Annotated in this window: 105 protein-coding genes, 2 tRNA genes and 2 pseudogenes; 39 read left to right on the plus strand and 70 right to left on the minus strand. The window is 64.1% G+C overall.

Annotated elements, in window-relative coordinates; all coding sequences use genetic code 11:
• The 3 genes and pseudogenes from AOT83_RS22700 to AOT83_RS22710 all read left to right on the plus strand — a co-directional run.
• Positions 1-187: pseudogene (locus tag AOT83_RS22700) on the plus strand (ammonium transporter); the annotation flags it as partial.
• Positions 188-192: 5 nt separating this feature from the next.
• On the plus strand, positions 193-531 hold the full coding sequence (locus AOT83_RS22705) for a P-II family nitrogen regulator (RefSeq protein ID WP_057963934.1): 339 nt from the start codon (positions 193-195) through the stop codon (positions 529-531).
• A 57-nt stretch (positions 532-588) separates the two neighbouring features.
• Entirely contained in the window at positions 589-1,557 is a 969-nt protein-coding gene (locus AOT83_RS22710; protein WP_057963935.1) for an NAD(P)-dependent oxidoreductase, read from the plus strand.
• Positions 1,558-1,592: 35 nt separating this feature from the next.
• Here the strand turns inward: AOT83_RS22710 and AOT83_RS22715 are convergent.
• Positions 1,593-1,666, minus strand: a tRNA-Pro gene (locus AOT83_RS22715).
• A gap of 161 nt (positions 1,667-1,827) precedes the next feature.
• Between AOT83_RS22715 and AOT83_RS22720 the strand changes: the two genes are divergently transcribed.
• Complete coding sequence (locus AOT83_RS22720; RefSeq protein ID WP_057963936.1) at positions 1,828-3,192, plus strand: HNH endonuclease signature motif containing protein; 1,365 nt, start codon at positions 1,828-1,830, stop codon at positions 3,190-3,192.
• A gap of 87 nt (positions 3,193-3,279) precedes the next feature.
• On the opposite strand, the gene AOT83_RS22725 is transcribed toward AOT83_RS22720, so the two are convergent.
• The 18 genes and pseudogenes from AOT83_RS22725 to AOT83_RS22810 form a co-directional block, all read right to left on the minus strand.
• A complete protein-coding gene (locus AOT83_RS22725; RefSeq protein WP_030098009.1) occupies positions 3,280-3,843 on the minus strand; it encodes a LysM peptidoglycan-binding domain-containing protein in 564 nt (187 codons plus the stop codon).
• A 200-nt stretch (positions 3,844-4,043) separates the two neighbouring features.
• On the minus strand, positions 4,044-5,444 hold the full coding sequence (gene der / locus AOT83_RS22730) for a ribosome biogenesis GTPase Der (protein WP_030098010.1): 1,401 nt from the start codon (positions 5,442-5,444) through the stop codon (positions 4,044-4,046).
• Entirely contained in the window at positions 5,441-6,115 is a 675-nt protein-coding gene (gene cmk / locus AOT83_RS22735; RefSeq protein ID WP_109394945.1) for a (d)CMP kinase, read from the minus strand. The genes der and cmk overlap by 4 nt, the downstream gene beginning before the upstream one ends.
• 8 nt (positions 6,116-6,123) lie before the next feature.
• Positions 6,124-6,864, minus strand: coding sequence for a pseudouridine synthase (locus tag AOT83_RS22740; RefSeq protein WP_057963938.1), 741 nt, complete (start codon positions 6,862-6,864; stop codon positions 6,124-6,126).
• Positions 6,865-6,867: 3 nt separating this feature from the next.
• Entirely contained in the window at positions 6,868-7,608 is a 741-nt protein-coding gene (gene scpB, locus AOT83_RS22745) for an SMC-Scp complex subunit ScpB (RefSeq protein WP_030098013.1), read from the minus strand.
• Positions 7,605-8,486, minus strand: coding sequence for a segregation/condensation protein A (locus tag AOT83_RS22750; RefSeq protein ID WP_070917995.1), 882 nt, complete (start codon positions 8,484-8,486; stop codon positions 7,605-7,607). Before AOT83_RS22750 ends, scpB begins: the two co-directional genes overlap by 4 nt.
• Positions 8,483-9,364 carry a ParA family protein gene (locus tag AOT83_RS22755; RefSeq protein ID WP_030098015.1) on the minus strand — a complete coding sequence of 294 codons (882 nt, stop codon included), beginning with the start codon at positions 9,362-9,364 and terminating at the stop codon, positions 8,483-8,485. Before AOT83_RS22755 ends, AOT83_RS22750 begins: the two co-directional genes overlap by 4 nt.
• A 116-nt stretch (positions 9,365-9,480) precedes the next feature.
• Positions 9,481-10,428: a site-specific tyrosine recombinase XerD gene (gene xerD / locus AOT83_RS22760; protein WP_030098016.1), complete on the minus strand. Its 948-nt coding sequence runs from the start codon at positions 10,426-10,428 to the stop codon at positions 9,481-9,483.
• Positions 10,425-11,069 carry an NUDIX hydrolase gene (locus AOT83_RS22765; RefSeq protein WP_030098017.1) on the minus strand — a complete coding sequence of 215 codons (645 nt, stop codon included), beginning with the start codon at positions 11,067-11,069 and terminating at the stop codon, positions 10,425-10,427. The genes xerD and AOT83_RS22765 overlap by 4 nt, the downstream gene beginning before the upstream one ends.
• A 7-nt stretch (positions 11,070-11,076) precedes the next feature.
• A pseudogene (locus AOT83_RS22770) lies at positions 11,077-12,756 on the minus strand (CTP synthase); the annotation flags it as partial.
• A 142-nt stretch (positions 12,757-12,898) separates the two neighbouring features.
• Complete coding sequence (locus AOT83_RS22775) at positions 12,899-13,831, minus strand: copper transporter (RefSeq protein ID WP_030098019.1); 933 nt, start codon at positions 13,829-13,831, stop codon at positions 12,899-12,901.
• A 7-nt stretch (positions 13,832-13,838) separates the two neighbouring features.
• Complete coding sequence (steA, locus tag AOT83_RS22780) at positions 13,839-15,023, minus strand: putative cytokinetic ring protein SteA (protein ID WP_030098020.1); 1,185 nt, start codon at positions 15,021-15,023, stop codon at positions 13,839-13,841.
• Between the two features lie 128 nt (positions 15,024-15,151).
• Positions 15,152-16,921 carry a DNA repair protein RecN gene (gene recN, locus AOT83_RS22785; RefSeq protein WP_057963939.1) on the minus strand — a complete coding sequence of 590 codons (1,770 nt, stop codon included), beginning with the start codon at positions 16,919-16,921 and terminating at the stop codon, positions 15,152-15,154.
• A 2-nt stretch (positions 16,922-16,923) separates the two neighbouring features.
• Complete coding sequence (locus AOT83_RS22790) at positions 16,924-17,844, minus strand: NAD kinase (RefSeq protein ID WP_057963940.1); 921 nt, start codon at positions 17,842-17,844, stop codon at positions 16,924-16,926.
• Entirely contained in the window at positions 17,844-18,650 is an 807-nt protein-coding gene (locus AOT83_RS22795) for a TlyA family RNA methyltransferase (RefSeq protein WP_030098023.1), read from the minus strand. The genes AOT83_RS22790 and AOT83_RS22795 overlap by 1 nt, the downstream gene beginning before the upstream one ends.
• Before the next feature lie 2 nt (positions 18,651-18,652).
• Positions 18,653-18,862 carry a hypothetical protein gene (locus tag AOT83_RS22800; RefSeq protein ID WP_030098024.1) on the minus strand — a complete coding sequence of 70 codons (210 nt, stop codon included), beginning with the start codon at positions 18,860-18,862 and terminating at the stop codon, positions 18,653-18,655.
• A 49-nt stretch (positions 18,863-18,911) separates the two neighbouring features.
• Entirely contained in the window at positions 18,912-19,916 is a 1,005-nt protein-coding gene (locus AOT83_RS22805; RefSeq protein ID WP_030098025.1) for an HAD-IIA family hydrolase, read from the minus strand.
• Positions 19,909-20,556, minus strand: a complete 648-nt coding sequence (locus AOT83_RS22810; RefSeq protein ID WP_030098026.1) for a hypothetical protein — start codon at positions 20,554-20,556, stop codon at positions 19,909-19,911. The genes AOT83_RS22805 and AOT83_RS22810 overlap by 8 nt, the downstream gene beginning before the upstream one ends.
• Positions 20,557-20,896: 340 nt before the next feature.
• Between AOT83_RS22810 and AOT83_RS22815 the strand changes: the two genes are divergently transcribed.
• A complete protein-coding gene (locus tag AOT83_RS22815) occupies positions 20,897-22,555 on the plus strand; it encodes an ATP-binding cassette domain-containing protein (RefSeq protein ID WP_057964005.1) in 1,659 nt (552 codons plus the stop codon).
• A 6-nt stretch (positions 22,556-22,561) separates the two neighbouring features.
• On the opposite strand, the gene tyrS is transcribed toward AOT83_RS22815, so the two are convergent.
• The 3 genes from tyrS to AOT83_RS22830 are packed head-to-tail and all read right to left on the minus strand — an operon-like array spanning position 22,562 to position 25,523.
• The gene (gene tyrS / locus AOT83_RS22820) at positions 22,562-23,863 is read right to left on the minus strand and encodes a tyrosine--tRNA ligase (protein WP_057963941.1); all 1,302 of its coding nucleotides are present in this window, start codon (positions 23,861-23,863) and stop codon (positions 22,562-22,564) included.
• Positions 23,864-23,875: 12 nt separating this feature from the next.
• A complete protein-coding gene (locus AOT83_RS22825; protein ID WP_057963942.1) occupies positions 23,876-24,913 on the minus strand; it encodes an ADP-ribosylglycohydrolase family protein in 1,038 nt (345 codons plus the stop codon).
• On the minus strand, positions 24,894-25,523 hold the full coding sequence (locus AOT83_RS22830; protein ID WP_078343181.1) for a DNA-3-methyladenine glycosylase: 630 nt from the start codon (positions 25,521-25,523) through the stop codon (positions 24,894-24,896). The genes AOT83_RS22825 and AOT83_RS22830 overlap by 20 nt, the downstream gene beginning before the upstream one ends.
• A gap of 128 nt (positions 25,524-25,651) precedes the next feature.
• Between AOT83_RS22830 and AOT83_RS22835 the strand changes: the two genes are divergently transcribed.
• On the plus strand, positions 25,652-26,257 hold the full coding sequence (locus tag AOT83_RS22835) for a TetR family transcriptional regulator (RefSeq protein WP_057963944.1): 606 nt from the start codon (positions 25,652-25,654) through the stop codon (positions 26,255-26,257).
• Here the strand turns inward: AOT83_RS22835 and AOT83_RS22840 are convergent.
• The 3 genes from AOT83_RS22840 to AOT83_RS22850 form a co-directional block, all read right to left on the minus strand.
• A complete protein-coding gene (locus AOT83_RS22840) occupies positions 26,247-26,450 on the minus strand; it encodes a Trm112 family protein (protein ID WP_057963945.1) in 204 nt (67 codons plus the stop codon). The two genes, AOT83_RS22835 and AOT83_RS22840, sit on opposite strands and share 11 nt — an antisense overlap.
• A 10-nt stretch (positions 26,451-26,460) precedes the next feature.
• Positions 26,461-26,940, minus strand: a complete 480-nt coding sequence (locus tag AOT83_RS22845) for a hypothetical protein (protein ID WP_030098033.1) — start codon at positions 26,938-26,940, stop codon at positions 26,461-26,463.
• 98 nt (positions 26,941-27,038) lie between these two features.
• A complete protein-coding gene (locus AOT83_RS22850; protein WP_057963946.1) occupies positions 27,039-30,011 on the minus strand; it encodes an acyl-CoA synthetase in 2,973 nt (990 codons plus the stop codon).
• 181 nt (positions 30,012-30,192) lie between these two features.
• Here AOT83_RS22850 and AOT83_RS22855 point away from each other — a divergent pair, with 181 nt between their 5' ends.
• Positions 30,193-31,515, plus strand: a complete 1,323-nt coding sequence (locus tag AOT83_RS22855) for a hypothetical protein (RefSeq protein ID WP_044105780.1) — start codon at positions 30,193-30,195, stop codon at positions 31,513-31,515.
• A 2-nt stretch (positions 31,516-31,517) separates the two neighbouring features.
• Here AOT83_RS22855 and AOT83_RS28260 read toward each other — a convergent pair whose 3' ends face one another.
• The 13 genes from AOT83_RS28260 to pheS all read right to left on the minus strand — a co-directional run bounded on the left by AOT83_RS28260 (position 31,518) and on the right by pheS (position 45,644).
• Positions 31,518-32,102 carry a hypothetical protein gene (locus tag AOT83_RS28260; protein ID WP_232783322.1) on the minus strand — a complete coding sequence of 195 codons (585 nt, stop codon included), beginning with the start codon at positions 32,100-32,102 and terminating at the stop codon, positions 31,518-31,520.
• On the minus strand, positions 32,099-32,725 hold the full coding sequence (locus tag AOT83_RS22865; RefSeq protein ID WP_030098037.1) for a hypothetical protein: 627 nt from the start codon (positions 32,723-32,725) through the stop codon (positions 32,099-32,101). The genes AOT83_RS28260 and AOT83_RS22865 overlap by 4 nt, the downstream gene beginning before the upstream one ends.
• On the minus strand, positions 32,722-33,495 hold the full coding sequence (locus tag AOT83_RS22870) for a hypothetical protein (protein ID WP_057963947.1): 774 nt from the start codon (positions 33,493-33,495) through the stop codon (positions 32,722-32,724). The genes AOT83_RS22865 and AOT83_RS22870 overlap by 4 nt, the downstream gene beginning before the upstream one ends.
• Positions 33,496-33,504: 9 nt before the next feature.
• Positions 33,505-34,914 carry an argininosuccinate lyase gene (gene argH, locus AOT83_RS22875; RefSeq protein ID WP_057963948.1) on the minus strand — a complete coding sequence of 470 codons (1,410 nt, stop codon included), beginning with the start codon at positions 34,912-34,914 and terminating at the stop codon, positions 33,505-33,507.
• Positions 34,911-36,119: an argininosuccinate synthase gene (locus AOT83_RS22880; RefSeq protein ID WP_030098040.1), complete on the minus strand. Its 1,209-nt coding sequence runs from the start codon at positions 36,117-36,119 to the stop codon at positions 34,911-34,913. The genes argH and AOT83_RS22880 overlap by 4 nt, the downstream gene beginning before the upstream one ends.
• 12 nt (positions 36,120-36,131) lie before the next feature.
• Positions 36,132-36,620, minus strand: coding sequence for an arginine repressor (locus AOT83_RS22885; RefSeq protein WP_030098041.1), 489 nt, complete (start codon positions 36,618-36,620; stop codon positions 36,132-36,134).
• Positions 36,617-37,558: an ornithine carbamoyltransferase gene (gene argF / locus AOT83_RS22890; protein ID WP_057963949.1), complete on the minus strand. Its 942-nt coding sequence runs from the start codon at positions 37,556-37,558 to the stop codon at positions 36,617-36,619. The genes AOT83_RS22885 and argF overlap by 4 nt, the downstream gene beginning before the upstream one ends.
• A complete protein-coding gene (locus AOT83_RS22895; RefSeq protein WP_057963950.1) occupies positions 37,555-38,745 on the minus strand; it encodes an acetylornithine transaminase in 1,191 nt (396 codons plus the stop codon). The genes argF and AOT83_RS22895 overlap by 4 nt, the downstream gene beginning before the upstream one ends.
• The gene (argB, locus tag AOT83_RS22900) at positions 38,742-39,611 is read right to left on the minus strand and encodes an acetylglutamate kinase (protein ID WP_057963951.1); all 870 of its coding nucleotides are present in this window, start codon (positions 39,609-39,611) and stop codon (positions 38,742-38,744) included. The genes AOT83_RS22895 and argB overlap by 4 nt, the downstream gene beginning before the upstream one ends.
• Positions 39,608-40,816 (minus strand): bifunctional glutamate N-acetyltransferase/amino-acid acetyltransferase ArgJ, encoded by a 1,209-nt coding sequence (argJ, locus tag AOT83_RS22905; protein WP_057963952.1) that lies wholly within the window; start codon positions 40,814-40,816, stop codon positions 39,608-39,610. The genes argB and argJ overlap by 4 nt, the downstream gene beginning before the upstream one ends.
• On the minus strand, positions 40,813-41,856 hold the full coding sequence (gene argC, locus AOT83_RS22910) for an N-acetyl-gamma-glutamyl-phosphate reductase (RefSeq protein ID WP_030098046.1): 1,044 nt from the start codon (positions 41,854-41,856) through the stop codon (positions 40,813-40,815). Before argC ends, argJ begins: the two co-directional genes overlap by 4 nt.
• Positions 41,857-42,114: 258 nt before the next feature.
• Positions 42,115-44,589, minus strand: a complete 2,475-nt coding sequence (pheT, locus tag AOT83_RS22915) for a phenylalanine--tRNA ligase subunit beta (protein ID WP_057963953.1) — start codon at positions 44,587-44,589, stop codon at positions 42,115-42,117.
• Positions 44,589-45,644: a phenylalanine--tRNA ligase subunit alpha gene (gene pheS, locus AOT83_RS22920; RefSeq protein WP_109394941.1), complete on the minus strand. Its 1,056-nt coding sequence runs from the start codon at positions 45,642-45,644 to the stop codon at positions 44,589-44,591. Before pheS ends, pheT begins: the two co-directional genes overlap by 1 nt.
• 83 nt (positions 45,645-45,727) lie before the next feature.
• On the opposite strand from pheS, the gene AOT83_RS22925 reads away from it, so the two are divergent.
• The 3 genes from AOT83_RS22925 to AOT83_RS22935 are packed head-to-tail and all read left to right on the plus strand — an operon-like array spanning position 45,728 to position 48,184.
• Entirely contained in the window at positions 45,728-46,153 is a 426-nt protein-coding gene (locus AOT83_RS22925) for a DUF6653 family protein (protein WP_232783321.1), read from the plus strand.
• A 49-nt stretch (positions 46,154-46,202) separates the two neighbouring features.
• Complete coding sequence (locus AOT83_RS22930; protein WP_057963955.1) at positions 46,203-47,684, plus strand: Ada metal-binding domain-containing protein; 1,482 nt, start codon at positions 46,203-46,205, stop codon at positions 47,682-47,684.
• The gene (locus AOT83_RS22935) at positions 47,681-48,184 is read left to right on the plus strand and encodes a methylated-DNA--[protein]-cysteine S-methyltransferase (protein ID WP_030098051.1); all 504 of its coding nucleotides are present in this window, start codon (positions 47,681-47,683) and stop codon (positions 48,182-48,184) included. Before AOT83_RS22930 ends, AOT83_RS22935 begins: the two co-directional genes overlap by 4 nt.
• Here AOT83_RS22935 and AOT83_RS22940 read toward each other — a convergent pair.
• Both AOT83_RS22940 and AOT83_RS22945 read right to left on the minus strand, forming a co-directional pair.
• Positions 48,141-48,911, minus strand: coding sequence for a rhomboid-like protein (locus tag AOT83_RS22940; RefSeq protein ID WP_057963956.1), 771 nt, complete (start codon positions 48,909-48,911; stop codon positions 48,141-48,143). The two genes, AOT83_RS22935 and AOT83_RS22940, sit on opposite strands and share 44 nt — an antisense overlap.
• A gap of 18 nt (positions 48,912-48,929) precedes the next feature.
• Positions 48,930-49,928 carry an adenylate/guanylate cyclase domain-containing protein gene (locus tag AOT83_RS22945; RefSeq protein ID WP_057963957.1) on the minus strand — a complete coding sequence of 333 codons (999 nt, stop codon included), beginning with the start codon at positions 49,926-49,928 and terminating at the stop codon, positions 48,930-48,932.
• Between the two features lie 240 nt (positions 49,929-50,168).
• Here AOT83_RS22945 and AOT83_RS22950 point away from each other — a divergent pair, with 240 nt between their 5' ends.
• The 3 genes from AOT83_RS22950 (at position 50,169) to AOT83_RS22960 (ending at position 52,931) form a co-directional block, all read left to right on the plus strand.
• Positions 50,169-51,284 carry an oxygenase MpaB family protein gene (locus tag AOT83_RS22950; RefSeq protein WP_078286079.1) on the plus strand — a complete coding sequence of 372 codons (1,116 nt, stop codon included), beginning with the start codon at positions 50,169-50,171 and terminating at the stop codon, positions 51,282-51,284.
• Positions 51,285-51,766: 482 nt separating this feature from the next.
• The gene (locus AOT83_RS22955; protein WP_044105784.1) at positions 51,767-52,369 is read left to right on the plus strand and encodes an MspA family porin; all 603 of its coding nucleotides are present in this window, start codon (positions 51,767-51,769) and stop codon (positions 52,367-52,369) included.
• Between the two features lie 10 nt (positions 52,370-52,379).
• Complete coding sequence (locus AOT83_RS22960; protein ID WP_057963959.1) at positions 52,380-52,931, plus strand: hypothetical protein; 552 nt, start codon at positions 52,380-52,382, stop codon at positions 52,929-52,931.
• 73 nt (positions 52,932-53,004) lie between these two features.
• On the opposite strand, the gene AOT83_RS22965 is transcribed toward AOT83_RS22960, so the two are convergent.
• The 6 genes from AOT83_RS22965 to infC form a co-directional block, all read right to left on the minus strand.
• A tRNA-Cys gene (locus AOT83_RS22965) sits at positions 53,005-53,078 on the minus strand.
• A 70-nt stretch (positions 53,079-53,148) separates the two neighbouring features.
• Positions 53,149-54,105 (minus strand): oxidoreductase, encoded by a 957-nt coding sequence (locus AOT83_RS22970; RefSeq protein WP_030098057.1) that lies wholly within the window; start codon positions 54,103-54,105, stop codon positions 53,149-53,151.
• A 66-nt stretch (positions 54,106-54,171) separates the two neighbouring features.
• Positions 54,172-54,924 carry an RNA methyltransferase gene (locus AOT83_RS22975; RefSeq protein WP_057963960.1) on the minus strand — a complete coding sequence of 251 codons (753 nt, stop codon included), beginning with the start codon at positions 54,922-54,924 and terminating at the stop codon, positions 54,172-54,174.
• A 32-nt stretch (positions 54,925-54,956) separates the two neighbouring features.
• Positions 54,957-55,346 carry a 50S ribosomal protein L20 gene (rplT, locus tag AOT83_RS22980; RefSeq protein ID WP_005058700.1) on the minus strand — a complete coding sequence of 130 codons (390 nt, stop codon included), beginning with the start codon at positions 55,344-55,346 and terminating at the stop codon, positions 54,957-54,959.
• Between the two features lie 72 nt (positions 55,347-55,418).
• The gene (gene rpmI / locus AOT83_RS22985) at positions 55,419-55,613 is read right to left on the minus strand and encodes a 50S ribosomal protein L35 (protein ID WP_030098059.1); all 195 of its coding nucleotides are present in this window, start codon (positions 55,611-55,613) and stop codon (positions 55,419-55,421) included.
• A 51-nt stretch (positions 55,614-55,664) separates the two neighbouring features.
• Positions 55,665-56,279, minus strand: coding sequence for a translation initiation factor IF-3 (gene infC / locus AOT83_RS22990; RefSeq protein WP_075908808.1), 615 nt, complete (start codon positions 56,277-56,279; stop codon positions 55,665-55,667).
• A 285-nt stretch (positions 56,280-56,564) separates the two neighbouring features.
• Here infC and AOT83_RS22995 point away from each other — a divergent pair, with 285 nt between their 5' ends.
• The 4 genes from AOT83_RS22995 (at position 56,565) to AOT83_RS23010 (ending at position 62,048) form a co-directional block, all read left to right on the plus strand.
• Positions 56,565-56,924 (plus strand): DUF1844 domain-containing protein, encoded by a 360-nt coding sequence (locus AOT83_RS22995; RefSeq protein WP_057963961.1) that lies wholly within the window; start codon positions 56,565-56,567, stop codon positions 56,922-56,924.
• A gap of 118 nt (positions 56,925-57,042) precedes the next feature.
• A complete protein-coding gene (gene lysX, locus AOT83_RS23000; RefSeq protein WP_057964009.1) occupies positions 57,043-60,315 on the plus strand; it encodes a bifunctional lysylphosphatidylglycerol synthetase/lysine--tRNA ligase LysX in 3,273 nt (1,090 codons plus the stop codon).
• Between the two features lie 134 nt (positions 60,316-60,449).
• Entirely contained in the window at positions 60,450-61,769 is a 1,320-nt protein-coding gene (locus AOT83_RS23005; protein WP_044105718.1) for an alpha/beta hydrolase-fold protein, read from the plus strand.
• A 33-nt stretch (positions 61,770-61,802) separates the two neighbouring features.
• A complete protein-coding gene (locus AOT83_RS23010; protein ID WP_057963962.1) occupies positions 61,803-62,048 on the plus strand; it encodes a hypothetical protein in 246 nt (81 codons plus the stop codon).
• Here AOT83_RS23010 and AOT83_RS23015 read toward each other — a convergent pair.
• Positions 62,020-63,501 (minus strand): AMP-binding protein, encoded by a 1,482-nt coding sequence (locus AOT83_RS23015; RefSeq protein ID WP_057964010.1) that lies wholly within the window; start codon positions 63,499-63,501, stop codon positions 62,020-62,022. The two genes, AOT83_RS23010 and AOT83_RS23015, sit on opposite strands and share 29 nt — an antisense overlap.
• A 10-nt stretch (positions 63,502-63,511) precedes the next feature.
• The gene (gene uvrA / locus AOT83_RS23020) at positions 63,512-66,466 is read right to left on the minus strand and encodes an excinuclease ABC subunit UvrA (protein WP_030098066.1); all 2,955 of its coding nucleotides are present in this window, start codon (positions 66,464-66,466) and stop codon (positions 63,512-63,514) included.
• Between the two features lie 152 nt (positions 66,467-66,618).
• Between uvrA and AOT83_RS23025 the strand changes: the two genes are divergently transcribed.
• Positions 66,619-67,296: an MBL fold metallo-hydrolase gene (locus AOT83_RS23025; RefSeq protein WP_030098067.1), complete on the plus strand. Its 678-nt coding sequence runs from the start codon at positions 66,619-66,621 to the stop codon at positions 67,294-67,296.
• A 39-nt stretch (positions 67,297-67,335) separates the two neighbouring features.
• Here the strand turns inward: AOT83_RS23025 and AOT83_RS23030 are convergent, their stop codons facing one another.
• The 3 genes from AOT83_RS23030 to AOT83_RS23040 form a co-directional block, all read right to left on the minus strand.
• Positions 67,336-67,776, minus strand: coding sequence for a universal stress protein (locus tag AOT83_RS23030; protein WP_030098068.1), 441 nt, complete (start codon positions 67,774-67,776; stop codon positions 67,336-67,338).
• 205 nt (positions 67,777-67,981) lie between these two features.
• Entirely contained in the window at positions 67,982-69,427 is a 1,446-nt protein-coding gene (locus tag AOT83_RS23035; RefSeq protein WP_057963963.1) for a M20/M25/M40 family metallo-hydrolase, read from the minus strand.
• A 13-nt stretch (positions 69,428-69,440) separates the two neighbouring features.
• Positions 69,441-70,889, minus strand: a complete 1,449-nt coding sequence (locus tag AOT83_RS23040) for an MFS transporter (RefSeq protein WP_057963964.1) — start codon at positions 70,887-70,889, stop codon at positions 69,441-69,443.
• 46 nt (positions 70,890-70,935) lie between these two features.
• On the opposite strand from AOT83_RS23040, the gene soxR reads away from it, so the two are divergent.
• A complete protein-coding gene (gene soxR / locus AOT83_RS23045; RefSeq protein ID WP_057963965.1) occupies positions 70,936-71,388 on the plus strand; it encodes a redox-sensitive transcriptional activator SoxR in 453 nt (150 codons plus the stop codon).
• Here the strand turns inward: soxR and uvrB are convergent, their stop codons facing one another.
• Complete coding sequence (gene uvrB, locus AOT83_RS23050) at positions 71,389-73,548, minus strand: excinuclease ABC subunit UvrB (RefSeq protein ID WP_057963966.1); 2,160 nt, start codon at positions 73,546-73,548, stop codon at positions 71,389-71,391.
• Positions 73,549-73,613: 65 nt separating this feature from the next.
• On the opposite strand from uvrB, the gene AOT83_RS23055 reads away from it, so the two are divergent.
• The 4 genes from AOT83_RS23055 to AOT83_RS23070 all read left to right on the plus strand — a co-directional run bounded on the left by AOT83_RS23055 (position 73,614) and on the right by AOT83_RS23070 (position 76,121).
• The gene (locus AOT83_RS23055) at positions 73,614-74,138 is read left to right on the plus strand and encodes a DUF402 domain-containing protein (RefSeq protein ID WP_030098073.1); all 525 of its coding nucleotides are present in this window, start codon (positions 73,614-73,616) and stop codon (positions 74,136-74,138) included.
• Entirely contained in the window at positions 74,131-75,129 is a 999-nt protein-coding gene (locus AOT83_RS23060; protein WP_057963967.1) for a Gfo/Idh/MocA family oxidoreductase, read from the plus strand. Before AOT83_RS23055 ends, AOT83_RS23060 begins: the two co-directional genes overlap by 8 nt.
• A 42-nt stretch (positions 75,130-75,171) precedes the next feature.
• Entirely contained in the window at positions 75,172-75,582 is a 411-nt protein-coding gene (locus AOT83_RS23065) for a hypothetical protein (RefSeq protein WP_030098075.1), read from the plus strand.
• 62 nt (positions 75,583-75,644) lie between these two features.
• On the plus strand, positions 75,645-76,121 hold the full coding sequence (locus AOT83_RS23070) for a DUF5078 domain-containing protein (protein ID WP_030098076.1): 477 nt from the start codon (positions 75,645-75,647) through the stop codon (positions 76,119-76,121).
• 134 nt (positions 76,122-76,255) lie between these two features.
• On the opposite strand, the gene AOT83_RS23075 is transcribed toward AOT83_RS23070, so the two are convergent.
• The 4 genes from AOT83_RS23075 to AOT83_RS23090 form a co-directional block, all read right to left on the minus strand.
• Positions 76,256-79,243, minus strand: coding sequence for an MMPL family transporter (locus tag AOT83_RS23075; protein ID WP_030098077.1), 2,988 nt, complete (start codon positions 79,241-79,243; stop codon positions 76,256-76,258).
• The gene (locus AOT83_RS23080) at positions 79,240-79,656 is read right to left on the minus strand and encodes an MmpS family transport accessory protein (RefSeq protein WP_075874239.1); all 417 of its coding nucleotides are present in this window, start codon (positions 79,654-79,656) and stop codon (positions 79,240-79,242) included. Before AOT83_RS23080 ends, AOT83_RS23075 begins: the two co-directional genes overlap by 4 nt.
• Before the next feature lie 840 nt (positions 79,657-80,496).
• A complete protein-coding gene (locus tag AOT83_RS23085; RefSeq protein WP_044105720.1) occupies positions 80,497-83,421 on the minus strand; it encodes an RND family transporter in 2,925 nt (974 codons plus the stop codon).
• Positions 83,418-83,813, minus strand: a complete 396-nt coding sequence (locus AOT83_RS23090) for an MmpS family transport accessory protein (RefSeq protein WP_232783323.1) — start codon at positions 83,811-83,813, stop codon at positions 83,418-83,420. The genes AOT83_RS23085 and AOT83_RS23090 overlap by 4 nt, the downstream gene beginning before the upstream one ends.
• A 358-nt stretch (positions 83,814-84,171) precedes the next feature.
• Between AOT83_RS23090 and AOT83_RS23095 the strand changes: the two genes are divergently transcribed.
• The gene (locus AOT83_RS23095; RefSeq protein WP_030098081.1) at positions 84,172-84,837 is read left to right on the plus strand and encodes a TetR family transcriptional regulator; all 666 of its coding nucleotides are present in this window, start codon (positions 84,172-84,174) and stop codon (positions 84,835-84,837) included.
• A 1-nt stretch (position 84,838) separates the two neighbouring features.
• On the opposite strand, the gene coaE is transcribed toward AOT83_RS23095, so the two are convergent.
• Positions 84,839-86,035 (minus strand): dephospho-CoA kinase, encoded by a 1,197-nt coding sequence (gene coaE / locus AOT83_RS23100; RefSeq protein ID WP_030098082.1) that lies wholly within the window; start codon positions 86,033-86,035, stop codon positions 84,839-84,841.
• A gap of 145 nt (positions 86,036-86,180) precedes the next feature.
• Positions 86,181-87,626 carry a 30S ribosomal protein S1 gene (gene rpsA / locus AOT83_RS23105; protein ID WP_030098083.1) on the minus strand — a complete coding sequence of 482 codons (1,446 nt, stop codon included), beginning with the start codon at positions 87,624-87,626 and terminating at the stop codon, positions 86,181-86,183.
• Between the two features lie 208 nt (positions 87,627-87,834).
• Here rpsA and AOT83_RS23110 point away from each other — a divergent pair, with 208 nt between their 5' ends.
• Complete coding sequence (locus AOT83_RS23110) at positions 87,835-88,998, plus strand: PrsW family intramembrane metalloprotease (RefSeq protein WP_057963968.1); 1,164 nt, start codon at positions 87,835-87,837, stop codon at positions 88,996-88,998.
• 43 nt (positions 88,999-89,041) lie between these two features.
• Entirely contained in the window at positions 89,042-90,523 is a 1,482-nt protein-coding gene (locus AOT83_RS23115) for an NAD(P)/FAD-dependent oxidoreductase (RefSeq protein WP_030098085.1), read from the plus strand.
• Here AOT83_RS23115 and AOT83_RS23120 read toward each other — a convergent pair.
• A complete protein-coding gene (locus tag AOT83_RS23120) occupies positions 90,520-90,975 on the minus strand; it encodes a MarR family transcriptional regulator (RefSeq protein ID WP_057964011.1) in 456 nt (151 codons plus the stop codon). The genes AOT83_RS23115 and AOT83_RS23120 overlap by 4 nt on opposite strands.
• Positions 90,976-91,098: 123 nt before the next feature.
• Here AOT83_RS23120 and AOT83_RS23125 point away from each other — a divergent pair, with 123 nt between their 5' ends.
• Positions 91,099-92,301, plus strand: a complete 1,203-nt coding sequence (locus AOT83_RS23125) for an FAD-dependent oxidoreductase (RefSeq protein WP_057963969.1) — start codon at positions 91,099-91,101, stop codon at positions 92,299-92,301.
• Between the two features lie 9 nt (positions 92,302-92,310).
• Here AOT83_RS23125 and AOT83_RS23130 read toward each other — a convergent pair whose 3' ends face one another.
• Entirely contained in the window at positions 92,311-93,084 is a 774-nt protein-coding gene (locus tag AOT83_RS23130; protein ID WP_030098088.1) for a DUF2127 domain-containing protein, read from the minus strand.
• A gap of 70 nt (positions 93,085-93,154) precedes the next feature.
• Here AOT83_RS23130 and AOT83_RS23135 point away from each other — a divergent pair, with 70 nt between their 5' ends.
• The gene (locus AOT83_RS23135) at positions 93,155-93,919 is read left to right on the plus strand and encodes a polysaccharide deacetylase family protein (protein ID WP_057963970.1); all 765 of its coding nucleotides are present in this window, start codon (positions 93,155-93,157) and stop codon (positions 93,917-93,919) included.
• Here the strand turns inward: AOT83_RS23135 and AOT83_RS23140 are convergent.
• Complete coding sequence (locus AOT83_RS23140; protein ID WP_057963971.1) at positions 93,916-94,770, minus strand: phytanoyl-CoA dioxygenase family protein; 855 nt, start codon at positions 94,768-94,770, stop codon at positions 93,916-93,918. The two genes, AOT83_RS23135 and AOT83_RS23140, sit on opposite strands and share 4 nt — an antisense overlap.
• Before the next feature lie 45 nt (positions 94,771-94,815).
• Between AOT83_RS23140 and AOT83_RS23145 the strand changes: the two genes are divergently transcribed.
• A complete protein-coding gene (locus AOT83_RS23145) occupies positions 94,816-95,394 on the plus strand; it encodes a TetR/AcrR family transcriptional regulator (RefSeq protein WP_030098091.1) in 579 nt (192 codons plus the stop codon).
• 56 nt (positions 95,395-95,450) lie between these two features.
• Positions 95,451-95,885 (plus strand): hypothetical protein, encoded by a 435-nt coding sequence (locus tag AOT83_RS23150; RefSeq protein ID WP_057963972.1) that lies wholly within the window; start codon positions 95,451-95,453, stop codon positions 95,883-95,885.
• Between the two features lie 16 nt (positions 95,886-95,901).
• Here the strand turns inward: AOT83_RS23150 and AOT83_RS23155 are convergent, their stop codons facing one another.
• Positions 95,902-96,687 (minus strand): MBL fold metallo-hydrolase, encoded by a 786-nt coding sequence (locus tag AOT83_RS23155; protein WP_057963973.1) that lies wholly within the window; start codon positions 96,685-96,687, stop codon positions 95,902-95,904.
• A 110-nt stretch (positions 96,688-96,797) separates the two neighbouring features.
• Here AOT83_RS23155 and AOT83_RS23160 point away from each other — a divergent pair, with 110 nt between their 5' ends.
• Positions 96,798-97,232 (plus strand): PPOX class F420-dependent oxidoreductase, encoded by a 435-nt coding sequence (locus AOT83_RS23160; protein WP_057964012.1) that lies wholly within the window; start codon positions 96,798-96,800, stop codon positions 97,230-97,232.
• Between the two features lie 3 nt (positions 97,233-97,235).
• Here the strand turns inward: AOT83_RS23160 and AOT83_RS23165 are convergent, their stop codons facing one another.
• Positions 97,236-97,679: a nuclear transport factor 2 family protein gene (locus tag AOT83_RS23165; protein ID WP_057963974.1), complete on the minus strand. Its 444-nt coding sequence runs from the start codon at positions 97,677-97,679 to the stop codon at positions 97,236-97,238.
• Between the two features lie 94 nt (positions 97,680-97,773).
• On the opposite strand from AOT83_RS23165, the gene AOT83_RS23170 reads away from it, so the two are divergent.
• Positions 97,774-98,109, plus strand: coding sequence for a YnfA family protein (locus tag AOT83_RS23170; RefSeq protein WP_030098096.1), 336 nt, complete (start codon positions 97,774-97,776; stop codon positions 98,107-98,109).
• A complete protein-coding gene (locus AOT83_RS23175; protein WP_057963975.1) occupies positions 98,106-99,365 on the plus strand; it encodes an amino acid permease in 1,260 nt (419 codons plus the stop codon). The genes AOT83_RS23170 and AOT83_RS23175 overlap by 4 nt, the downstream gene beginning before the upstream one ends.
• On the opposite strand, the gene AOT83_RS23180 is transcribed toward AOT83_RS23175, so the two are convergent.
• The 6 genes from AOT83_RS23180 to AOT83_RS23205 are packed head-to-tail and all read right to left on the minus strand — an operon-like array spanning position 99,340 to position 104,268.
• A complete protein-coding gene (locus tag AOT83_RS23180) occupies positions 99,340-100,338 on the minus strand; it encodes a cation diffusion facilitator family transporter (protein ID WP_057963976.1) in 999 nt (332 codons plus the stop codon). The genes AOT83_RS23175 and AOT83_RS23180 overlap by 26 nt on opposite strands.
• Complete coding sequence (locus AOT83_RS23185) at positions 100,335-100,739, minus strand: metalloregulator ArsR/SmtB family transcription factor (protein WP_057964013.1); 405 nt, start codon at positions 100,737-100,739, stop codon at positions 100,335-100,337. The genes AOT83_RS23180 and AOT83_RS23185 overlap by 4 nt, the downstream gene beginning before the upstream one ends.
• Positions 100,740-100,777: 38 nt before the next feature.
• Entirely contained in the window at positions 100,778-101,446 is a 669-nt protein-coding gene (locus tag AOT83_RS23190) for a cation transporter (RefSeq protein WP_057963977.1), read from the minus strand.
• Positions 101,446-101,769 (minus strand): winged helix-turn-helix domain-containing protein, encoded by a 324-nt coding sequence (locus AOT83_RS23195; protein WP_030098101.1) that lies wholly within the window; start codon positions 101,767-101,769, stop codon positions 101,446-101,448. Before AOT83_RS23195 ends, AOT83_RS23190 begins: the two co-directional genes overlap by 1 nt.
• Before the next feature lie 43 nt (positions 101,770-101,812).
• Entirely contained in the window at positions 101,813-103,615 is a 1,803-nt protein-coding gene (locus AOT83_RS23200) for an amidohydrolase family protein (RefSeq protein ID WP_057963978.1), read from the minus strand.
• 23 nt (positions 103,616-103,638) lie between these two features.
• Positions 103,639-104,268: a TetR/AcrR family transcriptional regulator gene (locus tag AOT83_RS23205; protein ID WP_057963979.1), complete on the minus strand. Its 630-nt coding sequence runs from the start codon at positions 104,266-104,268 to the stop codon at positions 103,639-103,641.
• A gap of 118 nt (positions 104,269-104,386) precedes the next feature.
• Here AOT83_RS23205 and AOT83_RS23210 point away from each other — a divergent pair, with 118 nt between their 5' ends.
• From AOT83_RS23210 to AOT83_RS23235, 6 genes are all read left to right on the plus strand, one after another.
• Positions 104,387-105,709: an NAD(P)-binding domain-containing protein gene (locus AOT83_RS23210; protein WP_057963980.1), complete on the plus strand. Its 1,323-nt coding sequence runs from the start codon at positions 104,387-104,389 to the stop codon at positions 105,707-105,709.
• Positions 105,706-106,620: an alpha/beta fold hydrolase gene (locus AOT83_RS23215; RefSeq protein ID WP_057963981.1), complete on the plus strand. Its 915-nt coding sequence runs from the start codon at positions 105,706-105,708 to the stop codon at positions 106,618-106,620. The genes AOT83_RS23210 and AOT83_RS23215 overlap by 4 nt, the downstream gene beginning before the upstream one ends.
• Positions 106,613-108,211: a fatty-acid--CoA ligase FadD1 gene (gene fadD1 / locus AOT83_RS23220; RefSeq protein ID WP_057963982.1), complete on the plus strand. Its 1,599-nt coding sequence runs from the start codon at positions 106,613-106,615 to the stop codon at positions 108,209-108,211. Before AOT83_RS23215 ends, fadD1 begins: the two co-directional genes overlap by 8 nt.
• Positions 108,212-108,269: 58 nt before the next feature.
• The gene (locus AOT83_RS23225; protein WP_057963983.1) at positions 108,270-109,616 is read left to right on the plus strand and encodes an HNH endonuclease signature motif containing protein; all 1,347 of its coding nucleotides are present in this window, start codon (positions 108,270-108,272) and stop codon (positions 109,614-109,616) included.
• 100 nt (positions 109,617-109,716) lie between these two features.
• Entirely contained in the window at positions 109,717-111,201 is a 1,485-nt protein-coding gene (locus AOT83_RS23230) for an amino acid permease (RefSeq protein ID WP_057963984.1), read from the plus strand.
• A gap of 68 nt (positions 111,202-111,269) precedes the next feature.
• Positions 111,270-113,378: a DEAD/DEAH box helicase gene (locus AOT83_RS23235; RefSeq protein WP_057963985.1), complete on the plus strand. Its 2,109-nt coding sequence runs from the start codon at positions 111,270-111,272 to the stop codon at positions 113,376-113,378.
• 1,077 nt (positions 113,379-114,455) lie between these two features.
• Here the strand turns inward: AOT83_RS23235 and AOT83_RS23250 are convergent.
• The gene (locus AOT83_RS23250) at positions 114,456-114,995 is read right to left on the minus strand and encodes a hypothetical protein (protein WP_131726969.1); all 540 of its coding nucleotides are present in this window, start codon (positions 114,993-114,995) and stop codon (positions 114,456-114,458) included.
• Positions 114,996-115,343: the final 348 nt, after the last annotated feature.

Here is a 115,343-nt window from a genome sequence, read left to right on the forward strand (position 1 = left end):
TGCATTCATCGTGAAGTACACCATTGGCCTGCGCATCAGCGACGAGGGAGAAGCGGCCGGAGCCGACGAATCCCAACACGCTGAAGGCGCATACGACTTCGTCGCACTCGGCCTCGGATCAGCCACCGGGAACTTCGCGGGCTCCCCGACAGAGGGACGCCCCCTCATCTCCCACCGAGAGGCATGAGGGACATGAAACTCGTTACCGCGATCGTCAAACCGTTCACGCTCGACGACATCAAAACCCAACTCGAACAGACCGGCAACCCCAGCATGACGGTCAGCGAGGTGCAGGGCTACGGCCGGCAGAAGGGCCACACCGAGGTATACCGCGGCGCTGAGTATCAAGTGGACTTCGTGCCGAAGGTGAAGGTCGAGGTCCTTGTCGACGACGAGGCTGTCGACAAGGTGGTGGAGGTCATCGTGACCGCCGCACGCACCGGCAAGATCGGCGACGGCAAGGTCTGGGTGAGCCCCGTTGACTCGGTGGTGCGGGTACGCACCGGCGAACAGGGCGCCGAGGCCCTCTAACCGGGCAAGTTGTGCAACCTATTTGCCCCCAGTACCGCTGTTTGATACTGATGGAAGGTGACGATTCGACGCGCGTTCATCACCGGCGCAAACGGATTCGTGGGCCGCGCACTCTCGCGGCAGCTTCGCGCCTCGGGCTGGGAGACCCGCGGCGTCGATCTGGCGGCGGACCCCACACACGACGTCCGCGCCGGAGATATCAACGTTGAGGGTCCGTGGCTGGCAGACGCTGCCGCCGCGGATGCGATCTTCCACACCGCAGCAATAGTGTCGAACACCGCGGCAGCCGACGCGGCCTGGCGCATCAATGTGCTTGGCACGAAAAAGGTTATCGACGCCACGTCACCAGGGGCGGTGTTCGTACACCTATCGTCGGTTCGCGCGTTCTCGGACATCGACTTCCCCGATATGGTCACCGAAGATCATCCTGTCCGAACCGACGGGAACACCTACGTTGACACCAAGATCGCAAGCGAACAAGTGGTACTGCAGGCTCACGCGGCCCACCGGATCGATGCGCGGATCGTACGCCCAGGTGATATCTACGGGCCCGGATCCCGGCCGTGGACACTGCTGCCGTTAGAGATGATCCGCGGTAACCAGTTCGTGTTGCCGGCGATGGGAAAGGGCATCTTTTCGCCGATCTACATCGATGACGTCATTGACGGCATCACGAGCGTGGCTACCTGCGACGCGGCACGCGGCCAGATCTTCACCATCTCCGGAGGCGCTGGGGTCGCCTGCGCACAGTTCTTCGGCCACTACTACCGCATGCTCGGTAAGCGCGGCCCCTTGGTGCTACCCACCACCGCTGCGATTGGCTTGGCCAGAGCGAAGACGTCCATCCTCGCGCTGTCGGGCAGAACAACGGAAGCCAATGCCGCCTCCGTGCGATACCTCACCAGGACCGGGACCTACTCGATTGCCAAAGCACAGAGCGTTCTGGGGTTCAGGCCCCAGTTCACTCTCGAATCCGGCATGCAAGCGACCCAAACCTGGTTACAGAGCCAAGGGCTCCTGGGATGACAAAAACCACCTGTAAACAGGTGGTTTTTGTGTTGTCGGGCTGACAGGATTTGAACCTGCGACCACTTGACCCCCAGTCAAGTGCGCTACCAAGCTGCGCCACAGCCCGCCGCCGCGATGAGCAGCAGACGGAAGCCTACCGTAGGTGTGGCGAGATCCTGAACTCGGATTCCGGTCAACGAACCCGGATTCCTGAAATCACTTGTGTCACAACAAAATCATTCGCAACATTTGTCGGTAGTTGTCGGAGTGGCGTCCTATAATTCGAACATGCGTTCGATAGTAGATGCGGAGGCAAGCCAGGTCCTTGCGGAGCTGGCCGGCGCCCTCGGCGCATTGTCGGAACTGGATCCGCAGACCCTTACGCAGGGTGACCGTCTCGCCGTCCTACGCGAGGTCGAGGCATTCGTGCGCCGGATTCCCGCCGCCACCCACGGGCTTGTCAATGAACTTGTGGCCGATCATGTTCCGGGCGCGTTCGGTGGCATCAACCCGCCCGACGTCCTCGCCGATGCACTCCGGATCACCCGCTCCGACGCCCGACGGCGCATCCGGGACGCCGCGGAACTCGGTCCGCGGGTCACGCTCAGCGGTGACCGGATCGAGCCGGTGCTCGCGGCCACCGCCATGGCGCAACAGGCGGGCACCGCCGGGTGTGATCACATCGCGGTCATCCGCCAGTTCTGGGACCGGCTCCCCCACGCCGTCGATGCGGTAACCCGGGCGGCCGCCGAGAGGCAGCTGGCGGAGCTCGCGGGAACGCTGCGACCCGACGAGCTCCGCAAGGCCGCAGACAGACTCCTGGCCTATCTCGATCCCGACGGGAGCTTCACCGGCGACGCCGACCGTGCTCGACGGCGAGGGTTCAGAATGGGGCGTCAGGGTGTCGACCTCATGACGCCCGGGGAATTCGACCTCGACCCCGAGCTACGTTCCTATCTCGACGCGATCTTCGCCAAGTACGCAGCACCGGGCATGTGCAACCCCGATGACGAAACACCTTGCGTAGGTGATGATTCGGACGTAGATGCGGCGCCGCGGGATGGTCGAACCGTCGCACAGCGGCAGCACGATGCGCTGAAGGCGGTCTGCCGGTCCGTGTTGTCATCGGGTGAGCTGGGTCGTCATCGCGGATTGCCGGTGACCGCGGTGGTCACCGCAACGCTGCGTGAGCTCGAAGCTGGCTCGGGTAACGCGGTGACCGGCGGGGGCTCACTCCTGCCGATCACCGATCTGATCCGGATGGCCAGTCACGCCCATCATTATCTGGCCATCTTCGATGACGACGGTCGCGCGTTGCATCTGGGGCGGGCGAGACGGATCGCCACCGAGGACCAGCGAATCATGTTGACCGCCAAGGATCGTGGCTGTACCTACCCAGGCTGCGATCAACCCGCGTATCACTGCCAGGTGCACCACATGGACGAGTGGGCTCACGGCGGCAGCACCGATATCGACTCCCTCACGCTCGGCTGCGAAGGGCATCACAAGCTACTGGGAGCCGAGGACCAGCACTGGAGAGCAGCACGCGGTCCGGACGGCCGAACCTGGTGGATCCCACCCGCGCATGTCGATCCGGCGCGTTCGCCGCGTATCAATTGGTTCCACCATCCGGACGGCTACCTACGGGAGTAACACGACATCGGCCCCGCCGGGGGTTAACCCGACGGGGCCGATGGGGCCAAGAGGCTTAGTTCGAGCCGCTTGCGTGATCCGGTGCGATTACTCCGGGATGGTCAGAACCTGACCCGGCTGAATCAGATCGGGGTTGGCAACGCCGCTCGCGTCGGCGATCTTCTGGTACTGGTTGCCGTCGCCGTAGAAGCGCTCGGCGATGGCCCACAGGGTGTCACCCGACACGACCGTGTAGGTGCGGGGCTCCGGGGCAGGAGCAGGCTCCTCCACGGCGGCCGGAGCAACCTCGACGGACTCGGCCGGGGCGACCGGGGTGTCGGTCTGGGTGCCCGAGGACCACACGGAGTCGGCGCCTGCGTAGAGCACCAGGTTGCGGTCGTCCTGCAGAACCAGCTTCACGTCGGAACGGCCCTCGGTGTTGCTGCTCCACAGCGCGCCGCCACCGTTGTCGTAGACCACGAAGTTTCCGTCGCTCTGCACCTCTGCACGGCCAGCGCTGTGTCCGCTGGTGTCGGAGGCCCACACGGGGCTGCCGCCGTCGGTCAGAACCAGGTTGCCGTCATCCTGCAGAGTCAGGGTGTACGCGCCGTTGTTCGAGGTGAGGCTCTGTCCCGAATCCAGCTTCTGACCCTGGGTGAGTGTGTCCGCCACTGTGTTGCGCCTTTCGTAGGTGGTTTTGCTACCGCCGCAGGATGGTAGACGGTCAAACTAGCCTAGGTCGGCAAACCGAAAAAGTGGGCGATTCGGATCGGGTAGATCTCAACATGGGCGCGAATATTGGGTGAACGGAGCCTGAGAGCGCAATGTGCACAGGGTCCTTTATCTTGTGCCCGTTGCTATCTCGCCGTCAGTTAGCGCTTGGGCCCGCGCTTCTCGCGTACCCGCACATTCACCCTGATGGGAGTGCCTTCGAAGCCGAAACTTTCGCGCAATCGACGTTCGAGGAATCGGCGATACCCCGCCTCGAGGAAACCGGTGGTAAATAGCACGAAGGTCGGCGGCCGTGAGGTGGCCTGAGTGGCGAACAACACACGTGGCTGCTTCCCGCCGCGCACCGGCGGCGGCGTCGCGGCAACCACTTCCTTGACCCAGGTATTGAGCTGACCGGTAGAGATACGCGAGTCCCAGGACTGCAGTGCAGACTCCAGCGCGGGCACCAGCTTCTGGATGGCCCGCCCACTCTTGGCCGAGATATTCACGCGCTGTGCCCAATTGAGCTGCGCAAGCTGAAGGTCTACTTCACGTTCAAGGAGATCGCGGCGATCCTCGTCCACCAGGTCCCACTTATTGAACGCCAGTACCAATGCGCGCCCGGATTCGACGACCATCGACAGCACCCGCTGGTCCTGTTCGGTGATGGGCTGGGATGCGTCCAGAAGCACGATCGCCACCTCGGCGGCCTCGATGGCTCCATGGGTGCGCAGCGAGGCGTAGTACTCATGCCCCGAGGCCTGGCCAACCTTACGGCGCAGACCTGCCGTATCGACGAAACGCCAAGTCTTACCGCCGAGTTCGATCAAGGTATCCACTGGGTCCACGGTGGTCCCGGCAGTATCGTGCACCACCGACCGCTCGTCGCCGGAAAGCTTGTTCAGAAGAGAGCTCTTGCCCACGTTGGGTTTTCCGACGAGTGCCACACGCCGCGGTCCGCCCTCCCCCGACCCTCGCGCTGACACCTGGGGCAGATCGGCGACCACACGGTCGAGCAGATCCGCGACCCCACGCCCGTGCATGGCGCTGATGGCGATGGGCTCACCCAACCCCAGCGACCACAGGGTTGCGGCGTCGGCCTCGGCACGGTCGCTATCAACCTTGTTGGCCGCCAGGAAAACCGGCTTGCCCGAGCGGCGCAGCAGCTTCGCCGCGTCTTCGTCAGTCGAGGTGGGACCCACCGTCGCATCGACCACCAGAATGATGAGATCCGCGGTCGCCATCGCATGCCGCGCCTGTTCGGCCACGAGCTGTTGCAGGCCGGTCGCATCGGCCTCCCAGCCACCCGTGTCCTGCACGGTGAATCGGCGATCCAGCCATTCGGCCGGGTACGAGACGCGGTCTCTGGTCACCCCAGGGATGTCCTGGACGACCGCTTCGCGCCGCCCGATGATGCGGTTCACCAACGTCGACTTGCCGACATTCGGGCGACCGACCACCGCCACCACCGCAGGCGGGGCACTCGGCTCCTCGGTTTCCTCGACTCCATCGAATTCGTCGAGTTCCCACTCGCTTTCATCGACCCATGTGCCGTCGGTCATCGGGATGCCCCTGCCCTTGTGCGAACGAGGTCCAGCAGGTGGGCCACCACCTCATCCTGTGTCATGTCGCTGGTGTCGACCTCTATCGCGTCCTGCGCCGGACGCAACGGTGACACCGCCCGGGTCGAGTCCAGATGATCGCGGCGCTGCACGTCGGCGAGCACGCGCTCGTACTCGTCGGCCCCGCCGCCCGAGACATTCTGTGCGTTACGGCGCTGGGCCCTGGCCTGTGCCGATGCCGTCAGGTAGATCTTCACGTCGGCCTCGGGCAGCACGACGGTACCGATATCGCGGCCCTCGACCACCACGGCGCCACCACTGCCCTCGGCCAGCTCACGCTGCCGTCGCACCAACCGCTCACGTACCTCCGGAACCGCGGACACCGCGGAAACCGCGCCAGTCACCTCGGTCCCCCGGATGGGAGTCGACACGTCCTCTCCGGCGAGCAGAGCCGTCTGCGCATCCGGATCGGACCCGACCGACATCGGCACCTCGCCGGTGGCCGCGGCGATGGCCGCCGGATCGGTGAGATCGACACCGGCACGCAGCACCCAGAGCGTCACGATGCGGTACATCGCACCGGTATCCAGATAGGCGGCGCCGAGCTGCCGGGCCAATTCCTTGGCCACCGAGGACTTTCCGGTGCCCGATGGACCGTCGATGGCCACCAAGACGCGACTCACAGACCCACCGCCTTGTACAGCGAGCCGATCTCATCGCGGCCCAGGGCGCGGAGGCTTCCCGGACGCTGATTGCCCAGCGTCACATCGCCAATCTTGGTGCGCACCAATTCCACTACCGGATGCCCCACGGCATCCAGCATCCGGCGCACAATGCGATTGCGCCCCTCGTGCAGGGTTAGCTGGAGCATGGTCTGGCCGTCGGTGGTTCCGAGGAATTTGAAATCGTCGACCTTGGCGGGGCCGTCGGCGAGTTCTACGCCGTCGCGCAGCTGTCTGCCAAGACTGCGCGGTATGTTGCCGGCCACCGTGGCGATGTACGTCTTGGACACCTCATAGGACGGGTGCATGAGGCGGTGCGTCAGCTCCCCGTCATTGGTCAGCAGGATCAGACCGACGGTTTCGGCATCCAGACGGCCGACATTGCGGACACCCTGGTTGCTGCGCACCCGCTCTTCGATCAGCTTCCCGATGCACGGGCGGCCACGATCGTCCGACATGGTCGAGAGCATCCCGTACGGCTTGTTGAGTGCCAGATACACCAGCTCGGAGTTCATGATCACCCGCGCACCGTCGACGCGAACCACGTTGACGGCGGGATCGATTCGCCGGCCCTGCTCGGTGACGATCTCGCCGTCCACCTCCACGCGGCCGTCGAAAATCATCCGCTCAGCAACCCGGCGTGACGCAATTCCCGCCTGCGACAACACCTTCTGTAGCCGAATTCCTTCTTCGCTCATCGTTCAGTCCTGATCAACAGTAAAGGCGGGCGCGGCACCGGATCCGGCGCCGTCCGCAGACGTCCGGTCGAGCCGCGCAAACCTCGGCTCGTCGCCAAGGTTCTCGGATAGGTCATCGATCACGTCGATATCGGGAAGAAGCGGTGCGATATCGGGAAGATCCGACAGTGACGTCAGCCCGAGCCGCTCCAGGAACAACTCGGTGGTGCGGAACATCACGGCACCGGACTCGTCATCGGTGCCGGCCTCGGCGATCAGCCCGCGCATCAGCAGCGTCCGCATCACGGCGTCGACGTTCACACCGCGAACGGCACTGACGCGCGATCGCGTCACCGGCTGCCGGTAGGCCACCACGGCAAGGGTCTCCAGCGCAGCTCGGGTCAACTTCGAACGTGCACCGTCCAGCAGCAGCTTCTCCACGTAGGGGGCGTACTGGGCGCGGGTGTACATGCGCCAGCCATCTGCGGTCTCACGCAGGTCGATACCACTCGTGCGGTCGGTCAGGATCTCGGAAATCCGTTGCAGCGCTTCGGCTACACGATCCAGCGGCTGCGCGACGACGGTGGCCACCGCTGCCGCACTGATGGGTGTATCCACCACCAGCAACAGCGCTTCGAGAGTGCTGCTGAGTTCCTCATCGGTCATCGGGACGAACTCGTCCGATTCCTCCAGGATGGGTTCTGCTGAGGGGTCGAGCTCGGTGGACTCCTCCGACCCCTCGACAGAGGTCGTCTGCTCACTCATGTGTAGTCCACTGCCTTTTCTAGATCATCCTGCGCCGGGCGCTCACCGGTCCATGAAACTTGGAGCGGTCCAAGCGGTTCGGATTGCTCGAATAGTACCGCCTTGGAGCGGTAGAGCTCGAGGACGCCCAGGAAACGGGCCACGATCTCAATGGGCACCGTGCACTCGGCCACCAACTCGGTAAAGGTCATCCACTGCCCCGCGCCGCGTTCGGCCAGCAGTTCAACCATCCGTTTGGCGTGCTCAGGCACCGAAACGCGGGGAATATGCAGATGGCTGAGGCCCACCGTCGGCACCGGCCGCGGCGTAAACGCACCGGCCGCGAGCTGGGCGAATTGGTCGCCATCGAGTCCCAGGTGCACCGGCGGCAACAACTCGCTGAACCGCTCCTCCAACGCCACCGCCCGCGGATATGAACGCAGCGCGGCGGCCTCCAGTTCGGCGAACATCTCCGCCACGTGCTTGAAGGCCCGGTACTGCAGCAGCCGCGCGAACAGCAGGTCCCGGATCTCCAGGAGGGCCAGATCGTCGGCGTCGTCCACCTGGCCCGACGGCAGTAACCGCGCCGCCTTGAGGTCCAGCAGTGTGGCCGCCACCACCAGGAACGCGGTGACCTCGTCCAGGCTGTAGGTATCGCCCAGCGACTTGGTGTACGCGATGAACTCGTCGGTCACCTGATGTAGCGACACCTCGGTGACATCGAGCCGATGCTGCGAAATCAGTTGCAGCAGAAGGTCAAACGGACCCTCGAAGTTTGTGAGACGAATCCGGAAACCGTGCGTTTCGGACGCAGCCGCCTCCGGGGCCGCGGAGCCGGGCTCCGCAGAGGTCTCGACCGGATGAGACACAGCCAGCTCTTCCGGTACCTCAACCGTCACGATTCGAACCGGTCGATTACCTCGCGAGCCAACGAGATATACGCCTGGGCACCGGAGGATTTGGGCGCCCACGTGGTGATGGGCTCCCCCGCCACACTGGTCTCCGGGAAGCGGACGGTGCGGGTGATGACGGTGTGGAAGACCTGGTCACCGAACACCTCGATGACCCGGGCCATCACCTCACGCGCGTGCAAGGTGCGGGCATCGAACATGGTGATGACGATTCCGGACACCGACAGCTTCGGGTTGAGCCGGTCGCGCACCTTGGCGACGGTGTCGGTGAGCAGCGCCAGCCCGCGCAGCGAGAAGAACGCGCATTCCATCGGGATGACGACGCCCTCGGAACAGGCCAGCGCGTTCACTGTCAGCAGTCCCAGCGACGGCTGGCAGTCGATGAGCACGTAGTCGTAGCGGTCGAGCACCGGATGCAACGCACGGGCCAGCGAGTGTTCCCGGCCCACCTCGTTGACCAGCTGAATCTCGGCCGCGGACAGGTCGATATTGCTGGGAATCAGGTCCAGGCCGTCGACCCGGGTGCGCATGAGGACATCGTCTACCGATACCCGCGGCTCGACCAGCAGGTTGTGCACCGTGGTCTCCAGCTCGTGGTGCGCGATGCCCAGACCTGCGGACAGCGCCCCCTGCGGGTCCAGGTCCACGAGCAGGACGCGTCGGCCGTACCCGGCCAGCGCGGCGCCCAGATTGATGGTCGACGTGGTCTTACCCACGCCACCCTTCTGATTGCACATCGCGATGACCTTGGCCGGTCCATGGCTGGTCAGCGGCTTTGGTTCGGGAATGTCTTTGTGCGGACGACCGGTCAGGTCAAGGTCGCCGTCTTCGGCGGGAAAGTCGGAGTCAAGACTGGAGTCCGTCACGTCACCTCCCGGTCATCTGTTCGACCCTCTTCGCACCAGCGGCTCATCGAAGGCATTCGCGCAAGTCTAGTGGGGTTGTGGCTTGCGGTAGCGGCAACCCGCGCATGGAGTCGGCACTATCGGGCGCGGGGATGTGCACCAGCCCACACTTCGCGCAGCGAACTGACGGTGACCAGCGTGTAGATCTGTGTCGTCGTGACCGAGGCGTGGCCGAGCAGCTCCTGCACGACGCGAACGTCGGCACCGCCTTCGAGGAGGTGCGTCGCAAAGGAGTGCCGCAGTGTGTGCGGCGATACGGCCGCGCTGATCTTGGCGCGTTCGGCGGCATCGGCAAGTACCTGCCAGGCGCTTTGACGTGAGAGCCGTCCGCCCCTCGAGTTCAGGAACAGGGCGGGCACGCCCCCGCGCCCTCGTCGCGCCAGGTCCGGACGGCCACGCACCAGGTACGCCTGGAGCGCTTCCACCGCGGGGCGCCCCACGGGCACCAGCCGTTGCTTGCCGCCCTTGCCCCAGAGCAATGCCGAGCGGGCCTGAACGTCGACATCGTCGACATCGAGCCCCACCGCCTCCGAGATCCGGGCGCCGGTCGAATACAGCAGTTCCAGCAGTGCACGGTTACGCAGATCGAGCGGGCCGTCCGTGGCGGCTCCGCCCGCGGCGGCCAACAAGGCCTCGACTTGGTCGACGGTGAGGCTTTTGGGCAGCCGCCGGTTGGGGGTCGGCGGTTTGACGGCGCGGGCGACGTCTGTCGGTACCAGCCCTTCGATGGCGGCGAACCGGTGCAGCCCACGCACGGCGATCAACGCGCGCGCGGCCGAGGACGCGGACAGCTCGGGCACGCCATGCTCGGGGTCACCCCGGCGCAGCGTCACCACGAAATCGCTGACATCGGGTTCGGACACGTCGGCGAGACGGTCGATTTTGCGGTCGGCGAGATGCTGCTGATAGCGGCGCAGATCGCGACGGTATGAGCTCAGTGTGTTCGCGGCGACGCCGCGTTCCACGTCGAGGTGATCCAGATAGGACTGGATCTCACCGTCTAGGAGCGGGACCGCCACCGTCACATTCGGGCCTTACGTTCCGCGAAGGCCGTAGGCCGGTCAGGCCAGGGGGCGTCCGAGGCGCGGGTGTGGTGACCGGTGAGGGCCACATGTGCGGCCAGAATGCCCGCCGCGGCAATAGCATTCACGATTTCACCGGCGAGCACCATGGACACCGCCTCAGCCAGCGGCACCCAGTGCACCGTCATGTCGGCCTCTTCGTCATGACTTTCACCGCGTCCCGGATGTGACAGCCCGGTGGCCAGAAAGACCCTGACCACCTCGTCGGTGAACCCGGGTGAAGCGGCCGCGTCCACGAGCACCCGCCAGGTGGTGGCCTCGACGCCTGCCTCTTCCTGCAGCTCGCGCGCGGCGGCCAGCTGGGTGTCCTCCCCCGCGATGTCCAGCAGGCCGGCGGGCAGTTCCCATAGCCGGTGCCCGAGCGGATGGCGGTACTGATGCACCAGCGCGACCCGCCCCACCTCATCCACCGCAGCGACCGCGACGGCCCCGTAGTGCTCGACGACCTCTCGGGTCGCACTTCCGCCGCCGGGCATCGCGACACGGTCGCGGCGCAACGCCAGAATGCCGCCCATGTACATGGGCTCGGACTCCAGAGTGACGAACTCGTGGCGTTCGCCCTCCCCGGAGGCCCCGCTACTCACTGTCAGGATCCAACGGAAGACGCTCGGCCGCTTTGTATTCCATTGCTGCGCGGATGAACGCGACGAACAACGGATGTGGGCGGGTGGGACGGCTCTTGAGTTCGGGGTGGGCCTGGGTGGCGACCGCGAACGGATGGACGTCCCTCGGGTACTCGACGAACTCCACCAGGTGCCCGTCCGGCGATGTGCCGGAGAACCGCAGGCCGCTTTCGGCGATCTTGTCCCGGTAAGGGTTGTTCACCTCGTAGCGATGCCGGTGCCGCTCGGACACCTCGGTCGTTCCGTACGCCTCGGCGACGATCGAATCGGCTTCCAGGATCGCGGGGTAGGCACCCAAGCGCATCGTTCCGCCCAGATCCGCCTCACCGGCGACTGCCCGCACCTGATCGGCCATGGTGGCGATAACCGGACTCGGGGTGTCGGGATCGAACTCGGCCGAGTTGGCGTCGGCCAGGCCCGCCGAGCGTGCCGCCTCGATCACCATGCACTGCAACCCCAGACACAGGCCCAGCATCGGGATACGCCGCTTGCGGGCGTAGCGGATGGCGCCGAGCTTGCCCTCGATGCCCCGGATGCCGAAACCGCCGGGGATCAGCACGCCGTCGACATCGCCGAGCGCGGACTGCGCACCGGCCTCGGTCTCGCAGTCGTCCGAAGGCACCCACTTGATGTCGACCTTCGTGCGGTGCCGGAATCCTCCGGCCCGCAGCGCCTCGGTGACCGACAGATACGCGTCGGGCAGATCGATGTACTTGCCCACCAAGGCGATTCGTACGGTTTCGCTGGGCTCGTGGACGCGCTGCAGCAGATCGCCCCACTCGGTCCAATCGACGTCACGGAAGGGCAGGTTCAGCCGGCGCACCACATAGGCGTCGAGTTCCTCGCGATGCAGCACCTTCGGGATGTCGTAGATGGACGGGGCGTCCGGTGTCGAGATGACACCGTCGACGTCGACGTCGCACATGAGCGCGATTTTGTTCTTGAGAGGTTCGGGCACCTCCCGGTCGCAGCGCAGGATCAGCGCGTCGGGGGTGATGCCGATGCTGCGCAGCGCGGCGACCGAATGTTGCGTGGGCTTGGTCTTGAGCTCGCCGGACGGCTTCAAGTACGGCACCAGGGACACGTGCAGGAAGAAGACGTTGTCGCGGCCGACGTCGTGCCGGATCTGGCGCGCGGCCTCCAGGAACGGCTGCGACTCGATGTCGCCGACCGTGCCGCCGATCTCGGTGATGACGATGTCGGGCCGCTGTCCCTTTTCGTTGGGTTCGGCCATGGCCAGAATGCGGCTCTTGATCTCATCGGTGATGTGCGGGATCACCTGCACGGTGTCGCCGAGGTACTCGCCACGTCGCTCTTTGGCGATGACGGACGAATAAACCTGCCCCGTAGTGACATTCGCCGACCCGGACAGGTCGCGGTCCAGGAAGCGCTCGTAGTGCCCGACATCGAGATCGGTCTCGGCACCATCCTCGGTCACGAAAACCTCGCCGTGCTGGAACGGGTTCATGGTGCCCGGATCCACGTTCAGGTACGGATCGAGCTTCTGCATGGTCACCTGCAAACCACGTGACGTAAGAAGCTGCCCGAGGCTGGAGGCGGTCAGTCCCTTGCCCAGCGAGGACGCCACACCGCCGCTGACGAAGAGGTGCCTGGTGGCGGATTGAGGATGCTTGCGTAGACCTGCCAACTTGGCTCCCGTGACGACTGCGCAGGGCAATTCTGACTAGCTCGGGGCCCTGCTGACCCACGGAACCTCACCCTAACAAACACGCCGACAACCCGCGCTGAACACGCCGTGCGGTGTGGGCTAGATCCCCTTTTCGGATCTTCTACGGCACCGTGATGGAGGTAGCTCCCGGCCCCAGTCCATACCGGCCCGAGCGGCCGTCGGACTGTTCCCGCAGCGCCAGGATGGTGGTGATGCGGCCCGAGGCCATCTCGATGTCGTCGACGGTGCTCGCCGCGGAGGCCATGGAGCTGTCGGCCCGGGTCACGGCAATCGCCGCGATGCCGTCGGCCGACCCGCTGCGTCCGGCGAGCACGGCGCCGGAACCGCGCCGATCCAGCGCGGCGGCGAATCGCGCGACGGTGGAACCCTTGTTTCCGGCGTCGTTGGGCAGCGCTCCCCCGGTCACGATCACCGCGAGGTTCCCCGCCGACACCTGTCCGTCGGTGTAAGTGATGAATCCGCTCTGCCGCAGTGCCGACAGGGCGATATCACGCTGCTCATCGGTCACCGGTGGTGCCGGATCTTTCGGGACCTGCAGCACAATGCCTACCAGGTCACCTGCCTGCGAGCCCTGATCGACGACATCGGTACGCAGCGCGGTGCCGGCGGGCAGGATCGACGAGTTCACGATGGTGCGCAGCCGTTCGCCCTGATTGGCGTCGGTGAACTGATCGGTCAACCCGATCCGGCCCGATACCGATCCGCCCGCGGTGGCTATCAGCTGCGCGATGCCGTCGACATCGGCGCGGTCGGCCTCCGGGGTGGTGATCAGCACGACCTTGCGATCGCCCAGGGCGCCAGAGACCATTCGGGGTGCCATGGTGGCATCGAAGTTGCTTGCCGCGTTGAGTTTCTCGTTGAGGGCGTTCTTGTCCTGATTCAGGTCTTCGATCTGCCGCTGCTGGGTGCGCTTGTCGTCGCGCAGACCGGACAGCAGGGTGTCGTTGAGCAGACCGGAACCGAGTATGACGCCCACCGCGAGTGCGAGGAAAACCGCAGCGAGGGATATTGCGTGCTGGCGCAGGGTAATCACGGGTGACTCAGCTGACCAGGTTCTGCACCCAGACGGTCAACCGGTTCCAATACGCGAGCAGCCATTCCGCGGCGCTGTCGCCCGCGCTGGTGACCCACAGCATGGTGATCACGGCAACCAGCACCGCGAGGATCAGCAAGGCGATGGCCCCACCGGAGAACCGGTTGCGGTACAACGTCGCAACGGCTTTGGAGTCGACGAGTTTGGCGCCGACCTTGAGCCGGGTCAGGAATGTTGACGGATTGGATTGCTGGCGTTCGCGATCGAAGAACTCCTCGATGGATGCGGTGTGGCCCACGGTGACGATCAACGATGCTCCGTGATGGTCGGCCAGCAGCAGCGCCAGGTCCGCCGCCGAACCCGCGGCCGGGAAGGTGACCGCACCGACTCCCAGATCCTGGATGCGCTCGAGCCCGGCGGCGTGTCCGTCGGCGTCGGCGGGAAGCACGACCTGCGCACCGGATTTCAGGACATCGTTGCTCATCAACAACGGGTCGCCCACCACGATGAGCGGCCGGTACCCGGCCTTGCGCAGGATGTCCGCGCCGCCCCCGACTCCGATGAGAACCGGCTGGTACTCCTTGATGAAAGGCTTGAGGTTCTTCAGGTCATACACCGCACCCGCGCCGTCGGACACCACGATGACGTGCCGGTTGCGCAGATCGACATCGACGTCCGGGATGCCGATGCCGTCGATCAGCAGCGGGCTCTCGCTACGGATGAATTCGATGGTGTTGCCGGAGAAGGCCTCCAGGTGTGCGACCAATCCGGTCTTCGCCTCGGTCATGAGGTCGTGCACGTCCGCATCGGTGCGCGGAGTTCCCGCGATCAGACGGCGATCGCCGTTGTAGATGCCGCCGTTGTGCACGCGAACGGTGGAGCCGTCCTTGACCTTTTTGAAGACCTCGGGTCCGATGCTGTCGATAAGGATGATGCCGTTGGCGACGAGCACCTCGGGTCCCAGATTCGGGTACCGGCCGGAGATCGACGGCGAAGCGTTGACGACGGCGCTCACCCGGGCGTCGACCAGAGCATCGGCCGTGATGCGATCCAGATCGAGGATGTCGATGACGGCGATATCACCCGGATTGAGGCGTTGCAGCAGCCTGTTGATGTCCCTGTCGGTACGCACTGTTCCGACGATGCCGGGCCTGGAGCTGCTGCTTCGCGTGAGCATCGTGGTCAAGTTCATGAAGGTGATCATGACGCGATGCGCCGTCGAGCCTGTGGAGGCGCGCCGTAACACCTGTCACATTAGTCACTCCAGTACCGCTGATTTTCTGCGGGTCGTGCCCTGTGATTGTTTGCGGGAAGGGAGCCTTAGCCCCGCTCGGAGCGGGCCGCGTCGAGCAACTCGCGGGCATGCGCCCGGCCGGTGTCGGAGTCGCCGAGACCGGCGAGCATACGGGCCAGCTCGGCGACCCGGTCCTCATCATCCAGACGGCGCACACCGCTGCCCTTGCTGTTCACCCGGTCAACCGTGAGGTGGATATCGGCGAAGGCCGCGACCTGCGGCAGGTGCGTCACCACGATCACCTGATGCGTGTGGGCCAGCTTGGCCAACCGTCGACCGATCTGCACGGCCGCACGGCCACCCACCCCAGCATCGACCTCGTCGAACACCATGGTGGTGCCGACGGTCGAGGCGGCCAGCACCACTTCGAGGGCCAGCATCACGCGCGAGAGCTCACCCCCGGATGCGCTCTTGGCCAGCGGCAGTAGCGGGTTGTCACGATGGGCGGCGAATCCGAATTCGACGGCGTCGGTACCCGCTGATCCCGCGTGCACGGTCTGCCCGGACGGCAGCGCCAACGGCGCCGAGTCATCGGCCCGGGCCGCGATGGGCTCCACGGCGATGGTGAACACCGCACGGTCCATCGCCAGGCCGGCCAGCTCGGCGGTGACGGCCTTACCGAGCGCCTTCGCGGCCTTCGTGCGCGCCTTGCTCAGAGCCGTTGCCGCGACAGCCAGTTCACCGGCGAGCCGATCCACACGGGCAGCGATGGCGTTAAGCGTCTCCTCGGAGGTGTCGACCTCGGCCAGCCTGCCGCGCGCCTCCTGCGCCCAGGCGATCACCCCGCCCAGGTCGGCGGCGTACTTGCGGGTCAACGTACGCAGCAGCCCCTGGCGTGCCAGCTTCTCTTCGAGTGTGCTTGCATCGCTGGGTAATTCGTCGGTGAACGCGGTCAACTCGCGGGCGACATCACTGACCACCGCAAGAGCCTCGGCCAATTGTGGCGCGAGGGCTTGCAGGGCCGCGTCATCGGTGGCCTCCAGCAGAACTTTGGCCTTGGCGATGCGGTCGATCGCCGAATCCGAATCGTCATCGCCGCCATCCGAGTCCGTGCCCGCCAACGCACCACGTGCCGAGCCGGCCGCATCGCGCAGCGCATCGAGTTCGGACAGGCGATGGATGTCGGCGGTGAGCTGGTCGTCCTCACCCGGCTTGGGATCGACGGTGTCGATCTCGTTGAGCGCGAACCCGAGTCGATCGGCCTCCTGCGCGAGCTCACGCGCCCGGTTGGTGCGGTCGATCAGGTCGCGCCGCGCGGTGAGCCACTCCTCGCGCAGCTTGCGATAGGTGGTGAGCAGCGCCTCGATGCTGCCCGGCCCTTCCGAGGCGAACCTGTCCAGCGCGGCGAGCTGCTGCTCCGGGCGCATCAGCCGCAGCTGGTCGTTCTGCCCGTGCACCGTGAGCAGTCCCGCGGTGAAGCTGGCCAGCGATTTGGCGGGCACACTGCGTCCACCCAGATATGCGCGTGAACGCCCGTCGGAGGTCACCGAACGCGCGGCGATCACGCTACCGTCGTCATCCCGTTGCGCCCCTGAGGAATCCAGGATCTCGGTAACTTCGGCTGGTTCGGCGCCCAGCGGATCGGTCGTGAGAAACCGGCCCTCCACTACGGCGCGGTCGGCGCCCGCCCGCACCCGATTGGCGTCGGCGCGGGCGCCACCGAGCAGATGCAGACTCGTGACCACCATGGTCTTGCCGGCTCCGGTCTCACCGGTCAGCACGGTCAAACCACTGTCGAACTCCGCGGTCGCAGCGGGTATTGCGCCAAGGGACTCGATGCGAATCTCGGTGAGCACGACTACCTTCCCCGCCAGCCCTTGACGGGCAACTGAAACTTGCGGACGATCCGGTCCGCGAAAGGCTTGCTGTCCAGGCGTGCCCACAGCACCGGCTGATGACCGCGCACCACCTCGACGCGTCCTCCCGGTGGCACTCTGATCTCTCGACGTCCATCACAGAACAGGAGCGCGTCATGCCCATCGGCTTCGATCTCGACGGCGACGGTGGACGCAGGACTGATCACCATGGGCCGGGCGAACAAGGCATGAGCGTTGTTGGGCACCACGAGGATTGCGTCCAGATCCGGCCAGACGACCGGTCCGCCCGCCGAGAAGGCGTAAGCCGTTGATCCGGTCGGCGTCGAGACCAGCACTCCGTCGCATCCGAAGGCGGAGACCGGACGGGCATCCACCTCCAGCACCACGCCGAGCACACCCAGCCGGGGGCCCTTTTCGATACTGACCTCGTTAAGCGCCCAGCCACGCTCGACAACCTCGCCGCCAATGCGAACCAGGACGTCCAGTGTCATCCGGGTCTCGACGCGGTAGGTGCCCTCAACCACATGGGTGAGCACGGCATCGAGCGCCTCGGCCTCGACCTCGGCGAGAAACCCGATGCGGCCCAGATTGACTCCGAGCACCGGCGCGGTCGCACTACGTGCCAGATCCGCGGCCCGCAGAAAAGTGCCGTCCCCGCCCAGTACCAGCACCAGTTCACACCCGGTGGCGGCATTCTCATCCGCGTCGACAACCTCGACATCGACACCGAGGGAGCGGAATTCGGTGGGGTCCAAATGCACGGGGCCACGATCGATGGCCTCAGCGGACAACACCCGCAAGGCGATACCGTTCTCGCCCAGCGTTTTCGCGACACGCTGGGCAGTCTCGGTAACCTCATCGCGCCCGGTGTGCGCGACGAGCAGAATCTTGCGTTCGTTCATTACTGGGGTCCCCTCGATACTGCATCGGCGACTGCTGTTTCGATATCCAGGCCGGAATCTGTGTTCCGCAGCCAGAGAAAGTATTCGACGTTTCCGGATGGTCCGGGCAGTGGGCTGGCCGTCACGCCAGCGGTATGCCAACCCTGCGTCCTGGCGCGGTGGGCGACAGAGACCACGGCATCGATGCGTAGTTGCGGGTCACGCACCACACCTCCCGCGCCGACGAGTTCCTTACCCACCTCGAACTGGGGTTTGACCATGGGCACGATATCGGCATCGTCTGTGGCACAAGCGATCAGCGCATCGAGTACCAGTCCGAGCGATATGAAGGACAGGTCGGCCACGATCAGTTGTGCCGACCCGCCGATCAGTTCGGGTGTCAGGGTGCGCACATTGGTGCGGTCCAGCACGGTGACCCGGTCGTCGGACTGCAGGGCCCAGGCCAGTTGCCCATACCCGACGTCGGCGGCAACAACTTCACGAGCACCCGAGCGCAACAGCACCTCGGTGAAACCGCCCGTCGAGGCACCAGCATCCAGACAGCGCTTGCCCTCGACGGAAAGTCCCTGTGGGCCAAAGACGTCAAGCGCCCCGAGAAGTTTGTGGGCACCACGCGAGACCCACTTGTCCTCGGCCTCCCCCTGCACCACAAGCGAAGCCGTCGCAGGCACGGCTGTTGCGGCTTTCGCGGCGGGTATGCCGTCGATACGCACGCGTCCCGCGTCGATCAGCTCAGCCGCCTGCTGTCGCGACCGCGCGAGCCCGCGGCGCACCAACTCGGCGTCGACCCTGGCGTGCCGGGCCATGACTATCCCTGCTCCGCGGATTCCAGCGCTCGGACCAACACGTCATGTGCCTGTTCCAGGACCTGGGCTTGGGTTTCGAGATCCAGCTCGGCGTCGGTTTCGCCCAGGCCGGCAGGCGGGTCGAGCTGACCCAGCAGCGCCTGCACCTGGGACCTGACCTCATCAGGATCAGGTCCGGCAGCGTGACGGGCAACATCGTTCGGGGTGGTCATCGCGCTCAAGGCTAGTGGATCGCCCCCGACCGGCAGGGGCGACGACACACTATCCGGCAGAAAGCCCCTGCAAGGCCTGTTCCGCCAGGTCATCGGTGGACACGATGGGCCTGATCGCCGGAGCTGAGCCTGTTGCCCACACCGCGGCCGCCAATGACTGTGCCAGCGACAGGGGTGTTCCGGCGTCGTCGACGGCGCCGACCGACACATGGCCGGTATCCACCGTTACTCGCCATGACGGCTTCGGCTCGATACGTACTTCGGTCTGTGGGAGGTGCAATGCACCCAGATCGGCCCCCAGGAAGGTGGGCCGGTGCGAGGTGTGCGCCCAGATCGCATCGACAGCACTGTTGACGCCGGTGAGCACCATGAGGCTGGGTAAGTCCGCGGCATTGGCTCCGGAGATATCGGTATCGAGACGGTCGCCGACAACGAGCGGCCGTGCGAAGCTTCCGCGTGCCAGTGCGTCCTCGATGAGTGCACGCCCCGGCTTGCCCGCCACGATCGGATCGGCGTCGGTGGCGGTGCGCAGCGCGGCGACCATGGACCCGTTTCCCGGTAGCAGACCACGTTCGGTCGGCAGCGTCGCGTCGACATTGGCCGCCACCCAATACGCGCCTGCCCGAATCGCGAGTGCCGCCTCGGCAAGGGTGGTCCAGCAGGTGTCCGGTGAGTGCCCCTGCACCACGGCACGTGGCGCGGCATCGAAGCTCCGCACCGGGGTGAGGCCAACGGCCGCAACCTCGGCGGCCAGCGCCTCGGTGCCGACCACGAGTACCGCATCGTCACGCTCAAGTGCCTCGGCGAGCAGTCTGGCCGCACTCTGGGCGCTGGTGACAACGTCGCCGGGGGTGGCCATGAAGCCCAGGGAGGTGAGGTGTTCGGCGACCTCGGGTGCGGACCGGCTGGCGTTGTTGGTGACGTATAGCTGCCGTGCATCGCCGGCGGCTGACAACGCGGCAATGGCATTCGGAGTGGGTTCGGAACCCCGGAATACCGTGCCGTCGAGATCCAGGAGCAGGCAGTCGTGGGCGCCGGCAAGTGTGTCAGGCAAGTTCGGCTGCCCGATCCTCGGCGTCCGTGTGGCCTTCGACATCGGCGTTGGCCGCGTGCAGAAACCATTGCACTGCTTCGGGTTTGCGATCCAGGGCCAGGAGGATGTCGGCGTAGGCGTAGAACAGCCGCGCCGCGACCACGCCGACCCGCTTCGGATCGGGTGCGGGAGTCGACAGCACCGCCAACGCCTGATCAAGCTGCCCCATGTCGGCGCGTGCTCCGGCGGTCACAATGCGCAGTTCGTCGGCGGCATCGCCGGTGAGTGCCTTGGCCTCATCTCCGCGGGCAAGTTCGAGGGCACGTTCGGGCCGGCCCACTCCCCGTTCGCAATCGGCGATGAGGGCCAGCAGTGGCGAGCGGGTGCCCATGCGCTTGGCCGCGCGCAGTTCGGACAACGCCAGCGCCCAGTCCCCGCAGTGATAGGCGGCGATACCGAGCGCTTCACGGACGCCCGCAATGCGGGCCGCACGGCTCTTGGCGGCCTTGGCGTGCTCCAGCGCCGCTTCCGGGTCTTCGTCGAGTAGGTTGCCCGCCACGACCAGATGCCGGGCCACCGTGTCGGCGGTGTTCTTGTCGAGGCTGAGCAGCTCGGCGCGGACATCGGGCGCAAGCTGCTTGGCCTCGACCTCGTCAGGAATGTGTGGGCCGAAGTTTCGTGGCGCCTGGCGCTCATCCGTGCGCCGGGGCCCGGATCCCTGATTGCGCTGGGGGCGATCGCCGCTGCGCTCATCCGACCGGCGCGGACGTGCCGCACCGCCACCGCGGTCATCGCGCCGCGCGCCTGAATCGCGCGCGGGGCGACTCGGGCCTTGTTTTCTGGGCCCCTGCTGCCTGGGTCCTCGCTGGTCCACGGGCACCTCCTTTACAGCGCGAGTATGCCGGTAACAGGCCCTTCGCCGGAAATTCGGTGGCGATCCACGTGACCCATTACGCAGACTGAACGCCATGTCCGCTGGTCTGCGCGCAAGCGGCTCATCCATGGGCCATGTGCAGCTCGATGCCATCGGCTATCACCTCCCGGACGGCCGAGCGCTTCTCCACGATGTCAGCTTCCGGGTAGGCGAAGGCAGTAAAACCGCGCTGATCGGCCCCAATGGGACCGGCAAGACGACGTTGTTGCGCATCATCGCCGGCGACACCGGTCCTCATGACGGGGCCGTCACCCGGGGCGGGCAGCTCGGGGTGATGCGGCAATTCATCGGTTCCGTTCGTGACGACTCGACCGTCCGCGATCTGCTGTTGTCGGTGGCGCCGGATCCCATCAGAGTGGCCGCCGAACGTTTGGACCGCGCCGAGCTGGCACTCATGGAACGTGACAGCGAACGAGATCAGCTCACGTACGCCCAGGCGCTGGCCGACTGGGCGGATGTGGGCGGGTATGAATTCGAGACCGAATGTGACGTACACACCACCGCTGCCTTGGGAATTCCGTTCGAACTGGCCAGATTTCGCGGGGTCAACACGCTGTCGGGCGGTCAGCAGAAACGTCTGGTACTCGAATCACTGCTGCGCGGTCCGCACCAGGTACTGCTACTTGACGAGCCCGATAACTATCTGGATGTCCCGGCCAAGCGCTGGCTCGAGGACAGGCTCGTGGAGTCGTCCAAGACCGTGCTGTTTGTCAGTCACGATCGCGAGCTGATCAATCACGCGGCGAGTCAGGTCGCCACCTTGGAACCCACCCGGGCCGGGTCCACACTGTGGGTGCACCCGGGGTCGTTCGCTACGTACCATCAGGCGCGGGCGGACCGTAACGCCAAGCTCGCCGAGTTGCGTCGCCGCTGGGACGAACAGCGTTCGGCGCTACGCGATCTGGTGCTGATGTACCGGCAGAAGGCGGCGTACAACTCCGATATGGCCAGCCGGCTGCAAGCGGCCGAGACCCGGCTGCGCCGCTTCGATGAGGCAGGGCCACCCGAAGCGGTTCCACTGCGCCAGAACGTCCGCATGCGTCTTAGCGGCGGCCGCACCGCCAAGCGGGCCGTGATCGCGGAGAACCTCGAATTGAGCGGTCTGACAAAGCCATTCGACGCCGAATTGTGGTACGGCGATCGGGTCGCGGTCCTGGGTGGTAACGGCACCGGCAAGTCGCATTTCCTGCGCCTGCTGGCGTGCGGGGGCAGTGACCCCGAGCCGGATCAGTTGCCGGTGGGCGACATGATTCCCGAAGCCGTGCGCCACGACGGACGACTACGGCTGGGCGCGCGGGTACGTCCGGGGTGGTTCGCGCAGACGCACCATCACGCGGGCCTGATGGAACGCACGCTGCTCGACATCCTGCATCACGGGGACGAACGGCGGGCCGGTCACGGTCGCGAGCAGGCCTCGCGGATCCTGGACCGCTACGGGCTCGCGCCGTCGGCCGAGCAGACCTTCGGCTCGCTCTCGGGTGGGCAACAGGGCCGGTTTCAGATCCTGCTGCTGGAGTTGATGGGGTCGACACTGCTGCTGCTCGACGAGCCGACCGACAACCTGGACCTGCATTCGGCGGAGGCGCTCGAAGATGCGTTGGCAGCCTTCGACGGCACGGTCATCGCCGTCACCCACGATCGATGGTTCGCGCGGACCTTCACTCGCTTCCTCGTCTTCGGCGTGGACGGCAAGGTGAAGGAATCCGTTGAACCCCAATGGGTGTAGCGAAATCTACGACCCGCGTACCCGCTGCACCCCGGCGATGTTGCGCTTTCCGCGGCGAAGCACCAGCCACCCACCGGTGAGGTAGTCGCCGTCACTGGGCGTCCACTCTTCGGCGTCCACTCTGGTGTTGTTGACGTAGACGCCACCCTCCTTGATGGTGCGGCGTGCGGCACCCTTGCTTTCCGAGAGTCCGCTGCTCACCAGCAGGTCCACGATGGTATCGGGTTCCCCGTCGGCGAGCCGCGCAGGCTCACCGTTGCCGGCCTCGGTGAGGGCCGCGGTCAATGTGCCCTCGTCGAGCCGGTCCAACTCGCCCCGGCCGAACAATGCCCCACTGGCAAGTTCGACTGCCTGCGTGGCGCTTTCACCATGGACCAGGGTGGTCACCTCGGCGGCCAGACGACGCTGAGCGGCGCGCTCATGTGCCCGCTCGTCCGTTGCGGTCTCCAGCTCGGAGACTTCGTCGGCGGTCAGGAAGGTGAACCAGCGCAGGTACCGCACCACGTCGGCATCGGCGGTGTTGATGAAGTACTGGTACCAGGCGTACGGACTCGTCATCTCCGGATCGAGCCAGAGGTTGCCGCCCCCCGTGGACTTACCGAACTTGGTGCCGTCGGCCGCCGTCACCAACGGAACGGTCAGCGCGTGCACGGAGGCACCGTCAAGCTGGCGGGCCAGCCGGACGCCGGCGACGATGTTGCCCCATTGGTCCGAGCCGCCGATCTGCAACGAGCAGCCGTAGTTTCGGTACAGCTGCACGTAGTCATTGGCCTGCAACAGCATGTACGAGAATTCGGTATAGGAGATGCCATCTCCCTCCAGGCGCCGCCGGATGGTGTCCCGGTCGAGCATGACGTTCACCGAGAAGTGCTTGCCCAGATCGCGCAGGAACTCCAGGGCGGAGAGCTGACCGGTCCAGTCCAGGTTGTTCGCGACGATGGCCCCGGTTGGGCTGTCATTGAACTCGACGAAACGCTCCAATTGCCCGCGAATCCGATCAGCCCACTCTGCCACGGTGTCCGCACCATGCAGGCTGCGTTCGGAGGTGTCGCGCGGGTCGCCGATGAGACCGGTCGCCCCACCGGCCAGCACGATGGGGCGATGCCCGGCCCGCTGGAATCGGCTCAGGGTCAGCAGCGGCACCAAATGCCCGGCGTGCAGACTTGCGGCGGTGGGGTCGAATCCCCCGTAGACGCTGATCGGCCCCTTCGCGATATCGGCCGCGAGGGTGTCACGGTCGGTCGTCTGCGCGATGAGACCGCGCCAGGTCAGCTCGTCGAGAATGTTGGAAACCACGGCAACGATCATCCCTTATCGGGTTCAGCGTGCCGGATACCGCTCATCCGATCGTGGTCCCGCAGGCCTGCGGAGGTCATCGGCGACGGTCGCGATGACCTCGCGGAGTTCTAGCCGGTCCAGCCAATCCGGTGGCAGGCTCGGTGTGCCCCACATCGCACCGAGGAGATTCCCCGTGATGGACCCGGTGGAATCGGAGTCACCGGAATGGTTCACCGACAACCGGATTCCGTCCTTGAAATCATGCGCACCGGCAGCCGCCCAGATACCGATGGCAAGTGCCTCCTCCCCGACCCACCCGCCACCGAGCGCAGAGGCGATCCGTTCCGGAGTCGGCCGCTCGTGCGCGGCGAGTTCGAGACTTCTACGCAAGGCGCCGGATGTCTCCTCGTGCCCGGAATGTGCGGCGAGCACATCGAGCGCCATGCGCACCGACTCCGCCAGAGTCGCTGCGGCCGCCACTCGGTTGATGATCACCGCGAAAGCCCCGGCACTGAGATAACCGCTGGGATGTGAATGTGTGAGCGCGCCCAAATCAGCGGCCAGCTCGAAGGCCCTGACGGGATCGGGCTCGGCAAGACCCACCGGTGCCGCGCGCATCACCGCCCCGCAACCCTTGGAGTTGTTCAGCAGGTGTATACGCGAACCCCGCTCGCGGACAGGTGAACTGGTGGATTCCAGTGCCGACAGACATGTCTTTCCGGGTGCACGCAGCGAGTGCAGCCCGGGGACGGTGACCAACCAGCCGTCGAGAACCTCGGCGGGCACCTGGCCACCCTGGGTGTGCAACCATCGCAGATAGGCGCGGTGGGCGATCTCGGCTGGCTCGGAATCAGGCGCACGACGCGCCCGGATGAGTGCTTCGGCCGTGAACAGCGTCATCTGCGTGTCGTCGGTGATGAGCAGCGGCTGCCCCGGTGGAGGTTCGGCAATGCCCCCGGGCCCGAACTGCAGCCGGATCTGGTCGATGTCGTCGAACTCGACGAGCCCCCCGAGGGTATCACCGAGCGCACCCCCGAGCAGTGCGGCGCCGCCCGGTTCCTCAGACGTCAATCGAGGCATATGGACCAGTATCCGGTTGCGGAGCGCGTGGACTGCGCCGGTACACGGATACCTCCGGATATCCGGGCAGCCAGAATCGCCATGGACGATCCGCCGCCGTGCTGACACCCACGCGCGGCCCCGACTGGGCCTTCTGCTTGCGCCTCAACACGACCCGCACCGGGCTGGAAGCGGAGAAAACGTCGACGCCGTTGTCTTCGGGGGTGATCCCCAGCGCGGCGCCCAAATTTCCGGGGCCGCGAGCCAGACCCGCGTCGTTACGGGCGGTCGGGCGGCGCTGCCAGCCCAAAGGTGCTCCATCCACAATCGCCGCCGCCCGCATCAACACTCCGCCGGCGACACCGTCCGGACCACACACCACGTTGGCACACAGATGAATTCCGTGACTTCGGTATACGTAGAGGTGGCCGGCGGGCCCGAACATCACCCGGTTGCGAGGCGTCGGCCCGCGGAACGAGTGTGAGGCGGGATCGGGCCACGGCCCATCGGGTACACCCCCGTAGGCCTCAACCTCGACGATCACCGCGAGGACCCCACGCGATTCGATGGTGGCGCCGAGCAGGCGCACTGCGGCCTTGGCGGGATGGGTCCTCAGAATCGCGGCACTCACCCCACGATTGTCCTTGACAGCCGTGGCAGACAAGCCCATATTCATCCCATGGTGAGTTCATCCGTCGGTGAGTTAGCTACCGCGGTGGCATCGGGTTTGTCCGCCGTCACGCTGCGCCGCCGGACATCGTGACTCCCAAACGGCCGGGCCGTCGGCCAGGAACGAGCAGCGCCCGCGACGATATTCTCGCTAGCGCGCGAAAGTTGTTCTCAGTTAATGGAATCGATAAGACATCCATGCGATCCATCGCCTCTGATGCCGGTGTCGATCCCGCACTGATCCACCACTACTTCGGCACGAAGCTGGATCTTTTCCGCGAGGTGGTCCAGCTGCCGGTCGATCCGCAGGTGGTGCTGCAACCGCTGTGGGACATTCCCGTCGAGGAACTCGGAATCGCGATCCCGCGGCTCATCATCCCGTTCTGGGACTCGGAATTGGGCGCAAACGTGCTGGCACTGTTCCGGTCGGCACTCAGCGGCGCAGATGACGGCCTGGTTCGGGTCTTCTTCCGCGAGGTCCTGGTCAACATCATCGCCGAACGCGTGGACAGCCCGGCCGGGAGCGGAGCACTGCGTGCCGAGTTCGCGATCACGCAGATGGCCGGGATTCTGGTGGCGCGATACATCATGGAGGTTGAGCCGTTGGCCTCGCTGACGGCTGAGGAGATAGCCCTCACCGTGGGACCGAACATTCAGCGGTATCTGACCGGCGAGCTACCGGTCTTCACTCGGTGAAGCGCTGGTGCTCCTCGTCGGTCACCTCGCGGGCCTCGTCGGGCAGGAGCACCGGAATGGAGTTCTCGATCCGGTAGGCCTTGCGCAGACGGGGGTTATAGAGAAGGCCGTCCGTCTCACCACCGACGAGCAGGAGTGCCCCGCGATCGATGGGGCAGACCAGGATGTCTAGAAGTGCAGCGTCAAGAGGCATGTCGGTGGTGTCAGCCCAGCGGGATGTTCTCGTTGAAGATCTGCTGGCCGCCGCCACCGCTGACGCCGATACCCGGTCCGGGACTGACGTTCGGCGGTCCACCGTTCGGGTTGTTCGACCCGTTGGTGCCGCTGATGCCGATGTGAACGGGCTGCTGCGGCTTCTGCGCGGCCTTGAGGAACTGGGACTGTGTTGCGATGACCGACTTCAGGGTGTTGATCAGCGGCATCTGGCTGGGGCGTTTGTCCAGTGCGGCCTTGAGGGCGTCGTTCTGCGCCGAGCTGACCTGGGCGCCCCTGGCACGCAGCTGCAGTGAGGTGCGGACCAGGTTCGATACCTGCCCACCACTGGTTCCGGTGGAGTACTCGTGCGCGATGTCGTCCAATACGTCGGCGCTGGCCGTGCCAACACCGGGCCCGAACACCAGGGCTGCGGAGAGGCCGGCGGAGGCCAGAGCTGTGCCAGCGAGGGCACGTAGGCGTGTCGGCATGACGAGTTCCTTCCGGTATCGCGGACGTCAGCCTAACAACAACCCGTCATATGAGCAGCGGAAGGCGATGGGACCGGCGCTGGCGCGCCCTGTGCGGGCTACTGCGCGGCGTCCTGAAGCGCGTCGTACGTCGCGGCGGTTAACCGGTGGTACGCGCCGGATTCAGGGTCCAAATACCAGGTCTGGCGTCCCGGTTTCGGCAACCCCGATTCCCGAAGGTGTGTGGTGGAAGGGCGGTAGGTCGCACTGAAGGGCAGATTGGGTACCACCTTGACGATGTCCGGGCGTTCCGAGATCGGCACCGACACGAAGGCCTCCGCGAGATCCGCCGGCGATATCGCCTCACCGGGGCGAAGCACCACCGCGGTCACCGCGACGCTGGCCTCGCCGGACTCCACGGGGTACGTCGCAACCAGATCGATTGCACTCACCGAACCCAGTGCGTGACTGGTGGCTTCGGCGTACACAACGCCGTGTGCGGTACGGATCGCGGTGTTTCGGCCGTCGAGCATCCAGAAATCGCCGTCCTCATCGCGGCGGAACAGAGATTCCGACGACACCCAGGTATCGCCAGGCGCGAACACGCCGCGCCGAACCGCAGCAGCGGGATCCACATCACCGGGCGGCTTCGCCAAGAGCAGACCGACCTCGCCGGGCTTGGCGATCTGCACGAACCCGTCCTCCCCCTCGATGATGACGTCGTCGACAGGGTCGTATGCGGCGAGCCGAACCTTGCCGCCGCCGGGCAGTGGCCGCCCCTTGCTGCCGATTTTGGTACCGGACACGTTGGCCAACACCGCTTCGCCGTCGGTCGTCGCGAAGAACTCGACGACATGGGCAGGTGCGAATCTCTCGGTGACGCGCCGCCATAGACCCGACGGCATGCCCGAACCGATGAACAACCGCACCGGGTGGTGCGCACCCAACGCCAGCGAAGGATCGTCGATGACCTCATGCATCATCGCCCAGGTGTAGGACACCACGGTCACGCCGTACTGGTGGATCTCCTGGACAAAACGATCGGGATTGAGCCCGCGCGACAGCGCAATTCGCGCGCCACCGGCCACCGCGCCGCCCAGGCTCACCAAGAGGCCGGACTGATGATGCAGTGGCGTGAGGCAGTACACGGTGTCATTGGACGTCAGCGCGGCGGCCGACGCGGTACCGAATGCCGACAACGCCCACCGATGGTTGGTGATCTGCTTGGGCACCAGCCGGGATCCGTATCCGCTGAACATCACGAAAGCCAGATCGCGGGCCTGCCCGGGGTCTGGCCGGTACCAGCCGGGCAGCTCGACGGCATCGGGGTCGATCTGCTCCATATCGATGATCGAGCCGTCGTCCGGAATGGACAGATCGCGCGACTCACCACCGCCAAGTACCAAGATATGCACGGGAAGACCTTGTGCGACAGGAAGGTTCGGTGGATCGGTGAGCAGTTCGGAAATCTCCCCCAGCTTCACCGCGACTTCCAGGTCCGCATCGGGTGGCAGCAGCACAGCCACGGCCCCCAGACGGGACAGCGCGGCGATCGCCACCAGGGCGCTGGGCCGGGTCTCCATCAGGACACCTACCCGGACACCTTGTCGCACACCCACCTGGATGAGGCCCCGGACCACGTTGTTGATGCGGCGGTCCACCGCCTCATAGGTATGCACCCGGCCGTCGAACAAGAAGCTCTCACCATGTGGAGTGCGGCGCGCCTGTTCGGTCATCAACCGGCCCAGCGAGATTCGGGTGTGATCGTGGATCTGGCCCAGTCGCGTCAACCGTGGCAGTGTACGAACCGCCTCGACGGCAATGGATTTCACCGACTTGTTGGCAGCCGCGGCAGCCGCTCCCGCGGTGCGGGCGGCGGCGATGGCGACCTCGGTGGTGGTGCTCAAACCGTGGGCGACCCGAGACGTGAGTGGCACACCGCCGCCGTCGAGCTGACCGCTTTCGTGCTCATACATGAGGTCTACCGCCGGGGGTTTGGACGCCTCGCCCTCACGCCATTGCACCCACTGGCTCACCGTCGGCCAGGTCTGCGCCACCGCGGTCGAGCCGACCACCAGACCGAAGTGGCCGGCGCGGATGAGGTATTCGTACACGTCGGCCTTCGGCGCGGCACGCAGGATGCCGCGCACCGAGGCCGGCTGTCCGATGTCGTCGACCTCGCCGACCACTGCCAGCACCGGGCAGGTGATGTCGCTGAGCGTGACCACGCGATCGTTGACGGTGAAGCCGCCGGTGGTCATCCGGTTGTGCACCACGAACTGGCGCAGCAGCTCCGCGATCGCGGGCCCCGACCAGGCGATCCAGCCCTCGTTGGCCAGGAACTTGCGCTGCTGCTCGCGCGGGAGCAGCGCATCGCGGTCGTGTAGCTGCCGTAGGAAGTCGAGACGGCCCTTCACCGTCTTGACCGGGTCCAGCATCTGGAACCCGATGCGCGCCGACCATGCCGGAATGGAGAACCGGCTGAATATGTGGTCGGCCATGAACTCGGCGATATCGGCCGAAAGCCCCGCGGGCATGCCCATGGGCATGGCGGCGTTGGCGTCGACCGGCGAACCGAAGGTGATGATGCTCGCGATGGTGCGCGACTTGCGCAGTGCCGCAGTCTGATAGCAGAACATGCCACCCTGTGAATATCCGGCCAGGTGTACCTGCCGGCCGGTGATCCGGTGCACGGTTTCGATGGCGTCGCTGACGGCCACCACGTGATCGGACAGGGTGCGCTCCATGCCCCCGGCCATCCGGTCGGGGCTGCCGAAGTCGATGACCCACGGATCGATGCCCTCACGGTGCAGGATGCCGACGGCGCCGCCGTCCTGGGTCACGTCCCACATGTCGGCGGCCATCATCATCGGGTGCACCATCAGGACCACGGGCCCGGCATCTTCGGCGCCGGAGGACCCCGGTGCGAAGTAGCGGCGCAACCGGTACATGGGGACGCTCTCGATGATCTGGTGCGAGGACGCGGTGCTGCCGGTCTCGAGTCCACCGAGACGCAGGACCTCCAGCCCATTCTGCGCGGTGGCGGCCAGGCGGGCGACGGGCTTGGTCAAGGAGGAGAGATTGAAGGACACAGCTGCTCCTTAGATACCGATCATCCGCAGTATTGCCCAGGTGAGGGCCTGCATATCCTGTCACAGCGGGCCCATCGGGCTGACCGAATCCCAGCCACCGGATCGGAAGCGACGCCGTGATACGAGGCTCTACGATGGCGCGGTGGGGAATCTGTTGCTGCGACCGCTGCGCCTCTGGGTGATGTACCTGCCTCAACTGGCCGCTTGCTATCTGCTGGGCCTGTTGGGGCGCAACATCGTCATCGAGCTGGCGGCCAAATATGCGTGGAACAACTATCTCGTGGTCGACCTACTGATGCCCTTCGCGGGTCTGGCCCGGCTGGGGTCGATCATCGCGATGTTCCTGGTCCTGCGCTCGGCGATTCCGGTGTTGGCGGCCATGCCCAGGATCTCCCTGCGCAATGTCGACATATTCGCCAATGTTGTACTGCCGTTCTTTGTTATCTACCTGGCGTGGAAGATGTTCCAGGACGACTGGCTGACCTACGAGCAGAAGGCGATGTGGCACCGCGTGGGCGCCCACATGACGACCGGCACCAAGGTGGTCAACTTGGGGGATGTTCCGGTGACGAATTACGTCTGGGTACTGATCGCCGGTGCATTTGCACTACGGCTCGTGTTGAACCTCAAATTCATCAAGAACAGGCTGCCCGGGTGGTTTGTTTTCATCAGGGTGTACTTGGATGCCTTGTGGGTCTTCCTGGTGTTGTCCTTCTCCGCCAGCAAGGGCGTGAACTTCTTCCTGAGCCCATCGGCCTGGTTCAAGGAACGCCGCATCGTGGTCTGGTTTGACGAAATGCGCAGCGAACTGTTCTCGCATTTTCGCCCTTTGGAGGTTCTCTGGGGCTTTGTTAGTGACGCGTGGCATATCGTCTGGGGAGCAGCGGCCGTACCGCTGATCTGGCTGGCTATCGCCGGCATCATTTATGGCTCGTCCAGTAACGCCAGCTGGCGGGGAGTGCTTCGGCGGCTGGCGGGTATTGACAGCCAGGTGGTGGCCGACAGACTCGCACCCACCCGAGATCAGGTCCAGCGTCGGGTGACCAGCAGGGTGTCCGAGCAGACCAGGGGTAAGGCCAAGGATTGGCTGCTCTCGCAGTTCGGCAGCGCTAAACCTATTGTCGATTCGGCGCGCCTGGTGTTGCACGGAGGACTAGTCCTGCTGTCTGGCTATGTATTGGTGTATCTCTGCTTGGCGTGGCTGGACATGTCCGACAGTTTCCTCACCACGCAAATGCAGGTCGGCGGATACCTGACCCGTGGTTTTGCCTGGATATTAGGACCACATCCGCTGTCGTTCTGGAATGGTGTCGCGCCTGTATTGACGGCGATTTCAGGTGTTCTCGTTTCCTCCCTGAGGGTATGCGTCATCGCATCTGTCTTCGCCCATTGCGTCGAAAAGGCAGAGGCGGAAGCGGCGGCGCTACATGACAACGAGGTTGTCGACTACCCAGCCGACTCGGAAGACGCTCTCGCGGCAAATCCCGTTGTCGCCGATCGGTAGAACTAAGACAGCTCAAATCTGACCAAGATTTGGGCACTGCCGCCTACGGGGTTCACCAGATCGATGGCGGTCAGCGTGACATCGTCGGGCACCAGGAAGGTGAACTGAAGGTTTCCCGGTTTGTCGCAATGATCGACGACGCCGTCTGGGGGCGGCACCGTATACAACAGGAACGGGGCCTCCGGCCATTGATGTTCACCGTCAGTGATTCTTCCGTCGCAGAAGAAATTCTGAGGAACGGGACCGGAGCGTTCTATCGTGACCACCGCCAGCTCGGCTCCTTTCGGAATGACCCCATTGGCGCCGTGCGGGGCCTTGCCGAGACGTCTGACTCCAGCGAGGCGCCACGTCTGTCCGTACGCCTCTCCCGACTGGCCGGTCGCGATCAGATGGAGTGGGACCACACTCGCTCGATAGTCCCGCCACGAATCACGGAACGAGACAGCCCATACCCCGGAGAACACCGCGATGACAATCACTCCCGCGACGGCATTACGAAACCACAGGCGCGAACGTAACGGCAGTTGGTCCGGGGCGTGCTCGCGGCGGTGCCGCGGGGCATCGGTGCTGGTTTGCATTTCGCTCATTGCTTGCCCACCACCGTTTTGGGGAGCGCGATAACGGACGCCCGGGGTGCATGCTCGTTGTCGAGCGGAATATCGATCACGAGCCGTGAATCCCATTTGTACTGTCCGGCGGCGTAGAAAATGTACAACTTCGCTGAGCGGGCATCCTCAAGCACACTTGAGCTGACCTCGAAAACAAAAACCCCGGTTTCGGGGATCAGCGGAGTCAGACGTGCACCCAGTAACGTGGATCCCTCAAGTCGGCTGTCAGGTGTGTAGCCCTTATCGCCGAGCGCCAGGATCGCGTCAGCCTGTGAGGCCTCCGTCATTGATGTGATGGTGAGTTTGACGACGACCCATTGACCGGCGGACTTGATGTTTCGCTGACGCGGAGAAAAACCGGTGTGTTTGACGACTGGCCCGATCCCGACCTTGGTCACCGTGGCCGAGAACAACCGGCCGGTTACCGAACTTCCCATCGTGCCGTGAACATCAAAGGCATTTTGAGTCTCGGCGGCTGACGGAAGGCGATTCCAGACGTAGACGGAGGCAGAAAGTAAAACAGCCACCACCGCAGCCGTCACGGATATGCGCAGAAGCGGCGAGGAGGCCCGGAAAGGCAAGAGTTTCTTCGGGAAGTTCACGAAGACACCTCCACAGGCACAGTGGTTGTTGCGCTCTTGCCGTCATCAACCCAGCCCTCGCCATAGAGCACCAGGCCACGGCTAAATTTCCGGTATGGCACCTGAATCGACACCGTGGATCCGGGTAGTACAGCGGCAGAAGGGACGCTCCACACCACTGCCACCTTCTCGGTGATATCAGGTTGCAGCCCGACCAAAAAGCTGCCGTCTTCGATCCGGAGAGTCACGGCGCGCTGGCCCTGGAACTGAGAAATGTCTTGTACATCGGGCACATTCGGCAGGGAAAACTGGCTGCTGACCACGTCGACGCGATCGGAGTTGTTGGTGACCTCCGCAAGGACCGCAAGATACATGCGTCCCGGCTTCTCTTTTGCGATCACCGCTCCACCGCCGACGATTTCCGATCGCAGAACGGCCTTTTGCACAGTGATGGTGAATTCACCATTGTCGAAAGGCTTGCCAAGATCGAATGTCTGTGGAGTCTTGTCCACGGCGTCCAAGCCACCGAATCCCGCAGTCGTCACAATCGCGAGCACAGTGACCACATGCCACATCTGCACGAACTCAAGGTCGTTCCACCACGTCCGGATCCACGCGACGGACCGACCGATCACACCATGTGGTGCGGGCGGCTCGGTGACTTCCGCGTCGGTGGGCGGGGTCGCCAGCGAAGTGTCGCTACCTGGCCGACGCCATGCCGCGTTCGGGTCGTCCGGTCTTGCTCCCCCCGGACCGGGGCCCGACCAAGTCGGGTCCGGCTCACCGTCCATGCCTGGATGTTAGCGGCTCTGACCGCGCAGCACGTTGAGACGTGCCAACACCAGTTCGCGCTGCTCAGCAACGCGCTCCGGTGCGGTGCCCCCGCGCGCGTTGCGGGAACCGACCGATCCGGCGGTGGTCAGTACGGCACGCACCTCACCGGTCAACTCGGGGTGAATGGCGGCGAGTTCAGCGTCGGTGAGGTCCTCCAGACCGACACCGCGGGCCTCGGCGACACGAACCGCCTCCCCTGCCGCCTCATGCGCGACGCGGAACGGTACGCCCTGACGCACCATCCACTCGGCCAGGTCGGTGGCCAGGGTGAACCCCGCCGGGGCGAGGGCCGCCATGCGCTCGGTGCGGAACCGCAGTGTCGCGACCAGGCCGGCCATCGCGGGCAGCAGGAGTTCCAGCTGCGCCACCGAATCGAACAGCGGTTCCTTGTCCTCTTGCAGATCACGGTTGTAGGCCAGCGGCTGGGCCTTCAAGGTGGCGAGGAGGCCGGTGAGGTTTCCGATCAGGCGCCCCGATTTACCGCGGGCCAGCTCGGCGATATCAGGATTCTTCTTCTGCGGCATGATCGAGCTACCGGTAGACCAAGAATCGTCGAGTTCGGCATAGCCGAATTCTGTTGTGCTCCAGAGAATGATGTCCTCGGAGAGGCGCGACAGATCGACGGCGATCATCGCGAAGACGAAGGCGGCCTCGGCCGCGAAATCGCGAGCCGACGTCGCATCGATCGAATTATCCATGGCCGCAGTGAATCCCAGATCCGACGCGATGGCGTCCGGGTCCAGGCCTAGCGAGGATCCTGCCAGTGCGCCGGCCCCATAGGGCGAGACGGCCGTACGCCGGTCCCAGTCGACGAGTCGGTCCACATCACGCAGCAGTGGCTGCGCATGGGCGAGCAGATGGTGGGCGAGCAGCACGGGTTGGGCGGCCTGCAGATGAGTCTTGCCCGGCATGATCGCCTCGGGATGTGCACCGGCCTGATCGGCCAAGGCCTGCACCACGTCGAGCACGTCGTCGGACACCCGCCCGGCCGCATCGCGCAGCCACATCCGGAACAGCGTGGCCACCTGATCATTTCGGGAGCGACCGGCGCGCAGACGACCACCCACATCGGCTCCGACACGTTCGATGAGTCCGCGTTCGAGAGCGCCGTGCACATCCTCGTCGGTGTCGGCAGGCACGAACTGTCCGGAAGCGACGTCCCGGTCCAGCTGTTGCAGCCCGTCCACCAAGGCCGACAGTTGCTCATCGGTCAGCAGGTCGGCCTTGCGCAACACCCGAGCGTGCGCGATCGATGCCCGAATGTCGTACGGCGCCAGCACCCAATCGAAATGAGTGGACTTGCTCAGTGCTGCCAGCGCGGGCGCGGGCCCGCCAGCGAACCGGCCACCCCACAGCGATCCCTCGTTGGTGCTCACTTCCCCGACAGATCCCGCTGTGCGGAGATCTTCGACGACAGGCCGTGGATGTGCACGAATCCCTTGGCACTCGACTGATCGAAGCTGTCGCCCTCGTCGTAGGTGGCCAGGTTGAAGTCGTACAGAGACTCGGCGCTGCGGCGGCCGTTCACCGCGATGTTTCCACCATGGAGCACCAGTCGAATGTCACCGGAGACATGCTGCTGGGTGTCCGCGACAAATGCCTCCAGTGAGCGCTTCAGCGGCGAGTACCAGAGGCCGTCGTACACCAGCTCAGCCCACTTCTGGTCGGTGTGGCGCTTGTACCGGCCGAGCTCACGCTCCAGGGTGACGTGCTCCAGCTCCTCATGCGCGGTGATGAGGACCATCGCGCCTGGCGCTTCGTAGATTTCACGGCTCTTGATGCCGACCAATCGATCCTCGACGACGTCGAGACGGCCCACACCCTGCGCCCCGGCACGCCGGTTGAGCTCCACGATGGCTTCCAACACGGTGACCGGGTTGCCGTCGATCGCGGTGGGCACACCCTTGTCGAAGGTGATGATCAGCTCGTCGGGTGCGCCCCAGTTGAGGGTCGGGTCCTCGGTGTAGTCGTACACGTCCTTGGTCGGGGCATTCCAAAGGTCTTCCAGGAAACCAGTTTCCACCGCACGGCCCCACACGTTCTGGTCGATGGAGAACGGCGACTTCTTCGTCACGTTGATCGGGATCTCGTTCTCGGCGGCGAACGCAATGGCCTTCTCGCGGGTCCATGCGTAGTCGCGGACCGGAGCGAGCACCTCCAGATCCGGTGCCAGCGAGGCAAATCCGACTTCGAAGCGCACCTGATCGTTGCCCTTGCCGGTGCAGCCGTGCGCCACGATCCCGCCGCCATGCTCGCGGGCGGCGGCCACCAGATGCTTGACGATCAACGGACGGCTGATCGCCGACACCAGCGGATAACGATCCATGTACAGCGCGTTGGACTGCACGGTCGGCAAGCAGTACTCGTCGGCGAACTCATCGCGGGCATCGACGACAACCGCCTCGACGGCGCCACAGTCGAGGGCACGCTGGCGCACCACCTCCATGTCCTCGCCGCCCTGGCCGAGGTCGATGGCAACCGCCACCACCTCGCGGCCGGTTTCCTTGCCGATCCAGCTGATCGCTACCGAGGTGTCGAGCCCGCCCGAGTAGGCCAGGATTACGCGGTCACTGCTAGTCATGTCTTCTCTCTCTTAAGCAAGCTGTTCGAATTGTGCGGCGAGCTGGGCTCCGGTCAAGGGTTCGCGGGCGATCACCGCAATGGTGTCATCCCCCGCGATGGTCCCGACAACGTCGGGCAATGCGGCGCGATCAATCGCGCTGGCGAGATAGTGCGCGGCACCCGGCGGCGTGCGCAGTACCGCGAGATTACCGCTGGCGTCGGTGGATACCAGCAGCTCCCCCAGCAACCGGGAGAGCCGGTCGGTTCCGCCCGATACGCCGCGGACGGGGCTTCCGTCCTCGGGCACGACGTAGACACCCACTCCGCCGTCCGCGGCGCGAAGTTTGACGGCGCCGAGCTCGTCGAGATCCCGGGACAACGTGGCCTGGGTGGTTTCGATGCCCTCGGCCGCCAGCAGCGCGGCCAGTTCACCCTGGCTGCGCACCGACTGCGTCGACAGCAGCGCCACGATGCGCGCCTGCCGCCCCGCCCGGGTGTCGGCGGCATGTGAGGCTGTCATCGTCGCTGCTCCAGCAGCCACACCAGCAACGCCTTCTGGGCATGTAAACGGTTCTCGGCCTCATCCCATACGGCGCTACGGGGGCCGTCGATGACCTCGTCGGTGATTTCGTGGCCGCGATGAGCGGGAAGGCAGTGCAGGACAACGGCTTCGGAGTCCGCCAGCCCGAGCAGATCCTCGTTCACCTGGAACGGGCGAAACGGCCGCACCCTGTCGAGCCCGTCATTCTCCTGCCCCATTGAGGTCCAGGCGTCGGTGACGAGGACGTCGGCACCCGTCGAGGCGGCGCGCGGATCGGCGGTTACCTTCACCGAGGCGCCGGTGTTCACCGCGATCTTCTCCGCCTCGGATACGTATCGGGCATTCGGCGCGAACCCGTTGGGCGCCGCGATCGTCACATGGATGCCCGCGGTGACGCCGCCCAGCATCAGCGAGTGCGCCATGTTGTTCGCGCCGTCACCCAGATACGTCAGGCGAAGCCCGGTCAGCGAGCCCTTGCGTTCGGCCAGCGTCTGCAGATCGGCGAGGACCTGGCACGGATGAAAATCATCCGACAGGGCGTTCACGATCGGCACGGTGGATCCGGAGGCCATGGCGGTGAGGCGTTCCTTCGCGTAGGTACGCCACACGATGGCTTCCACGTAGCGGGACAGCACCTGCCCGGTGTCTTCGAGGGTCTCTTCGCGACCCAGTTGGGTCGTGCGACTGTCGACGACCACCGCGTGTCCACCCAGCTGTGCGATACCCATCTCAAAGGAGAAGCGGGTGCGGGTCGAGTTCTTCTCGAAGATGACGGCGACCCCGTGGGGGCCTTCAAGCGGTCGACGCGAGAACGGCGCCTTCTTGAGTTCGGCTGCCAGCGTGAGGACCTCGGCCTGCTCGGCGGGTGAGAGGTCGTCATCCCTTAAAAAATGCCGAAGTGACTCCGCTTTGCTCATGCCTGCTCCTGTCCTGCGGCGGTGTCGAGGATTCCCGGTAATGAGGTGACAAACTCCTCGATCTGTTCGTCGGTGATGATCAGTGGTGGCGCCAGGCGTAGCACCTCGGGCGCGGCGGCATTGACAAGGAACCCGGCATCGCGTGCCGCCGCTTCCGCGGCCTTGGCACGCTGCTCGTTCAGGACGATGCCCAGCAACAGACCGGCGCCGCGTACCCGCGCGACCAGCGGATGGTTCAACCCTTCGATGGCATGGCTCAACGACTTCCCGGCCGCGGCAGCGTGATCGACGAGGTTCTGCTCATCGAGAACCCGCAGGACCGCCAGGGCTGCCGCGGCACAGACCGGATTGCCTCCGAACGTGCTGCCGTGCAGCCCCGGGGTGAGCAGCTCTGCGGCAGCTCCGGTCGCGATGCAGGCACCGATCGGCAGACCGCCGCCAAGCCCCTTGGCCAGGGTGACCACATCGGGGGTTATTCCCACCTGTTGGTGTGCGAAAAATGTTCCGGTGCGGCCGATTCCGGTTTGTACCTCATCGAGCACCAGCAGCGCGCCGTGGCGCGCGGTGATCTCACGCACCCCGGCGAGATACCCCTCTGGTGGAACCACCACCCCACCTTCGCCCATGATCGGTTCCAAGAAGACGGCTGCGGTGTCACCGTCGACCGCGGCCTCGATGGCCGCCAAGTCGCCGTATGGGACATGAACAACCCCCGCCGGCAACGGCTCAAACGGCGCCTGCTTGGTCGGCTGGCCGGTGAGCGCCAGCGATCCCATGGTGCGGCCGTGGAAGGCACCTTCGGCCGCTACGACCTTGGTGCGCCCAGTGAGCCGGGTCAGCTTGAACGCGGCCTCGTTGGCTTCGGTGCCGGAATTGCAGAGGAACACCCTGCCCGGAACTCCCAGCCGTGCGACGAGCGCCTCGGAGAGCTCGAGGCCGGGGCCCGTCGCATACAGATTCGAGGTGTGGCCGAGTGTCGAGAGTTGGTGCGTGACGGCATCGATGACGGCCTGGTTGCGGTGACCCAAGACGTTGACGGCGATGCCGCCCAACAGATCCAGGTACCGCTTGCCGTCCACATCGGTGACAACGGCCCCGTCTCCCTCGGCGAGGACTACCGGCGGTGTGCCGTAGTTGTTCATCATCACGTGTTCCCAGCGCTGCTGGGTCTCACTGGTGTTGCTCATGATTGGCTCCTGACAAGTGTCCCGACGCCCTCGTCGGTGAATAGCTCGACCAATACGCAATGCTCGACGCGCCCGTCGATGATGTGGGCGCTGGGCACCCCGCCGTCCACCGCCCGCAGACATGCCTCGACCTTGGGAATCATGCCCGATTCCAGCGTGGGCAGGAGCCCGCGCAGATCCTCGGCGGCGATAGCGGTCACCAGCGATCCCCGGTCCGGCCAGTCGGTGTAAAGGCCCTCGATATCGGTGAGCATCAGGAGACGCTCGGCGCCAAGGGCTTCGGCGAGTGCGCCGGCGGCGGTGTCGGCGTTGAGGTTGTGCACCACGCCATCCGCATCGGGGGCAAGGGTAGATACCACCGGGATACGTCCGGCATCGATCAGGTCAAGGATCGCTTCCGGGTTCACCTGTGCCACATCGCCGACCAATCCGATATCGGTCTCGACGCCATCTACGGTCGCGGTACGGCGCACGGCCGTGAACAGCTGCGCATCCTCGCCCGTGATCCCCACCGCGTACGGCCCGTGGCTGTTGATCAACCCGACAAGCTCACGGCCAACCTGACCGAAGAGCACCATTCGCGCGATGTCCAGCACTTCCGGTGTGGTGACCCGGAAGCCACCCTTGAACTCTCCGGAAACACCAAGCTTTTTCAGCATCGAGGTGATCTGCGGGCCGCCGCCGTGCACGACGACGGGGTGGATTCCGCAGTTGCGCAGGAACACCATGTCTTCGGCGAAGGCGTTCTTGAGCGCATCGTCGATCATGGCGTTGCCGCCGTACTTGATCACGACGATGGCGCCATGCAGCTTCTTGAGCCATGGCAGCGCCTCGGCGAGCACGCGCGCCTTCTTGGGAGCCTTCATGAGCTGTACGCCGAATTCTCTTCGACGTAGGCATGCGAAAGATCGGTGGTCCGGATGGTCGCCCGCTGATCCCCGGCGCCGAGGTCGATGAGTACCTCGACATCCGGCCCGGACAGATCGATCTCACGAGCGCCCGGAGCGCCGGTGCAGTTGGCGCATACCAGGTTTCCGTTGAATGACACCGTGACGCGATCCGGGTCGAGGTCTATCGGGGCCATGCCGACCGCGGCGAGCACTCGGCCCCAGTTGGGGTCGGAGCCGAACAGCGCGGTCTTGACAAGGCTGTCGCGCGCCACCGTCCGGGCGGCGGCCACCGCGTCGTCCTCGGTGACCGCACCGGTGACGGTGATCAGGATCCGTTTGGTGACACCCTCGGCATCGGACTGCAGCTGCGCGGCCAGGTCATCGCAGACCCGTGCTACCGCGGCAGCGAATTCCTCTGCGTCAGGGGTGATCTCGCTTGCCCCGGAGGCCAGCAGCAGCACGGTGTCGTTGGTGGAACAGCTGCCGTCGACGTCGAGCCGGTCGAAGGTGCGCGCGGTAGCCGCCCTCAGCGCGGAATCCAGCTGTGCGGCGGGCACTGCGGCGTCGGTCGTGATGACCACAAGCATGGTGGCCAGGGAGGGCGCCAACATGCCCGCGCCCTTGGCCATGCCGCCCACCGTCCAGCCGCCCTTATGATGCAGCGCAACCTCTTTCGGCACGGTGTCGGTAGTCATGATGGCGTGCGCGGCGTCGGTGCCACCGCCCAGGCCACCCGCCAGCTCGTGCACGATTTCCTGCACCCCGGCCAGCACCTTGTCCATGGGCAACCGGTCGCCGATGAGTCCGGTGGAGCACACGGCCACCTCGACGGCCCCGGTCTCGGTGCCCCAGTCGCTGAGCGTCTTGGCGACCTCCTCCGCGGTGGCGTGGCTGTCCTGGAATCCGACCGGCCCGGTGCATGCATTCGCTCCACCGGAGTTGAGAATGACGGCGCGCAGCCGTCCCGTGGTGAGAACCTGCTGCGACCAGAGCACGGGCGCGGCCTTGACCTTGTTGCGGGTGAACACCCCCGCCGCGGCGTAGTCGGGCCCCTCGTTGAAGACCAGGGCAAGATCCGGCTTGCCTGAGACCTTGATTCCGGCAGCGATTCCGGCCGCTTTGAAGCCGGCGGGCGCGGTGACGCCCTGCGTCCGCACTAACGGCGAGTTGTTCTCGGTCATGGTGCTACCCCCACGATGGAAAGGCCGTCGCCCTCGGGCCAGCCGAGTGCGAGGTTCATGGATTGAATCGCGGCTCCTGCGGTGCCCTTCACCAGGTTGTCTATGGCCGCGATCGCCACCAGCACGCCCGCGTCCGGGTCGACGGCCAGCCCGATGTGCGCGGCGTTGCTCCCGGATACCGCCTTGGTGGTGGGCAACTGTCCCTCGGGAAGCACGTGGATGAACGGCTCATCGCGGTATGCCTCCTGATATGCGTCCCGGATCTCGGCCAGGGTCGCACTGGTTGGCGCCGTACACGTAGCGAGGATGCCGCGGGGCATGGGGATGAGTACGGGCGTGAAGGAGACCGTGACCGGCTTGCCCGACGGATGATTCAGTCCTTGAGCGATCTCCGGAGTGTGCCGATGCGCGCCGGCGATGTTGTAGGCGCGGGCCGATCCCATGACCTCGGAGGCCAGCAGGTCGGCCTTGGGGGCGCGTCCGGCGCCCGTGGTGCCACTCACCGCGACCACGGTGACCGTCGGATCCACGAGTCCTGCGGTGACCGCAGGAGATAACGCCAACAGTGCTGCCGTCGGATAACAGCCCGGAACCGCTACACGCTTGGTGCCGTGCAGGGCCGCACGCGCACCGGAAAGCTCTGGCAGGCCATACGGCCAGCTCCCCGCATGTTTCGAGCCGTAGTAACGCTGCCATGCGGCGGCATCGGTCAGCCGGAAGTCGGCGCCACAGTCGATGATGAGGGTCTGCGGCCCCAGCTCGTCGGCGATCTTGGCCGAAGACCCGTGCGGCAATGCCAGGAACACCACGTCATGCCCCCGCAACAGCTTGGGATCGGTGGGCTGTAGTTTGTGGTCAGCCAACGGCGTCAGATTCGGGTGATGCTCGATGAGGCTGCTGCCAGCGTTCGAACCAGCCGTCAGTACCCCGATGCGCAGGCGGCCCGCGGCGTATGCCGGATGTGCGAGCAGCAGGCGCAGAATCTCACCGCCGGCATATCCGCTGGCACCGGCGACCGCGACCGAGAACCCAGTTGTCATAGCCGCAATTCTGTATCATTATGCAGTCAAGCGCAAATATATTCGACAGGTCTTTTGGGCACGCGATCAACCTCAACTTGAGCTAAACGGTGTGATGCCCCGTTCCCACGGTTACGGTGGAGGTAGCTGGCGAATAGCGCCGGCAGTTGATAACGAGCGAGAACGAGAAGGGAGCCTTCCATGTCGGATCGTGCCGATCGTCAGCGCCAGGAGCAGCACCGCGAGCAGGCTGACCAGCGCCGAGGACAGTAAGACCTGCTAGGTGCGTTGGGTTGCCCCAACGCGCTCGGCCGCAGAGGCCACCGCCGTTATCCGTGCGGCGGTGGCCTCGTCTTCTGTCAGGGTGCGGTCGGTTGCCCGGAAACGCAGCCGGAAGTTCAACGATTTTTTGCCTTCGCCCACCTGCGGCCCGGTGTAAACCTCCACCAGGCGCACCTCTTCGATCAACTCACCCGCCCCGGCGCGCAGCGCCTCGGTGACCACATCGGCGGGCACCGTTTCGGCGACCACCAGCGAAACGTCCTGAAAAACTGCCGGGAACGGCGAGATCCGTGGCGCGGGAAGCGGATTGGTGACGGGAAGCGCATCGAGACTCAGCTCCAGGGCACATGTGCGTTTGGGCAGCCCGAGCCGTTCGATGACCGCCGGGTGCAGTTCGCCGGCATGCCCGACAACCTGGCCATCGGCCACAATCTCCGCGCACCGCCCCGGATGCCACGGCAATTCACTGCCGGCCCGCAGCGACAGGTCCACGTAGGCGGCCCGCCCGATTATCCGGGCAGCTTCCAGCACGTCGGTGACATCGGCGGCGCGCCCGCGCCCCCACGGCCCATTCGGCTCGCGCGCCCCCGTCAGCACAAGTGCCACATGGACGGGCTGCGCGGGCAGAGACTCAAACAATGCACTGAGCTCGGCCTCGGAGGGGCGATCCGTCACGTCGAGCAGCGGGATCGCCCGGGTCGTCTCGGTTGGCCGGACAACCTGACCGATAGTGAACAACGCGACGTCGACGGTTCCGCGAGAAATATTGCGCGACAACGCCTCAAGCACCCCAGGCAAGAGCGTGCTGGCCAGTTCGGGGCGGTCGGATTCCAGCGGGTTGAGAACCTTTGTGGTACGTCGGCGCGGATCGTCCTGATCCAGGCCCCACGCGTCGAACACACCGGCAGGCAGGAAGGGCATCGGCAGGATCTCGGTGTATCCGCTGAGCGCCAAGGACTTCCCCACCGCACGGCGACGGCGTTGCGCCGCGGTGAGGCCACCGCCTTGTGGTGCCGCGGGCAGAATCGACGGGATATCTTCCAGCCCTTCGAGTCGCAGCACCTCCTCCACCAGGTCCGCACCCTCGGTGATGTCCGGACGCCAGCTCGGCGGTATGACCCGCAGGGTGTCGCCCTCCACCGCCACCTCGGCACCGATCTGCCGGAGGCGGTGTTCCACCACCCCGTCGGCGTAGCCGATCCCGGCAATGCGCGCGGGCAGGTCGGTGGCCATAACAATCTCTGATCGAGCCTGGTCGTTGGCCGACCAATCGGTGAGTTCGGCGGGCGTGCTGCCGCCTGCTATGTCACGCAGTAGAGACGCACAACGATCCAGCGCGGCAACGGATATCGCGGGATCCACGGAACGCTCGTAGCGACGTCCCGCCTCGCTGTGCAGGTGTAGCCGACGCTGGGTACGCAGTACCGCGGCCGGATCCCATACCGCGGCTTCGAGGAGCACGTCAGTGGAGTCTTCGCGCATCTCGGTGCTTCCGGCGCCCATGACACCGCCGATGGCGGTCACACCGGCATCGTCGGCGATCAGAACGTCGCCGGGTTCAAGCTTGCGTTGCACATCGTCGAGGGTGATAACCGTCTCGCCGGGTGTCGCGAATCGCACCCGGAAATCCCCGCTGATCCGCGCCTTGTCATGCGCGTGCATGGGATGCCCGATCTCGAGCATCACGTAGTTGGTGGCGTCCACCGCAGGCGATATGGCCCGGATTCCACAGAGCATCAGCCGTCGCTGCAGCCACCACGGCGACACCGCCGCCGGATCGATGCCGATCACCGGGCGCAACCCGAAGCGTTTGACCCCGGTACCGGTGTCGATATGTACCGGCAGCGAGGGCTTGTCGGCGGGGAGCGGCTCTACCGCAGCTGGATCGGCGAAATCCAGGTCGTACGCACAAGCCAGATCGCGGGCCAGCCCGCGAACGGACAGGCAGTATCCGCGATCCGGAGTGATCGACAGATCGAAGATGACATCGTCCAGCCCGACCACCTCGGCGGCGTCGGCACCGGGATCGGCGGTTCCCGGCGGTAGCACCAGAATGCCCGACGAGTCCGAGCCGAGACCCAGCTCGGTCGTCGAGCAGATCATCCCGTCGGAGGTGTGTCCGTAGGTCTTTCGTGTCGCGATGGTGAAGTCGCCGGGTAGCGTGACGCCCGGGAGTGCCACCACCACGAGGTCGTTGACGGCGAAATTCGATGCACCACAGACAATCTCACGAGGTTCGGCTTCACCTACGTCCACCAGGCAAAACCGGATCGGCTTTTTGAAGTCGGTGAGTTCGGTGATCTGGGCGACGCGCCCGATCACCAGCGGTCCGGTAACCGGACCGGGCACCATCACCTCTTCCACCTCATGACCGATGCGGATCAGCGTTTCCTCGATACTCGCCGGGGTAGCGGCGAACTCCGGGGCACCGACCCGCAGGACCTCGATGAGCCAGCTGTAGGGAATGCGCATCAGGCACTCACCCCGAACGGGAGGCTGAAGCGTACGTCGCCTTCGATCATGTCGCGCATGTCGGGCAACCCGTTGCGGAACTGCAAGGTTCGTTCCAGCCCCATACCAAACGCGAAGCCGCTGTATTTTTCCGGATCAATACCACTGGCCCGCAGCACATTCGGATTCACCATGCCGCAGCCTCCCCATTCAACCCAGCCGGCCCCGCCCTTCTTGTTCTCGAACCAGACGTCCACCTCGGCGGAGGGTTCGGTGAACGGGAAGAAGTGCGGCCGCATCCGGGTGTGTGCCTGTGCCCCGAACATGGCCCGCGCGAAGGCGTCGAGCGTGCCCTTGAGGTTGGCCAGGGTCAGTCCGCGATCCACGGCGAGCCCCTCTACCTGATGGAAGGCGGGCAGGTGCGTCGCATCGATTTCATCGGTGCGGAAGGCGCGCCCCAGCGAGATCACATAGACGGGCAGCTCGCGCGCCAACAGGGTACGGACCTGAACCGGTGAGGTGTGTGTGCGCAACACCTGTCGCGACTCCTCGGGGGCGATGTAGAAGGTGTCCTGCGTGCTGCGAGCCGGGTGGTCGGGCAAGAAGTTGAGGGCATCGAAGTTGAAGTGTTCGGTCTCCACCTCCGGGCCGTCCGCCACCTCCCACCCCATCGCTACGAAGGTGTCCGCAATGTGTTCGGACAGGATGGTGATCGGGTGGCGCGCTCCAATCGTCTGGCGCGTCGGCGGCAGGGTCACATCGACACGCTCCGCGACCAGTACGGCGGCATCACGTTCGGCGCGCAGTTCCTCCAACCGGATGTCGTACGCCTGTTGTGCCTGGGTGCGTACGGCGTTGACAAGCTTTCCGGCCTCAGCCCGTTGCTCCTTCGGCAGCGCGCCCAGCGCCTGCCGCGCGAGCGCCAGCGGCGACTTCTCCCCTAGATGGTCAACCTTTGCCTGCGCGAGGGCATCCAGGTCACCGGCGCCGTCAAAAGCCGCGCGAGCAGCATCAACGGCGCTCGTCAGAGCTCTCTCTGATGGTTCCACTGAAGGGTCCTGCGAGTGATCGGCCACGGATGCCGATCATAGGGTAAGGCGGGTTAACCACCGTGCGGTCATGCCCGGCAGGCACCACCGCACCGCCTAATGTTGAGCGGGTGAATGGCGAAGCAGTGCGCCGCTGGATCTTCGAAAGACATTGCCATCCGGTCAGTGCGTGGTCCCGTTGGGCAACGACACCGCTGTTGCTCGTTCCGGTATGGACCCGGCGATGGCGTTGGGCGGTCCCCATCGCTGCGTGGCTCGCCATCAACCCGGTGGTGACCCCGCCGCCCTGGGACAACAACTCCTTTGCCACTCGCGCCATACGCGGTGAAGAGATCTGGATGACCAGACCTACGTCGGATACTGCCCTCACCGTGTTGGGCATTGTCGGCGGCACCGCGCTGATCTCGGCATTGATAGCCGCCTGGCGGCGTTCAGGGATCGGGGCGGCGGCAGGTACCGCACTGTCGATGGCGATCACGCTGCTTGCCTGGCGGCGCTACGCCCACATCTGGGAGGCAAATCAGTCCGGACGGTAATGTCCGATTTCCGCTAGCGCTGCGGTGGGACCGCGGGCATGCTCGAAGCATGGAACTTGACGCGGAGGCCTGTTACCGGGCCGTGCAGTCCCGTGACACACGATTCGACGGCCAGTTCTATACGGCCGTGCGCACCACCGGCATCTACTGCCGGCCGTCCTGCCCGGCCATCACCCCGAAGCGTCAGAATGTCTCGTTCCATCCCACCGCCGCCTCCGCGCAGGCCGAGGGCTATCGAGCCTGCCGACGGTGCCTGCCGGACGCGGCACCCGGGTCACCATTGTGGAACATCAAGTCCGACTTAGCTGTTCGAGCGATGCGCCTTATTGGCGACGGCGTGGTCGAGCGCGATGGCGTGGATGGTTTGGCCCGCGCCCTCGGATACTCGAGCCGTCAGCTCAACAGGGTTCTACTCGCCGAGCTCGGCGCAAGCCCGCTGGCCCTGGCGCGCGCCAATCGCGCCACCACCGCACGCCTGCTCATTCAGCGGACCGAACTGGCCATGTCCGACATTGCCTTTGCGGCCGGGTTTTCCAGTATTCGGCAGTTCAACGACACGATCGCGGCGGTGTTCGCGACGACACCGTCGAAACTACGCGCCGAGCTCCCCCGCGCAGCGAGTCTCACATCGGCACCGATGCCCGGCGGCGTCAGCCTGAAACTTCCTCTGCGGCAGCCCCACAACGTCGCTTGGTCGATCTGGCTGTTGGAGCATCATTGCGCGCGCGGGGTCGAGGATTTTGCCGAGGGACGGTACACCCGAGCACTGAGGATGCCCCACGGTCCCGTCGTTGCGACCCTGACGGTAGACGTCGATCAGGTGCGCGCGGACCTACAACTCTCCGACATGCGTGACCTCGCGCCCGCGGTGGCCCGCCTGCGCCACCTTCTTGACCTGGATGCCGACCCCGCGGCGGTGGATGACGCACTGCTGTCTCACCCAGCTCTGGCCCCACTTGTCGCCGAGGCTCCCGGCATCCGGGTGCCGGGGACAGTCGACGGGTCAGAGCTGCTGTTGCGCACCATGATCGGACAGCAGATCTCGGTGTCCGCGGCCAATACCGCTACGGCACACCTCGTTGCCGAACTCGGCGAGGAGGTGGCCGACACGACCGGGCGGGTGACACGTCTGTTTCCCACCCCCGAGGCGGTCGCCGCCGCCGGTACGGAGGTGATGGCGGGACCTGCGGCCCGGATCGCCGCGATCGTCGGGGCCGCCGACAGGCTCGCGACCGGCAAGCTGGAGTTGCATCACGGCATGAACGCCGCCGACATGCGCCGGCAACTATTGGAGATCAAGGGAATCGGACCTTGGACCGCTGACTACGTGGTGATGCGTCAACTCGCCGATCCAGACGTTCTCCTCGAGCACGATCTGGTGCTGCGCCGCGGCGCGGCGGCAGAGGGTATAGACCTCGCAGCTGCCCGCGACTGCTCGCCGTGGCGGTCTTATGTATCTATGCACCTGTGGCGCAAGGGAATCACTGCGCTACCCCATCCGCGCATTCGCGCACAGAAAGGAATCTCGTGAGCGACTACTCGACTCTCACCACCCCGGTGGGGCCGTTCACCGCCATCGTCGACGGATCGGGGACGGTCCTGGCATCGGGATGGACGGACTCCCCCGAGCTACTGCACGCGTTGATACATCCGGCGTTGCGCCCGCGGGAACTGAACCGCAAACGCGATCTCGGCAAGGTGTCCAAGGCTGTCACCGACTACCACGCGGGCGATCTGACCGCCATCGACTCGATCCCCGTCACCCAGCGTTCCGGGGACTTCCTCATGCACGCCTGGGATGTGCTGCGACAGGTCGATCCCTTAGCGCCTATCACCTACAGCGAGTTCGCCGTGCGCGCCGGACGGCCCGCGGCGGTCCGTGCGGCCGCCAGTGCCTGCGCCCGGAATGCGGCGGCACTGTTCGTGCCGTGCCATCGGGTATACCGCATCGGCGGCTCACTGGGAGGCTTCCGCTATGGGCTTCCGATCAAGCGATGGCTACTTGATCACGAGGCTCCCGCCGGGACCTGACCCATTGACTGATGAGCACTGCGGCTATCGCCGCGGGCACCGCCGCCGCCAGAGTCTGGGCGTCCTCGGAGAACATCATCAGGGCGAATAGTCCACCAAATCCTAAGAGCACCAATCGGAGTACGGACCAATGCGGCGCGTGCAGGGACAGCGTGTGCGCCGCGAGCATCCCGAGGAGAAATGCCGTGAGATGCCCCACCTCGGTGAACGTCTGATTGCACGCGATGGATACGGCGCCGACGGCGATCCAGCCGGACATCCACGAGCCACGCCAGCGCGGCGGAATCGATGCGGTGAGTGCGCCGACAACAGCGGCTGTCCCGTAGCTCATCCCCACATCGCTGGCCCGCGCGATGGTTATCGGGGCCCAGCGCATCCAGATGGCCAGTGCGGTTCCGACTCCCACGATGAGGGTCGCCCCGATATGACCGAGCACGAAGGTCAGCGCCAAACGCCCACTGTGCCACTGCAGTTCAGCTAGGGCAAGGATGCAGATCAGGCCGGGAAGCCACAAGTAGATTGGTCCGGCGTCGGTCACAAAGGCACTGCCGATGAGGGTGCCCAGGCGTCCCTGGTGCAGATTGTGCAGATTGGTGCTCGCATGAGCGATCACCCGGTCTTGCATCCGCGGCCCCTCGACCACCAGCACGGTGGCGACTGCTACCAGCGCAACCGTGTAACCGATGGTGACCCGCAGCCGGACAAGCGCGGCCCAGACTCTCCGCATGATCCATGATCGCACCGTCTAGATGCGACCGTCGTCCCCAGCGGCTGGCAGTTCCCTGCGAGTTTCGAGTAGGTACATCTTCATGTTCTCGGGCACACCGGCCGGTCTGCTGGAGAACAGCGGACGCCGCACGGGCGTGGGCGTGAGTCCCAGGTGATCAAGAAGCACCAGCGGCACCTTGGCCAGCGCCGGTTGCGAGATCGCCAGACCACCCTTCGCGGCGCTCTCCATGACGCGGGCGGCGATGTTCACATCGACTCCGAGCCAGTCCGATCCGATGCGCTGAGGCGTTCCGGTGTGGATCCCAATCCGCATATGCGGCGTGTACCCCTGTATTTCAACGTTTTTCAATGCGTCGCGGGCAGGAATGACGGCTTGTAGAGCCGTGATCGGATCATCGAAAACGGCCATGATGCCGTCGCCCATGCGCTTGACCACCTGCCCCCCGGCATTGAGCATGGGAGGTTCGGCGACCGATGCCACGCGACGCAGCAGTTTCAGCGTTGCCTCGTCACCGGCCTCCAGTGCCCAGGCGGAGAATCCGACGAGATCGGTGAAGACCAGGGTGACCTCGCGATTCGCCGGCTGCTTGCTGACCTTCTCGGTGAAAGCCTGCCAGATCTGCAGTGCGCCGAACCCGAACTCACGGAATGCGGTGTCTCTGTCGGTCACCAATCGGTCAGCCGCGCGCGCCACCGCACTCGCCCCACCAAAACCGCTGGTGGACAGGGGGTCGCCGAAATACGGGTCACCGGGCAGCGAACGCCGGGCACGGCGCACCGCCGCCACAACCGTGGGATCCCGATCCATCTTGCGGAACCAGCTCCCGGCTCGGGCGATATGGCGAGAGGCAGCCTCGGCGGGATCGGAACTCTGCGCTGGCGCGGCCGTATCGGGCGACTCCGCGGCGAGATCATGCCGCGCAGACCCACTGGTGCGGCCTCGCCTGCGCTTACGGATTCCCGAGTTGTGCTCACGGTCCGGTTCGGCATCGAGGCCTGACGGCTCGACATCCACGGCATCAGCCTATGTGCTGGGGTGTGCGGCGGCAATCTCGTCGTTGCCAGTGTCGCCGCCTTCGCGCCGGTTCGGGTCCTTCTCCTCAACCGCCTGGTCGATATCGGTCGGCGCTGGTAGCGGCTGCATGGAGCTTCGGACACGGTTGGCAAACGGTTCTCAACACCGCCGAGATGCTCGTGGACAACGCCGGTTGTCAGCCATATCGTGCGTGATAGGCGCCACATAGGAGGGTCGACGATGACATCTGCCACTGCTGATCGCCGCGCTCGGCGATCCACTCGCAAAGGCCCGTCGCGCGTGAGGCCCGCGGCCGAACCACGGCATGAAGTCGATCTGGACGGCCCACCGCAACCGTTGGGCCCAGATTCGCTGACATGGAAGTACTTTGCGGATCTGCGGACCGGACTCCTTGGCGTGTGGATCGGATCAATCCAGAACATGTATCCGGAATTGGGCGCCGGAGTCCAGGATCACTCGATCCTGTTGCGTGAGCCCCTGCAGCGCGTGACGCGCTCGGTCTTTCCCATCATGGGCGTGGTCTACGACGGTGATCGCGCCGCGGACACCGGGCGCCAGATTCGGGGCTACCACGACACCATCAAGGGCGTCGACAGCAAGGGGCGTCGCTACCACGCACTGAATCCCGAAACCTTCTACTGGGCCCACGCCACCTTCTTCATGCTCATCATCAATACCGCCGAATACTTCTGCGGAGGCCTCACCGAGGCCGAGAAACGGCAGCTGTTTGCCGAGCATGTCCAGTGGTACCGGATGTACGGCATGAGCATGCGGCCCGTGCCCAACTCCTGGGAGGAGTTCCAGCGGTACTGGGCGCGGGTCTGCGACGAAGAACTGGAGATCAATCGCGCGACGATGGACATCTTCCACATTCAGATCCCCAAACCGAAGTACGTACTGCTACCGGACTTTCTCTGGCAGCAGATGTGGGCACCGGCCCGCGCATTTCAGAACTGGGTGGCCGCCGGGGTGTTCAGTTCCTCGGTGCGCGAGAAGGCCGGAATGCGCTGGACTCCTGGCGATGAGGTACTCCTGCGAGTGTTCGGAAAAGCAGTGCAGTTGGCATTCAGTCCATTGCCCGACGACATCCGCCTGCATCCACGCGCCGTGTCGGCGTACAAGCGCGCTCAGGGCCGCCTGCCCGCGGACGCGCCATTGGTCGAGGCGCCCAAGATCACCGCTCCGCCCAGGGATAGGCGCGGGCTGCCCACGCATTACGTACCGCCATCGACCGAGGCGAGGTCCCTGACCTCCCGTGCTGGCAAGCTACTGCACTCCGCCTTCTCATTGGCGTCGCCGCCGTGGGCGCTCCGGGGCCGCCGCGAGGTCGCGTAACAGCTGTTTACGCAGCTTTTACAGGGCGGCACTATGGCGTAGGCCACATTTTTCGGGCTGCGATTCCTGTCGTCTGATAGACGAAACAGGGTCGTCCGGACAACGGGTTTACCCTGCCGTGGACGTACCGACACATGGTGTTCACCAGGTGATTAGCCCAGCACACCAACCTATTCGGACAACGTGTCTTTTGTAGGTTGCCAGCATCCAGCAAAACTCCATCAACTCACGGCGAGCAGAAGCCGTCAGTGAGCCTCCTTGTCCCACAAGGCGATTCCTGTGAGCCACCTGTGAATTTTGATCAGCGGCAGGGTTTGCGCAGGCGTATCTTTCCGTCAGCTCAGATAACGGATTCATCACTCCGACCGGTAATCGACGGCGCCGCAGTAGCTCCCAAACTCAGGTACAGGTTCACCACCATTTACATCCGCAAGGGGAAACGAGGCATTCAGATGGCAGCACGTAAGCGAGTGGGCGCCGTCATGGCGTTGGTCACCGCGATCTGTACCTTGGCAACGGCTCCGGCCCACGCCGATCCCGTCACCATGGCGCCACAGACCTATACCAAGGTGAGCCGCGACGGGTGGACCTTGATGATCCGGATCGACCACGAGACCATCAACTCCGTACCCAACCTGGCCGAGGCCTCCAACTCGCGGGAAGCGTTCGTGACCTTCGATGCGACCGCGATCGCCACCGGCGGATCGGCGCCCATCACCGATAGCTTGTTCATCGCCGGATACCAGTTAGGTTGCCAGACAGACGTTTCCAGCGGTCTGCAGATCGGTGGCACCGGCGGCCTCGCGGGGTCTGTGGGCTACAGCGGCGGGCCGTCCGTCGGCGGTTCCGGCGGCCTCGCCGGGTTTGTGCAGACCATCTTGCAGCCCGGTGTCATCACCGATCTACCCCTGGCCAATATGGCCTTGAGTGATAGCGGCAAGGCCATGCTCGACGTCGACAACCTCCACATCAAGGCCGACGCGTGCGGCGGCGATGTCACCATTCGCTCCTATGTCTATCTGCGGATCTCGACCGCTTCGGCGCATACTGAGTTCGCCATCTACGGCGACCCGATGAAGATCTAGGGAGGTTCTCGTGCCGAAACGAAAGATCGTTGTCACGGTGGCCGGAGTGGCGGGGGCCCTGGCCCTGGGTGGGCTCGCCGCCCCTACGGCCGCCGCCGACCCGCCGGGTATCCCCTTCGTGCCCGGCGTACCCGCGCCATTGCCCGCAACCCCGGGAAGTTATACGTACATCTACAACAACTTCCCAGCGGTCGCGCCGGCCACGGTCGACGCGCGCGGTGTGAAGATCGCCGCCAATGCCGATCCCGCGGCAGGTGCGGCCGGTCTGCCCGGCAGCAAGCTGGGCAACTCCGCCCACCCGGCCAACGTCTTGACCTCGTCCAGCACGCGGTACGGCATCCAGGGGGGCACGACACCGGCCGCCCCGGCCAGCACCACCGGTGTGCAGTTCGGCGCCGGTAACGAGAACCCCGCACTGGAGGATCCACACGGGGCACCGCCGCAGAGTGCGGCCGCGGTCGAGGCGGCCGCCCCGACCGTGATGCCGGGAGCTCCGACGCCTCCGGTTCTGGAGTCCCCCGATGGTCAACCCCCGAAGCCCGCGGAAGAACCCGCCGGCTGATCAGTCCTGCCGCAATACCGAAAATGGGCCCCCTGTCGAACAGGGGGCCCATTTTCGGCGTCGTGCGACGACATGGAGCGAGTGACGGGACTCGAACCCGTGTGAACGGCTTTGCAGGCCGGTGCCTAGCCTCTCAGCCACACCCGCGTCGAGCACCGATGATGCCGAACCACGGTGCGCGACACGAGTGTTGGACTCAGGCTGATCCCAGCGCGGGCTAGCCGGCGAGGCCGGAGTAGTCAGCGCCGGTGAGTTCTACCGACTTCTCCCACAACCGGGCGGCCAGCTGCGGATCCCGGGCCTCTTTGTTGCGCGGAGCACGTTTCACCGGACCGCGCATACCTTGCAGCTGCGTGGGCCCGAGGTAATCGTCGGGCTGCACATCGGGCATCGTCGCCGCGTACAGCTCGCCCTCGGCGCCCTGACGCTCGTCCTGGAGCACAAGACCCATGCCGAAGTAGAAGGCCTTCTGCAGGCCGGGCAGATTCGGGATCATGGAATCGAACAGGTTGGTGGCGGCCACGCCCGGGTGCACGTTGACCGACAACAGTGGGGATCCGGCTGCTGCCGCCTTGCGGGCCAGCTCCGAGCCGAAGAGCATGCATGCCAGTTTCGAAGCCCGGTAGGCGGTCAGCCGGTTGTACGGGCGCCGAGTGAAGTTCAGGTCGTCGACGTCCAGGTTGTTGCGTCCCTGCGCATGCGCGATGCTGCCCAGCGAGATGACTCGTGGTGCGTCGGCCGCGAGCAAGGCGGGCAAGAGCGCATCGGTCAGCACGAAGTGGCCGAGATGGTTGACGCCGATCTGCGTCTCGAACCCTTCGGCGGTGCGCCGCAGTGGGATTGCCATCAGTCCCGCATTGTTGAGCAACACGTCGATCTTGGGCGCCTGGGTGCGGATCGCGTCCGCGGCAGAGCGCACGGAGGCCAGGCTGGTGAGGTCGAGCTCCACGAGCGCGTGGTCGGCCTTCGGTCCGAGCGCGCGCACCTTATCCAGCGCCGCCCGTCCGGTCTCCTGGTTGCGGCAGGCCAGCACGACGCGGGCGCCGGCGCGGGCCAGCGCCTCGGCGGCGACTAGACCCAGGCCATTGTTCGCACCGGTGATGACATGTGTCTTACCGGTCTGGTCGGGAACATCCGACTCACGAAAGTGCCTGATCTGCAGGGGTGCGGGCATTAGGTTCCTCGATCCATGGAAGTTACTAGTACTCGTCGTTACGGCTTTGTCGGATAGTACTGGAGGCTATTGACCGCGATGCATCCGCGCCGTGGCGTAGAGGCAAATCGACGCGGCGCTGGCCAGATTGAGGCTCTCGGCTCCCCCACGCATCGGGATGTTGATCCGATGTGTGGCCAGGGCTGCCGTCGCGCTGTCGAGTCCGTGCGCCTCGTTGCCGAAGATCCAGGCACAGGGCCCGGCAAGCACCGGATCGGCGTCATCGAGCGACAGCTCGCCATCAAGGGTGGTGGCCAGCACTGCCCCACCGCGCGCGGTGAAGTTCTCGGCGACCACCGCGGCGTCTCCGGCAGGGACGACCGGGACGTTGAAAACGCTGCCCGCCGAAGCCCGCAGGCTCTTGCCGTTGAAGGGGTCAACACTGTTGTCTGCCAGCACGACGGCATCGGCGCCCATCGCATCGGCGACCCTGATCAGAGTGCCCGCATTGCCTGGCTCCGAAACATCAACGGCGACAACGACAAATCGTGGCGAATCGGCCGCGACCTGAGACCACTGTGCCGCGATCGAACGACATTCGGCCACCAGCCCAACGGGAGTCACGGTGTCGGACAGTGCTTTGGCGGCCCGTTCGGTCACCAGACGGACCGGAGCGTCAACCAACAGGCCGGCGAATCGCTCGGTCGCGGCCTCGGTCGCGAAGACGCGTTCTACCGCGCCGGACCGCAGCGCGGCCTCGACCAGGTTGGGACCTTCTGCCAGAAAAAGACCGGCCCGCCGACGGGCGGCGGGCCGGTGCAGTTTGACCGCGTCGATCACTGTCTGTGACCGCTCAGTCAGAGCCGAGTCGCTCAGGCGGCTTCCCCGGCCGGAGCGTTGACATCCTCGGGCAGCGCGGCCTTGGCGACCTCAACCAGCGCGGTGAACGCGGCAGCATCGCTGACGGCCAGCTCGGCGAGGTTCTTACGGTCAACCTCGACGCCCGCGATCTTCAGACCCTGGATGAAGCGGTTGTAGGTGATGTCGTTGGCGCGAGCCGCAGCGTTGATACGCGCGATCCACAGCTTGCGGAACTCACCCTTGCGAGCGCGACGGTCCCGGTATGCGTAGGTCAGCGAGTGCAGCTGCTGCTCCTTGGCCTTCCGGTACAGGCGCGACCGCTGACCGCGGTAGCCCTTGGAGGCCTTCAGGATTGTCCGGCGCTTCTTCTGGGCGTTGACGGCCCTTTTCACGCGTGCCATAAGTATTCCTTATTAGTGATTTCTAGTGATGCAGTGTGGTGCTGTGTACGGGGGTGATCGTGAACGCGGCCGCTAGCCGGTCAGCATCTTCTTGACGCGCTTGGTGTCGTTCTCCGCTACCACGGCGCGGCCGTCGAGACGGCGGGTGCGGGTGGTGGGCTTGTGCTCCAGCAGGTGGCGACGGTTCGCCTTCTGGCGCACGATCTTTCCGCTTCCGGTGGTGCGGAAGCGCTTCGACGCACCGCTGTGGGTCTTGGCCTTGGGCATCTTGGTGTTCCTATTTCTTCAGTGGTTCTGCTGTGTGTCGGTACTTAGGTATTACGGCTGTTCGGTGGGCGCTTGCTCGGCCGGCGGGGCCGCCTGGGCTGGGGCCGGCCCTGCAGGAGCCTCTGCCTGCTGAGCTGCCTTGGCCCGGGTCTTCGCACCCCGGTGCGGCGCCAGCACCATCGTCATGTTGCGGCCGTCCTGCTTCGCGGAGGTCTCCACGAAGCCGTACTCGGCGACGTCTGCGCCGAGCCGCTGCAACAGTCGGTAGCCCAGTTCGGGCCGTGACTGCTCGCGTCCGCGGAACATGATCGTCACCTTGACCTTTGATCCGGCTTCCAAGAAGCGCACAACGTGGCCCTTCTTGGTTTCGTAGTCGTGATCATCGATCTTCGGCCGAAGCTTTTGTTCTTTGACGACGGTCTGCTGCTGGTTCTTGCGAGACTCGCGCTCCTTCAGAGCCGTCTCGTACTTGAACTTGCCGTAGTCCATGATCTTGCAGACCGGAGGCCTGGCATCTGGGGCTACCTCGACAAGGTCGAGATCGGCGTCTGCGGCGACGCGCAACGCATCTTCGATCCGCACGATGCCGACCTGTTCGCCTTTCGGGCCGATCAAGCGGACTTCGGGTACGCGGATGCGTTCGTTGATGCGGGTCTCAGTGCTGATGTGGCCTCCCTGGCTCGTCCTCTATCTGTCATGACCGCAACGCGGTTCGACGGGGACAAAAGCGGGTCCATCAGCACTCTGCTCGTTACGAACAGAAAAGCCCTGCACATGGCAGGGCCCGAAGCCGACCGGTCACGACGACACACGCCGTCCTGCATAAGCAGAACAACCACCCAGGGGTGGCTGGACCGGACCGCTGTACCTTGTTGGCCAGCGGTGGGAGCGGGACTCCACTTGATGTCCCCGACGGAGCCGGGAACGGTCGCACATGACAGTCTAGCAGCCGTGACCGATGACCTTGACCACGATGATCACGACCAGTCCACGACCTCGGATGTCCGCGAGCTTGCCGACATTCCGGCGATCGAGGTGATCACCAAGGCCATTGTGATGCTGATGAGCTCCAGCGCCGAGAAGCTGGGTCTGTCCTCTCCCGATCCGGACGAAAGCCCGCATCGCGATCTGGACGAGGCGCGCCGGCTCATCACGGCCCTGGCCGGTCTGGTCGCCGCTTCCGTGGAGTACTTGGGTCCGCACGCTGCGCCGATCCGCGACGGATTGCAGAGTCTGCAGAAGGCTTTCCGGGAAGCCAGCGCCATTCCGGACGAACCCGGTCAGGGTCCTGGCGAGAAGTACTTGCGCTGAGCATCAGTAAACTGCCAGCTACACGGCCTATCCTCGCTAGGTGACGTTGTCTGATTCTCTTCGCGCAGGCCGCTCATCGTCCGAGGTTCGCGCTTCACCGCCACTAGCCGCCCCGGGAATCGGCAAGACCCCCAAGCCAATTCCCTCATCTACCTCGAAACTGCACTGGGTACCGACCTTCTTCGGATGGCTGGTCGGGGTTTTCGCGGCGATGATCTTCCTGTCGAGCATCTCGCCGATCATCCGGCACCTGACACAGGTTCCTCGTGCCTTTATCGACGAGTATCTGTTCGACTGGCCCGATACCAGCCTCGCGTGGGCCTTCGTGCTGTCGCTGCTGGCGGCGGCCCTGGCAGTGCGCAAGAGCATCGCGTGGTGGATTCTGCTGATCAACCTGACGGTGCTGTCGGCCCTCAATATCGGTGGTCTCATCCAGCACCGCGACGCCGTAGAGATCCTCGGACTGGCGCTCCACGGCGGCACGATCATCCTGCTGATCCTGGCGCGTCACGAGTTCTATGCGAAGGTCCGTCGCGGCGCGACGCTCAAAGCTGTCGCCGTACTCATCGGCGGTTTGGCGCTGGGAACGCTCGTCGCCTGGGCCCTCACCGAGATGTTCCCGGGCTCGCTGGCCCGCTCCGACCGTTTCTGGTGGGCGCTCAACCGCGTGGCCGGTTTCTCGCTTGCCGGTCATGAGTACTTCGACGGCCACCCTCATCTCTTCTTGAACTGGCTCTTCGGCCTGTTCGGAGCGCTGGCGCTGATGTCCGCCGCCGTCGTTTTGTTCCGCTCTCAGCGCGCGGTCAACGCGTTGACCGGTGACGACGAATCGCTGATCCGCGGTCTGCTCGAGCGTTATGGGCAGGACGACTCTCTCGGGTACTTCGCGACCCGTCGCGACAAGGCCGTCATCTTCGCGCCCAATGGCCGGGCAGCCGTGACCTATCGCGTAGAGGTGGGCGTCTGCCTGGTCAGCGCGGACCCCATCGGGGACAAAACGGCGTGGAGCCAGGCCATTGCCGCGTGGCTGCAGGTGTGCCAGGCATACGGCTGGGCACCGGCAGTGATGGGTGCGAGCGCCGAGGGCGCGCTCGCCTACCGGGAGCACGGCCTGAACGCGCTGGAACTCGGCGACGAGGCGATCCTGTACCCGCGGTCATTCTCGATATCGGGTCCGCACATGGCGGCGGTCCGCCAGGCCGTCAACCGCGCCCGGCGCTCGGGATTGTCGGTGCGTATCCGCCGCCATCGCGAATTGTCGCCGGACGAGGCGAAACAGATCATCACCAACGCCGACCTGTGGCGTGACGGCAACACCGAACGCGGATTCTCCATGGCCCTGGGGCGGTTGGGTGATTCCACCGACGGCGACTGCCTTCTGGTGGAAGCGGTCGACTCCGACGACAACCCCGTCGCCATGCTGTCGCTGGTGCCCTGGGGCGCCAACGGGGTATCCCTCGAATTGATGCGCCGGTCGCGTCAATCACCCAACGGCACAATAGAATTCATGGTTACCGAGCTGCTCACTCGGGCAGAGGCCATGGGAATCACCCGGGTCTCTCTCAACTTCGTGATGTTCCGCTCGGTCTACGCGGACGGCTCCCGTATCGGGGCGGGCCCGGTGCTCCGGCTGTGGCGCTCGGTGTTGATGTTCGCCTCACGGTTCTGGCAGTTCGAGCAGTTGTACCGCTCGAACGTGAAGTATCAGCCGGAATGGGTGCCACGGTTCGCCTGCTACGAGGATGCCCGGCTCATCCCCCGGATCGGCATCGCCTCGGTGATCGCCGAGGGATTCCTGGTCTTGCCGTTCGGCAATCGGGACAAGCCACGGCACACCGGTCAATACAGTGCGGTGCCACAGTCCATCGTGGCCACCGGACTGCTGCACCACGACGGCACCGCCCCCGATCTGCCACCGCAGTCCACGGCACTGCAGAGAGTGCCGGAGCAAGTCAAGGTGCGGCTCGGCAAGCTTGCGGCCCTGCAGGAGCGGGGAATCGACGCATACCCGGCCGGCTCACCACCCAGCCACACCGTCGCGGAGGCCCTGGCCGCCACCGACGGTACCGAGGTCGTCATCAGCGGTCGCCTGCTGCGCATCCGTGACTATGGCGGTGTGCTTTTCGCGCAGCTGCGCGACTGGTCGGCAGAGGTGCAGCTGCTCATCGACGATCCCCTGCTGCATGAAGAGTTCACCGCCGCCATCGACCTCGGCGACCTGGTCGAGGCCAGCGGTGTCATGGGTCAGTCGCACAACGGCACCCGGTCCGTGCTGGTGCGATCGTGGCGAATCATCGGTAAATGCCTGCATCCACTGCCCGATAAGCGCAAGGGTCTCACTGACCCTGAGGCCCGGGTGCGCGCTCGATACCTTGATCTGGCGATCAATCCAGAGGCCCGCGACCAGATCGCGGCGCGCAGCGCCATCATCACCTCGCTGCGTAACACCTTGCTATCACAAGGATTTTTAGAGGTCGAGACGCCGATCTTGCAACAGGTGCACGGCGGAGCCAACGCGCGTCCCTTCCTGACACATATCAACGCGTACAACTTGGACCTCTATCTGCGTATCGCACCCGAGCTTTATCTCAAGCGACTCTGCGTCGGTGGCGTGGAGCGGGTCTTCGAACTCGGCCGGGCCTTCCGCAATGAGGGCGTGGACTTCAGCCACAACCCCGAATTCACGCTGCTGGAGGCGTATCAGGCGCACGCCGATTATCTGACCTGGGCCAAGACGACCCAACGGCTGATCCAAAACGCCGCCAAGGCAGCGCACGGCAGTGAAGTGGTGATGCGGCCCCGCGAGGACGGCGCCGACGGGAAGTTGGCCCCCGTGGACATCAGTGGCGAATGGCCCATCATCCCGCTGCACGAGGCCGTGTCTCGAGCCCTCGGCGAACAGATCGATGCGACAACGGAAGTTCCTACGCTGCAACGATTCTGCCGATCGGCGGAGGTGCAGTTCAATCCGCGATGGGACGCCGGGCATCTGGCGCTGGAGCTCTACGAGCAGCTCGTCGAGAAGCACACCACCACACCCACCTTCTACAGTGACTTCCCGGTCTCGGTGTCGCCCCTGACCCGGCCACACCGGACCACCGTCGGGCTGGCCGAGCGGTGGGATCTGGTGGCCTGGGGTGTCGAGCTCGGCACCGCCTATACCGAGTTGACCGACCCTGTGGAGCAGCGTCGCCGCCTGTACGAGCAGTCACTTCTGGCGGCGGGCGGCGACGCCGAGGCCATGGAACTCGACGAGGACTTCCTGCGCGCGATGGAATACGCCATGGCGCCCACCGGCGGTATGGGCATGGGAGTCGACCGCGTGGTCATGCTCATCACGGGGCGCAGCATCCGCGAGACGCTGCCGTTCCCGCTGGCCAAACCCCGGTAACGCACGGTGAATCTGTTCGGATTCCGTACCCGGATTCGTCTAAAACCTGACAGACAATTCACAGGTATCTAGGCCATCATGGGTGCGTGTCCGGTCATGACATCTCGTTGTTACATGGGAGCTTCCCTGTCTCCATGCAGGTCATTGCCGGTTTTGCGCTCGTCATCGCGATAGGGCTGCGCACCGGTGGATGGTTTCGGCGCTGGTTGCCCGTTGCCGTGGCCGTCGGTGGCTCCCTCGCCGCGTGGGCCTACTGGTACATCCAGTCCGAGGGCTGGGCAGACAGGGGCAATCCGGCTCCGCTGATGCTGTGGGTATGGATCGCGCTCACCGGTGTGGCCGCCACGGTCCTGGTGGTGGGCTGGCGCACGGCACGCTGGTGGCGTCGCGCGGTCGCGGTCACCGCGGTACCGCTGGCGGTCCTCTCCGGGTCACTGATGCTGAATCAATGGACCGGATATGTGCGCAGCGTCCAGTCCGGGTGGGCGCAGCTGACCGCGGGCCCGCTACCCAACCAGGCCGATATGGCCACGGTGACCGCTGCCCGCGCAGAGCGCCGCGGGCCGACGATGACCAAGGGCAAGCTCGTGCCGGTGGATATCCCGGCCGACGCCAGTGGATTTCGCCATCGCCAGGAGATCGTCTACCTACCTCCGGCATGGTTTGATTCGACCCGCACCCAGTTGCCGACGATCATGATGATCGGCGGCGAGTTCAACACCCCGAGCGACTGGATCCGCAGCGGCAACGCCGTCGAGGTGGCGGACGCCTTCGCCAGCCAGCACGGCGGAAACGCTCCCGTCATGGTGTTCGTGGACGCGGGTGGCTCGTTCAACAACGACACCGAATGCGTGAACGGCCCGCGCGGTAACTCCGCCGACCATCTCACGAAGGACGTTGTCCCGTTTATGGTGTCACGCTTTGGCGTGAGCCCACGGCCACAGAACTGGGGTGTGGTCGGCTGGTCGATGGGTGGCACCTGCGCGGTGACGCTTGCGGTCAAACACCCCGAACTGTTCAGCGCCTTCGAGGACATCGCCGGCGATATGTCGCCGAACACCGGGAACAAGGCGCAGACCATTGCTCGCCTTTTCGGCGGTGACGCCGCGGCATGGGAGCAGTTCGACCCGGCGACGGTCATGTCGCGCAATGGGCCGTACACGAACACCTCCGGATGGTTCGACGTCAATGGGATGCACCGCGCCGGATCCGGGGCGATCACCAGCACGGGCGCGGTGCCGGGAGCAGCAGCGACGGTGCCACTCAGCGATCAGGACCGTGCCGCGCATCGGCTATGCGAGCTCGGTGCGGCACAGGGAATCTCGTGCACGGTGCAGCACAAGCCCGGTGAACACAAGTGGCCGTTCGCGCAGACGGCGTTCACGTCGGCGCTGCCCTGGATGGCGGGCCGCATCGGCACGCCCATGGTGCCCGATGTGCCATTGCCGCGCTAACCGCTGTGTACGGGCGGAGTAGCGTCGGGCGCTATGTCCGATACGCCTGATCCGGGATACACCGACAACGGTGTGCCGACGTTCGAGTCGGTGCGCGAGAAGATCGAAACCCGATCCGGCACCGCCGCCGGGTCCGCCGAGCTGGATGCCGAAAGCGAAGAGGGCCGTGCACTGGAGGAGCAGTTCGAGGCCAGAAGCCGGGCCGCCGCCGATCGGATCGAGGAGATCCGCAGGTCGATGCGCGAGGAAGCTAGCCCGTCGCGGCCCGACGAGCAATAGCCTGCTCGCGGACGAGGCTGCGCCGGACCTTGCCTGAATCCTCACGCAGCGGCTCGGCGACGAACTCGATGGTGCGCGGGACCTTGTAGAGGACGATCTGGTCGAACAGATAGTCGCGCAGCTGATCTTCGGTCACATTCTGCTCGGCATGCACGACCGCGTGCACAGTCTGTCCGAGGTCGTCATCGGGCAGGCCAACGACGACACTGTCGATCACTCCGGGGTAACCGTTCATGACGGACTCGACTTCGGCGGGGAAGACATTGGCCCCACCCGTCACGATCAGGTCGGTACGCCGGTCGCTCATGTAGAGGTAGCCGTCGTCATCGAGCCAGCCGAGATCGCCGATGGATTCCCATGTTCCGAACCGCTTGATCTCGGCGCCAAGGTACTTGTAGGGCTTGGGCATGCCTTCCCACGGGCGCATGAAGATCTCCCCCACCTCGCCCGAGGGCACCGGGTTTCCTTCCTCATCGAGAATCGCCAGCTCACCCAGCGCGGGCTTGCCGACGGAGCCACGATGGGCCAACCACTCCGGGCCGGTGATGATGGTGCCGCCGATGGCCTCGGTGCCCGCGTACAGTTCCCAAATCACCTCGGGACCCAGCAGGTCGATCCACGCTTGTTTCAGCCACACCGGACACGGGGCGGCCATGTGCCACAGCACCCGGATGCTGGATAGGTCGAATTGGCCGGGATGCTGGCGGACCTCACGCAATATTCGCGACATCATGGTGGGAACCACCTGCAACCAGGTGACCTTGTGCTTGTCGATCAGTTCGAGAGCCTGTAGGGCGTCGAATTTCGGCTGCACGATCAGATGATGCCCGAGTAGCAGCCCGTACGATGAAAACATCAGCGGCGCATTGTGATACAGCGGTCCGGCGACGAGCTGAGCATCTCCCGACTGCATGCCCATGATCTCTCCCGCGGCGGGGCCGGTGATGGCCGCGGGGCTGGGGGCCAGGATGATCTTGGGCCGGCCGGTGCTGCCTCCCGACGTGGGCGCCTTCCAGGCCGGCGACACCACCTCAGGTAAGGGGCCTGCGGCGCGGTCTTCGGCCGTGGGCTCGAATCCTGCTGGGACACAGACTCGATCCGGATGATCGGCCGGATCGACTCCGACCACGAGCGCCGAGTCGGCCAGCTCGACGATTGCCCGACGTTCGGCCAGCGGCAGCCGCCAGGACACCGGTTGTGGGGTGGCGCCGAGCTTCCACACTGCGATTTGAGCCGCGAAGAACTCCACCGAGTTCGGCAACCCTATGGTGACGAGGTCACCCTGCTGCACACCCAGCCGCTGATAGGCGTGCGCCAAGGCGATGGCACGCCGCTCCAGTTCGGCCCTGGTGACCACCTCGGTACCGCAGGTGATCGCCGGCGCATCGGGTGCCGATTCCGCGAGGTTGGCGAGGATACGAACGAACGGTTCACCAACTACCTCGTCAGTCATGAATGCCACCCTAGACCGGCGTGACAACCTTCCTGGTCCGCGGTTTGGCGGGCGGCTTTCCGGCACTCTTCGCCGGAGCCTTCGCGGGGGTCTTGCCGTTGCGTTGGGGCTTGGGCAACATGTCCGCGAGGAACTCACCGGTGTGGCTGCCCGCGGTCTGCGCCACCACTTCGGGAGCGCCCTGCGCCACCACGGAACCGCCGCCCGATCCGCCTTCGGGGCCCATGTCGATGATCCAGTCCGACGTCTTGATGACATCGAGGTTGTGCTCGATCACGATCACGGTGTTGCCCTTGTCGACCAAGCCGTTGATCACAGTGAGCAGCTTGCGGATGTCCTCGAAATGCAGCCCTGTGGTGGGCTCGTCGAGGATATAGACGGTCTTGCCCGTTGAGCGCTTCTGCAGCTCGGCAGCCAGCTTGACGCGCTGCGCCTCACCTCCGGACAGTGTCGGAGCCGGCTGCCCCAGCCGCACGTAGCCCAGACCGACCTCCACCAGCGTGTTCAGATACCGGTGGATGGAGGTGATGGGCTCGAAGAACTCGGCGGCCTCCTCGATGGGCATGTCCAGCACCTGCGCGATGGTCTTGCCCTTGTAGTGGACCTCGAGAGTCTCACGGTTGTAGCGCGCGCCATGACACACCTCGCACGGCACGTATACGTCCGGAAGGAAGTTCATCTCGATCTTGATGGTGCCGTCGCCCGTGCATGCCTCACAGCGCCCGCCCTTGACGTTGAACGAGAAACGGCCGGGTTGATAACCGCGCACCTTGGCCTCGGTGGTGGCCGCGAACAACGTGCGGATCTTGTCGAACACCCCGGTGTAGGTGGCCGGATTGGAGCGCGGTGTGCGCCCGATAGGCGACTGATCCACCCGCACGAGCTTGTCCACCTGATCCAGGCCGGTCACGCGGGTATGCCGGCCGGGAACCTGTCGTGCACCGTTGAGCTTGTTGGCCAGCACCGTGGCGAGGATGTCGTTGACCAGTGTCGACTTTCCCGAGCCCGATACTCCGGTGACCGAGGTCAATACCCCGAGCGGGAAGGAGACGTCGATGTCCTTGAGGTTGTGCTCGCGCGCACCGACCACGGTGACCTGACGCTTGGCATCGATCGACCGGCGCATGGGTGGCAGCGGAATGCTCGCAGCCCCAGAAAGATACGAGCCCGTGACGGAGTGCTTGTTTTTCAGCAGCTCGGCGTAGGTGCCGCTGTGCACCACCTGGCCGCCGTGCTCCCCCGCCGCAGGCCCGATGTCGACAACCCAGTCTGCGTGTTTGATGGTGTCCTCGTCGTGCTCGACGACGATCAGCGTATTACCGAGATCCCTTAGCCGCGTAAGTGTCTCGATGAGTCGGCGATTATCGCGCTGATGCAGACCGATAGACGGCTCGTCCAGCACATAGAGCACACCCACCAGACCGGAGCCGATCTGAGTGGCCAGCCGGATGCGCTGAGCCTCACCACCGGAGAGCGTGCCCGCCGCCCGTGACAACGACAGATACTGCAAGCCCACGTCCAGGAGGAACCCGAGCCGGAACTGGACTTCCTTGAGTACCTGTCCCGCGATTGCTTGCTCACGGTGCCCGAGGGTCAGTGTGTTGAGGAACTGAGCGCACTCGGCGATCGACAGATCACAGACCTGCGCGATCGATTTGGTGCCGTGCTCCCCCGCGGTCAGGGTCACGGAGAGGATCTCCGGCTTGAGCCGGGTTCCGTCGCACACAGGACACGGGATGTCCCGCATGAAGCCTTCGTAGCGCTCCTTGGCCCATTCGGACTCGGTCTGCTCCATGCGGCGTTGCAGAAAGGCCAGTACGCCTTCGAACTCGGCGTAGTACGACCGGGTGCGGCCGTACCGGTTCTTGTACCGGACATGCACCTGTTCGGACGAGCCGTCCAGGATCGCCTTCTTCGCGGCGGCGGGAAGCTTCTTCCAGGGGGTGTCCACATCGAACCCGAGGGCATCGCCCAACCCCGCCATGAGCCGGACGAAGTAGTCGGCGTTCTGGCCCATAGACCAGGGTGCGATGGCGCCCTCGGCAAGTGTCATATCCGGGTCGGGGACCACCAGATCGGGGTCGACCTCCTTCTTGATTCCCAGACCGGTGCACTCGGGGCAGGCGCCGTAGGGCGAGTTGAACGAAAACGACCGCGGTTCAAGATCATCCACTGCCAGCGGGTGACCGTTTGGGCACGCGAGCTTCTCGGAGAACCTGCGTTCACGGTGCGGCGAATCTTCCTCGGCGTCGACGAACTCGAGCACGACGATGCCGTCGGCGAGGCGCAGCGCAGTCTCCACCGAGTCCGTCAGTCGCTGCTTGGAGCTGGCCTTGACGGCGAGACGGTCGATGACCACCTCGATGTCGTGCTTCTCCTGCTTCTTGAGCTTGGGCGGGTCGGTGAGCGAATGCACCACGCCGTCAACCCGAATGCGGCTGTAACCCTGCGAGTTCAGCTGCTCGAAGAGGTCGACGAACTCGCCCTTGCGCGTGCGGACCACGGGAGCGAGCACCTGGAACCGCAGGCCCTCCTCCATATCCAGCACCTGATCCACGATCTGCTGCGGGGTTTGCTTGGCGATCTTCTCCCCGCACACCGGGCAGTGTGGGGTCCCAGCCCGCGCATACAACAGACGCAGGTAGTCGTAGACCTCGGTGATGGTGCCCACCGTGGACCGGGGGTTGCGGTTGGTGGATTTCTGGTCGATCGATACCGCAGGCGACAACCCCTCGATGAAATCAACATCGGGCTTGTCCATCTGCCCCAGGAATTGGCGGGCGTACGCGGACAGCGATTCGACGTACCTGCGCTGCCCCTCGGCAAAGATGGTGTCAAAGGCCAGACTCGACTTCCCGGATCCGGAGAGGCCCGTGAAGACGATGAGGCTGTCTCGGGGTAGGTCAAGGTCGATACCGCGCAGGTTGTGCTCACGCGCGCCCCGCACGATCAGACGGTCGGCCACCTGTCTCCTTCCACACTGCCCCATGAGCAGGTGTTTTCGCATAGCTCAGCGGCCGTATCCCCATCTGGAACCGGAGCCGACTGAGTCGTCGACTCCATGCTAGGACGAGGCACCGACAACCTCCCCGCCGCTGGGGCCACTACGGTGAAACCATGACCTCCATCACCATCGACGACGACTACTCCGGCCATCTCGAGCCGGGCACTGGGGTCGCTCGTCGCACCGTGAGCGGCGCGACCATCATCAAGGCCTCGGTGGGGCCGATGGATAACAACGCATACATCGTCACGTGCACCAACACCGGCAAGTCGTTGCTGATCGACGCGGCCAACGATGCCGAGCGGTTGGCCGCCCTGCTGGACGAGAACGCCCCGGATATCGAGCTGATTGTCACCACGCATCAGCATTTCGATCACTGGCAGGCGCTCGAGGCGATCGTCAAGAAGACCGAATCGCGCAGTGCCGCGCATGATTTGGATGCCGGACCGCTTCCGGTACCGCCCACGACGCTGCTGGCCGGGGGCGACAGCTTCGACATCGGTGACCTGCATTTCGACGTGATCCACCTGCGTGGACACACTCCAGGCTCGGTGGCCCTGGCGTTCACCGCCGACGGCGTGACGCACCTATTCACCGGGGATTCACTGTTCCCGGGTGGTGTCGGAAAGACCTTCAGCCCCGAGGACTTCAACCAGCTGCTCGACGATGTCGGCGAGCGCCTCTTCGGCGCCTACCCCGACTCCACGGTTGTGTACCCCGGACATGGAGACGACACCACGTTGGGCGCCGAGCGCGGATCGCTCGGCGAATGGCGCGAACGAGGCTGGTGAGCCGGCCCCGTTCGCGCTCGTCAGTCTAGATCTCTAGGTCTAGGTGGTGTGAACGATCAGCACGTCGCACTTGGAGCGGCGTGCGACATCCGAAGGAACCGACCCCAGCAGGCGTCCGGCAATGGTGTTCAGACCGACATTGCCGACGACCAGCAGATCAGCCTTGGAATCCACCACCAGATCCAGCAGCGCATCCACTGGCGCTCCCTCGATAGAGCGCTCTTCGACGCTCGTCGCGCCCGCCGCTGCTGCGCGCTCGCGGGCGGTGCGCAGGATGTCGTAGACGGGTGCCTTGCCGGTGACCTTGTACGCGTCCTCCTTGAGGACATCGGCCGAGTGGGGGTTGTTCTCCGGGAAGTACGCGGTCGCGACGATGAGCTTGGCACCGGCAGCGCCCGCGATGGCTCCAGCGCGGTCGACCGCCCGGTACGACGAATCCGATCCGTCGGTACCGACAACGACAGTGCTGTATGCACTCATGAAAGGTCCTCCAGTTCCATTTGACCAGGCCAGACGAGATTAGCCGGGAAGGGCCCCGGCCATGCGTCATTTGGCTGATTGTGTCGGGCTATGCGGATGATTTTCTCTTGCGGGCTGCGCGCGCAGGTATGGCCTGCGCCTCAATACCGCTATGAGGACCGTCACGCGCCATTACGCCGCGAGTTCACCGCCGTTCGAGTAAAAGTCACGCACCGTTCGAGTAGAGCTTGATGACTTGGTAGAGGAATGCCCGTCCGTCGTACAGGGATTTCACCTGGATTCGTTCGTCCAGGCCATGCGCGTGGGTCTCCCCCGGCTGGGCAAATATGCCGCTGAGTCCATACACCGGGGTCTTCCCGAAGTAGATGGCATCGGTTGCTCCGGTCGACATGGTCGGTACCAGCGGCACCCCCGGCCACATGGATCCGGCCACGGCCTTGATGGGGTCGATGATCTGCGGAGTCAACGGTGGGACGGTGGCGACGTTGGTGCGGAACTCCTTGGCGGGCTTCACGGTGACCTTGGGATCGTTGACCGCCTTGACAATGCTCTCTTGCACCGCGGCGGCGCTCCCGTCGGGCAATATGCGGCAGTTCACATTCGCGGTGGCGCGTTGCGGCAGCGCATTGTTGGCGTGTCCCCCTTCAATTTTCGTAGGGACACAGGTGGTGCGCAGCATCGCGTTGTACAGCGGATTCCGGGACAGCACCGACGCCGCCGCCTGATCGCGCGGATTGGCGACGATTGCCGACATCGCCTGACCCACTTCACCCGGCTGCAGCGGAGCCTGCGCCGTGAAATATGCCCGGGTCACATCGTTGAGCTGAACCGGGAATGGCACGGTGGCCAGCCGGTTCAGACCGGCTCCGAGATCCTGTATCGCGTTGAACGGTCGGGGCTGGCTGCTGTGTCCGCCCTCGTCGGTGACTTCAAGGGTGAAGTCCTGGTAGATCTTCTGACCCGCCTGGATCTCCAGCAGGATGGGTTTGTTCTGTTCGTCGAGGTCGCCGCCGGCACCCTCGTTGACGACGAATTCGGCGTCGACGAGTTCCGGCCGGTTTTGATGCAGCCACTCAGCACCGTTGACCTGCCCGCCACCTTCTTCACCACAGGTCAAGGCGATCCGAATGGGGCGTTTGGGCACGAAGTTCTCGGCACGGTATCGAATGAGACTGTCCACGAAGATCGCGGCCATGGCCTTGTCGTCCTCGGCACCGCGGGCGTAGAAGTATCCGTTCTCCTCGGCGAGGGTGAACGGATCACGCTTCCAGTCCTCGCGTTTGGCCTCGACAACGTCGATATGCGCCAGCAGCAGAATGGGCTTGGCATTCGCGTCGGCTCCGGCCAGTGTGGCGACCAATCCGCCGTCCTTAGGATGATCCGGCGGACTGAACAGCACCAGGTCCTTGTCGCCGTATCCGGCGGACTTGAGACGATCGGCCATCTTCTGCGCGGCCTCGGTGCAACTCCCCTGCGATGCGGTCGTGTTGGTCTCGATCAACTCCCGGTACAAGTCTCGAAACGCGGCACGATCGTCGGTGCTGGAGGGAGCGCTCGTTGCCGGCGAGCCCTGGTTCTGCGTCGTCCCGCAGGAAGTGAGTGCGAGCACGGCGGCCACGACGGCGAAAATCCGATGCATGGTTCCGTTCATACACCCGAGACGCCTACGTGGGGGCTCTTACCGCGCTCTCCCGCGCCGTGTTCGTCATGTCGACTCCTCGCCCGGGTCCGGCAGCGGCGCGAAACACTCTGGAGGACACCGCGACACCCGATAGCACGATCGCGGCGAACCCCAGGTACAGCAGATGGGCCCCGTGCGTGTCCGACCCGCCGAGATTGACGAGCACCCCCGCCAACCCGGCGCCGAAGGCTCCGGCTATCAGCTGCACGGTGCTGATGGCGGCTGCGGCCGCTGCGCTTTCGCCCGAATCGGAAGACATCGACATCGCCGCGGACGCCAAGTGCGGCCACGCCATGCCGATACCCGCTCCCGTCACCGCGAAACCGAGTGCCCATAACGCGATCTCCAGGGCTCCGGCACCGTCGCGCTGTAACGCACCGGCCAGGACAAGTCCCGCCGCAACCACGACGGGAGCGATCGTCACCACACGTGCGATGGTCCGCGCCGTGGCCGATGCGCTGATCATTTCGCCAACGGTCCATCCGAATGCCAAGGTGGCCCCAAGGAATCCCGCAGCGACAGGGATCAGGTGCCCGAGGCGCTGACCAAAGAACGGAATGAATGTCTCCACCATGGAGGCCGCCGCCAGCACCGCGATCGTCAGATAGATCCACTTGAGTGGATTGCCGGCGAAGACCGCTTTGGGCAGTACCGATGCGGTGGCACGACGGTCGAGTACGACGAACAGGATCACCAGAGCAGCTGCTGCGGCGATCAACCCCACCATGGCGGGCATCGAGGACTGGAGCCCGGCCACGGCCACCAAAGCGGCCGCCGCCGTGAGGATGAGCAGCGACCGCAGCGGAGCACCGCGCCCGGTAGCCGCGACATTCGCACTATCCGTCCGGGGCAATACCGAGGGCACCATCGCAGCGATGCCCAGGGTGACCAGCGTCAACGATACGAATGCCCACCGCCACAGCCCGAACTGCGCGAACAGCCCGCCGGCCGCGGGGCCCACGAAGGTCCCAACACCCCACATTGCCGATGTGAGCGCCGAGGCGCGCGTCCATAACCGTTGTGGCAGAGAAAGGTTGATGACCGCATAGGCCAACCCTGCAAGCAGTCCGCCGGCCGCCCCCTGGATCACGCGCCCGGCGAGCATGACCTGCATTGCCGGTGCCACCGCACACACGAGGGTGCCGACCGCGAACGCGCCGAACGCCAGAAGGTACGCGCCCCGGGGGCCGGCCCGGCCAAGAAGCGAACTCACCACCGTCGCGGCACTGACCGAAGCGATCAAATACAGCGTTGTCACCCATGCGTAGAAACGTTCCCCACCGATGTCAGCGACGGCGCTCGGCAACAGACTGGTGGTGAGGTACACGTTGGTGGCGTACAGCGCCACCCCACCGGCCAGCACCGTGACGATGCCGAGTTGCCGCCCGCACAACAGATCCCGCCAGCTGCCGGTCGCCTGATCGTGAGTCATGACGACACGCTATGAGCTAAAGTGCACTTGAGATCAAGGAGAGGTGATGAAGGACAAGGCCGAGCTGTTGCCGATAGGCGAGGTGGCCAGGCGCTCCGGAATCGCGGTATCCGCCGTGCGTTACTACGCCGATATCGGCCTGATTCCCGCCGAACGCACATCCGGCAACGCACGGGTGTTCCGGCGTCACGCGTTGCGCCGAATCTCGCTGATCCGGGTCGCAACCGGGTTCGGCATCCCCCTGTCGGAAGTCGCCGAGGTGCTGTCGAGCCTGCCCGACGACCGGGCGCCGAGTACTCGTGACTGGCAACGAATCTCGCGCCAGTGGCATTCGCATCTGGAAGAGCGCAAGAACGCCATCGCGGACATGCAGGAGAAGCTCACCGGATGCATCGGCTGCGGATGCCTGTCCATGACCAAATGCACGCTGTTCAATCCTGCCGACGTCCTCGCCGAGGACGGGTCGACCGGCGCACTCCTGCTCGCCGGTCCGGGCTGATTACTTCAGGCCCGCGGCGTCCATACCGCGTAATTCCTTCTTCAGATCGGCGATCTCGTCACGGAATCGTGCCGCCAACTCGAACTGCAGATCGCGTGCCGCCGCCATCATCTGCTCGGTCATGTCCTTGATCAGATCGGCCAACTCGGCCCGAGGCATGCTCTTGGTATCGCGCCCCTCGAACACTCCGGCACTGACCGCGCGTCCCGGCTCACCCTGCGCGCGCCTGCCGCGACTCGCGTTGCGGCCCGATCCACCTACCGCCACTTCCTCGGTGTCTTCGGCTTCGCGGTACACCTGGTCCAGGATGTCAGCGATCTTCTTGCGCAGCGGTTGTGGGTCTATCCCGTTCGCCTCGTTGTATGCGATCTGCTTGGCGCGTCGGCGATCGGTCTCATCGATGGCCTCTTTCATCGAGTCCGTCATGGTGTCCGCGTACATGTGCACCTCGCCGGATACGTTGCGCGCGGCCCTGCCGATGGTCTGAATCAGACTCCTGCTGGACCGCAGAAATCCTTCCTTGTCGGCGTCGAGAATGGCGACCAGCGACACCTCGGGCAGGTCCAGACCTTCCCGTAGGAGGTTGATACCGACGAGGACGTCATACTCGCCGAGCCGGAGCTGACGCAGTAGCTCGACACGCCGCAGGGTGTCCACCTCCGAATGCAGGTAACGCACCCGAATACCCATCTCCAACAGATAGTCGGTGAGATCCTCGGCCATTTTCTTCGTCAACGTCGTCACGAGCACCCGCTCATCGGCTTCGGTGCGTTGACGGATTGAGGCGATCAGATCGTCGATCTGCCCCTTGGTGGGTTTGACGACCACCTTCGGATCCACCAGGCCGGTCGGCCGGATCACCTGCTCCACGAACTCGCCGCCGGCGGCATTGCGCTCATAGTTCCCGGGCGTCGCAGACAGATACACGGTCTGCCCGATTCGCTCGGCGAACTCTTCCCAGGTGAGTGGCCTGTTGTCGGTAGCCGACGGCAACCGGAAGCCGAAATCCACCAGATTCCTCTTACGCGACATGTCCCCCTCGTACATGGCGCCGATTTGGGGAACCGTCACATGCGACTCGTCGATGACCAGCAGGAAATCGTCGGGGAAGTAGTCGAGCAGCGTCGATGGCGGGGTGCCGGCCCCGCGCCCGTCGATATGCCGCGAGTAGTTCTCGATCCCCGAGCAGAAGCCCACGTTGCGCATCATCTCGATGTCGTAATTGGTCCGCATCCTCAGGCGCTGGGCTTCCAGCAGCTTGCCCTGGCCCTCCAACTCGGCAAGTCTTTCCTCGAGCTCCTGCTCGACACCCTCAAGGGCCTTCGTCATCCGATCCGGCCCCGCCACGTAATGCGTCGCCGGAAAGATTCTTAATGAATTAGCTTGCCGTACAACATCTCCGGTGAGCGGGTGCAGATAGTAGAGCGCCTCGACCTCATCGCCGAAGAATTCGATGCGCACCGCCAGCTCTTCATACGAGGGAATGATCTCGACAGTGTCGCCGCGGACCCGGAAGGTGCCACGGGTGAATGCCATGTCGTTGCGGTTGTACTGCATGTCGACCAGCAGTCGCAGCAGCGCGTCCCGGGGCACTTCGAGCCCCACATCCAGTTGCACAGAACGGTCCAGATACGACTGCGGGGTGCCCAGACCGTAGATGCACGACACCGAGGCCACCACCACGACATCGCGCCGGGACAGCAGGTTGGAGGTCGCGGAGTGCCGCAGGCGCTCCACGTCGTCATTGATAGAGCTGTCCTTCTCGATGTACGTATCGGTCTGGGCGATATACGCTTCCGGCTGGTAGTAGTCGTAGTACGAGACGAAGTACTCGACAGCGTTGTGCGGCAACATTTCCCGAAGCTCGTTGGCCAGCTGCGCGGCGAGCGTCTTGTTGGGTGCCATCACCAGCGTCGGCCGTTGCAGCCGTTCGATGAGCCAGGCGGTGGTCGCCGACTTGCCGGTACCCGTGGCACCCAGCAGCACCACGTCCTTCTCCCCCGCCCGAACTCTGCGCTCGAGCTCGGCGATGGCACCCGGCTGATCGCCCGCGGGCTCATACTGACTGACGACCTCGAATCGCCCATCGGTACGCAAGACGTCCGTGACCGGGCGGTACTCGGAATGCGCAACGATGGGGTGTTCTGTTGCGAAAGCCATGTGCCCAGAGTAAGCCGACGGTCTGACATTCACCCGAGACGACAGAAAGGCAGCAGGAAACCAGCGTGCACCCGCCCAAACGCGAGATATTCGACCTCGATGCCATGACGAACACCGATCCCAAGGGAATCGTGCGGTCGGTGGATGAGTACCGGGTGGAGCCCTGGGGATTGTTCATGGCGCGCCCAACGCCCGGTCGGGCGCAGTTCCACTACTTGGAGTCCTGGCTGCTCCCGGCGTTGGGACTGCGGGCGAACATCTTCCATTTCAATCCGGGATACGAGCGCGATCAGGATTTCTACCTCGACGTCGGCGACTTTGTCCCCGGGCCGTCGCAGTGGCTGGCCGTCGACCACTATCTTGACCTCGTGGTGCGCTGCGGACGCGAGACCGAACTGGCCGATGTGGACGAGTTGCTCGAGGCGCACAGAGCAGGGTTGCTATCTGCTGCCGCATCCGAGCTCGCGATCCGCCGGGCCGCCACCGCCATCGATGCCCTCGCCGGGCACGGTCACGATCTGAACGCGTGGTTGACCGCCACCGGAATGCCGCTGACCTGGCACGACCCGAACGGAGACACGCATGCCTGACACCATTCGCTGGGGAATCATCGGACCGGGCCGCATCGCGGGAAACGTGGCCCGCGATTTCCCACTGACACCGGGAGCAGAGCTGATAGCCGTTGCCTCGCGGTCGGCCGAACGTGCCCGCGACTTCGCGGAGACACATCGCATTCCGCGAGCCTTCGGCTCGTACCGGGAGTTGCTCGCCGATCCCGATGTAGACGCCGTGTACATCGCCACCCCACATCCCCAACATCGACAGGCCGCCATCGCCGCACTCACCGCGGGCAAGGCAATCTTGGTCGAGAAGGCCTTCACCGCGACGGTGGCCGGAGCGCAGGAGATCATCGATATCGCAAGGGCGCGTGGCGTTTTTGCGATGGAGGCGATGTGGACCCGGTTTCAGCCGGCGATCGTCGCGGCCAAAAATCTTGTTGACGACGGGGCCATCGGCGAGGTCCGCCAGGTCCAGGCAGACCTGGGGGTAGACCGCCCGTTCGATCCCGACGACAGGCTGTTCAGTCCGACGCTGGGCGGCGGCGCGCTGTTGGATCTCGGCGTCTACGTGGTCTCGCTGGCCCAGTACTTCCTCGGCGATCCGGCCGCAGTGGTGGCACATGGTTCGTTGTTCCCCACCGGGGTTGACGCCGAGGCCGGCCTGCTCCTGCGCTATGACGACGGACGCACCGCGACGCTGCTGTGTTCACTGCTACATCACACTCCCGGCCAGGCGCGCATATTCGGCACCGAGGGCTGGATCGATATCCTCCCCCGATTCCATCACCCTCGCGAAATCGTGTTGCACCGCAAGGGATCTGGCCCTGAGCCGATAGTGAAGCCGCCCGTCGGTGGCGGATACAGTCACGAGCTGGCCGAGGTCACCGGATGCCTTTTCGAGGGCAGCGCGCAGAGCACCGTGATGCCCCTCGCCGACACCTTGGCCGTACAGCGGGTGCTCAACACGGCGTGCGAACAGCTCGGGGTGCATCACCGCGAAGACCCTGCTGACCTGGACTGATCACGTTGTCGTCGCCATTCGGACGCCGGTAAGATGCCCGGTATGCGCCCCCTCCTCCGTGGGCTGTGCGTTGCCGGGGCAGCGGCGATCACCTTCGCCCTGCCGGCAGCACCAGCCTCCGCCGCCGAGTTGCACAACATCAGTTACATCGCTCGCGTCGATGGGATAGGCCGCGGCATCTCCGTGACGTTCAAGACCGATCCGGTGGAACGTCGTACCGAGCAACCACGTCTGGGCCCCGGCGAGAGCTGGGAAGTGAATCTCGTCATGGATGATCCCCAACAGGCGGGCATGGCCGTACGGGTGCTGCCGCCCTATGGGGTCGGACTGCACTGCGAAGTGCAGGTCGACGATGTCGTGGTCGACTCCCAGGACCTCACGGTGCCGCCCGCGCTCGGGATCTTCAACGGGCCCGTTAACGACACGGTCACCTGCGGACACTTCAACCCGTAACCACCAGTCAAATTAGTCACTTTCGTACCCCGGACCTGCACAAAAACCGCTACAATGGCGCCATGCGCCTGAACTCTATTCGTAGCAATATTCGCGGTTCTTTCCGCGCTGCCGGAATTGCGATAGTCACCGCGGGAATTGCCGCGAGCACAGTGCCCGCGATTGCCTCCGCAGACTCCACCGATGACTACCCAGTTCCCCGCCGGATGCTGAAAACCACGTGTACAGCCGAACAATATCTGGCTGCGGTTCGCGATTACGACCCGATTTACTACACGCGGTACATGATCGATAAGAACAACAAGCCCGACTATGTGCAGCAGGCGACGATCGATCGGATTCATGAGTTCTTCGCCAAGGACTACGCGGGCCGTCGTGCCGAGTCCGAGGTTTTCGCGGTGAACTACCCGCCCGAGGCGTTGACATCGCAATGGCCCAACTGGGGCAAGATCTTCTTCAATAACAAGGGTGTCGTCGCGAAGGGCACCGAGAACTGCAGCAAGTACCCATCCGATATGTCGGTATGGGACGGCCCCTAAACAAGCGCACGGAAAACGCCCCGCGGTGATCTACACCGGCGGGGCGTTTTTCTGTCTGTACGGCCAGACTGTGCAGACACCCGGAAAGAGTTCGGCCCCCATGCCGTGAGCATGGGGGCCGAACTCTTCAACCGTTAGATCGCAGGTCGCGGGAATTCCGTGGTGACTGGCTCGTCGTGGACGGGACCCGGACCGACCGGAACAGGAGCCGGCGGCGGTGGCGCCTGCTGCTCGACCGGCACCGGAGGCGGTGGCGGATCGGTGGCGTACTTGCTCACCTTCATGGGCCACCAGAACCATCGACCCATGAGCGCGGCGATTGCCGGCGTCATGAACGCCCGGATGATGAAGGTGTCGAAGAGCAGACCAAGGCAGATCGCCGACCCGGACTGGCCGATCGCGATCAGGTCGCTGGTGATCATCGACCCCATGGTGAACGCGAACACCAGACCGGCCTGAGTTGCCACACTTCCGGATCCGCCGACGCCTCGAAGAATCGCGGTGTTCAGACCACCGTGTAGCTCTTCTTTGAATCTGGACACCAAGAGCAGGTTGTAGTCCGATCCGACCGCCAACAAGATGATGACGGTGAACGGCAGCACGAACCAGTGCAGCTGCAGACCAAGGATGTGCTCCCACAACAACACTGACAGACCGAAGGACGCACCCAGCGATATCGCGATGGTTCCGACGATCGTGAACGCCGCCACGATGCTTCGCGTGATCACCAGCATGATCACGAAGATCAGGCACAGCGACGCGATGACCGCGATCATCAGGTCGTACTTCACCATCTCGCCGATGTCGTGGTACGTCGGTGCCGTACCACCCAGATAGAGCTTGGCTTCGTCCAGCGGCGTGCCCTTGATCGCGTTCTTCGCGGCCTTGAGCTCGACCTCGGTGTTGGCCAGTGACTCATTGCTGGCGTAGTCACCCTCATGGGTGATGATGAACTGCGCGGCCTTGCCGTCCGGCGACATCATCAGCTTGACACCCTTCTTGAAGTCCTCGTTGTCGAAGGCTTCCGGCGGCAAGTAGAAGAAGTCGTCGTTCTTGGCCTCATCGAACGCCTGACCCATCACCGTTGCGGTGTCGGTCATGCGATCCATCTGGCCGATCATGCCGTTCATGGTGCTGTACATGGTCAGCATGGTGTTCCGCATGTTTTTCGTAATGGCGATCATGGGCGGAAGCTGCTCCACCATCTGCGGCATGAGCCGGTCCATGTTGGTTATGTCTTTGAGCAATCCCTGCATGCTCTCGGCTAGTTTGTCGATCCCATCAATGGTGTCGAATAGCGAGCGCATAGACCAGCACATCGGAATATCGAAGCAGTGCTTATCCCAATAGAAATAGTTACGCAGCGGCCGGAATTGATCATCGAAATTGGCGATATTATCCCGCATCTGATTGGTGACACTGATCATATCGGGGGTGGTCACCGTCGCCATATTGTGCGTGACGCCGACCAGCTCTTTCATGATGCTGTACATGCGTTCCATGATCGCGATCATCGAACCCATATCGTCGGCCATCTTCAACATGTCCGACATGCTGTTCTTCAGATAGTTCATGTTCTCGGTCATCGATACCGATTGCATACTCACCTGGAAGGGCACCGAACTGTGGTCGATGGGGGCACCCATCGGGCGCGTCATGCTCTGCACCTTGTTGATGCCCTCGACCCGGAAGACGTTCTTGGCGATTCGGTCCAGCACCAACATGTTGGCCGGGGTCCGCAGGTCCTTGTCCGCTTCGACGATCAAGATGTCCGGGTTCATTCTCGCCTTCGAGAAGTGCCGGTCGGATGCCTGGAAGCCCTGAATCGACGGCAGACTGCCCGGGATGTAGTAGCGGTCGTTGTAGTTGACCGTGTACGAGGGCAGGATCCCCAGTCCCAGCAGCGCGATGATCATCGTGACCGCCAGGATCGGCCCGGGCCAGCGCACGATGGCGGTACCGATCTTGCGCCAGGTCCGGTTCTTGATGGTGCGCTTGGACTCCAACAGCCCGAACTTCGTCGCTATCAGCAATACCGCCGGACCGATGGTCAGCGATGCGGCCACCACGACCAGCATGCCGATCGCACACGGCACACCGAGCGACTCGAAGTACGGCAGTCGTGTGAACTTCAGGCAGAAGGTGGCGCCGGCAATGGTCAGACCGGAACCCAGAATCACGTGCGAGACACTGTGATACGTCAGATAGAAGGACTCGAGTCTCTCCTTACCCTCCGCTCTCAGTTCTTGATATCGCCCGATCAGGAAGATGGCGTAGTCGGTACCGGCCGCGATGGCCAATGAGGTCAGCAGGTTGACCGCGAATGTCGATAGGCCGATGATCTCGGCGTTGCCGAGAATCGCGACAACGCCGCGGGCGGCGCCCAGTTCGACGAACACCATGAACAGGATGAGCAGCACCGTCGTAATGGATCGGTAGATGAACAACAGCATGACGGTGATGACGATGAAGGTGATGCCCGTCATCTTGAGCATGCTCTTGTCGCCGGCGTCGTTCATATCCATCGTCAGCGCGGCCTGACCGGTGACGAAGACCTTAAGGCCGTCTGGATATGTGCCGTTCTTCTTGCTCTCGTCTATGAGCTTCGCGACGAGATCCTGTACGGCCGTAACGGATTCCTTGCCTTCGGTCGTGCCCTGATCTCCTCGGAGATTCAGCTGAACGTAGGCGGCTTTCTCGTCGACACTCTGCGCACCACCGGCAGTGATGCGGTCACCCCAGAAGTCCTGGGCATATTCCACGTGGTTGGTGTCGGCCCGGAGCCGCTTCACCATCTCGCGGTAGAAGGTGTGCGCCTTGTCATTCATGTCCGTCGAGAACTTGGTGTCGTTCTCCAACAGGACCATGACCATGCTGTCGTCTTTGAACTGCTGGAACAGCTCACCTTGGCGCTTGATGGCCTGATATGACGGAGCGTCCTTGGACGCCAACGACACCGAGTGCTCTTTGCCGACCTCTTCGAGCTGCGGCACGACCACGTTGACGATGACCGTCAAGACCAGCCAGGCCAGAATGATCGGCACCGAGAAGGTGTGGATGAACCGCGCTATGCGCGAGGGCTTTTGGGTTGCGCCGTGAGTAGGAGCGCTATGTGTGCTCATGCGGATTTCACCATGCAGAAGACTTGGGCGTTGTGGTTGGACACGGTCTGTTCGTCCTTGACCTCGCCATTGGAAAGGATGCGGCAGCCGATTTCGTCGCTATCGCCCATCGCGACGACATTGGCGAAGACGGATGTCATGGTCGTCGTGATGGTGAGCGTCCACGGCAGGGTGGTGAACTGGGCGCGCTGCGGCTGCGCCCTATCATCGAGATAGTTGACCTCGCCCTTTGTCCCTGCGGGACCGAAGATTTCGTAGACGATGTCTTTCGGGATGATGTTCTTGGAGTCGTCCTTGATACCGGCCGCCGAATTGATGCTTGTCGAGCCGAACACTCCGTGAAGCCGATAGACGCCGAAGCTAGCGGCCGCGAGTGCCACTATCACGACGAGCGGGATCCATACCCGCGCCAATAACTTGAAAATCGTCCGATCCCCTTCACCCGTGTGGCCCGGGGGCCAACAACTCGACTCTGCCTATCGCGTCCGGCTATGCGTATCCGCCATTCGCGCGCAAATAGTTACCAGCCAGTACGACACCGTGTTGTTTGTGCGGAGTCAGCGAGCACACGGGCTGTCCGGTCACATCGTCCGTTCATCCCACCTGGCTCCGCTCATGCCCGTTTTCTCAGTAATTCGTAAGGGATACTACATACGTTTGTCAGGGAACTGTACATGTGCCGTCGGTCACAACTCGCACATTTACGCCCCGAGACGCTCGCAATAGCCTAGTTAGCTACAAGCGGATGTCAACAACCGATGACACTGTTCTATTCCCGGCTTCTTTTCGTTGATGTTACGAAAGAGCCTGCTCGCACATCGAAGTTAGTGACTGACTTCGGGATCACACCAGCTAATGGACCTGGGCGGTGTTTGCCATCGCTATCTTTCGGCTCGCCGCCCAAATCAACCGTGGGTACCGCCGACACGCCTCGCCCCCGCTGGCGTCGCGGCGGGTGAAAGTGATCAAATCCAGGCCGATCGAACGGGCGTGTCCTTCGCCACATTGGGAGACATTTGTCCATTAGCAACGCGCAGCCACGCGCTCCAAGCCGTCGGTCAGCGTGATTTCAGCAAACGATCTGGCGCGTCATTCAACGCTCGAGATACGAAGAATGCGATGACTCACGAGAAGATCCGGCCATTCGCAAAAGCGAATCGCCCAAGCGGCGGCACCAGCTCTGGTAACACCTGTCTACACGCGGCGCGCACGTAGACAGGTGTCGGCCGAACTGCCAGCGAACGGCCGAAGACTCAGACAGATGGCCTCGGGAACTCGGTCGTCACCGGGTCATCGCCGTGCCCCGTACCGACAGACGCCGGTTGAGGAGGTGTCTTCGGCGGTGGCAGTGGCCGGGTGCGCACATTCAGCGGCCACCAGAACCAGCGGCCGAGGATCGTCGCGATGGCCGGGGTCATGAAGGAGCGCACGATGAGCGTGTCGAACAACAGGCCCAGTGCAATGGTCGTTCCGACCTGCCCGATGATCCGCAGATCGCTGACCACCATGACGGCCATGGTGAAGGCGAAGACCAGACCGGCGGATGTCACCACGCTGCCGGTGCCACCCATTGAGCGGATGATGCCGGTCTTCAGGCCGCCGTGTAGCTCCTCCTTGAGTCGGGAGACCAAGAGCAGGTTGTAGTCCGAACCCACCGCGAGGAGCACGATGATGGCCATTTGCATGACAAGCCAATGCAATTCGATGCCGAAGATGTACTGCCAGATAATGACCGACAAACCGAACGAGGCACCGAGAGACAGCGCGACCGTACCCACGATGACCAGCGCTGCCACGAAGCTTCGCGTGATGAGCAACATGATCAGGAAGATCAGGCACAGGGCGGAGATGCCGGCGATCATCAGGTCGTAGCGCGCGCCATCGGACATGTCCTTGAACACGGCCGCGGTGCCGCCCAGCTCGATCTTGGCGTCCTCGAGGGGTGTGCCCTTGACGGCCTCGATCGCGGCCTGCTTGATTGGCTCCACATGCGCGAGGCCTTCGGGCGTAGCGGGATCTCCTCGGTGCGAGATGATCATCCGGACCGCCTTGCCGTCCGGCGACAGGAACGACTTCAGACCGCGTTTGAAGTCGGCATTGTCGAAGATTTCCGGCGGCAGATAGAAGGAGTCGTCATTCTTGGCGGCGTCGAACGCCTTACCCATGGCGGTCGAGTTCTGACTCATCTCGTCCATTTGGTTATAGAAGCCAGACATGGTGCTGTGCTGCGTCAGCATCATCTTCTGCATGTCTTCCATGATGGGGACCATTGCCGACATGTCCGACACCATCTTGGGCATCAGCTGATCCATGCGCTCCATGTTGACCACCATGCCGTCCATGGTCTCGGTCATTTCATCGATCTTGTCGAGGGTGTCGAAAATCGAGCGCATGGCCCAGCACATGGGTATGTCGAAGCAGTGCTTCTCCCAATACAGGTAGTTGCGGATCGGGCGGAACCAGTCATCGAAATTCGAGATGCTGTCCCGCATCTCGTGGATGGTGCCCTGCAAGGTGTGCATGTCGCCGACGAGCGAGTGGGTGATGCCCGCCATCGTTGTCATATTGGCGAGCGTCCGCTTCATGATGACGACGTTCTCGCCCATCTTGTCGGCCTGGACCTTCATATCGGCCATGCGGTCCTTCATCAGCTTCATGTTCTGTAGCTGACCCACGCTCTGCATGCTGATGAGGAACGGGATGGAGGTGTGTTCGATCGGCGTGCCCTGTGGGCGCGTAATCGCTTGCACACGAGCGATTCCCGGAACGCGGAAGACAGCCTTGGCCACCTTGTCGATGACCAGGAAGTCCGCCGAGTTACGCATGTCGTGATCGGACTCGATCAGGAGCATTTCCGGGCTCATCCGAGCCTGCGAGAAATGCCGCCCCGCCGCTTCGAATCCAGCGTTGGCGGGGATGTCCTTGGGGATGTACTTCTTGTCGTCGTAGCTGGTCCGGTATCCGGGCAGCGCCGCCAGGCCGATGATGGCAATCGCCAACGCGGCCGCGAGCACCGGCCCAGGCCAGCGCACGATCGTGGTTCCGATCTTGCGCCAGGTACGAATACGCATGGCGCGCTTGGGCTCGAACAGTCCGAAGCGGCTTCCGATGGTGATCAGCGCCGGCCCCATTGTCAGCGAGACCAAGACACCCGTGAGCAGACCCACCGAGCACGGCACACCGAGGCTTTGGAAGTAGGGCATGCGCGTGAAGCTCAGGCAGTACATGGCGCCGGCGATCGTGAGGCCTGAGCCCAGAATGACGTGCGCCGTGCCATGGAACATCTCGTAGTAGGCAGCCTCTTTGTCGGACCCCATGGCCCGGGCTTCCTGGTAACGGCCGATCAAGAAGATGGCGTAGTCGGTACCGGCCGCGATGGAGAGCATCACCAGCAGGTTCACCGCGAATGTCGACAACCCGATGATCTGATGGTCGCCCAGGAACGCGATCACACCTCGGGCCACGCTCAACTGAACGCCCACGAACAGGAACACCATGATCACGGTGAAGATCGATCGATAGAAGAACAGCAGCATCACCACGATGACCAGGAACGTGAGCGCGGTGATGAGCTTGAGGCTGCCATCACCCGCGTGGTTCATATCGGTCTGCAGCGCGCCGGGGCCGGTGACGTACACCGTGAGCCCGTCGGGCAGCTTGGCGCCGTCCTTGGTCCAGTTCGCCTCGACCTTTTTGACGATTTCGCGGACCGCTTCGGTGGACTCGTTGGACAGCGTCTCGCCCATGTTTCCGGCGAGGTTCACCTGTACGTAGGTGGCCTTACCGTCGGTGCTCTGGGCTCCCGCCTCTGTGAGTGGATCACCCCAGAAGTCCTGCACGTGCTGGACGTGTTTGGCGTCAGCGCGCAGCTGCGCCACCATTTCGTCGTAGAACTTGTGCGCTCCGGGGCCCAGGCGTTCTTGCCCCTCGAGCACGATCATCGCCACGCTGTCGGAGTCAGACTCCTTGAACATCTGGCCCATGTGCTTCATCGCCTGCATGGACGGCGCACTTTGTGGGCTCAGTGAGACGGTCTGTTCTTTACCGACCGTGTCGAGCGATTTCTGCGTCCCGAAGACGACGACCAACAGCACCCAGAAGATAAGGATGGGAATCGACAGGCGCCGAATCCATTTGGCCAGGAAGGTAGGCTCCCCGCCGCCGTGTGCCCCGCTCATGCAGACTTCACAAAGCAGTAGACGTAGGCGCTCACCTCGTTGGTATACCTTTCATCTTTTTTCTCGTCATTGGCCGTGATACGGCAGCCCAACCCGTCGGCATTACGCGTCTGCGCCAGGATGTTTCCCGTCATCGACGGTGCCGTCGTGATGATCTCGATCGACCACGGCAAGACCGCGCCATTGATCTGATGCGGCTCGCCCTCTTTGTCGATGTAGTTGATGTCGGCGACGGTTCCGGGCGGGCCGAAGATCTCGTAGACCACGTGCTTGGGCTTGGAGTTGTTTTTGTCGTCGGTCATGCTGCCCGCGTAAGTGGGCAACTGATAAGAACCGAAAATGCCGCGAATGCGCCACACCGCAAAACCCGCGATGGCCAGGACCAACACCATCACCAGCGGGATCCACGCCCGCTTCAATGCGCTGAGAATCGTAAAACCCCTTCACCCGTTGGCGTTATGCAAGCCGACGCCACTCGCCCGAACCTGGCTCAACTACTGATCGGATATCCGCACCCGACCGCCCCATCGGAAGGCGGCGCAGCTATCGCCACGTGATGGTCGCTTCGAGCCTGCGGTACCCGGGCGCATCCGCCCGGACGTTTCTCGAAGTAAACCATGCCTAAGTGCGGAACAGTTGGCTCCCTTCCAGCGCGTTCATCAGGATCTTTAACGCATATCACGTGCGTAACGCACGCTACCGGGTGGTTCGCTACGTCGCAAATCACACGCCGTGCGTTATCCTCGGCACGTGGCGCAACTGACATTCCAACGCGCCCGCACGGACGAAAAGAAGCGTCAGCGGGCCGCGGCGATCGTGGAAGCCGCACGATCCCTGGCCGTGGAATCCGGTGTCACCTCGGTAACGCTGACCGCCGTCGCCAACCGCGCCGGAGTGCACTATTCCGCAGTTCGGCGCTACTTCAGCTCCCACAAGGAAGTGCTGCTGCACCTGGCTGCCGAAGGCTGGACTCGCTGGTCGGACACGGTGTGTTCGGCGCTGGCCGAGCCCGGCACCGGCTCCCCTGCCCGCGTGGCCGAGGCCCTCGTGCACGGGCTCGCGGCGGATCCTCTGTTCTGCGACCTACTCGCGAACCAGCACCTGCATCTCGAACACGAGGTCGATGTGGAGCGCGTCGCGGAAGTCAAGCAGATCAGCAATGTGGCAGTGATGGCGATCGCCGAATCGATCGAACGAGCGCTCCCCCAGATCGGTCGCAAGAGTTCATTGGACATCCTGGTGGCGGCCTTCTCACTGGCCGCGATGCTGTGGCAGGTCGCCCATCCACCGGAGGGCCTCGACCACGACTACAAGAACGAGCCAGGCGTTCCGCCGGACTGGAATCTTGACTTCGAGCCGGCGCTGACGAGGCTGTTGACGGCGACCTGCGTCGGCATCGTCGCGCAGGCGCGCTGACTCAGCTTGCCGCTGGCGTCCAGCCGGTCTCGTCGGCCCATGCCAGTGCCCGGGGATACGCCTGCGCGAACCAGGGTTCCTTGGCCTCCACGTAGGCGGCCGTGTCCTGCGGGCTCTCCTGCGCCGTCCGCTCGGCAAGACGCTTGACTTCCAGATACTCCCCACGTACCTGCGGGTCCGCGCGCAACCAGTCCCGGAAGATCAATGCGTAACGCTGACCCGGCCAGCCGTCGACCCGCAGGTGCACATGCGCGAGTCGGCCCGGATCCGCGGACGCGTGGAAACGCTTACCCCAGCGCGCGCCATCGCCCGCGTGCGGGTTATCGCCCGTGATCCGGTCCAGCCTCGGCAGCCCGATATCGGCCAGAGATCCCGCCAAAGCGTCTGCTACTTCCAGAGATTCAACCGTCACCTGGATGTCGATGACGTCCTTGGCCTCGAGTCCCGGTACCGCGGTGGAACCGATGTGGTCGATCCGCAGAGCCTTGGACCCGCACGCCACGGCGAGACGATTGATGATGCGTTGCGCCTGCGCGGGCCAGGTGGGATCGGCGGGAGCCAGCACCGGGTCGGCGCGCACGTGCTGACGAGTCCGCAGATTGATCTCATAGGGCAGCAACCGGACGGCCCACAGATCACGGACTGTTTGAGCAAGCGCATCGGTATCACCTGAATTATCAAGCCACACATCGGCGATGGCGCGACGTTGCTCGTCGCTGGCCTGCGCGGCCACCCGGGAACGGGCGTCCTGTTCATCCATGCCGCGATGCGTGATGAGCCGCGTCACGCGCGTCTCGATCTCCGCATGCACCACCAGCACCAGGTGATAGAAGGGTGCCAATGAGTTCTCGGTGAGCAACGGAATGTCTTCCACCACAATGGCATCCTCACCGGCGGCGGCCATCAGTTCAGCTCGGCGGGATCCGACCAACGGGTGCACGATCCCGTTGAGCGTGGCACGGTGCGTGTCGTCCTGGAACGCGATTGCGGCCAATGCGGGTCGATCCAACGCTCCATCGGGCCGCAGGATCGATTCACCGAAGGCCTCCACGAGCGCTGTCAGACCCGGAGTTCCCGGTTCGACCACTTCGCGCGCGATGACATCGCTGTCCACGATGAACGCACCGCATTCCGCGAGCGTCCGGGACACCGTGGACTTCCCCGCGCCAATTCCTCCGGTCAGGCCGATCCTCAACATGCCCGCAGTCTGTCACTCCCGGCGCGTTCACTATGCGTTGGGGGCGTTGCCCTCTCGGATTGCCCAGATATCGCCGCCCTGAGCTCACCGTCAACAAAAGAAGGCCCCGGTCGTGATGACCGGGGCCTTCCTTCAGAACACGTGCTTAGGCGTTACCAGCCAGCTTCTCGCGCAGTGCGGCGAGCTGCTCGTCGTTGGCGAGCGAGCCACCCTGCGAAGCCGAATCATCGGACCGCGAGGAGCCGTTCGAGGACGCGGCAGCAGCCTCCGCCTCGGCGGCAGCGGCGGACTTCTCCATCTGAATGGTGTGCATCTTGTGACGACGCTCGGCCTCGGCGTACCGGGCCTCCCACTCTTCACGCTGCTTGTCGAAGCCTTCGAGCCACTCGTTCGTCTCGGAGTCGAAACCCTCCGGGAAGATGTAGTTGCCGGCCTCGTCGTAGCTGTCCGCCATGCCGTACTTCGAGGGGTCGAACTCCTCGGTGTAGTCCTCGTTGGCCTGCTTGAGGCTCAGCGAGATGCGGCGACGCTCCAGGTCGATGTCGATGACCTTGACCATCGCGTCGTCGCCGACACCCACAACCTGATCCGGCACCTCGACGTGGCGCTCGGACAGCTCGGAGATGTGCACCAGACCCTCGATGCCCTCTTCCACGCGGACGAACGCACCGAACGGCACCAGCTTGGTGACCTTGCCGGGCACGATCTGGCCGATGGCGTGGGTACGAGCGAAGTGACGCCACGGGTCTTCCTGGGTTGCCTTGAGCGACAACGAAACCCGCTCGCGGTCCATATCGACGTCGAGCACCTCGACGGTGACCTCGTCGCCCACCTGAACCACCTCGGACGGGTGGTCGATGTGCTTCCAGGACAGCTCGGACACGTGAACCAGGCCGTCAACCCCTCCGAGATCGACGAACGCGCCGAAGTTGACGATCGAGGACACGACACCCTTGCGGATGGCACCCTTGGTGAGCTGGTTGAGGAACTCGCTGCGCACCTCGGACTGGGTCTGCTCCAGCCAGGCGCGACGGCTCAGCACCACGTTGTTGCGGTTGCGGTCGAGCTCGATGATCTTGGCCTCGATCTCCTTGCCGATATATGGCTGCAGATCGCGGACACGACGCATCTCGACCAGCGACGCGGGCAGGAAGCCGCGCAGGCCGATGTCGAGGATCAGGCCGCCCTTGACGACCTCGATGACGGTGCCCTTGACGGCCTCGTCCTTCTCCTTGAGCTCTTCGATCGTGCCCCAGGCCCGCTCGTACTGAGCGCGCTTCTTGGACAGGATCAGACGGCCTTCCTTGTCCTCCTTGGTGAGGACCAGGGCCTCGACCTCGTCGCCCACGGAAACGACCTCGTTGGGGTCGACATCGTGCTTAATCGACAGTTCGCGGGACGGGATGACACCTTCGGTCTTGTAACCGATGTCAAGAAGAACTTCGTCGCGGTCAACCTTGACGATGGTCCCCTCGACGATGTCGCCATCGTTGAAGTACTTGATCGTCTTGTCGATAGCGGCGAGAAAATCCTCGGCCGAGCCGATGTCATTGACGGCTACTTGCGGCGAGGTCACGGTGGGACTTGGCATGTGTTGGGTTGCTCCGGACAGGTTGTGTAGTAGGGACAGTTCTGCCACAGCTAGCTTCAGCTGCGGGCGTGCTTCGACCTCCGCACGTGCGGCAGAGATGGACTTCACCTTACTCGACTGCCCTCCACCAGGACAAACCCGGTCTCCTTGGCGACCGGAGCCCCCGGACGGATACCGCACCCGCGAGTAAGCGCGCAGCTACTCTTCGGTGGTGTCCTACGCGCCCGCTCCCGCACCTATGCCACCCATCCCGGGATTTCCCCAGCGGATCAAAAAAGTCGGCGCGCCGATCGGGGTCATCATCGCCCTGGCGCTGGTGACGGGATTGATTCTGGCCGGCCTGCTTCTCTCCAACCCGGTCGGCGCGATGATCGGATTGGCCCTGTCGAGCATCGCGATCGGGGTCGTCGTCCTCTGCTATCTCTGGCTGGACCGATGGGAACCGGAACCCTCGAGGCTCCTTGTACTGGCCTTCACCTGGGGCGCGTCCCTATCCGTCGTCGTCTCGATCATCCTCGAACTGGCCTTTGGGTCCGTTTTCGATCCCGAGGGCGGCACGACCTTCGCGGCGATAGCAATCCGTGCGCCCTTCATCGAAGAAGCTGCCAAGGGCGCCTTTCTGCTTCTGATGTTGACCGGCCGGCGCCGCCACGAACTCAACTCGCTCACCGATTGCCTAGTCTACGCGGGCATCACCGCCGCCGGATTCGCATGGCTCGAAGACATCGCCTACATCGGTAGTGGCAACACTGTTGGCGAGTCAGTAATTACCGCGATCCTGCGGCTGGGACTGGGTCCCTTCGCCCACTCCTTGTTCACCACCATGACGGGTATCGGCATCTACTACTCGCTGCGGCAACGCAGTGCCATCGCCAAATTCCTGTGCATAGGTGCGGGGTACCTCGCGGCGGTCCTCATGCACGGCCTGTGGAATGGCTCGTCATTCCTCGGATTCCAGGGCTACCTCGCGGTGTACGTGCTGTGGATGGTCCCCATTTTTGTCCTGATGATCGTGGTGGGAGTGCGCAGCCGGCGCAAGGAACAGCATGTCGTCGCCGAGAAACTGCCGGGGATGGTGGCCGCCGGGCTGGTCACCCCCAACGAGGCCACCTGGCTGGGTTCGATCAAGGATCGCAAGCACGCCATCGCCGAGGCCAGACGAATCGGCGGTGCCCCCAGTGGCGCCGCGGTGAAGAACTTCGCGGCACAGGTCGTCGAGCTGGCGTTCGTGCGCGACCGCATAGAACGAGGCTCTCGAGACCCGCGCGATATCGCCCTGCAGACCGAAGAGGCGTACGCGGTCATGGCCGCCCGGGCCGCCGCTCCCGTCTTGCAAGCACTCTCGGGGTATCGCGCACCTGCCACGGGGTAGCGTGAGGATGGGTGTTGTCTAGTCAAAGGCGATCAGGAGCATCATGGCCGAGATCTCGGAGCACGACCTGCTTGACGTTCTCATTGTGGGAGCCGGAATATCCGGCATCAATGCCGCTGTCCGATTGAGCGCGGCGGGCCGCAGCTTTCATATCGTCGAGCGCCGGGAACGCATCGGCGGGACCTGGGACCTGTTCCGGTACCCCGGAATCCGATCCGACAGCGATATCTACACACTGAGCTTCGGGTACCACCCCTGGCACGAACGCAATACCATCGCCGACGGCGCCGATATCCGTGACTACCTGGAGAACGCCGCCCGCGATTACGGCATCGACGGCCAGATCACGTTCTCCGCCAAGGTTACTGGGGCCGACTTCCGTACCGATACCGACACCTGGGCAGTGCGGGTGGACACGCCGGAAGGACCGACGACCTACCGGTCCCGATTCCTCTACCTGTGCACCGGCTACTACAACTACGACGACGGCTACACCCCCCAATTCCCGGGCATCGCCGATTTCGCAGGAAAGCTGATCCACCCCCAGCACTGGCCTGAAGACCTGGATTGCTCGGGCAAGGAGGTAACGGTTATCGGCAGCGGCGCCACGGCGGTCACGCTGGTGCCGTCATTGGCACGTGCCGGAGCAAAGGTGAGTATGTTGCAACGCTCCCCGAGCTACGTCTACCCCATCGACCGCGCCGATCGCGTCGTCGGCCTGGTTCGAAAAGTACTTCCGCCCAATCTTGTTCAGCATTTCGCCCGGATCTGGCTGGGCGGGTTCAGCTGGATCATGTACCACGTCTGCCGTAGGGCTCCGGGATTCGCCAAATGGTTCATCAGGCGCCGGATCTCCAAGCGGCTACCCGCCGACTATCCGGTCGACGTTCACTTCAAGCCGCGATACAACCCGTGGGATCAGCGCGTATGCGCCGACACCGATGGAGATCTCTTCGAGGCCATCAGCGCCGGTGGTGTCCGCATGGTCACTGACACCATCGAGTCCTTCACGCCGTCGGGCATCCGGCTGGGATCAGGTGAGGAATTGCGTGCCGACGTCATCATCACGGCAACCGGCCTCAACCTTCAGATTTTCGGGGGCATCGCATTGAGCGTGGACGGCTCCCCCATCGATTCTCCAAATCGCTTCATCTACAAGGGATACCTGATTGAAGGGGTACCGAACGCCGCATGGAGCGTCGGTTACACCAATGCGTCATGGACGCTGCGCGCCGATCTGAGTGCGCGGGCGGTGGTGCGACTTCTCGACTACATGGACCGCCGCGGTTACACCCACGCCTATCCGGACCGGCACGGCGAGGAGCTCGAAGCCCGACCGTTCTTCAACCTGTCATCGGGCTATGTAAGCCGCGGCGGTGACCACATGCCACGTTCCGGAGTGAAGGGCCCCTGGGCCATCCGGCACAACTATGTGCTGGATCTTCTTGCGTTCCATCGTGATCGAATGGACGAGAACATGCGCTTCGGTACCGCGAAGTCAAAGGCCGTGTCCTCGGCCGCCTAGCGACTGGGGCCGATCTGCGAATCATCAAGCCCCGCCAGGTGCGAGAGCACCCGAAGAAACACATCGCGATCTGCCGGGGAGACACCGGCCAGGATTCGCCTCTCGTTCTCCCGAATCGCTTTCTGCACTGCGGTAACGGTTTTACGGCCAGCTGCCGTCAATGACAGCAGATTACTGCGCCGATCACTGGGATCGGGCTGCCGGTTGATCAGCTTCCGATCCTGCAGATCGTCAAGCACGGCGATGATCCGGGTGCGGTCCGCGCCTATGGAACTGGCCAGACTGGCCTGACTACTCGCTTCGTTGTCCTTGAGCGCGGTCAGCACGGCGTACGCCCACATCGACAGACCGTGGGCTTCCAGCAGCGGCAGCTCCGCCCGTATCAATGATCGCCCGAGCGGAACCATCAGCGCCGCAAGGTCAGGCCGGGCATCTGGATTCTGTTGCGCCACGAACATCAGGATAGACGACGTCACAAGATCGTATACTTTGCAAAATCATAAGCATGCGCATATCAGATACCGCATTGCGCGAGTGACCCCCGCCGCAATCGGTTCGGGCGTAGCGTCCCGGGTATGACGCAAGTTCTGCAGACGCAGGTGTGTGTTGCCGGCGGCGGCCCCGCCGGGCTGGTGCATGCACTCCTGCTGGCGAGGGCGGGGATCAACGTCGTCGTCCTGGAAAAGCACGCCGACTTTCTGCGTGATTTCCGCGGGGATACCGTGCACCCCACCACCATGCGCATCATCGATGATCTCGGGTTCATCGATGATTTTCTGCGGCTGCCACACCAGAAGGTCGATCACATCGCCTTCGATGGCGACGGCAGACTGCGCACCTTCGGTGACTTCCGCGCGCTCAAGTGGTTGGGATACAAACAGCCCTACATCGCATTCATGCCCCAGTGGGACTTCCTGGACTTCCTGGCCGAAAAAGCCGAGCAGTACCCGGAATTCACCCTTATCCGTAACGCGGAAGTCACCGGCTTGATCATCGATGATGGCCGCGCGGCCGGGGTACGTACACCGGACCTGGAGGTGCACGCAGAACTGGTCATTGCCGCGGACGGACGCACCTCAGCGGTACGCGCCGCGTCGGGACTTGACATCGCCAACGAGAGTTCGCCGATGGATGTGCTGTGGTTCCGACTGAACCGGCGACCGGGCGATCCCGATGAGACCTTCGCGGTACTACGTCGAGGCCTGTTGTTGGCCATGATCCATCGCGGTGACTACTGGCAGGTCGCCCATCTCATGCCCAAGGGGGCGGGACCGCAGAACGGCTCTATCGACGCATTCAAGGAGCGCTTGATCACCGCACGCCCGCAGCTGCGTGAGCACGTGAACGATCTTCACTCCTGGGAGGACACCAGCCATCTGGATGTCCGGGTTGATCGACTCAAGAGCTGGTGGCGTCCGGGTCTGCTGTGCATAGGCGATGCCGCGCATGCCATGTCGCCTGCCGGCGGTGTCGGCATCAACCTGGCGGTCGCCGACGCCGTGGCTGCCGCGAACATCCTTGTGGGGCCGCTACGCCGGGGGCGCGTCACCGATGGGGACCTCGCCACGGTGCAGCGGCGACGTGAGCTCCCGACCAAAGTGGTGCAAGCGTTCCAGGTGTTCGTCCAGGACAACGTGATCGAACCGGTTCTCACCGGCGACCTGTCACCGATCAAACTGCCGTTCTTCGTCGGACGGGGCCCGCTCAAGTTCATACCTCCGATCGCGGTCGGCAGGGGTTTGCGGCCGGAACGCGTGCACACCCCAGACGTGCACTAGGGGCGCGGCTCAACGCTCGTGCAGGTTCTCCGCCAGCGTGGCCCGCTCGACACTGAGCAGACTCTCGGCGCGATGCTCTTCCTCGTACGCCTTGCCGCCACCGTTGAGCCCGAATAGCCGCTTGCTCCACAGCAGCCACACCACGGCCACGATGTTGACCAATAGCGCCAAAACCCGGAGAACGGTTTGCTTTTCAATCAGCTCGTAGATCTCCAGCGGCAAGAAGATGCTCGTCGCGATGACGGCGAAATACTCGCCCCAACGCTTCATCAGCCACAGACCGAATGCCTCGATGAACTCGATCGCGGCGTAGGCCCCCAAACCCACCGCCACCCACATCAACGTCGACGACGACAGCGCGAATGCCTCGCCGATATGACGAATGATCTTGGAATTGTCCGGGTTCCAGCCGATCTGGTTGGCCAGCGGCCGGATCAGCGGAAGCTCTCGCTCGAAAACCTGTTGGAGATGTTCGCGCGATCCGCGGACCTTCACCACACCCACCGCCAGCAAGACGAACACCAGCCCGCGGAACACACGCTCGACCGCGAGTATCCGCATCAAGGTCCGGTCGCGCAGCAGCCGTCCGCGCGGAATCTCCGGTGCGGTATCGGCCGGTCCGCGGTAGCGCGGCGCGCCCACCACAAAGGTCTCGCAGCGCAGACACCGCCACGCCTCCCCGACCGGTGTCTCGACCCGCAGCCGGTCCCGCAGCGGCTGCTCGTCCGGAGCGAATGTCGCGTGTCCTCGCAGACCGCACGAGCGCAGAGCAAAGTTGATCACGGAAGAAACGGTAGCCCGACACCATCTGCCGCGCCGCACGATATACAGGTTCCGGCGCTACCCTGTCGTCGTGTTCGACCGTCGCCGGTTTCTCACACTGTTGGCCGGAGCTGCCGCAGTGGGTGCCGCTGTTCTCGAGTCCGTCTCCGCGGCTGCCGACCCCGGCACCTCAGCGGGAGCCGGCAGCGGAGGACTGACGCGGGTGCCGTTGCCCGGGGGCGGTGCCTTGACCGCACTGCCATCGCGCACCGACGGTCAGCGATTGCTCGCCTTGACCCTTGACGACGGCACCGATGCGAATGTGATCGCCGCCTATACCCAACTGGCGCGTGACACCGGAATCCGCTTGACCTACTTCGTCAATGGGGTGAACACGGGATGGACGCAGAATGCCCAGCTACTGCGTCCACTCGTCGACAGCGGGCAGATTCAGCTGGGCAATCACACCTGGTCTCACCCGGACCTCACGACACTGACCGCCGCGCAGATCGATGACCAGTTGACGCGCAACACCAAGTTCCTGACCAACACCTACGGGGTCAACCCGGCGCCGTTCTTCCGGCCTCCATACGGAAAGCACAACACCGCAACCGATTCGGTCACTCAGGGGCTCGGCTACGGGCCGCCGGTGCTGTGGTACGGCTCCTTGTCGGACTCTGGCGTCGTCACGCCGCAGTACATCGTGGACATGGCCCGCAAGTACTTCAACCCGCAGGCCATCGTCATCGGTCACCTCAACCACCCCCCGGTGACCACCGTCTATCACCAGTTGCTCGACGTCATCGGGGAACGGCAGCTGCGCACCGTGACACTCAACGACGTCTATCAGCACTAGAGCGATGGGGCGCCCGGCTCCAGCAGCCGCTTGGGATGCATGCCGTCGACCTGACCGATAAACGGCGGATGAATGCTGTATCCCAGCATCCGGCGAATGTCCTCCGATACGGCGCGAACCGTGTCGCGTGTCATCGACAAGGTGAACGCCTCCTGCGGGCGCAGCCACGGCTCGCAGTATTGAGCGGTCAGGGCCAGCCGTGCGGCACCGGTTCGGTTCGCACCACCGCCATGCCAGAGCGTGCCGGGAAAAAACACGCAGGAACCCGCCTTCATCACCACGGGTTCACGCTCGGCTTCTTGTGGTCGGCGATCACCCCAAAGATGGCTGCCCGCAACAATATCGGTGGCGCCGTTGTCGGCGGTGAAATCATCGATCGCCCAGATCGTCGCGGCGCCCAAACCGGCGCGGGGACGCGGAATGGGATAGAAGCCGTCGTCGGTGTGCAGCATCTGAGCCTGCTCGCCGGGCAAGATGTTGATGACCTGCAACATCGAGAGCAGATAGTTCGGCAGGAAAAGCCGATCCAGCAGGGCCAAGACGCGCGGGTGATCCGCAATCCGGTCACACGCACGTGTCTTGTTCAGGACGCTGTACACCCGCTGAGTGGTATGTCCTTCAAACCCGTTCCGGCCATGCAGATTCAGCAGGGGCGCAACAGCATCCCGAATCTGGTCCAACTCGTCAGCGGTCAGCAGATCCGGCAAGATCACGTAGCCGTCGCGGCGCATCGCCGCCAAGTCCGCCTCCGCGACAGCAGGATCGATGCCCTGGCCGCTACTGGCGGTCCGCCGATGAGTCCCGGCCAGGTCGCCGTTCAAATCCACCAACGACGACACGTGCACGCTCATCACCACTCCTAAACATAAGATAATTATGTTTTGTACGATGACATAGTGGCACGCCCCTCAATCGGACGTCAACAGCTCATCGACGCCGCCCGTGACGAACTTGTCCGCGGCAACGGAGTGATGGATCTGAGCGGATTGACCCGACGGGCCGGGCTGACCACCGGCGCTCTCTACCATCACTTCGGATCAAAAAGCGGCCTGCTCGCCGTCATTTACGACGAGTTCTACGAGGGCCTCGTCCACGCGATTGCCGACGCGCATCTGGCCATGGACACCGACTGGCATGTTCATGAACTGGAGCGCACCCGTCGCTTCGTCGACTATCACGTCGCCGATCCGCTGGCGCCGATCCTGCTCAACCGCGCCGCACTGGATCCCCAGCTGGCCGAGCTGGAAGCGACCTACCTGCAACGCATTAGCCACAACGCCGCCAAGAACATCCGTCGCGGTCAGAAACTGGGTCAGTTGCCCGCAGACATCGAACCCGACAGCGCGGGAGCCTTCATCATCGGCGGAATTCGGTACGGGATCGCGCAACAGCTCCGCCTGACCCCACTCCCCGCACCCGGGCAGATCACCGACCGACTGTGGCGCCTCATCTCCGCAGCCCTGGGAGCCGACTGAACCGCCGCGTCGGGAAACTTCGGCCAGATCGATGACACATGGGCGATACTCCCTGCATGCGTTCGATACCTGTGGGCCGCACGGCCACTCTCACCCTCGCCGTTCTCGGCGCCGGACTCGTCTCCTGCCCGACGGCAATGGCGGCGCCCTTCGGCGAGGTCGCCCTCTGTTTCGACGGCGATGTCCGTGTCAGCGCCTGGCAGGCGAGCCAAGCCGATGCACGTCGCGACCTGATCCCCGGCACGCTCAACATGAACGCCACGGACGGCCTGGCCGGACCCAAGCAGGCGTACTTCCAGTGGCGCAACCTGACCACTGGCGCTGTCGGCGAAGCGCACGGCGACGGATCGGGCACCGCAGGAGCATCGATCTACAACGTCGTCACCGGCCCCGGCCAGGTAGAGATCACCACCGATTACGGTGGCCGTTCCGGCTTCTTCTGGAATGACGAAAACATCGCCCACTGCACCGGGACCGTCACCGTCGTCTAGAAACTCCTATTGGCACTCAAACAACCTGGCGCGCAAGCCGCGCGAACGCCGCGGTGTCATGGCTGCAGAACACGGTGACGTCCCTGGCCTGCTCGGCTACCAACTCGGTGAGACGCCGCATGTTCTGCCATTGAGCACGCGGGCGACTCGGGTGCGCGGTGATCATGTGCATGGCCCTGCTCGCGGTGGTCAACGGACCGGTGCCGATCGCATGCGGCTCGGTATAGGCATCACCGGCATGCAGTAGCCATCCGTTTCCCGTGTCGACGGCGACGCCAACGTGGCCCCTTGTGTGTCCGTACAGAGGCACAACCAGAATCTCCGGCGGCAGCCCGGTGAGGTCCCGAACGGCGTCAAAACCGAACCACGGCTCGCCACCATCAAGCTCGTTGATCTGCCAGTTGACTCCATGCCCACACAATTGGGCAGTGCGGTAACGGATTCGATCCACGACGGTTGGCTGCCTGCCGGCCCGAAGCTCGGGCCCGTGCACGTGCACAGTCGCCGACGGGAAATCCGCAAGGCCGCCGGTGTGGTCGTAATCCAGATGGGTCAGCAGTACATGCCGTACGTCAGCCGGGTCGTAACCAAGCGCGGCGATCTGTCGCACCGCCGTCTCGCTCTCCCGCAGCACAGGTCCGATGGCGTGCCGCGTCCACCCGAGTAGTCGCGGATTTCGGATGCATTCGAGACCGAACCCCGTATCGACGAGCACCAGCCCGGAGTTCGGCGTCTCCACCAGCAAGCAGTGGTCCACAAAACCGAATGCCATTGTGCCGCAATTGAGATGGTGGACCTTCATACCTCACCTCATCGTTGCCTAAGCCCGTCTTCCTTCACAGTATCTTCCCGGTCTCGTCTTTCGGGTCGACTGCGCGGAATAGCGGCCCCATGCGCCTGGTTCGTGCAGATATGAATGCCGCCCCGCAGTTCGATCCGCACGCACTCATAGCCGACAGCCGCATCGGCGTCCTGGCGACCATCAGATCCACTGGACTGCCGCAGCTCTCCCCCGTCACCCCGTTCTATGACCGCGACAAGGGCGTCATCTACGTCTCGATGACGGATGGCCGTGCCAAGACCGTGAACCTTCGCCGTGATCCTCGCGCCGCGCTGGAGGTCACCAGCTCGGACGGACGGGCCTGGGCGACGGCTGAGGGTGGGGTGACCCTGACCGGGCCCGGTACCGACCCTCACGGGCCCGAAGTCGAAGCGCTCGTCGACTACTACCGCGCAGCGGCCGGCGAACATCCTGATTGGGAGGAGTACCGCTCTGTCATGGTGTCCGACCGACGCGTCCTGATGGCGTTGAAGGTCGAGCGCGTCTACGGCGAGAAATTGAGCTGAGCCTCAGACCTTTCCTGTTGCGTCATAAATCCAGCTCATGTCCGCACTCGCGGGGTCTTCCAACCATGATGGCGGCGCGACGTTCGTCAGTGCCCCCATGTCCCAGTAGTCCTTCCAGAGCGTGATCTTCCCGTCAATCACCTTGAGCACAGACGCGAACCGCAGCAGCGCGGTTTCCCCGGTGGTCCAGATCCATGTCTCGGAGTGCTCATACATCACGTCTGCACCATTGGCGACGATTAGCCCGTCATGGTGCACATAGTCCTTCAGCGGCTCCAGGCCGATCTTCAGACGCTTGACGATGTTCTCTGGCCCGCATGCCGCAGCGGTGGGTCCGACCGGCATGTCCAAGTAAATGCAATCATCGTCAAGAAACGTGGTGACCGCGTCCCAGTTTCTCTCCGAAAGCGCTACCCACAGACCGATAACCACCGACGCTGATGACATCCCGATAGCTTTCCTTCCCCCGAAGTACAACGAGTCGAGATCCTACGATCCGCGCACCCGCTGCGGGTCCGATCTGGGCGATTAGGCTCACCCCATGCTCGTCGCAAAGTCGATCCTCTTATTCGCCGCAGCCGCGGTCCTCGAGATCGGCGGTGCCTGGCTGGTATGGCAGGGGGTGCGCGAGCATCGCGGCTGGACATGGGTGGGATTCGGAGTGATCGCACTGGGCGCCTACGGATTCGTGGCGACCCTGCAACCGGATGCCCACTTCGGCCGCATCTTGGCGGCTTACGGCGGGGTATTCGTTGCCGGGTCGCTCTTGTGGGGCATGGTGATGGACGGCTTCCGGCCCGATCGTTGGGACATCGGCGGCGCGCTCGTCTGCCTGGTAGGGGTGGCCGTCATCATGTACATGCCGCGGAGCGCATGAGCCGCGCTGCGTCCGGCCCCTTGCGCCGAGAGCTGGGCACGTTCGATGCCGTCATGATCGGGTTGGGCTCCATGCTCGGCGCCGGAATCTTCGCCGCCTTAGGGCCCGCCGCCCAATCGGCCGGTTCAGCGCTGCTGCTGGGCCTGGGACTGGCCGCGGTGATCGCCTACTGCAATGCGACATCCTCGGCCCGCCTGGCCGCGGTGTATCCCGCCTCAGGCGGCACCTACGTGTACGGCCGCAAGCGTCTCGGCGACTTCTGGGGATATCTGGCCGGTTGGGGCTTCGTGGTCGGGAAAACCGCGTCATGCGCCGCCATGGCCCTGACCGTGGGCTTCTACGCGTGGCCTGCCCACGCACACGCCGTCGCCGTGGCGGCCGTGGTGGCCCTGACCGCGATCAACTATGCGGGAGTTCAAAAGTCGGCATGGGTGACACGCGCAATCGTGGCGATCGTGCTGTCGGTGTTGGCGGCGATTGTGGTCACGGCGTTCGGATCCGACGGCATCGGGGTCGTGACCCTCGACATCACCGATGTGTCGATCACCGGAGTGCTGCAGGCCGCGGGCCTGTTGTTTTTCGCGTTCGCCGGATATGCCCGCATCGCGACTCTGGGTGAGGAGGTGCGCGATCCGGCACGCACCATCCCCCGCGCGATCCCCATCGCGTTGGCGATCACTCTGGTTGTGTATGCCGTTGTCGCCGTGGCGACATTGACGACACTGGGTCCCCAGCGGATGGCGGCATCTGCGGCTCCCCTGCTCGACACCGTCACCGCGGCGGGTGTGCGGTGGATGGAACCGGTGGTGCGGATCGGCGCCATCGTGGCGGCGACGGGCTCGTTGCTGGCACTCATCCTCGGGGTCTCACGCACCACCTTCGCGATGGCGCGTGATCGCCATCTACCTCACGCCCTGGCGGCGGTGCACCCCAAGTACGGAGTACCGTACCGCGCTGAACTTCTTGTCGGTCTTGTGGTTTCGATCCTGGCAGCCACCGCGGACCTGCGCGGCGCGATCGGGTTCTCGTCCTTCGCGGTGCTGGTGTACTACGCGGTGGCCAATGCCTCGGCGTGGACACTCGCCCCCGCCGAGGGGCGACCGCCGCGAATAGTTCCCGCGCTTGGTCTGGCAGGCTGCGTGGTCATTGCCCTCTCACTGCCACGGCCTTCGGTCGTCACCGGTGCAGCCGTGCTGGCAGTCGGCATCTTCATCTACGCGGTCCGCCGCCTCAGTGGCCCGGATACGCGTGAATAAGAGCGCTGTCCAGCTTTGACACCGCATGAGTCAGTTCATGTTCGGCAACATGAGCGATCCGGTGCGCTTCAGCCAGGCTGATGTCCGGGTCGACATCGAGTTCGGCATCCGCGTGGAGGCGATGCCCGATCCATCGCAGCCGCACGCTGCGCACGGTGCGCACCCCCGGCTGAGCCACCAAGGCCGTTTCCGCGGCATCCACCAATGCGGGATCCACCCCGTCCATCAACCGCCGGAATACATCTCGAACCGCGGTGCGCAGCACCACGAGAATCGCCACGGTGATCACCAATCCAATGATCGGGTCCGCCAAGGGATATCCCAATGCGACACCTCCGGCACCCAGTACCACAGCCAGTGAGGTGAACCCGTCGGTGCGCGCATGCAGGCCATCGGCGACCAGCGCCGCAGAACCGATCCGGCGGCCTACCCTGATCCGGTAGAGGGCGACGAGTTCATTTCCGATGAACCCGACCACTCCGGCGACCGCCACCCAACCCAGTTGACCGATCTGCACCGGGTGGATCAGACGCATCACAGCCTCATAGCCCGCCACCACGGCCGACAGCGCGATCATCGATACGACGAACAGGCCGGCCAGATCCTCGGCACGTCCAAATCCGTAGGTGTATCGCCTTGTCGCGACCCGTGTTCCGAGTGCGAAGGCTATCCACAGCGGCACCGCCGTGAGCGCATCGGAGAAGTTGTGAATGGTGTCGGCGGCGAGCGCCACAGAACCGGACACCACCACGATCACCACTTGAAACGCAGCCGTCACCAGCAGCGCGGCCAGGCTGATCTTCACGGCCCGAGTTCCGGCCGCACTGGAGCTGAGGGCATCGTCGATGCTGTCGGCGGCATCGTGACTATGCGGAGACACGATCTCGGCGAGCAGGCCCCTCAACCCTCCGGGATGCCGATGACCATGATCATGGTGATCGTGATGAGCGGGCTGGTTTCGGGTGTGACTCATTTCTTACCAACCTTTTTCACGGATCCGGCGGTATGCAGCACGGCCTCGGCGCGGTGATGCGGCGGGATTCCCGGACCGGCATGCTCGGCGTTGTGGACGGCATCGGTCACCAACTGCTCGACGTGTTCGTTTTCCAGGCTGTAGTAAACGGTGGTGCCGTCGCGACGAGTCCGGACCAACCGGGCCATACGTAACTTCGCCAAATGCTGCGACACCGAGGGCGCCGGTTTGCCGACGTGGTCGGCCAGCTCATTGACCGATAACTCGCCGCCAGTCAGTGCCCACAACACCCGAACCCGGGTGGCATCGGCCAGCATTCGAAATACTTCGACTACCAGCCCAACCTGCTCATCGCCCAATGGCGAACTGTCAGCATTCACCACGACGCTCCTCTGCTGCATATCTGCATTGATACGCAGATAGTAGACCATGGAGCCTGTCAGTGCTCGCAGCACCCGCATCCGTCGGCGGCGGCATTCCCCGGCACCGACGTGGTCATTGGTGCGCAGCAGGATTCGCCCCTCCAGGCGTTCATGCCCTCACGCACCGCGATGGCAGCGATCACGAGCGCCGCGACCGGGTCCGCCCATGACCACCCGAAGAGGGAGTTGACGAGCAGTCCTACCAGCAAGACCGCCGACAGATATGTGCACAGCAGCGTCTGCTTGGAATCTGCCACTGCCGACGCAGATCCCAGCTCACGACCCGCCCGGCGTTGCGCCCAAGACAGCACCGGCATGACCGCGAGGCTCGCCGCCGCCAGCGCGATACCGATCGTCGAATGCCGCGCCTCGCCGATCCCTGCCAGCGACCGGATCGACTCCACCGTCACATACGCGGCCAGCCCAAAGAATGAGAACGCGATGGCCCGCAGCGCGGCCTTCTCCCTGGTCTGCGGATCCTCGGCACTGAATTGCCACGCCACCGCGGCGGCCGAAGACACCTCGATAACCGAATCCAAGCCGAAGCCGATCAGCGCGGTCGAGGACACCCGCGCACCTTCCGAAAGGGCGACGACGGCCTCGATGACGTTGTAGGTGATCGTGGCGGCGACGAAAAGACGCACCCTGCGATTGAGCACGTCTCGGCGCTCGGACGTGAGCACCATCAGCAGCAACCTTCATCAGCCGGGCAGCAGGACGGATCGACCGTCAGCACCAAGTCCACCAAGTCATCCAGGGCGTGGGCAATCCGCGCATCGGCCAGCTCGTAACGGGTGCGCCGACCCTCTGGAACGGCGATGACAAGTCCGCAACCGCGTAGACACGCAAGGTGATTCGAGGTGATCTGACGCGATACCCCGACCTCCTCGGCGAGCTCCGAAGGGTAACCGGGCCGCGATCGCAAGCTCAGTAGGATCGCCGAGCGCGTCGGGTCCGACAGTGCCGATCCAAATCTCGTCAGGGCATCACGATGGACCAGAGTCTCCATGACATGGATAGTACATCTTTTGCTGTATTCAGATCTAGATGTACTAACTGGCGGCCGTTACGTGCCCCGCCGAAGCCGAACGTGCTTTCTGCCCGGCACGCAGAAAGACTCCCGTTCGCTCCTTTCCGAGAATTTCGGTGGGCTTGCCGTCGACCACGACGCCGTGTCCGCCGACCAGCACCGAGCAGACTGTCTCATCATTGCGATTGACCATCCGCGACAATCCCCCGTAAGCAGCAACGGACTGCTCGGCATACTCCGTAAGGGATCCATCGAGCCTCGCGGGGTCAACCACCAAAAGGTCTGCCCGGTCGCCGATTCGGAGATGACCGGCATCGATCTGGTACCAATCGGCAAGCTCACCAGTCAGTCGGTGCACGGCCTGCTCGATGGTCATGAACGGCTGTCCGGCTAGTTGCGCCTCGTGCACATGCCTCAATAGCCGCAGCCCGAAGTTGTAGAAGGCCATGTTCCGCAGGTGAGCACCGGCATCGGAGAAGCCGAGCTGGATGCCGGGATCTTGCGCGAGCTGCCTGAGCACCTCGGGGCGATGATTGGAAATAGTGGTGCGCCAGCGGATGGCGGCGCCGTGTTCTAGCACCAGATCAAGGAACGCGTCGACAGGGTGCAGGCCCCCGCGGTCCAGACCGACCTGGCCGAAAGACTTGCCGACGACCGAGGCATCAGGGCAGGCAACGATCTCGGCATCGAAAAAGTCTCTGTGCCAGACTCTTACACCAAACTTGCTCTCGTACTCCTTGCGGAACCGGCGACGGTACTTCTCGTCGCGCAGCAGATCATTGCGCTCCACTTCGTTGCGCAAGTGCAGGGCCGCGGCCCCCGCACCGAATTCTTCGAAGATCACCAGGTCGATACCGTCCGCATAGACCTCAAATGGCACGGGCAGATGCTGCCAGCGGAAATTGCCACCCAGTTTGTTGATGATGCGAGCGAGCGGCCCCATCGCCCTGATCGCATACGGGTTGGCCTTGATATCGGCCGCCGAGAGCAGCGACGTCGATAGCCGCTTGCGCAGGATGCCCAGAGACTGGACTGCCTGCGACAACACGTTCAACGGATTCTCGATGTCCGGACCGGATTGCAGCGCCCGATTCCTTTGGCGAAGCTGGGATTTGAGCTTTCGCAGCTCACGCGGCTTGGCATAGGTAGACGGCAGCGTCCGAGAACGGCACACATCGCCGTCCAGCTTGTCGAAGAGCAGCTGCTGAGAGGACATTCCGACAAAACCAGCATCGAGGGCCTCGGTCAACCACCTGTCCATCTGCGACTGCTCATCGGGCGTGGGCCGTTCGTTCTTACGGGTGGCGCGATCCAAACCCATCACCGCCGCGCGCATATCCGAATGCCCCAGGAACGTGGCGATGTTCGGCCCCAGCGGAAGCGACTCCAGCGCCGCGATGTACTCGCGCGCATTCGTCCATGTCTTGTGCCGATCCATCGCCCCGATGACGTGATCGCGCGGTATCGCCTCCACCCTGCCGAAGATGTCCCCGGCATCGACGCCGTTGACATGCACCACGGACAGCGAGCAAGAACCCAGTAGCACCGTTGTCACGCCGTGCCGCACCGACTCCGACAGTGCGGGTGCGGCGAGGACTTCCACGTCGTAATGCGTGTGGACGTCCACCAACCCCGGGAGCACCCATTTTCCCGTCGCATCAATGATGTGCGGACAGTTCGTGACATCGAGGTCGCCGTGCGAGATCGCGGCAATATGGCCGTCCTTGATCCCGATGTCTCGGATAGCCGATGCCGCGCCGGTTCCATCGAACCATCGCCCATTTTTGATCACCGTGTCGAACTGCACGTCGTTGTGCGAAGCCATGGTCGACTCTCCTTGTGTTACTGCTATTTCACGGGCGCTATGCGAAGCGCTGGTAGGACATATCTCCGGAAGTGGCGGCGCAGGGAGGCAGGATCATCCGGGTCCATGTGGTTCCCGGGTACGCTGCCCAGGCTGATCATCACACGGGCGATCCACTCGCTTGCTTCCTCAATGTCTGTGCGCGCGTGAATCTCTCCGGCATCGCGGGCCGCCTCGAGATACGGACGCCAGAATCCGGCGAGATCGGGCACCAGCCCCTGCACGCCCGCACCGGCGCAGGCCATGAACTCCTCGGGCTCGCGTACTCGCATCCGCATGAGCAGGGTGCCGGGATCGTCGTATGCACGGCGCCCGATTTTCACGCCGACCACCAACTGAGCCTCGAACCCTTTGATGTCCGCAAGCTCCGCGGCGGACCGGGCCCAGCTGATCTCGATCAATCGGATGATCGCGGCACCCACCAGAGTCTGCTTGTCCGGGAAGTGGCGGTACAGCCAGGAACGCGATACGCCGGCTTCCTCCGCCACGTCCGTCATCGTTGTAGCCCGAATTCCCTTGTCAGACAATATTTTCTCGGCAGCGTCGAGTAGCCGGGCGGCCACTGAATCGCCATCGGGGTCGGGTATCGAACCTTCATCGAACACCGCAGTCATGCCCTCAATCTAGACAAGCTGTAGACACATTTCAAGATCTGTGTACACTTCGGATGAACAGATTTTCGAAACTGTTCACAAGCGACCGCAATGCCGCGGCCGGACCTCAAGGAGTCCCATGACCCGACCCAACACCGCGATCGTCGGTGCCGGAATCAGCGGACTGACGTCCGCGAAGATGTTGTCTGACTACGGAATTCCCTACACCTGTTTCGAAACGTCCGATCGCATTGGCGGAAACTGGGCATTCGGCAACCCCAACGGCCATAGCAGTGCGTACCGTTCCCTGCACATCGATACCTCGCGGCATCAGCTCTCCTTCCGCGACTTCCCCATGCCTGACAGCTACCCACATTTTCCTCACCACACCCTGATCAAGCAGTACCTGGAGGACTACGCGACGGCCTTTGGCCTCAAGCCCCATATTGAATTTCAGAACGGCATCGTCCACGCCGAGCGCTTGTCAACCGGTGGCTGGGAACTACTGACACAGAAGGGTGAACGCCGATTGTTCGACCTTCTCGTCGTCGCCAATGGACATCACTGGGACCCCAGATATCCCGATTTTCCCGGAACCTTCACCGGCACGACGTTGCACTCTCACCACTACATCGATCCCCGCACTCCCCTGGATCTCATGGACAAACGGATCCTGGTGGTGGGCCTGGGTAACAGCGCCGCCGATATCGCGGTAGAGCTATCGTCCCGGGCTACCGGAAACACCGTCACCCTCTCCACCCGGTCCGGCGCCTGGATCGTCCCCAAGTACGTGGCCGGCCAGCCCGCCGACAAGTACTTCCGCACCAGCCCACACATACCGATGTCATGGCAACGCAAGCTCTTTCAGATGATGCAGCCCCTCATGTCGGGACGCCCCGATCAGTTGGGGCTACCGATGCCGAACCATAAGTTCGGCGAGGCACATTTCACCCAATCCGTCGAGCTCCCGCTGCGACTTGGATCCGGAGACATCGATCCCAAGCCGAACATCGATCGACTGGACGGTGACACCGTGCACTTCGAAGACGGCACGTCCGCGGACTTCGACGTGATCATCTTCGCCACGGGTTACAACATCACCTTCCCGTTCTTCGATCCGGAATTTCTCAGTGCGCCGGACAACCGCATCGACCTGTACAAACGGATGTTCAAACCCGGGCTGGACGACCTGATCTTCGTCGGCCTGGCGCAGGCCGTTCCATCCTTGTTTCCGTTCGTCGAATGCCAGGCACGACTGGTGGGTGCCTATGCGGCAGGCAAATACCGGCTGCCCTCGATCGGTGAGATGCACGAGGTGATCGAGGCGGAACATCGCAAGTACACCGGGCACATGCTTGATCGCCCGCGCCACACGCAGCAGTTGGACTATTTCCTCTACGAACACGATATGAGAACCAGGGAGATCCCCCGCGGACTCGCGCGGGCGAGGGGTGCCGCATGAACCGGCAGAGCATCCGATTCAACAGCCACGGAATCGACTGTGATGCATGGCTGTACCGTTCGGAGACGGCAACGGAGCCGGCCCCCGTCGTGGTGATGGCACACGGACTGGGCGGTACCAAGGATTCGGGACTGGAAGCCTTCGCGGAGCGGTTCGCCGACGCGGGCATGCACGCCTTCGCGTTCGACTATCGCGGCTTCGGATCCTCCGACGGTTTTCCCCGGCAACAGGTTTCGTTCAGCCATCAGATCGGCGACTATCACGCTGCCGTGAACGCCGCCGCCCGCCTCCCCGGTGTTGATCCCAGGCGGGTGGTCTTGTGGGGCGTATCCCTCGCCGGTGGGCACGTACTGGCAGTCGCCGGTTCGCGAAACGATATCGCGGCCGTCGTCTCGGTGACGCCGTTGGTGGACGGCATTGCGGCGGCGCGCTCGGCGATGAGCGAGCACAGCGCCCGCACCTTGGCTCGCTCGGCGCTCACCGGTATCCGCAGCCGGGTGGGACGTCACCAGCAGACCATTCCGATCGTCGGGCATGCGGGAGAACTCGCGGCGTTGACATCAGACGGGTACTACGAGGCACATCTGGCGATCGCGGGACCCTCTTGGCGCAACGAGATCGACGCGACGGTGGGCACTCGACTTGCCGCGTACCGTCCCACCCGCCATGCCGCGCGAATCAACTGTCCCACGCTGGTACAGGTCGCCGACTTCGACCGGGCCGCGCCACCGTACGCCGCCGCCAAGGCCGCCTTCAAGGCACGGGCCGAGGTGCGCCACTACCCCTGTGATCACTTCGGCGTCTATCAGGGCCAGGAGTGCTTCGACTCCGTCGTGTCCCACCAAATAGGCTTTCTGACAAGACACCTGGGCGTCCGGTCGGCGTCGCTGACCGAAGCAGTTCATGGCTGAGACCATTCAGCAACTGGTGCGTGCCCGGGCCACCGACGACAACGTTGCACTCATGTATCGAGGCGCGACGTGGACCTGGCGCGAGTACGTGGCCGAGGCGAACCGTCAGGCGGCAGCACTGATTCGGCAGGCCGACCCGCACCGGCCTCTTCACGTCGGCACCCTGCTGGGCAATACCCCTGCGATGGCGATTGCGATGGCTGCGGCCGCGCAGGGCGGATACATCCTGTGCGCGATCAACAACACTCGTCGTGGTGAGGGTTTGGTGCGCGATATCCGCAAGGCGGATGTGCAGCTACTGCTTGTGGACAGCGAGCATCGCCCTCTGCTCGAATCGTTGGATCTATCTGACGTCGTTGTGATCGATGTCGATGGGACGGGCTGGCGCCGCGATGTCGAGGCGGCCGGCGCGCTGGAGCCGTATCGAACTGCCGCGGCCCTTGACCCCTTCATGATGATCTTCACCTCAGGGACCAGCGGTGACCCGAAGGCAGTTCTCGTGACACACATGATGGTGCTCGTCGCGGCTCAGTCGCTGGTATCCCGATTCTCGCTGTGCCCCAACGATGTCTGCTATGTCTCGATGCCGTTGTTTCATTCGAATGCCGTGCTGGCCGGATGGGGTGTCGCAATGGCGGCGGGTGCCGCGCTGGCCCCGGCGAAATTCTCCGCATCGGGCTTTCTTCAGGACATCCGGGAGGTCGGCGCCACTTACATGAACTATGTCGGCAAGCCACTGGCATATCTCCTTGCCACACAAGAACGGCCCGATGATGCGGACAACCCGCTGCGGGTGGCGTTCGGGAACGAGGCCTGCGATAACGACATTGACCAGTTCGCACGACGATTCGGTGTCGCGGTGTACGACGGATTCGGTTCGACGGAGAATGCCGTCATCGTCACCCGGGAGGAGGGTACGCCGACGGGTTCCATCGGCAAGGGCTTCCCCGGTGTCGCGATTTACGACTCCAACACGTTGATCGAATGCGCCGTGGCCCGGTTCGATCCGCACGGCATCCTGGTCAATCCCGATGAAGCAGTCGGTGAGTTGGTGAATACCCAAGGGGCAGGCTTTTTCTCGGGGTACTACAACGACGACGAGGCTACCGGTGAACGGATGCGCCACGGCATGTATTGGTCGGGCGACCTTGCCTACCGGGACGCAGACGGCTGGATCTACCTAGCCGGACGGACAGCCGACTGGATGCGGATCAATGGCGAGAACCTGGCGGCCGCACCCATCGAACGGATCGTGCAGCGACACCCCGCAGTGAGTCAGGTGGCCGTGTACGCCGTCCGCGACGCCTCCGGGGGCGACGAGGTGATGGCCGCGCTGGTGCTGCGGGAGCCGTTGACGCCGTCGGGTTTCACCGCGTTTCTAGCCGCCCAGGAGGATCTGCCGCGAACCGGTTGGCCGCGATATGTGCGCTTGGCGCCCGGACTCCCGTCCACCGCGACCAACAAGATTCTCAAGCGTGTGCTGATTTCAGAGGGCCTCGATGTCGGGGACGATGAGCTGTGGGACCGCGACGCGCGCGGGGTCGAATACCTGCCCTTGCGGTATCCCCATCGGTCTATGTTTCCAGAGTGACTGGAGTTGTTGGCGAAAGCCATTGCGATGCCGAGTTTTCCATACTAATATCGAACATATGTTCTATACATTGGCAGACGATGGGCTGATCGATGTGATCAGCTCCTCGCAGCGCGCGGAGGCACAGGCAGCCGCGCGACGACTCTCTGCCATTGGCGTGCTGGTGGATCGCCACGGGGACCCCGAGCAGCAGGATCCTCGCGACAGGTTTGCGGTGGACCGCTGGGACGAGGTTGCCGCGCAAGTGGCCGCAGCGCAGGGCATCACCCACGCGTTGGCCTCACATCAGATGCGCTACGCCTATGTCCTACGCCATCGGCTGCGTGCCGTGGCACAGCGATTCGCAGCCGGAGACATCGACTTTCGCACCGTCGCGTTGATCATCGGGCGCACCGAACTACTGGAAGACGATGCTCTAGTCGCCGCCGTCGATGCGGCGATCTGTGAAGCGCTGCCCCGCTGGGAACGCTGGTCGATCAAACGGATCACCGGCGCGCTCGACGCGCTGATCTACCGCCACGACCGTGACGCGGTGCGCCGCACCAAAACTGCCACCGACGACCGCCACCTCGAGATCCGGCCCCTCGATACCGGCGACCCCCTGGCCGAGATCTGGGGTGTACTGCAGACTCCACACGCCGTGGCACTCGACAAACGCCTCGAACAGTTGGTCGCCACCGTCTGCCCCGCCGACCCGCGCACCAAAGCCCAACGGCGTGCCGATGCCATCGGCGCCCTCACTCAGGGCCTAGATCGGATGCGCTGCACCTGCGATGACCCCGGCTGCGCGGGGGTTGCCGTTGCCGACACCCCCGTCATCGTGCACCTAGTCGCCAATCAGGACACCCTCGAAGACCCCGAAAACCTTGAGCCCGCGCAGGTATCCGGATTCGGAGTCATCAATGGCGCGCAGGCTCGCCACATTGCCACCCAGCCCGGCACCCGGATCCGGCCCCTGCACGCCAGGGACACCGACCGCTATCGGCCCACCCGCACCCTCGACACCTATATCCGGTGTCGCGATCAGATGTGCCGCTTCCCTGGCTGCTCGCACCCCGCCGATACCGCAGACCTGGACCACAGCGTCGCATACGCCGACGGCGGCCGTACCTCAGTAGAGAACCTGAAGGCGTTGTGCCGCAAACACCATCTACTGAAAACCTTCTGCGGATGGCGTGAAATTCAGGAGCCGGACGGCACCGTCATCTGGAAAGCGCCCACCGGACACACCTACCCCACCACCCCTGCCGGCGGGTTACTGTTCGCCAATCTCAGCAGGTCCCGCACCCGCGCCCAGGACCGTCAACAACGCCGCACCGCCGAACGAAACCTCAACCAACGACAGCGACTACAACGCGAGCACGCACAAGCCGCACGCGCCAAGGCGAATCCACCGCCGTTCTAACCGGTGAGATAGCGCCACTCGGCGGCTGAGGCGGAGTCACGCAGCATGTTCGTAACGTCGTTGTTCCACTCAGCAACTTTCCGGTCGCTACGGTCGCACGATGACGTCGCCGGCAACATATGACACATCAGCGCCCGCCCCTGAAGAACAGGGATATCACAAGGGGCTGAAGAACCGGCAAGTCCAAATGATCGGCATCGGGGGTGCCATCGGCACGGGTCTGTTCATGGGAGCCGGTGGTCGGTTACACAGCGCGGGACCAGGCTTGTTCTTGGTTTATGCGGTCTGCGGCGTGTTCGTGTTCTTCATCCTTCGTGCGCTGGGCGAGCTGATCTTGCACCGGCCGTCCTCAGGGTCCTTCGTGTCGTACGCCCGCGAATTTCTTGGTGAGAAGGCGGCATACGTCGCAGGCTGGATGTACTTCTTCAACTGGGCCGCCACCGCCATCGTCGACGTCACCGCCATCGCGCTGTACATGCACTACTGGAGCGCCTTCAAAGCTATCCCGCAGTGGTCCATCGCACTCATTGCCTTGATCATCGTGCTGACCATGAACACCATCAGCGTCAAACTGTTCGGGGAGATGGAATTCTGGGCAGCTCTGATCAAAGTGGTTGCCATCATGGGTTTCCTGGTCATCGGGACGGTATTCCTGGCGGGCCGCTTCACGGTCGAGGGTGCCAGCACAGGGCCATCGGTGATCGCGGACAATGGCGGCCTGCTGCCCACCGGTCTGATGGCCCTGGTCATCGTCACCTCGGGAGTCGTCTTCGCGTACTCCGCAGTCGAACTGGTCGGCATCGCCGCCGGCGAGACCGAGAACCCGGAAAAGGTGATGCCCCGGGCCATCAACTCCGTCGTGTTCCGGGTCGCGGTCTTCTACGTGGGTTCACTCATCTTGCTGGCACTGCTACTGCCCTATGGGACCTACAAAGCCGGCGAGAGCCCCTTCGTCACCTTCTTCTCCCGGATAGGCGTGCCGTACGCCGGCGATGCCATGAACTTCGTGGTGCTGACGGCCGCACTGTCCAGCCTGAACGCGGGCCTGTACAGCACGGGGCGGATTCTGCGGTCCCTCGCGATGAATGGCAGTGCACCAAAAGTGTTGTCCCGTATGACCTCTGGCGGAGTGCCCTTCATGGGCATCGCGGTCACCGGCGCCCTCACACTTGTCGGGATATTCATGAACCTGGTCATTCCCGCCGAAGCGTTCGAAACCGCTTTGGATCTGGCGGCGCTCGGGATCATCTCGTCGTGGGCCACCATCGTGATCTGCCAGATCCAGCTGTACCGGTGGTCGCAGCGAGGCATCCTGCGGCGGGGCAGTTTCCGGATGCCCGGAGCCCCGTTCACCGGGTACCTGACGCTGGCGTTCCTGGCGGCCGTGGTGGTGTTGATGTGTTACGAGAACGCGTGGAACCTGATCGCGATCGTGGTACTCGTCCCCGTGCTGACCGCGGGCTGGTACCTGTGCCGTGGTCGCGTACTGCAGCTCGCGCAGGAGCGCATCGGATACACCGGCGCCTACCCGGTGATAGCGCACACTCCCATGCTCGACGACCCGCCGGGCGGCCGGGACGGGTAGCGGCAACGGTTGGGGCGGCCTTGTAGGTTGCGATCAACCGGTAGTCGGACACGAGAGGGACCTGAGGCATGGGCCAACTGAATGGGGCCAGGGCAGATCAGGCCCGAGAGGTGATCGAGGCGCTGGCCGGTCCCGGTGCAGTCCTGCGGAAAGATCAAGAAACCGCGGTGACAGCACTACTGGAGCCCGCAGCTCGGGTGCTGGTGGTCCAAGCCACGGGTTGGGGCAAATCCGCGGTGTATTGGGTTGCGACAGCGATCCGGCGTTCCGAGGGCGCCGGTCCGGCACTGATCGTCTCGCCGCTGCTGTCCCTGATGCGCGATCAAGTCGCCGCCGCCGCTCGGGCAGGGCTGCGCGCCGCGACGCTCAACTCGTCGAACTTCGACGACTGGAGTTCGATCGAAGCGCGGATCGTGGCCGGTGACGTCGATGTGCTTCTGGTATCACCTGAACGGCTGGCCAACCCCTCTTTCGGCCGTAGGGTGCTTTCGGCACTCGAAGGCTCCATGGGACTGCTGGTCATCGACGAGGCGCACGCGGTATCGGACTGGGGACACGATTTTCGTCCCGACTACCGCCGGGTCTCCGACGTGCTCACCCGGATGAATCCGGATACACCGGTACTGGCCACCACCGCCACCGCGAACGCGCGGGTCACCGAAGACGTGGCGACCCAACTGGGCGACGCCACCCTTGTTCTCCGGGGACCGCTGGCCCGTCGCTCATTGCAGCTCAACGTGTTGCCACCGATGTCGCCGCTGGCACGCTATGCCTGGGTGGCTCAGCATCTCGACGAACTGCCTGGGTCGGGCATCGTCTATGTACTCACCGTCGCCGATGCGCAACGGCTCGTGAACGCCATCCACGCGGTACACCCACAGGCGAAAGTCGCTGCGTACACAGGCCAACTCGACGCGGACGCGCGAGCCCGACTGGAGGACGCGCTACGTGAGAACCGGATCAAGGCGCTGATCGCCACGTCTGCCCTGGGGATGGGCTTCGACAAGCCCGACCTCGGATTCGTAGTCCACATCGGGTCACCGCCATCACCAGTCGGCTACTACCAGCAGGTGGGGCGCGCCGGCCGCGCCATCGACCATGCGGCAGTCGTGCTGCTTCCGTCGGAATCGGACGCCGGTATATGGGACTACTTCAGCACCGCTTCGATTCCCGATCCCAAGCAGATGGACACGGTGCTCACCGCTCTGGCCGGTGAGACGCGCGATGATGAGGGATCTGTATCGGTAAACGCGCTCGAAGCCAAGACAGGTATTCGGCGCACACGAATCGAGCTCATGGTCAAACAGCTCGCCGTCGACGGCGCGGTGGAGCGGGTCGACGGCGGCTGGCGATCTACCGGTAGCCCTTGGCATTTCGACACAGAGCACTACGACGGCATCATTGCCACCCGCCGCCGCGAAGCCGACATCATGATGGCCTATACACGTGGAGAACGCTGCCTCATGCAGCTGCTCACGGAATCGCTTGACGACCCCCAGGCCGCATCTTGCGGACAGTGCTCGGTGTGCCTCGGGCAGACACCCGATGGGCTTGGATCGCCCGCGTCTGCCGAGCTGATGCAGATGGTCGCGGCCACCCTGCGCACCGATTCCACGGTGCTTGAACCCCGAAAGATGTGGCCTGGCGGAGAGTTCGGCACCCGCGGCAAGATTCCAGCGGACCTGCTCGCCGAGCCCGGCCGCGTGCTGGTCCATGCCGATGCTCCGGAGTGGAGCGGGGTAATCGCCGCTGCGGTAACGGGCGAACCCGAGGCGATCGAAGTCCTGACCCAGGCCGCGGTTTCCACGCTCGCTCGATGGCGCCACGAATGGGTCGCCCGCCCCGAGATCGCGGTGTCGCTGCAGCTGACCGGTACGCCCCGGCCGGTGCGGCCGGTGACCGAGCGAATTGCGACGATCGGTCGCCTACAGCAGGCGGCGATGCCAGCGGTTGTGGGTATGGCTCCGGGCCGTGATTCCTCCGGCGGCGAGGAAGCCGCCTACTGGCGTGACGCGATCAGCACAGACGACTCACTCCGGGACATGGTCAACGGCCGATGCGTGCTGCTGGTGGCAGACTCGACGTCTACCCGGTGGCCCATCACCGTTGCCGCCGCCCATCTGCGCAAGGCCGGAGCGCGAGCGGTACTGCCACTGCTCATCCACCAACCAGCCTGATCCGGCTGGGCTCAGCGACCCCAGGGGTCTTCCAGCATGCGCGGTTTGAGTGTTTGGACGAAAAACATTCCATATCGCCTAGCTGTGCCTACCAGCTGAAAGGCGCTGCCAACTGCCGATTCGCTATCCTGCCGAGAAAAGCAACTTTGGCGGAGATTAGGCAGGTCATGTTGCACGCCGCTGCCCGTCTAGCGCGTATGCGCGCCGCCCAGGGCATGCGAGAACGCACAGCCTCGATAATCCTCATGACTGCGGGTGTCGTTGTCATGATTGCCCTGGGCGAAGGACATACGTTCCACGCCGCTGGATACGCGATGGCAGTGTTGTTTGGGCTCATCTGCGCCCACAGCTGGTTCAATCCGCTTCTACTCCAAGCGCGTTCGACAATACTGACAGAAGCTGCACGCCGAAACATCTCATCGATGGGCCTTAGCGCGCTAGTGATTCTCGCCCCGACCTCGCATGCGCCTGAGTTCAGTACGCAGCGATTCTTCCAACTCCGGACCAGGGGCAGAGACTCCGCGGGTTGTGAGCACGTCCCGCACCGTTCTCAACAGGGATAGCTCGGACTCGACGTCAGCTGCGGTGCGGTGGCCGATCTGCACGCACCCCTCGTGCGCGCAGCAGCCATCGCACTCATGCACCGCGAACCTCTCCCAACCCCGAGCAACCCACAACGCGAATTGATCTGGATCAGGATGGGCCTGCCCGTGCACACAAATACGGTCCAGAACACCGTTTGGCCGGCAGCGCTGCAGCCAGTCACGCATGTGGTGGCTGCTGGGGTCATGGATCACGCAGTTCATGCCTGCACAATCATCGGGCGGATGCCCAGCAGCAAACCCGCTCACCCAGCCATACTGAATCTGCCAACCCAGGTGCAGCAAGTGTGATCACACACGCAACCGAAACAAACCACTACAGGTGTCACGCCTGGCCACACCGTCGCCTGCCGGAGACCCTACGAAGCCCGAAATCAATCCGCTGCGAACACCGAGGCTGCGCCGTCGAGTGCGCCCCATTCGGTATCCACTATATCCATGGAAACACTTGCCCGATAACAGGATTGACTCGACCTCAGGTCGTTCCGAATTTTTCATCACGCAAACGAAGCTTCTCCCCCAGCAATGGTCGAGTATGCGCACCCATGTACTCCAGACCTTCACGGACGGTGCAGGGTTTGCCATACTCCAGCGGCAGCGATAAATCCAACTCTGGCCGTTCCAAGAAGACGTCATAAAACGGCGCGGCATCCTCGCCGGGTAAATGATCATTCGACAGCATTAAAACAAGTGGCGTTGGCGTACGCCGCGAATACAAGTTCACGTCAGCACCGGCCTCAATCAACCGACGCACCATCGGTGCCTCCAGCTCGGGATGCCGCTTGTCAAGACGTCCAAACATTGCGTGCAATGCATTGATGCTGCCCTCTTGATATGAGGGATCGCCTCCATCGTCAAGCATGCGGATGGTGATCGCCACCCGCAGCCGCACGTCGCTATTGGAGACTGAACCTATAAAAGCCTCCGGCTGACTCGCTACCTCCCCCGGGTCATACTGCGTCAAAAATTCATCCAAAGATGATGCGTACTGCGTGAAGTGCCTCAAAAAGACCACTGACCTCACCCTTCGCTTCGTCCAGCTGTCCCACTCGGGCAGGTTGGCCGACGGCGGTCAGTCTGCACGCTCCCCTCCTAGCAAACCCATTCACGCAGCCATACTGAATGCCACGCCCGTGGTACAGCAAGTGCGGACACACATGCAGCCGAAATATGCCACTACACCTGTCGCGCCCGGAAGGAGATCTCGACATGCGCTGGACGCGACCATCGACTAGCCTACTGGCACAAGCGTTTCAACGTACTGACCGGTAGCCGAATCGTGACGCTCCGGTGACGTAGAGCCCCCGGAATGTCTGCTGAATTCGATCCGGCAGCCATCTGGCGTGCAATCCCCAAAAGCCTG

The sequence above is a fragment of the Mycobacteroides sp. H001 genome, from assembly GCF_001440005.1.
GTDB lineage: Bacteria > Actinomycetota > Actinomycetes > Mycobacteriales > Mycobacteriaceae > Mycobacterium > Mycobacterium gwanakae.

Coding starts and splice junctions, on each gene's coding strand:
- AOT83_RS22705 (WP_057963934.1), top strand. CDS start 193: ATGAAACTCGTTACCGCGATCGTCAAACCGTTCACGCTCGACGACATC.
- AOT83_RS22720 (WP_057963936.1), top strand. CDS start 1,828: ATGCGTTCGATAGTAGATGCGGAGGCAAGCCAGGTCCTTGCGGAGCTG.
- der (WP_030098010.1), bottom strand. CDS start 5,444: ATGACCGACGGCACATGGGTCGATGAAAGCGAGTGGGAACTCGACGAA.
- AOT83_RS22740 (WP_057963938.1), bottom strand. CDS start 6,864: ATGAGCGAAGAAGGAATTCGGCTACAGAAGGTGTTGTCGCAGGCGGGA.
- scpB (WP_030098013.1), bottom strand. CDS start 7,608: ATGAGTGAGCAGACGACCTCTGTCGAGGGGTCGGAGGAGTCCACCGAG.
- steA (WP_030098020.1), bottom strand. CDS start 15,023: ATGAACTTGACCACGATGCTCACGCGAAGCAGCAGCTCCAGGCCCGGC.
- AOT83_RS22790 (WP_057963940.1), bottom strand. CDS start 17,844: ATGAACGAACGCAAGATTCTGCTCGTCGCGCACACCGGGCGCGATGAG.
- AOT83_RS22795 (WP_030098023.1), bottom strand. CDS start 18,650: ATGGCCCGGCACGCCAGGGTCGACGCCGAGTTGGTGCGCCGCGGGCTC.
- AOT83_RS22800 (WP_030098024.1), bottom strand. CDS start 18,862: ATGACCACCCCGAACGATGTTGCCCGTCACGCTGCCGGACCTGATCCT.
- AOT83_RS22815 (WP_057964005.1), top strand. CDS start 20,897: ATGGGCCATGTGCAGCTCGATGCCATCGGCTATCACCTCCCGGACGGC.
- tyrS (WP_057963941.1), bottom strand. CDS start 23,863: ATGATCGTTGCCGTGGTTTCCAACATTCTCGACGAGCTGACCTGGCGC.
- AOT83_RS22825 (WP_057963942.1), bottom strand. CDS start 24,913: ATGCCTCGATTGACGTCTGAGGAACCGGGCGGCGCCGCACTGCTCGGG.
- AOT83_RS22840 (WP_057963945.1), bottom strand. CDS start 26,450: ATGCCTCTTGACGCTGCACTTCTAGACATCCTGGTCTGCCCCATCGAT.
- AOT83_RS22845 (WP_030098033.1), bottom strand. CDS start 26,940: ATGCCGACACGCCTACGTGCCCTCGCTGGCACAGCTCTGGCCTCCGCC.
- AOT83_RS22855 (WP_044105780.1), top strand. CDS start 30,193: ATGTACCTGCCTCAACTGGCCGCTTGCTATCTGCTGGGCCTGTTGGGG.
- AOT83_RS28260 (WP_232783322.1), bottom strand. CDS start 32,102: ATGAGCGAAATGCAAACCAGCACCGATGCCCCGCGGCACCGCCGCGAG.
- AOT83_RS22870 (WP_057963947.1), bottom strand. CDS start 33,495: ATGGACGGTGAGCCGGACCCGACTTGGTCGGGCCCCGGTCCGGGGGGA.
- AOT83_RS22880 (WP_030098040.1), bottom strand. CDS start 36,119: ATGACTAGCAGTGACCGCGTAATCCTGGCCTACTCGGGCGGGCTCGAC.
- AOT83_RS22885 (WP_030098041.1), bottom strand. CDS start 36,620: ATGACAGCCTCACATGCCGCCGACACCCGGGCGGGGCGGCAGGCGCGC.
- argF (WP_057963949.1), bottom strand. CDS start 37,558: ATGAGCAAAGCGGAGTCACTTCGGCATTTTTTAAGGGATGACGACCTC.
- AOT83_RS22895 (WP_057963950.1), bottom strand. CDS start 38,745: ATGAGCAACACCAGTGAGACCCAGCAGCGCTGGGAACACGTGATGATG.
- argB (WP_057963951.1), bottom strand. CDS start 39,611: ATGAAGGCTCCCAAGAAGGCGCGCGTGCTCGCCGAGGCGCTGCCATGG.
- argJ (WP_057963952.1), bottom strand. CDS start 40,816: ATGACCGAGAACAACTCGCCGTTAGTGCGGACGCAGGGCGTCACCGCG.
- argC (WP_030098046.1), bottom strand. CDS start 41,856: ATGACAACTGGGTTCTCGGTCGCGGTCGCCGGTGCCAGCGGATATGCC.
- pheT (WP_057963953.1), bottom strand. CDS start 44,589: ATGCGCATTCCCTACAGCTGGCTCATCGAGGTCCTGCGGGTCGGTGCC.
- AOT83_RS22930 (WP_057963955.1), top strand. CDS start 46,203: ATGGAACTTGACGCGGAGGCCTGTTACCGGGCCGTGCAGTCCCGTGAC.
- AOT83_RS22940 (WP_057963956.1), bottom strand. CDS start 48,911: ATGCGGAGAGTCTGGGCCGCGCTTGTCCGGCTGCGGGTCACCATCGGT.
- AOT83_RS22950 (WP_078286079.1), top strand. CDS start 50,169: ATGACATCTGCCACTGCTGATCGCCGCGCTCGGCGATCCACTCGCAAA.
- AOT83_RS22955 (WP_044105784.1), top strand. CDS start 51,767: ATGGCGTTGGTCACCGCGATCTGTACCTTGGCAACGGCTCCGGCCCAC.
- AOT83_RS22970 (WP_030098057.1), bottom strand. CDS start 54,105: ATGCCCGCACCCCTGCAGATCAGGCACTTTCGTGAGTCGGATGTTCCC.
- rplT (WP_005058700.1), bottom strand. CDS start 55,346: ATGGCACGCGTGAAAAGGGCCGTCAACGCCCAGAAGAAGCGCCGGACA.
- rpmI (WP_030098059.1), bottom strand. CDS start 55,613: ATGCCCAAGGCCAAGACCCACAGCGGTGCGTCGAAGCGCTTCCGCACC.
- AOT83_RS23005 (WP_044105718.1), top strand. CDS start 60,450: ATGCAGGTCATTGCCGGTTTTGCGCTCGTCATCGCGATAGGGCTGCGC.
- AOT83_RS23010 (WP_057963962.1), top strand. CDS start 61,803: ATGTCCGATACGCCTGATCCGGGATACACCGACAACGGTGTGCCGACG.
- AOT83_RS23015 (WP_057964010.1), bottom strand. CDS start 63,501: ATGACTGACGAGGTAGTTGGTGAACCGTTCGTTCGTATCCTCGCCAAC.
- AOT83_RS23025 (WP_030098067.1), top strand. CDS start 66,619: ATGACCTCCATCACCATCGACGACGACTACTCCGGCCATCTCGAGCCG.
- AOT83_RS23030 (WP_030098068.1), bottom strand. CDS start 67,776: ATGAGTGCATACAGCACTGTCGTTGTCGGTACCGACGGATCGGATTCG.
- AOT83_RS23035 (WP_057963963.1), bottom strand. CDS start 69,427: ATGAACGGAACCATGCATCGGATTTTCGCCGTCGTGGCCGCCGTGCTC.
- AOT83_RS23040 (WP_057963964.1), bottom strand. CDS start 70,889: ATGACTCACGATCAGGCGACCGGCAGCTGGCGGGATCTGTTGTGCGGG.
- soxR (WP_057963965.1), top strand. CDS start 70,936: ATGAAGGACAAGGCCGAGCTGTTGCCGATAGGCGAGGTGGCCAGGCGC.
- uvrB (WP_057963966.1), bottom strand. CDS start 73,548: ATGGCTTTCGCAACAGAACACCCCATCGTTGCGCATTCCGAGTACCGC.
- AOT83_RS23060 (WP_057963967.1), top strand. CDS start 74,131: ATGCCTGACACCATTCGCTGGGGAATCATCGGACCGGGCCGCATCGCG.
- AOT83_RS23065 (WP_030098075.1), top strand. CDS start 75,172: ATGCGCCCCCTCCTCCGTGGGCTGTGCGTTGCCGGGGCAGCGGCGATC.
- AOT83_RS23070 (WP_030098076.1), top strand. CDS start 75,645: ATGCGCCTGAACTCTATTCGTAGCAATATTCGCGGTTCTTTCCGCGCT.
- AOT83_RS23075 (WP_030098077.1), bottom strand. CDS start 79,243: ATGAGCACACATAGCGCTCCTACTCACGGCGCAACCCAAAAGCCCTCG.
- AOT83_RS23085 (WP_044105720.1), bottom strand. CDS start 83,421: ATGAGCGGGGCACACGGCGGCGGGGAGCCTACCTTCCTGGCCAAATGG.
- AOT83_RS23090 (WP_232783323.1), bottom strand. CDS start 83,813: ATGGTGTTGGTCCTGGCCATCGCGGGTTTTGCGGTGTGGCGCATTCGC.
- coaE (WP_030098082.1), bottom strand. CDS start 86,035: ATGTTGAGGATCGGCCTGACCGGAGGAATTGGCGCGGGGAAGTCCACG.
- rpsA (WP_030098083.1), bottom strand. CDS start 87,626: ATGCCAAGTCCCACCGTGACCTCGCCGCAAGTAGCCGTCAATGACATC.
- AOT83_RS23115 (WP_030098085.1), top strand. CDS start 89,042: ATGGCCGAGATCTCGGAGCACGACCTGCTTGACGTTCTCATTGTGGGA.
- AOT83_RS23125 (WP_057963969.1), top strand. CDS start 91,099: ATGACGCAAGTTCTGCAGACGCAGGTGTGTGTTGCCGGCGGCGGCCCC.
- AOT83_RS23140 (WP_057963971.1), bottom strand. CDS start 94,770: ATGAGCGTGCACGTGTCGTCGTTGGTGGATTTGAACGGCGACCTGGCC.
- AOT83_RS23150 (WP_057963972.1), top strand. CDS start 95,451: ATGCGTTCGATACCTGTGGGCCGCACGGCCACTCTCACCCTCGCCGTT.
- AOT83_RS23155 (WP_057963973.1), bottom strand. CDS start 96,687: ATGAAGGTCCACCATCTCAATTGCGGCACAATGGCATTCGGTTTTGTG.
- AOT83_RS23160 (WP_057964012.1), top strand. CDS start 96,798: ATGAATGCCGCCCCGCAGTTCGATCCGCACGCACTCATAGCCGACAGC.
- AOT83_RS23165 (WP_057963974.1), bottom strand. CDS start 97,679: ATGTCATCAGCGTCGGTGGTTATCGGTCTGTGGGTAGCGCTTTCGGAG.
- AOT83_RS23170 (WP_030098096.1), top strand. CDS start 97,774: ATGCTCGTCGCAAAGTCGATCCTCTTATTCGCCGCAGCCGCGGTCCTC.
- AOT83_RS23175 (WP_057963975.1), top strand. CDS start 98,106: ATGAGCCGCGCTGCGTCCGGCCCCTTGCGCCGAGAGCTGGGCACGTTC.
- AOT83_RS23180 (WP_057963976.1), bottom strand. CDS start 100,338: ATGAGTCACACCCGAAACCAGCCCGCTCATCACGATCACCATGATCAT.
- AOT83_RS23185 (WP_057964013.1), bottom strand. CDS start 100,739: ATGCAGCAGAGGAGCGTCGTGGTGAATGCTGACAGTTCGCCATTGGGC.
- AOT83_RS23190 (WP_057963977.1), bottom strand. CDS start 101,446: ATGGTGCTCACGTCCGAGCGCCGAGACGTGCTCAATCGCAGGGTGCGT.
- AOT83_RS23195 (WP_030098101.1), bottom strand. CDS start 101,769: ATGGAGACTCTGGTCCATCGTGATGCCCTGACGAGATTTGGATCGGCA.
- AOT83_RS23200 (WP_057963978.1), bottom strand. CDS start 103,615: ATGGCTTCGCACAACGACGTGCAGTTCGACACGGTGATCAAAAATGGG.
- AOT83_RS23205 (WP_057963979.1), bottom strand. CDS start 104,268: ATGACTGCGGTGTTCGATGAAGGTTCGATACCCGACCCCGATGGCGAT.
- AOT83_RS23210 (WP_057963980.1), top strand. CDS start 104,387: ATGACCCGACCCAACACCGCGATCGTCGGTGCCGGAATCAGCGGACTG.
- AOT83_RS23215 (WP_057963981.1), top strand. CDS start 105,706: ATGAACCGGCAGAGCATCCGATTCAACAGCCACGGAATCGACTGTGAT.
- fadD1 (WP_057963982.1), top strand. CDS start 106,613: ATGGCTGAGACCATTCAGCAACTGGTGCGTGCCCGGGCCACCGACGAC.
- AOT83_RS23225 (WP_057963983.1), top strand. CDS start 108,270: ATGTTCTATACATTGGCAGACGATGGGCTGATCGATGTGATCAGCTCC.
- AOT83_RS23230 (WP_057963984.1), top strand. CDS start 109,717: ATGACGTCGCCGGCAACATATGACACATCAGCGCCCGCCCCTGAAGAA.
- AOT83_RS23235 (WP_057963985.1), top strand. CDS start 111,270: ATGGGCCAACTGAATGGGGCCAGGGCAGATCAGGCCCGAGAGGTGATC.